Here is a 112,568-nt window from a genome sequence, read left to right as displayed (position 1 = left end):
GCCGACGGCGAGGCCGTCGACCACGTCCTCCTCGGAGACCCCGAGCGCGCGGGCCAGCTCCGGGACGGTCGGCGAGCGGTCGAGCTTCTGCGCGAGCTCGTCGCTGGTCTTGGTCAGGGCGAGCCGCAGCTCCTGGAGGCGGCGGGGGACCCGCACGGACCAGGAGGTGTCGCGGAAGAAGCGTTTGATCTCGCCGACGACGGTGGGCATGGCGAACGTCGGGAACTCGACGCCGCGTTCGCAGTCGAACCGGTCGATCGCCTTGATCAGGCCGATCGTGCCGACCTGGACGATGTCCTCCATCGGCTCGTTGCGGCTGCGGAACCGCGCCGCGGCGTACCGCACCAGCGGGAGGTTCAGTTCGATCAGTGTGTCCCGCACATAGGTCCGCTCCGGACTGTCCGTTCCCTCGGGGCCCGAGGCGGGGCCGAGCGCGGCGAGCCGCAGGAACAGGGAGCGGGACAGCGTGCGGGTGTCGATGGCTTCCGGCGAGCTGGTGAGCACGGCGGGTGCCGGCACGCTCTTCGTGAGCGTGAGCACCTTCGAGCTGCCCTGTTCTTCGGACATGCCACCCCCTTGAGGTCGCGGACGGTCGCGGTGGCCGCGACCATCGGAGGAACGCAGCCTCCACCTGAATACCGGAGGTGGGGCTGCGGCAAACGCGCTTCGAGCAGAATGTCACATGTCGGCAACACGCTGTAGTGACATGTCGACAAGTCAGCGCCGAATCCGCCCTGGAAACAGGGGGTGTAGCCCTTTTATGCCGTCAGAACTGCTCTGTGGACGGTCTACCCGTTCCGGTTACGCCTCGATCCTGTTTGCGGATCTCAGTCGGGCGAAACTTCGGGCGAGGAGCCTTGACACATGCATCTGCGAGACGCCCAGCTCGGCGCTGATCTGAGACTGGGTCAAGTTGCTGTAGTAGCGCAGAAGAAGGATGCGCTGTTCGCGCTCGGGAAGCTGGACGAGGAGATGCCGGACGAGGTCGCGGTGCTCGACACCGGCGAGCGCCGGGTCTTCATAGCCGAGCCGGTCCAGCAGCCCGGGCAGCCCATCGCCCTCTTGGGCGGCCTCCAGTGAGGTCGCGTGGTACGAGCGCCCGGCTTCGATGCAGGCCAGGACCTCGTCCTCGGAGATCTTCAGCCGCTCGGCGATCTCGCCGGTGGTCGGGGAGCGCCCGTGAGCGGTTGTCAGGTCCTCGGTGGCGCCGGTGACCTGGACCCAGAGTTCGTGCAGTCGGCGGGGGACGTGGACGGTGCGCACGTTGTCGCGAAAGTAACGTTTGATCTCGCCGACGACGGTGGGCATCGCGAACGTGGGGAACTGGACGCCGCGCTCCGGGTCGAACCGGTCGATGGCGTTGATCAGTCCGATCGTGCCGACCTGGACGACGTCCTCCATCGGCTCGTTACGGCTGCGGAAGCGCGCGGCGGCGTACCGGACGAGGGGGAGGTTCGCCTCGATGAGGGCGGCCCGGACCCGGCGGTGCTCCGGAGTGCCCGGCTCCAGATTCTTGAGCTGACCGAAGAGGACCTGTGTGAGCGCCCTGGTGTCGGCGCCGCGAGCCCGGGCGGGCCGGGCCGAGGGGTCCGGGGTCTCGGTCTGGATGTCCTCGGCCGGGACGGCCGGGACGGTCGGGGGGGCTTGGACGGACTGGGGAGGCACTTGAGGCGCTGTACTGGCCGGCACGGTGACGCCACCCCTTTGCGGTCAACTAGTCAACTACGGTCAACTCATCCGTCAAAAGCGGTCATAGCATCACAAGACATGTCCACTGTGTGCAAGCACCTCATAGTGCCGTGTTGACGGCATAAGGGTTTAAAAAGGAATAAAGAAACCCCCCGCCTGGACGGCGAGGGGTCGACGGAACCGGATGTACCGGTCCCCATGGGCACGATCAGAAGGGATAGTCCGCGATCACCCAAGTGGCGAATTCGCGCCACTGTCCGGCGGCGGCCTGGTGGGCCGGGTGCTCGACGTACCGCTTGAGCGCGTCTTCATCCGCGACGGCGGAGTTGATGGCGTAGTCGTACGCGATCGGCCGGTCGGTGATGTTCCAGGCGCACTCCCAGAACTCCAGCTCCGGAACCTGCCCGGCCAGCTCCCGGAAGGCCCGGTCCCCGGCGACGACCCGCGGGTCGTCGCGCTCGACGCCGTCGTTCAGCTTGAAGAGGACCAGGTGGCGGATCATCGGGCGGCTCCTACTTCACCAGTTCTGACATGAAGTCACCGACGCTCTGGGCGGCGGTGGAAATGCCCTCGAACCCTACCTGGACCAGTTCGGCGGCCCGCTGGGGAGACATGATGATCGTGTACAGCACGAAGACCACCAGCATGTAGATGATGATCGTCTTTGCCTTGGCCACAATCGTGCCCTCCCCGTCGACCTCACGTGCGATCGGGCGATTCTATCCGCACGAATGGCCGTATCCGATGGCCGTTTTTGATCACTGATGCGCCTTTTAAGGACCTACGACCCAGCCATCAAGGCCTTTCGCCGGACCCCAGGAGCCTCGCCGCGCGGCACGATGGAAAGCGAGCCGGACGGGACCAGGCAGGACCCGGAAGGCCGGAACAGGGCCTCTCTGTGGGGCCGGCCGCCGCGCGATTTCCCCCCTGACCGCGACGGACGACCAGCAGGCCCTGTTCTCACCGGGGGAAGCGGCTTGTCCCCCCGATGCCGCTTCCCCCGACCTGACTGCTGGACCGGAGCGCCCGGTCGCCGTGCTTCCTCTGCACCGGCGACCGGGCGCTCTGCTGTCCGCATGTCCGCGTGCTCGCGCCCCGACGGGCTGCCGATCAGGAGGCGGCGGGATCCGCCGGCCCGACGATCGCGCGCAGCGCGGCGAGGTGCCCCTGGTAGGCGTCGCGCCCCGCCCGGGTCAGGCGAAGCCATACGCGCTGGCGGGTGTCGCGGACGGCCTTGCGCTGCTCGACGTAACCGGCGTCCATGAGCACGGTCGCGTGCTTGCTGAGCACGGACGCGGAGAGCCCGAGCTGCTTCTGGACGAGCCCGAACTCCGCCTCGCCCGCGGTGTCCAGCAGGGCGCAGATGCGCAGCCGGTTCGGGGCGTGGACGGTGGCGTCGAACCCCGCGGGCATGTCGTGGGCTTCGGGACTCACGCGGCCGCCCGGTGCAGCCGTACGAAGGCGAGGTGGAAGCCGACGGACGCGGCGGCCCCGATCAGGGAGGCGGCGAACAGCCACACCGGCGACCCCGTGAAACGGAACACGAACGCCGAGCCCACGAGAATCGAGGGCAGCCCGACCGCCAGCGGCACGGTGGCCCGCTTGGGCAGCACGTCCAGCCGCAGAGCCACTCCGGTCTTCTCCCGCCAGCTCGGCAAGGCCCCCCGCCTGAGTGAAGAGGAGATCGAGCCGTACACCGTCGATGAGGTGAAGCGCCTCCTTGTGGCCGCTGACAAGCGGCGAAACGCCGCACGGTGGGCCGTGGCGCTCGCCTTGGGGCTCAGGCAGGGGGGGAGGCGCTGGGGCTGAAGTGGGCAGACGTGGACATGGAGCGGGGCGTCCTGATGGTCCGCCGAAGCCGCCGACGCCCGCGCTACGCCCACGGATGCGGCGACCCGTGCGGGCGCAGGGCCGGGTACTGCCCGCAGCGCCAGCGAACCAACCCGGAGACCGCCGACACCAAGTCGCGCGCCGGACGCCGGGTCGTCGGTCTGCCCGCACAGCTCGCGGACCTGCTGACGGCCCACCAGGTGAAGCAGGAGGCCGAACGCCTGGAGGCTGGCGGCAAGTGGGCGGATGAGGGGCGGCTGTTTGCTACGCCGGACGGACGCGGCACATCGACCCGCACCGACTACGACGACTGGAAGGAGCTACTGGCCGCCGCCGGAGTCAGGGACGGTCGCCTGCACGACGCCCGCCACACCGCCGCAACCGTCCTTCTGATCCTCGGTGTCTCCGAGCGGGCCGTCATGGGGCTCATGGGGTGGTCCACCACCGCCATGGCGGCGCGGTATCAGCACATGGTCGACACCGTGCGAGCGGATGTGGCGCGACAAGTCGACGGCCTCATCTGGGAACCGGCAAAAGAGTCGCTGGATGACGATGACGATGACGACGGAGCTAACGGGGCGTTCGTACCGATGGGGTGAGCAGGTCGGGTGGGGCGCCTGCCTCACCCGCTAGCTCTGGGTCTGTTCCCTTGCGGCGATCTCCGGCGCCGTCGCCGTAGCCCGCTGGCCTGCCTGGACCTGCTGGAGTCTTTTGATAGTGGCAGCCAGCACGTCATGGGCATCTGTGGAATCCGCTCCCGCGTCCTCCACTCTGACTCGGGCGATGACGGTGCCGGACCGGCTGTAGCCGTAGACCGTGCCGCTCGATCCGGTGTGCGCCAGGAAGACCGATTCCTCTCCGACTCGACCGGTGTCGAGGGGGGCCGTTTCATCCGTGTCCGGCCACTGGGCGTACGCAGCCTTCGCGTGCGCGACACTGCCGAACTGACAAACGTCTAGATCAATGCCCCGCGAGACGGTCGATCCCTGATAGTCGTAGTCGCCGCTACCCGCTCGCTGCCAACCGGCCGGCGCTGGGGCGTCCAGCGGAGCACAATCGTCGGGCTCGCCCGGCATGCGCTTGTGCAGACTGCCGGGAAGGTAGCCGGGGACCATATCCTCAGCGTCGGGAATTGCCTGTGTGAGGTCCCCCCGGCTGAGCTGCTTGGTCAGCGGCAGGTCGGTGCCGTCCTCGGACGGCCTCGCTTTGCCGGATCCGCTCACTGACGGCGCCCCCGCGGGGGCTGGCGGCGCCTCCTCCGCGGAGCAAGCGGAAAGCGTGAGGCAAGTCAGGAGCGCTGCAACCAGGGGAAGGTGACCTCTTGTCATGTTGGCAACATAGATCAGATCCGGGCCGCGGGATCCGAATCTAGCCAGGTAACACGAGGGCTCGACAAGATCCGAAAGAGACGCTCTAGGTCACGACCTGGCACTGATCGATGAGGCGGGCGATCAGGCTGAAGAACGCCAGTTGCTCCAAGGCCTCCTGCTCGTCTAGTTCACCAATCTCGTGGGCCGCCGGGTTCCGAAGCGCGGAGTATGCCCCTTGGCCGAGCTGAAGGGCACCGCGCGTTGGCGAGTCTGGACTCCGGGGTCTCCTGGATCGCCCGGCAGGCGGAGACGCGGCTTACCGGATTCTGGCGCTTTATCGCTGAAGGCTTCTTGAATGAGCTTGGTGTCCGACAGATCACGGCGGCCGAGCTTGTTCTGCAGGTGAGCGTTGATGGACGTTGCAGCAGCATGGACAGAGGCTCGGTAGTGGGCTGATTCCCAAAAGGTCTGAGCCGCGCCCCATACCCAAGCGTGGAAACGATCTGCTGGCAGAGAGGGCGATTCCGGCGCGAGTCGTGTGGCCCACTCATCCATGTCCGCGAGGATCCCAATGCCGCGACTGACCTGACTCAGGTCGATCGTCAGCCCTCCCCAGTCGTTCTCCCCGAGTACTTCCAGGTCCGGCTTGTCAGGGCTCAAGTGCCGCAAGATCCTGTTGATCGTGGGTTCAGCTTCGAACAGACACCGTTGCTCCTGCGTCGTGTCTCCGTTGACCCCCCGGACACTCCAGTACTGGGCTGCTGTTTCCTCGAAGCCTTCGAGCCGCGCACGCATCCACTTGCGATCCACACATGGAGGGTAGAGGCGAGGTGCCTGGGAGGGGGAGCTTCCCTCATGCTCACTGTGAACTGAGACGGAAACTGAGACGGGACGCAGTGAAGGGACAGACTCTGATTGAGTCTGTCCCTTCATCTACCAGCGGTAGCGGTGGGATTTGAACCCACGGTGACGGGTTACGCCACACTCGCTTTCGAGGCGAGCTCCTTCGGCCGCTCGGACACGCTACCGAGAGAGAGCTTAGACCATCCCGGGCCGTGGACAGAAATCGGTTCTCGGGGCAGGAGCCCGACGTCGCCAGGCAGCCAGATCTCACCTGGTCAGAGGGTGCGGAAGAACGCCGTCAGCTGCTCCGCGCACTCCTGCTCCAGGACGCCCGCGATGACCTCCGGGCGGTGGTTCAGGCGGCGGTCGCGGATGACGTCCCAGAGGGAGCCCGCCGCGCCGGCCTTCTCGTCGCGGGCGCCGTAGACGACGCGGGCTACGCGGGACTGGACCAGGGCGCCCGCGCACATCGTGCAGGGCTCCAGGGTGACCACCAGGGTGCAGTCGGTCAGGCGCCACTCGCCCAGCGCCTCGGCCGCCCGGCGCAGGGCCAGGATCTCGGCGTGCGCCGTCGGGTCGCCGGTGGCCTCGCGTTCGTTGTGTCCGGTCGCCAGTTCGGTGCCGTCGGGGCCGAGCACGACGGCGCCGACCGGCACATCACCGGCCGACGCCGCCCGCGCGGCCTCGGCCAGCGCGCGGCGCATCGGGGCCTGCCAGGGATCGCGTACGGGATCGGGCTCGGGTACGCGTACGGGATCCGGGGCGGGCTCGGGTGAGGGGTCCGGCGGTCGTGCGGTCACTCGCGGACCCTAGCGGACGGGGTGGGAGGGGTGGGCGGGGTGGGCGGGGGTGCGGGGCCCGGCGGCGGCCCGCGCACCCCCCTCAGCGGACCGACTCCAGGACCTCCGCCGCTCCCACGGCCTCCGCGATCTCCGCGAGCGCGTCGGTCTGCAGGGTCAACAGCTCCTTCTCGGACATCCCGAGGTCCGCCAGGACCCCGAGCTCGCCGATCGGGCCCGCCGGAACGGCGTCCGGGTCGGGGGTGTCGTCGTCCGTGTCGGCCGCGGGGGCGGTCCGTTGCGGTTCGCCGTCCTCGGTGCCGTCGAGGTCGACGAGCTCCTCCAGGGCGGCGATCTCGTCCTCGGCCCCTGGTTCGCGGCCGAGCATTTCGTCGGTGAGCAGGATCTCCCCGTAGGAGGAGCGGGCGGCGGCGGACGCGTCCGAGACGTAGATTCGGGGGTCCTCCTCACCGTCCACCCGGACGACGCCGAACCAGGCGTCCTCCTGCTCGATGTAGACCAGGACCGTGTCCTCGTCCACCGAGGCCTCCCGGGCCAGGTCCGTCAGATCGGACAGGGTCTCCACATCGTCGAGCTCTGTATCGCTCGCTTCCCACCCGTCTTCGGTGCGCGCGAGCAGTGCGGCGAAGTACACCGTGACTCTCCCACTGGTCATAGGCGAATCGGTCCGACGGGAGGGCGAACGGTGATCCGTCCGTCCTGAGCCCCGCCCAATCGGCATCGTGGCAGAAACAAGCGCTGTGCGAGACCTCTTCGGCCGTTGCGTCGGCCATCAGTTCCAGGAGTGCCTGGTCGGCCCTCACCCTGACGCGCCGATCGGCGGGGGAGTGCGCCGGTGGTACGGGGAGGGCTCGCCGGGGGGTTCACCAGGGGATTCGTCAGGTGATCGGCCCGCAGCCATTCGCCGGTTCACCAGCGGAACGTACGCATCCGCATCTGTTGCCGCATTCGGGCGGCCCTCGCCCGGCGCGGCTGCACCCGGTCCCGCAACTGCTTGGCCTCGTGGAGCTCACGGAGGAACTGGGCGCGTCGGCGGCGGCGGGCCGCATCACTCTCCTGCGCGTCCTCGACATCGCCCACAGCGCCCGCCATACCCTCGGCGTCGCGCCCCGCGTGCGGTCCGCGCGCGGCCGGGTTGTCCCGCAGATCCCCGTCAGCCATCGATACACCACCCCAGTGCTGGGTCCGTATGCCCCCACCTTCCCCCCGAACAGGTGGTTGATGCCAGCGCAGAGTGCCGGGCGGCGCGGTTACTGTTGACGCATGCGGATCCACGTCGTCGACCACCCGCTGGTGGCGCACAAACTCACCACGCTGCGCGACAAGCGCACCGACTCCCCGACCTTCCGGCGGCTCGCCGACGAGCTGGTCACCCTCCTCGCCTACGAGGCCACCAGGGATGTGCGTACCGAGCAGGTCGACATCGAGACCCCGGTGACGACCACGACGGGCGTCAAGCTCTCGCACCCGCGGCCGCTCGTCGTGCCGATCCTGCGCGCCGGTCTCGGCATGCTGGACGGCATGGTCCGGCTGCTGCCGACCGCCGAAGTGGGCTTCCTCGGCATGATCCGCAACGAGGAGACGCTCCAGGCGGAGACGTACGCGACCCGGATGCCCGAGGACCTCTCCGGCCGCCAGGTCTACGTCCTCGACCCGATGCTGGCCACCGGCGGCACCCTCGTCGCGGCCATCCAGGAGCTGATCAAGCGCGGCGCCGACGATGTCACCGCCGTCGTCCTCCTCGCGGCGCCCGAGGGCGTCGAGGTGATGGAGCGCGAGCTGGCCGGGACCCCGGTCACCGTCGTCACCGCCTCCGTCGACGAGCGGCTCAACGAGCACGGCTACATCGTGCCGGGCCTCGGCGACGCGGGCGACCGGATGTACGGGACGGCCGAGTAGGGCCCGGTCCCGGACCCTTCCCTCACGACTTCGCGCCCCGTTCCGGTGCGTACGTCACGCACGGTCTCGTGCTCGTGCGTACGCGCCGGAGCGGGGTGCTTCCTTAACGGGGCGTTTCCGTCACGGGGCGTTTCCGTGTGCGCCGGGGTGCGCCCCCGGCAGCAGGCTTCAGCAGGAGGGGGACGGGGACGGGGCCGGCTTCGTCAGGGCCGTCATCGCCGCCGTGGCCTCCTTCGGCGTGCTGAACGCCTTGAACTTCGCCCCGAGGATCAGGTCGACCTCGCCCGTCTTCCGGGTGTCCGTCTTCTGCACCGTGCCCGCCAGCTGGGTGCCGAGCACCGTGAAGCTGCCGTTCGTCGCGGCCGGGGCCCCGAGCAGCACGCCCGTACCCGGCACCTTCTTGTCGTACTCCTTCGGCGCGTTGCCCACGTCGCCGATGGCGAAGCCGCGCTTCTTGAGCTCCTCGGCGGCCGCCTTGGCCAGCCCGGTGCGCGTCGTCGCGTTGTAGACGTTCACCTTGATCGCGGCCGGCTTCGGCAGCGCCTTGGCGGGGGCCACGGACGGCTTCGCGGTGGGGCAGTCCCGCTTGCGGTCGGCCGCGTTCGCGGTCTTGTCGCCGCCGGTGAACACGTCGATGAGCTGCAGACTGCCCCAGCCGACGAGACCGAGGACGACGACGGCTCCGATGCCCGCGAGGACCAGCCTGCGGCGGTGCCGGGGGCGGCGCATACGGGGGTAGGTGTCGCCCGTGATGCGGTACTTTCCGCCCATGCCGGGGGGAGTGAGCATGCTCATGGAGGCAGCGTAATGCGACCCGGTGATGATGCGTACTAAATGATCAACGTATGGCACCCGGATGAGCGGGAAAGCACCCGAAAGCCCGAATCAGGGTCTCGGGGGGACGCCTCGAGATGCGTAAACCCCAGTGGGGTGTGTGGGTGCACGTGGGGCGGTGTCAGCCCAGGTCGAGGACGCGCGCGTGCAGGACCTGGCGCTGCTGCAGCGCGGCGCGGACCGCCCGGTGCAGTCCGTCCTCCAGGTAGAGGTCGCCCTGCCACTTCACGACGTGCGCGAACAGGTCCCCGTAGAACGTGGAGTCCTCGGCGAGGAGGGTCTCCAGGTCCAGCTGGCCCTTGGTGGTCACGAGCTGGTCCAGGCGAACCGGACGCGGCGCGACATCCGCCCACTGGCGGGTGGATTCCCGGCCGTGGTCGGGGTACGGCTTCCCATTTCCGATGCGCTTGAAGATCACACGGAAAGCCTACCGGTCAAGAGCCACCGGGCGCAGCCACGGAAGCTCACCGCTATGCCGGTGCAAAGGGCGTATAGCGCTGGATAGGGCGGGATACCGGGGCAGGTGACCTTCCTGCGGTGCTTACGGGCTCCGGTCCGGGTGGCGGGTGCCGGGTGCCGGAGCCCGTAAGGCCGTCGTTACTCCGTCACGCGGCCGTGGCCCTCGCGCAGGCCGCCTCCGCTGCCTCCGCTGCCGGGCGTCCCGGTGCCGGTGTCGGGATCGACCGGGCGGGTCAGCGAGCGCAGGTCGTGCGCGTACGTCCCGACGGCGTTGGCGATCACGTCGATGTTGGTGTCGAAGTGACCCATGTCGATGTTGTCCAGGTCGTCGCAGGCCGCGTGGTAGCAGGGGTCGTACGCGATGCCCGCCTCGCCGCCGAACACCTCGGCCTGGGCCGCCGTCTTGATGCCCTCCGCCCCGGTGTCCGTACCGCCGGACGGGATGCCGACCTCGATGAACGGGCCGTAGTCCGAGCGCCCGGTGAAGTCCGTGCCCTCGTGCGGCTGGCCCTTGCCGTCGAGGAACTCGTTGATGTCCCGCTCCAGTTGGGCCGAGCCCTCCGGGCCGGGGCCCTCGCCGACCTGGTCGGAGTTGTCGCCGTCGAAGACGAACTGGACGCCGTTCGGCGAGGCGATCATGTCGAAGTTCAGGTAGAGCTTGATCTGCTCGCGCTGCTTCTCGGTGAGCGCCGCGACGTACTTCTCCGAGCCGATCAGGCCGTTCTCCTCGGCCGACCACCAGGCGAACCGGACCTTGTTGGCCGGCTTGCTCTTCGACTTCGCCAGCTTCAGGGCGACGTCGAGCAGACCGGCGGAGCCGGAGCCGTTGTCGTTGATGCCGGGGCCCTCGGTCACCGAGTCGAGGTGGGCGCCGAGCATCACGGTCTTCGCCGCGCTGCCGCCGGGCGTCTCGGCGATGACGTTGCGGGTGGGGCGGTCCTGCTGGAGCTCGCGGATCTCGAAGGAGACCGTGACCTCGCCGGCCGCGAGGTCGGCGACGAGCTTCTCGCCCTCCTCCTGGGTGAGCCCGCCGGTGGGGATCTTCCCGGCGGCGACCTCGCCGAGCGTGCCGGACAGCGCGCCCTCGACGTTGTTGTAGATGGCCGCTCCGGCCGCACCTGCCGTGGCCGCGGCCGCCTGCTTCTCGGCGAAGGAGCAGCCACCGCGCTTGATCAGCGCGATCTTGCCGGTGAAGTCCGCGGCGGCGTAGTCGGTCGCCTCGCAGCCGGTCGTGTCGTCGACGGGTACGGCGACGAGCTGGGCCGTCAGGCCGCCTTCCTTCGTCGACGGCGTGTACGTCATGGCCTTGATCGTCACGTCGCGGGGCGTCGGCGACACCACGGCGAGCTTTTCGGCCAGCGTCTCGGTGTAGGTGAAGCGGAAGCTCTCGTACGAGACCTTGTACCCGGCGCGCTGGAGCTGCCGGTAGACGTACGCGGCCGAGGCGTCGTGACCCAGCGAGCCGGCGGCGCGGTGACCCTCGGTGGAGTCGGCTATCGCCTGGAACTGCTGGAGGTGCTTGTAGGCGTCGCGTGCGGACGCGCTCCTCACCAACTCCCGCGACAGCTTGGCCGCTTCCTTCCCCGGGTCGTGCGAGGCGGGGCGTCCGGGGTGCGGGGACGCGGCCAGGAGGAGCGGTGTGGCCAGGGCGGTGGCGGCCACGACAGCCATGGCTCTGCGACGTGTTGCGTGCACAGGAGTCCTTCCGGTCTGAACGGCTGGTGCCCCGAGCCGCTGGTACCTCGAACGGCTCGGTGACGGAAACGGCTGAACGGCTGAACGAATGTGCTGCGAAAGCTAGCGAGTGAGGTGACGCCTGGGAACCGGTGTGGCTGATTCTGATCGGTGGGGTGGGGGTGTCGGCCGGTTCCGGTGCATGGTCATGTCACTTTCGCGCCCCCCGGGGGTCTGCTCCCGTGTTCCTTCGCCGCGACGTCCTACTTCTTCCGTGGCGTCCCGGGCTTCTTCGCCGCCTTCGCCTTCTTGGCCGCCGCCTTGGCCTCCTGTTTGTACGCACGCACCTCGACCAGCGACTCCGGGCCCGTGATGTCGGCGACCGACCGGTGCGAACCGGCCTCCCCGTACGGGCCCGCCGCCCCCCGCCACCCCGGTGGACGTACGCCCAACTGCTTGCCGAGGAGCGCCAGGAAGATCTGGGCCTTCTGCGTGCCGAAGCCGGGCAGGGCCTTGAGGCGGTCCAGCAGGTCGGCGCCGGTCGCGGCGTCCCGCCACACCGCGCTCGCGTCGCCGCCGTACTCCGCGACCAGGTACTGACACAGCTGCTGCACCCGCTTCGCCATCGAGCCGGGGTAGCGGTGCAGGGCCGGTTTGGCGGTGAACAGCTCGGTGAAGGCGTCCGGGTCGTAGGCGGCGATCCGTCCCGCGTCCAGGTCGTCGGAGCCCATGCGTTCCGCCAGGGTGTACGGGCCCGTGAACGCCCACTCCATCGGCACCTGTTGGTCCAGCAGCATGCCGACCAGGGCGGCCAGCGGGCTACGGCCCAGGAGCTCGTCCGCCTCCGGGTTCTGGGCGATGTGCAGGGTGACGTCCTTGCCGCTGTCGCTCGTGGTCATGTGGCCGATCATCGCGAGCGCGGCGGGCGGCGGCGAGCGGGGCTGCGCCGATGGTCTCTTCCCTGTCGGCCGAAGGGAGTAACCCCCTATCCGTCCGGCCGGTCCAGCCGGTCCGCGCGCCGGCGCAGGTAGCTGGCTTCGGGCTCGCTGAGGGTGGCGTCGGCGGCAGCGCGGTATGCGGTACGGGCGGCGGTCATGTCCCCGGCCCGTTCGAGGAGATGGGCGCGTACGGCGTCGAGGCGGTGGTTCCGCTGCCCGGCCGTGCCCGACGTACCGGCCGTCTCCGCCAGCGCGTCGACCTCAGCCAGCCCCGCCCGGGGCCCCTCCACCATGGCCACGGCGACCGCCCGGCCCAGCGCGGCCGCGGGGTCTGGGGAGCGCCGCACGAGGAGGTCGTACAGGGCGAGGATCTGCGGCCAGTCGGTGTCCTCGGCGCGCTCCGCCTCGTCGTGCAGGGCGGCGATCGCGGCCTGGAGCTGGTAGTCCCCGGCCGGTCCCTGGGCGAGCGCCTCCTCGGCCAGGGCGATGCCTTCGGCGACGGCCGTACGGTCCCAGAGGGCCCGGTCCTGTTCGTCGAGGGGGACCAGCTCGCCGTCCGGGCCGGTACGCGCCGGGGTGCGCGCCTCGGTGAGGACCATCAGCGCCAGCAGCCCTGTGACCCGCCCCTCGTGGGGGAGGAGCCGGCGGACGGCGCGGGTCAGGCGGATCGCCTCGCGGGCCAGGTCCGTGCGGTGGAGGTCGGGGCCCGCGGTGGCGGTGTAGCCCTCGTTGAAGATCAGGTAGAGGACCTGGAGCACGGCGGCGAGCCGCTGGTCGCGGTCCCGGGCGTCCGGCTGCCGGAACTGCGTACCGCGCACCGCCCGCTTGGCCCGGCTGATCCGCTGCGCCATCGTCGCCTCCGGCACCAGATGGGCGCGGGCGATCTCCGCCGTGGTGAGGCCGCCGACCGCGCGGAGGGTCAGCGCGATCTGGGCGGCGGGGGAGAGCACGGGGTGGCAGCAGAGGAAGAGCAGGGTGAGCGTGTCGTCCTCGGAGGGGGCACGGCCCAGGCCGGAGGGCCCTGCCCCAGCGGGGCCTTCCCCGGGCGGCGGTGCGACGAACGCGTCCGCCGGGGTGAGGGCCGCCGCCGTCTCCTCGCGCCGGCGGCGGGCCTCGTCGCTGCGCAGCCGGTCGGTGAGACGGCGGGACGCGACCCGGATGAGCCAGCCGCGCGGGTTGTCGGGGATCCCGTCCCGGGGCCACTGCTCGGCGGCCGTGATCAGGGCCTCCTGGACGGAGTCCTCGGCCGGGTCGAAGTGCCCGTACCGGCGTACGAGTGCGCCGAGGACCTGCGGCGCGTGGCGGCGCAGCAGGTCCTCGATGTCGTCGGTCGCTCGGCCCACCTGGACCTTTCGGCTCGGTCAGTCGTCGAGCCCGCCGTCGACGGGCCGGATGAGGACCGGGTACTCGGGCGCCCCGGCCGGCTGCGGACAGCGTGCCACGCGGGCGGCGATCTCGGTCACCCTTTCCAGGCTCTCGCAGTCCAGGACCCAGAACCCGGCGAGCAGTTCCTTGGTCTCGCTGTACGGCCCGTCCGAGACGACCGGGCGGCCCTCGGCGTCGACGCTGACGGCCCGGCCCGACGCGGGCTCGCGCAGCCCGTAGCCGGTGACCAGCTCGCCGGACTCGGAAAGATCGTCGTTGATGCTGCCCATGTGGGCGTACATGGCCTGCACGGCCTTCTCGTCCCAGGCCGGGCTGTCGGCGCTTCCCTTGCCGCTCTGCGCGTCGTAGTCGGCCTGGCTGCCCTGGACCATCACCAGATACTTCATGACTGTCGCCTCCGTGGTGGCTTCGCTCGTGGTGCGGTTTCTTCCTCTTGCACAGGGGACGTCGGGGCCGATGGGGGCTTCTCGACACCACGCGCGAAGTTTTTTCGGATTCACCCGGCGGGGTGGCGTTCCCCGGTGGGGTGGCGTTCCCCCGGCGGGGCGGGCGGAACGGGGCGTTCAGTAAAGTTCGGCTGCGCTTCGTTGCCGCTTGTCGCGCCCGCTTTCCACCCTCCTGAAACCCGAACGACGAGGTCCCGGCCCGTGCCCCCATTCCCCGCCCCGCGTCCGTACCCCGTCGCCGTCGTGGGCATCGGCGCGGACGGCTGGTCCGGGCTGTCCGGCACGGCACGGGAGGCGCTGCGCGGGGCCGAGGTGCTGATCGGAGGGGCGCGTCAGCTGGATCTGCTGCCGCCGGAGTGCGCCGGGGTGCGGGTGGCCTGGCCGTCCCCGCTGCGGCCGGCCGTCCCCCGGCTGCTCGCCGAGCACGGGGAGAGGCGGATCGCGGTGCTGGCGAGCGGGGACCCGATGTTCTACGGGATCGGGCGGGCGCTCGCGGAGGAGCTGGGGCCGGAAGGGCTGCGCGTGTTCCCCCACCCGTCCTCCGTCTCGTACGCCTGCGCGCGCCTCGGCTGGCCGCTGGAGGACACGGAGGTCGTGACGCTGGTGGGCCGCCCGGCGGCGCGGCTGGCCGCCTCCCTGTACGAGGGGCGGCGGCTGCTCGTCCTGAGCGCGGACGCGAGCACTCCGGCGACGGTCGCGGCGCTGCTGACGGACCGGGGGTTCGGTCCGAGCAGGGTGCGGGTGCTGGAGCAGCTGGGCGGCGAGGACGAGGAGCACGTCGAGGGCGTCGCGGAGGCCTGGGCGCACGAGCCCGGGGACCGGCTGAACGTCGTCGCGATCGAGTGCCGGGCGTCGGCGGAGGCGCTGCGGCTCGGCACGGTGCCGGGTCTGCCGGACGAGGCGTACGAGCACGACGGCCAGCTCACCAAGCGGCACATCCGGGCCGCCACGCTGGGCACGCTGGCGCCCGCGCCGGGGGAGTTGCTCTGGGACGTGGGCGGCGGATCGGGCTCGATCGCGATCGAGTGGCTGCGGGCCCACCGCTCCTGCCGGGCGGTGAGCGTGGAGCGGGACCCGCTGCGGGCCGAGCGGATCACCCGTAACGCGGAGCGCCTGGGCGTCCCCGGCCTGCGGGTCGTCACGGGCCCGGCGCCCTCGGCCCTGGCCGAACTCGACGTTCCGGACGCGGTGTTCATCGGCGGCGGGCTGACCGCGCCGGGCCTGCTGGACGCGTGCTGGGAGGCGCTGCGGCCGGGGGGCCGGCTGGTCGCGAACACGGTGACGCTGGAGTCGGAGGCGCTGCTGGCCGAACGGTACAAGGCGTACGGCGGCGAGCTGGTGCGGCTGTCGGTCGCGCACGCCGTCCCGGTCGGCGGGTTCACGGGGTGGCGGCAGGCGATGCCGGTGACGCAGTGGTCGGTGACCAAACCCTCATCTTCAGAGGTAAGTTCGCACATGGGAGACAGATGATGACCGTGTACTTCATCGGCGCGGGCCCCGGCGCCGCCGACCTGATCACGGTGCGCGGCGCCCGGATCCTCGCCGCCAGCCCGGTCTGCCTGTACGCGGGCAGCCTGGTCCCCGTGGAACTGCTGGCCGAGTGCCCGGAGGGCGCCCGCCTGATCGACACGGCGAACCTGGACATCGACCAGATCACCGCCGAGCTGGTCCGGGCCCACGCGGACGGCCACGACGTGGCGCGGCTGCATTCGGGGGACCCGTCGGTGTTCAGCGCGGTGAACGAGCAGATGAAGCGCCTGGACGAGGCGGGCGTGCCGTACGAGGTCGTCCCCGGCGTCCCTGCGTTCGCTGCTGCGGCCGCCGCCCTGAAGCGTGAGCTGACGGTCCCGACGGTCGGCCAGACGGTGATCCTCACCCGTATCGCCCAGCGCGCCACGGCGATGCCGGAGGGCGAGGACCTGGCGACGCTGGGCCGCAGCGGCGCGCTGATCGTGCTGCACCTGGCGGCGAGGTACGTGGACCGCGTGGTCGACGAACTGCTCCCGCACTACGGGGCGGACTGCCCGACGGCGGTGGTGGCGATGGCGTCCCGCCCGGACGAGATCATCCTGCGCGGCACCCTGGACTCCATCGCCGAACAGGTGAAGGCGGCGGGGGTGATCCGGACGGCGGTCATCATGGTGGGCCGCACGCTGGGCGCGGAGCAGTTCCGGGACAGCCACCTGTACTCCCCGGAGCGGGACCGGCACGTGTGCTGAGGGGGTCGGGCGGGGACGGCGTGCGAGGCGACGCGAGCGCGGGCACGAACGGCGAAATGAGCCGGGACGAGGCGCTGTTGCTGGTGCGGCGCCTGCTGAACGACTCCGGCGAGACCGGCGAGGCGGAGGCGGACGAGATCCTCGACGCCTTGGAACGCGGCCTCGCCTGCCCGCACATCAGCGACTACGTCTACTGGCCGCTCCCGGACTCCGACCCCACTCCGGAAGAGATCGTCGACCGGGCACTGGCCTATCGGCCGATAGCGCTCTGACCTGGATGAGGGCCTTGCTTTATCGCGGCATGCACGGCGGGTGCCGGTGGGCTCGGCCGCTTCTGGCCCTGCCCGCTTCGCTAGGGTCCGTTCCGTGGACGACGACAGGGTGATCATGGCGCGGGCCCGGATTCATCTGGTGCCTGCGGTGCTGGCGTTGGCGAATCCGCCCTGGCAGCGGGACGTGTGGCTGGATCCGGAGGTGTTCGAGGACCTGGAGTACGTCATCCACACGCTTTTCGACGACTTCTGCGATGCCGAGCATCCGGAGCGCTATCTCGGGATCGGTCTGCGCAGCGAGGAAGAGGTCGCGCTTCTGCGGGAGTTGGACCGCGCGCTGACCGTCGCCGAGGATCAGGCTCCGGGTGGTTTCGACGCGGAGATGCTGCGCGTCGAGGGGTGGGCGGAGGTGGTGGCCGTGGCGGGGCGGTTGGCGCAGGTCATGGTCGCCAATGACCTGGGGGAGCTTCTTGCGCTGCAGGAGGCTCGGGGTGCCGCTGAGGCGTAGGGCGGGCGGTTCGGCGTGCCCGGCGGACATGGGTATGCCCGGGAGCCACCCTGTGGCTCCCGGGCACCGGTGCGCTCGTCGTGCTGCGCGTCAGCCCTTGATCTCGATCTCGCCGTTCGCCGCGGAAGCGGAAGCGGACGCGTCCGGCGTCGCGGTCGGGGCCGGGACCGTCGTCGTGCGGTTCTTCAGGTTCTCCAGGAGGGACGCGAGGTCCACGCCCGTCGTCGAGCTGAGCAGTTCCATGCCCTGCGAGACGTTGTCGGTGACCGTGCGGGCCAGCTGGCTCGCGCCGTCCGTGGAGATGACCGTCATCTTGTCGATGGCGCTCAGCGGCTCCGAGGCCTTCGCGACGACGCTCGGGAGGACCTCGACGAGCATCTGGAGGACGGCCGCGTCGCCGTACTGGGCGAACGCGTCGGCCTTCTTCTGCATGGCCTCGGCCTCGGCCGCACCCTTGGCGGCGATGGACGCGGCCTCCGCCTCGCCCTCGATGCGGACCGCGTCGGCCAGCGCCGAACGGTGCAGCTTCTCGCCCTGACCGGTCAGGCGCGAGCGCTCCGCGTCGGCCTCGGCCTCCTTGACCTGGGCGATGCGGCGGGCCTCCGCCTCCTGCTCGGCCTGGTAGCGGGCGGCGTCGGCGGGCTTGCGGACCTTCGTGTCCAGCTCGCGGTCGGTCAGGGCCGCCTGGCGCTCGGCGACCTTCTCCTGCTCGGCGAGGACCTCCTGCTGGCGGGCCGCCTCGGCGAGCGGGCCGGCGGCGTTGGCCTTGGCGGCCGCGGCCTCCGTCTCGGCCTTGATCTCGGCCTGCTTCAGGTAGTACGTCCGCTCGGCGATGGCGATCTCCTCGGCCGCCTTCAGCCGGGCCTGCTCCGAGGCCCGCTTCGCGATGGCCTCGGCGATGTCCGCCTCCTGCTTGGCGCGGGCGGCCTCCGGGCGGCCGAGGTCCTCCAGGTAGGAGCCCTCGGTGGTGATGTCCTGGATCTGGAAGGCGTCCAGGATCAGGCCCTGGCCGGAGAGGCTGGCCTCGGCCTCCTCCGCGACCTGGCCGGCGAACGCGGCCCGGTCCCGGATGATGTCCTCGACCGACATCCGGCCGACGATCGCGCGCAGCGCGCCGGAGAGCACTTCCTGGGTGAAGCCGACGATGCCGTCCTGCTGCTGGAGGAAACGCTGGGCCGCGGCGCGGATCGCGTCCTCGCTGCCGCCGACCTTGACGATCGCGACGCCTTCGAGGTTCGACTTGACGCCGCGCAGCGTCACCGCGCCGCGCACGGCGATCGGGATGTGCCGGCTGGAGAGGTCCAGGGTGAACTTCTGCTGGACGAACGGGACGACGAACACGCCGCCGCCGACGACGACCTTCTGGCCGCTGTTGTCGATGCTGGTGCGCCCGGTGACCGGGTCCGTCGACTTCTTGCCGCGGCGGCCGGTGATGATGAACGCCTCGCTGGGCCCGGCCACCTTGTAGCGCGTGATGACGACGAGGCCGAGCAGGACGAGGAGTACGACGATGCCGATGACGGCGATGACTACTGGACTCATGAGGTTTGTCCCCCCTGCCTCCCTGGGGGGACGGCAGATCGTTGTGGAGCGGGCCTTGCTGTGGAGATGGAGATGGAGGTGGAGTTGGCGGGGGTGGGGCGGTCAGGTGGTGGAGCCGGTGGTGCGTGGTCAGCGCTCCACCGGGCGTACCGCGACCGACGTGGTCGACAGGGCCTCTTCCACCCAGATCTCGGTCCCGCGCGCGACGGGCGTGGCCGATTTGGCCGCGTACTTCACCGGCTGGCCGCCCAGGCGCAGCAGCACCTCGCCGTAGCCCTGGGCCGGGATCGCCGTCACCACGGAACCCGAGGTGCCGACCAGGTCGGAGTCGCGCGGCGTGGCGTGCGTCTGGTCGCGCATCAGGGCCCTGCTGAGTTTCCAGGTCAGCCAGCCCGCGACCAGGCCGGCGGCGACGCCGACGACCGTGGCCACGAGCGTCCCCGCGCCGGTCGCGCCGAGCACGATCGCGCCGCCGAAGCCCAGCATCGAGAGGAAGCCGGCGATCACCGGAAGCGAGAGCAGCCCGTCGAAGAGACCGTCCACCACGCCGTCGAAGAGCCCTTCGAGGACCCCGTCGAAGATCAGGGAGAGGGCCAGCAGGACGATTCCCGCAATGCCGAGACCGAGAAAGAAGGTCACGCGATCACTCCCCTGTCTGTCGACTTCCCCCGAGTGTTTTTCGTCGATCTGGCTGGATGATCCCATACACGACCCACGTCGGTCACTGCCGGGATCCGGCAATCTTTACGCTTCTTTAATGCCGGACAGATGGTTCGTGAGGGTGTCGAGTGACTGGAAGGTCGCGCCGAGCAACGCCACGTGCTTCCAGCGCAGGACCCCGTCCGGGCCGATGAGGAAGACCGCCCGCCGCACGCCGATGCCCGGCGCGGAGACCCCGTACGCCCTGGCGATCTCCCGGCCCTCGTCGGCCAGCAGCGGCATGCGCAAGCCGAAGGCGCGGGCGAACGACTCATGGCTGTCCACACCCTGTGGACTGATTCCCCAGACGTCGGCGTCGAGGCCCTCGAAGGCCTCCATGCCCGAGGAGTACGAGCAGAGTTGCTTCGTGCAGACCGAGGTGTTGTCCCCCGGGTAGAACGCCAGGACCACGGATCGGCCACGGGCTGCGGAGAGGTGGTAGTCGGAGCGCTCGAAGGTCTCGCCCGTCAGGACTCCGCCCGGGAGGGTGAAGTCGGGTGCCTCGGCGTTGAGTTGGGGGCCTGATGCCATGGGAAGGCTCCTTCTGTGTCTGGTACACGGATGCTCCGTGGTCGTGACCGTACCGGGGGCGGCACTTTCCGGGTCCGGCGAGTCGTTGATCCGGGGGATCCCGTCGGATCCCGTCGGATCCCGTCGGGCCCATGGGGATCCGTCGGAATCCGTCTGGCCGTTTCGCCCATCCGGGGCGGCCTCGGCGCCGAATACGGGGAGAAGGGCGCCCGCGCCCCGCACCCGGACCTGGAGGTACGCGTGGCCCAACGACCGCCGTCGGCAGCGGTTCTCGTCCTGCACGGAGGGCGCGAGACCGGCACGGAGCCCCCGCCGCCGGGTCTCCTCAATCTGCCCGGCACCCGCATGCGCCCCTTCGTCCGGGCCGTCGACCGGGCCGCCCGCGCCACCGGTGGCAACGTGCTCGTGACGCAGGTGCGGTACGGCCACCGGGGCTGGAACGGCGACCGCGCGAACCCCTTCCACGACGCCGTGGCCGCCCTCGACGCGCTGCGGGAGGAAGCCGGCGATGAGCTGCCGGTGGTGCTCCTGGGTCACTCCATGGGGGCGCGCGCCGCCCTCCGCGCCGCCGGGCACCCCCTCGTGCGGGGCGTCGTCGGGCTCGCCCCCTGGTGTCCGCCGGGGGACCCGGTCACCCAGCTCGCCGGCCGTGACATCGTCCTCGTCCACAGCAACCGGGACCGGATGACCAGCCCCCAGGCCACCCAGTCCCTCACCGCCCGGGCCCGTCGCGCCGGAGCCCGTACGTGCATGGTCACCGTCCGGGGCGGCGACCACGCCATGATCCGGCGGGCCTCCGCCTGGCACCGGCTCACCACCGGGCTGGTCACCGGACTGCTGGGTTCCGGCAGTCTGCCGGGGCCGGTCGGCGAGGCCCTCGCCCTGCCGCCCACCGCCGAGGCCACCGAAGGCACCCTCGATCTGGACCTCGACCTCGGCCTCGACCCGGGTCCGGATCCCGGGCGGTTCCGGGCCCGGACGCGCGCCTAGGGCGTCGGACTGCCGCCTGCCGTGCGGACGCCCGGCCCTGGGGCCCCTCGTCCGGCCTGGAACCGCCCGGAACCGCCCGGGACCCGCCTGCCGTCCTGCGGATGCGGTACCGGAAGCCGCGGCCGACGATGGAGGCTCGGGAGCCGACGAGCGGTGGGAGGCATGCTCTTGCAGGCCGACACGTGCGACGACGGCATGCCGTCGTTCTTCGACCCGAAGACCGTCGCGGCCCTGTTCGACGGCAATCCCGCCGCCGTCGCGGTGCTCGACCACGAACTTCGCTACACCTACGTCAACCCCGCCCTCGAACGGCTCAACGGCCTCCCCGCCCGCTCCCACATCGGGCGGACCTTCTCCCAGGTGCTGCCCGGGCTGCACGGCCAGGCCGCCGCCCTGCGCGACGTGCTGGCCGACGGCAAGCCCCGGGAAGTGACGATCAGCGGGCGGACCTGGGCGCCGACCGAGGAGGAGCAGCAGCTCTGGCGGGCCACGTACCACCGGCTCGACGCGGAGGGGGAGGGCTGCGGGCTGATGGCGATCGTCGTCGAGATCACCGACATCGCCCGGCAGCGCGAGGAGCTGGAGCAGGCCCGCGGCCATGTCGCCCTGCTCTCCACCGCCGCCGTCCGGATCGGCACCACGCTCGACATGGACACCACCTGCCGGGAGCTGGCCGACTTCGTGGTGCCCGACTTCGCCGACGTCGCGGCGGTCGACGTGTTCCCGGCCGAGGTGGGGCACTCCGTACGCCGCCCGGAGCCCGGTGTCGTACGGCTGCGGCGGGCCGCGCTGCGGGGCGACGGCGACCTCGACGAGCAGGTGCAGCGGTTCGGCCATCCCGGGGAGTACGTCGACTTCGCCGCGGACTCCGCGGTGACCCGCTGTCTGCTGGAGAACGAGCCGGTCGTCGACGACTGGGAGAACCACCAGCGCGGGCGCAGCACCGTCACCTCCGACCGGATCACCGCCTCTTTGGCGCTCGGGCTGCGCCAGGCGCTCGTCGTTCCGCTGACCGCCCGCAGCCGGCCGCTCGGCACGCTCACCCTCATCCGGGCCGAGGGCTCACCCCTCTTCGACGACCAGGACGTGGCTGTCGCCCGCGAGCTCGCCGTGCGCGCGGGCGTGGCCCTCGACCACGCCCGCCGTTACGACCACGAGCACAGCATCGCCCGCGAGCTCCAGCGCTCCCTGCTCTCCGAGCCGTGGGGCCCCCACTCCCACGTCGAGGTCGCCACCCGCTATCTCCCCGCCGACGAGGGCGTCCTGGTCGGCGGGGACTGGTTCGACGTCGTCCCGCTCCAGGACGGCCGGCACCTCAAGGCGATGGGCGACGTGATGGGGCACGGGGTGGAGGCGGCCGTCGCGATGAGCCAGTACCGCTCGCTGCTGCGGTTGCTGGCGCAGGAGGACCTGCCGCCGCACCGGATCCTGGAGCAGCTCGACACCATGGTGGAGCGGTCGGGTCTGGACCGGGCGGCGACCTGTCTGCTCGCCGTCGTCGACCGGTTCGCCGGGGTCTGCGAGGTGGCCAGCGCGGGCCATCTGCCGCCGGTCTTCATCGACCCGGGCGCCGCCGGGGCCCGGGTCGTGCCGGTGCCGGTGGGGCCGCCGCTCGGCACCGGGTTCGGCGGGTACCGGACCGCGTCCGTGCCCTGCGGCCCGGGGACCGTGCTGTTCATGTACACCGACGGTCTGGTGGAGCGCCGGGGCGAGGACATCGACGTGTCCGTGCAGCGGCTGGCCTCGCTGACCATGCCGCCGGGCGGGCGCCTGGAGGACCTGCTGGACCGGGTGCTGGACCGGTTCGGCGAGGACGCCGAGGACGACATCGCCGTTCTCGCGTCCCGGATCCGCGAGGGTCCGCCGGTGGTGCGGCCTGCCCCGGCGGAGTGACGGCCGCTGTTTCCATGACCCCCGGTCAGCCCAGTTCCAGGCTCGTGATGCCGTACAGGCCCGGCCGGTCGATCACCGGTTCCGGGCCGCTGTACATCCGCGCCGTGTCGAACGACGGGGTCAGGCCCAGCTCCCCGGCCAGCCGCACCGCCGCCGGATTGATGTCGGGTACGTCGACGGCGACCGGGGTGTCCGGTGCGGTGGCCGCGACCGCGCTGACCAGGGCCGCCGCCACGGCGGGAGAGTCGGCGTACAGCGGGCCGATCCGGGAAGCCGCGCGGCAGGCCCGCAGCACCGCGAGGCCCTGGAGCCCGCCGTCCCCGACCGCCGCGAGGGCCGCGCGGCCGGGGGCGGTGATCCAGGCGGCCAGGAAGGTGTCCCGGGCGGCCGGGAAGTACCGCCGGTCGTAGGCGGCGAGCAGGTCGAACGGCACGCTGCGGGCGTCGATCAGGGTGGTTCCCGGCGGCGGTGCGATGTCCGGCGGGGGCGTTCCCTCGTACCGCGCGTTGCTCCAGCAGGTGCGGAAGCCGGAGCGGCGGTAGTTGTCCTGTTGCGCGGGCACCGCGTCGAGGCCGACGGTGCGCCCGGCGAGGCGGGCCGTGCCGGCCTGCCAGGTCCGCAGGCCGTAACCCTGTCCGCGCAGGTGGGGGCGGGTCAGATAGAAGCCCAGGAAGCCGTACGCGTCGCCGTAGCGGACGACGGAGACGGAGGTGACCGGTTCGCCGTCGAGCCGGCCGAACAGGAAGCCTCCGGGGTCGGTCGCGAAGAACACCGCGCCGTCGTGCAGGCCCGGGTTCCAGCTCTCCTCGTGGGCCCACGCGCCCAGCGTCACGATGTCCTCGGCGCGGGCCGCGGTGATCTCGAAAGGGTTCGGCACGGCACAGTCGTACCCCGGCCGGGCGCCGTTCAGTGGCCGGAAGCGGGGCGATTTCCGGCCTTTCGGGCGGGTCGGGGAGCGGCTCGTTCAGGCCGCTTCCGGGGTCTCCCGCTTCCGGCCGCGCAGCTGCCGCAGGACGAGGGCGGCCGAGGTGATCAGCGGCAGCATCCCCGCCACCGCGTCGGCGGTGTTCAGCTTGTCGTGCGTGCCCTTGGCCCGGCGGACCTGCTTGGACGCCCTGATGACCGCGAGCGCGCTGCTGCCCAGGCTCAGGACGAGCCCGGCCTTGCTGCCGCGCAGGCCCTTGCCGGGCGTCGCGGACCGTTTCTTCGCCATCGGGGACACCTCCAGCCGGTGGGGCCCGTCCGTTCGCGGGCGCGCCCTCCCCGTCCACGTAACCGGGTGTCCGCCACCCCCGCAAACGCGGGACCGCTCGCGGCACGCCGCCCCCGCGGACGCGGGACCGTCCCGACGCGGCGCGTTCTCAGGCGAACACGTACGCCACCGTCGTCGCCGCCCCCAGGCCCGCGCCCGCCAGGGTCTGGGCGACGGTGTGGTAGCCGAGGGCGACCCGGGACCAGCAGACCGCCGCGGTCAGCGCGTACGCGGCGATCCACCAGGGGGAGTGCACGACGGCGAGGAGCGAGACGGCCGCCGAGGCCACCGCCGAGTCGACCGAGATCTTCCACACCGTGTTGACGGCCAGCAGACCGATCGTCATCACCCACAGCGCGAGCATCGCGACGAGGATCCCGGTCGGCGCGTTCCCCAGCACCATCACCACCGAGCCGGCGCCGATCGAGCCCAGGATCACGAAGAAGATCGGCGCCCGTTTCGTCCGGTCCACGACATGGCGGTCGCCCCAGGTGCCGCGTCCGCGCTCCCACTCGATGTACCCGGCCGGGATCAGCCCGGCGCAGAGGGCCCCGAGGAAGCCCCAGAGCAGCCCGGTCCAGTCGCCGCCCGCCGCCGCGAGGCCGATGCCGAGCATGCCCGCCAGCAGCACGTTGCGCGGCTGGAGGGCGTCGGTGACGGTGCGCGCCACGGAGGCCGTGCGGGCGGAGGTGGTGGGGATCCCCTCGCCGGGCGTTCCCCGGCGCGGGGCGCCGTCGGTGGTGGGGGCCGTGCTGCCGGTCATGCGCTCGTCTCCGTCGTGCGGGCCGTGTCGGCCGTGGCTGTGGCGAGGACGGTGCGGGCGCGCTCCTCGTCGACCGTCCGGTACGCGGCGGCGACCCGGACCAGCCGGGCCACCTCGCCGTCCTGGTCCGCGGCGTGCTGGGAGGCGACCGTCGCGGCGCCCCCGGCGGGCGCGCCGGACTCCTTCGCGAGCAGGGCGGCCCGGATCCAGTAGGCGTCGGTGAGGGACGCGGCGCGGCGCGGGTCGTCCGTGTCGCGGGCGGCGGCCCGTCCGGCGGCGTCGAGCAGCCCGTCGGGCACGTAGTGGCGCAGCTTCTCGGCGGCGTCCGCGATGTCGGCGGCCCAGCGGTCCACCCGCAGGTCGGCCGGGACGTTGAACCGGGTCAGCTCGCGGGGCAGGGACGCGGGCGGGTCGAACGGCTGCTCCGGGAACGCGGTCATCAACTCGTACCAGAGGGCGTGCAGTCCGACCTGGGCCCGCCACAGCCTGGCCCGGCGCGCCCCGGCCGCGAACGCGGGGATGGACGCGCCGAGGGCGAAGAACGCGAACAGCACCAGCTGCGCGGCCTCGGTGATCTGGTCGAAGCGCAGGGCGAACGCCTCGGTCGGCTCGTCGACCACGCTGATCCACAGGAAGAGCGTGCGGCTGACGGTGTAGCCGACGCCGATGAACATCGCGAACGTCATCATCCCGAGCCCGATGCGCAGATGGCGGCGGCGGGCGTCGAGGGTGGCCAGCGCCCACTGGGAGGCGCAGACGGCGGACGCGGCCCCGAGGTAGAGGTAGAAGACGCTCATGTAGAGCGTGGCGCCCCACTCCCCGGCGTGGTCGGAGACGAAGCGGTCCGAGGGCTCGGAGCGGTCGACGACGGTGAAGAACAGGACGGTCAGCAGGATCAGCGTGGCGACGGAGGCCTTGGCCGCCAGCTTCTGCACGAGCCGTGCGAACCGTACGTGCCGGGGGACCGCGCCCTCTTCGGGGTAGCTGCCGTAGATGGCCACGATGTAGCTGAGGATGGCCAGAATTGCCACCGTGGCGGTGTAGTGCTTGATGAGGACGGCGAGGTCGGTGACGGCGCTGTTGTTGAGGCCGATGCGGACCGCCTCGGTCTTCGTCCACAGGGCGATGGCGAATCCGGCGTAGCAGCCCCACAGCGCCCGGCGTCTGCGGTCCTCCTCGTCGCCCCAGAGGGCAGCGGGCATACGCCACAGGGCAACGGCCGTCATCAGGCCCGCTATGAGGTAGCCGGCGAGATCGAGGGGGGTCACGGCGGTGTTCGTCCTCGGGGTCGGGGATGCGGGGGTGGGGCCCGCGGGCGGAGACCGGTGGCACGTGTCAGGTGCCGCCTGACCGTCTTCCGGGGAAGAGGCCGCGCCTCCGGTGGGCCACCGGGCGGGACAGGGAGTTGTCCAGCCGCCCCACCATGTCATCGGTGGTGAGGTCCCGGGCCATCCGGGGGATCAGGGAGGCACCGAATTCGGCCATGCGTTCGTCGTGGGTGTCGTACTGGGCGCGGGCCTGGACGATGCCGCCGCCGGAGGCGAAGGACTCGGCGGCCGCCGGGGAGATCATCCGGGCGATCAGCGAGGTGTCGAAGACCGGCAGGAGCGTGCGCAGCCGCTCCGCGTCGAGCGTCGTGCCGTGGTCGAACCACTCGTGGCACAGCTCGTGCAGGATCACGTGCTGGGTCTGGTACGCGGTCGGCCTGCGGCGGTAGAGGACCAGGCTGGTACCGCCCGCCTTCAGGCGCAGCCCGCAGGCGGCGTTGACGCGGGCGAGGCGGTCCGGCATCTCGTGCAGCCGGATCGTGCGCCCGCTCGCCTCCTCCATGTTCGCGACGAGCCCGTCCAGGGTGAAGGGAACCGGGAGGGGCAGGTCGGCGAGCCCCGCCTCGCACTCTTTCCGCAGTTTCCGCAGGGACATGACGAAGACGCTACGCTGCCGGGCCCGCGGGAGAATGCTTCACCGCGGAATCTCTGCCACCGCTCCGCCCGCTTCCCCGTTCCCGGGGTCGTCCTTCTCGCGGGCGGCGTCCTCCAGCAGGGACAGGGCGAACCGCAGCAGTTCCGGCGGGAGCCCGTCGTCGTCCAGGCCCCGGCCGGCCACGCCGCTGATCTCCCCGGTGCGCCGTTTGGCCAGGAACTGGAGCCCGGCGACGACGTCGTCGACGACCTCGGACTCCTCCTTGAAGAAGCGCCAGTCCACTCCGAACCCCAGCCCGAGGGCCTTGAGGATGTCCTCGGAGGGCTGGGTGACCTTGCCGGCCAGGATGTTGGAGAAGTAGCTGTGCGACAGCGAGCCGCCGCGGTCGCGGACCAGTTCGGCGAAGACCCGGCCCGAGATCTTCTGGCCGGGGAAGGTCTTCTCGACCATGTACTCGACCTTTTCCCGCAGCGAGTCGAGGCGGGGCAGCTCACCCGGGCCGGGGGCGTCGACGGGTTCCGGACCGCGTTCGTCGCCGTCGTCCATGGCCATCCGGGCCTCCACGATCACCTCGGAGTCGGAACTGAGCTTGCGCAAACACTCTACGTCACTGTTAACTCGAAAAAACACGGGCAGGGGACCACGAGGGGAGTCCCTTGCCCGTGAATGATCCTGTGCCCCGCCGCGCCCGGAACAGGCTTCGTACGAGCCTTGAGCAGGCTCCCGGCCCGCTCGCCGGCCCGGCTGCGAACCGGCTCCGGGCGCGGGCCGCGAACCGGCTCCGGACAGGGGTGTAGCCCTTCACGACGGGGGATGCGTGAAGGGCTACGCGTGCATTATGGCCCCGCGGTACTCCCGACGACAACTGACCGGTCGGTCAGTGATCCGCGGAAGGGCCACGAGGGCCGATCCGCGCTGCCCTCCGCGGCCGTCCGAATCTGTTCCGGCCGCGATAGACATGCCCTTGCCGGGCGATTAGGGTTTCTTGTGCAGTCACGGAAACAGTGGTAAGCAGCAGAGGTGCACCCCGCAGGCGTACGGCGCCCGGCTCCTCCGGTCCGCGCGTGACAGAAGAGGTGCAGATGCCCCCGGAGACCCCCTCGCACGCCGCCGGCCGGCTCGACGACGACGACTACCCCGCTTACACGATGGGGCGAGCCGCGGAGATGATCGGTGCGACGCCGGGGTTCCTCCGGGCGATCGGCGAAGCCCGCCTGATCACCCCGCTGCGGTCCGAGGGCGGTCACCGCCGCTACTCCCGCTACCAGTTGCGCATCGCCGCCCGCGCCCGCGAGCTGGTCGACGCCGGCACGCCCATCGAGGCCGCCTGCCGCATCGTCATCCTCGAGGACCAGTTGGAGGAGGCGCTGCGCCTCAACGAGGAGCTGCGTGGCCGTTCCCGTTGAATATCTGTTTTCGGCAGCACAGAATTTCGCGCAATGTGCGATGAGGCTTTTCGTGTTCCGGCCCGGACGGTGATTTCGGGCACTGCCTCTTCCGGGTCGTCGTGCTAGTCTTGATCTCAGTTGCAGTTGTGGTTCCCAAAAACTTCAAGTGCTCCTGCCGACCGGATGTCGGCGGGCGCACTTTTGTCTTTCCGGTGTTCTTGTTTCTTCCGGACGGGGTAATCATCGCGGCGACGTGGGGTCCGCACAGTGCGGGCCCACGGGCTCTGCGCCCTTAAAGGAGATATGACATGGCTACTGGCACCGTGAAGTGGTTCAACTCGGAAAAGGGCTTCGGCTTCATCGAGCAGGACGGCGGCGGCGCCGACGTCTTCGCCCACTACAGCAACATCGCCTCCAGCGGCTTCCGTGAGCTGCAGGAAGGCCAGAAGGTGACCTTCGACGTCACGCAGGGCCAGAAGGGCCCGCAGGCCGAGAACATCGTCCCCGCCTGATCATTCAGGCAGCACGGCGCAGCTGGGGCCCGCACCTTGGGGTGCGGGCCCCAGCTCGTTGTCGTTTCCGGGGCCCGCTGCGCGCGGCCCCCGACGGAGCCGCGTCCGGTGACCTGATTCCCGGCGGCCGGGTTTCGTTTTCTTTTGTCATTTCATCGGCTCGTTCTTGCGATTCCGGGTGCCGTTCACGGTCTGTTCCCCGAAAAGAATCCCTCGATACGCGCCCATCGAGGAGAGGTTCTGTATGAATCGCGAACGCACACCCCGCTCGAACGACCGGTTCTCCCGGACCCGTTCCGGCGGCGCCCCCCGCTACTCCGGCGGTGGCGGCGGCGAGCGCCGGGCCGCGGGCTTCGGCGGCGGCCCCAAGCGCTCCGGCGGCTCGGGCCGGTCCGGCGGGTACAGCCGCCGTTCCCCCTCCGGCGTCAAGGGCGAGTTCGCCCTGCCGGTGACGATCACCCCGGCCCTCCCGGCCGCCGAGACCTTCGGCGAACTGGAGATGCCCGCACCGCTGAAGGCGGCGCTGACCGCCGAGGGCATGACCGTACCCTTCCCGATCCAGGCGGCCACCCTGCCGAACTCGCTGGCCGGCCGGGACGTCCTGGGCCGCGGCCGCACCGGCTCCGGCAAGACCCTGGCCTTCGGCCTCGCGCTGCTGGCCCGCACGGCCGGCCGCCGCGCCGACGCCAAGCGCCCGCTCGCCCTGGTCCTCGTCCCCACCCGGGAGCTGGCCCAGCAGGTCACCGACGCGCTCACCCCGTACGCCCGGCCGCTGAAGCTGCGCCTCGCCACCGTGGTCGGCGGCATGTCCATCGGCCGCCAGGCGAGCGCGCTGCGCGGTGGTTCCGAGGTCGTCGTCGCGACCCCGGGCCGCCTCAAGGACCTGATCGAGCGCGGCGACTGCCGGCTGGACCGGGTCACCATCACCGTCCTCGACGAGGCCGACCAGATGGCCGACATGGGCTTCATGCCGCAGGTCACCGAGCTGCTCGACCAGGTGAACCCGGACGGGCAGCGGATGCTCTTCTCGGCCACCCTGGACCGCAACGTCGACCTGCTGGTGCGTACGTACCTGAAGGACCCGGTCGTGCACTCCGTCGACCCGGCCGCCGGCGCGGTCACGACGATGGAGCACCACGTGCTGTACGTCCAGGGCGCCGACAAGTACGCCACCACGACGGAGATCGCCGCCCGCGACGGCCGCGTGATCATGTTCCTGGACACCAAGCACGCCGTGGACAAGCTCACCGACCACCTGCTGCAGAGCGGAGTCCGGGCGGCGGCGCTGCACGGCGGCAAGTCCCAGCCGCAGCGCACCCGCACCCTGGAGCGGTTCAAGACCGGGCACGTCACGGTGCTGGTCGCCACCAACGTCGCGGCGCGCGGCATCCACGTCGACAACCTCGACCTGGTCGTCAACGTGGACCCGCCGACCGACCACAAGGACTACCTGCACCGCGGTGGCCGTACCGCCCGCGCCGGGGAGTCCGGCAGCGTCGTCACGCTGGTGCTGCCGAACCAGCGCCGCGAGATGACGCGGCTGATGGCGGACGCCGGGATCACCCCGCAGATCGCCCAGGTCCGTTCCGGCGAGGCCGAGCTGAGCCGGATCACCGGTGCGCAGGCGCCCTCCGGTGTCCCGGTCGTCGTCACCGCCCCGCCCAAGGAGCGCTCCGGCCGCGGTGGCGGCGGCGCGTTCATGGGCCGCGGCACCAAGCGCGGTGGCGGGGCCCCGGCCCGGCGCGGCCGTCCCGGAGTGCCGACGCCCGAGGAGCGGGCGGCTGCCGCGCAGCGCCGGAAGAACCGCGCGGCGTGACCCGTACGGCCCCGGCGCCCGCGGTCAGGTGACTGTCTGTAACAAGGCGCCGGGGCCGGGCGTCGCTCCCCGCCCCGGGGCCCGGCCGGCCCCAGGATCGGCGCCATGAAGAGGAAGCTGACCGCGTTAGGCGTGACGGTGGTGGCGTCCGTGCTGCCCGCCACCGCCCACGCCGACGAGACGCACACCGACTCCCACAACGGCCCGCAGGTGGCCCTGATCGCGACGGGCCAGATCGACGATCCGCTGGAGGACGTCCTGGAGCACGTCGCGGTGCTCGGCCGGACCGTCGTCGCGGATCACTGAGTCCCCGCCCCGGCCCGGCCGTTCGGTGGCGTCTCAGGACGCCCGGGCGGCCGGTGGCTTCTGCCGGGCCCACGCCATGCGCGGCTCCAGCAACGGGCGCAGCAGCCGCCGGACCGGGGGCGTGCAGAGCAGGGTGATGACGGCGATCGCGCCCAGGGTCACGGCGACCGTGCCCAGCGTGGTGTCGAAGAACGGGTCGTCGTAGAAGCCGCCGTACTTCAGGCCCCGGACGACGAAGCCGTGGAGCAGATACCCGTACAGCGTGCAGGTGCCGAGCGCGGTCATCCAGCTCCTGCCCTTCGGCACCCAGGCGAGGAAGCAGGCGCCCAGCACGATCGCGGCCAGGAACAGCAGCACGGTGACGGTCGGTCCGGTCCACTCGGCCATGTCCAGCCGGTCGGTGCTGCTCTTGCGGTAGAACCACGAGGTGGACGTCCTGGGCACCAGCCAGTACGCCACGAGCAGCCCGAGGGCGAACACCGGCACCGAGACGATCCGCACCCAGGTGGAGCGCAGCAGCTGGAAGTGCTCCGGGCGCAGCCGCAGGCCGAGGACGTAGAACGGCAGGAACTGCAGGATGCGCTGGATCTGGAGGGACCCGTCGGCGTCCGGGGACACCGTCGCGAGGGCGGCGATCGCGAGGGAGACCAGCACGGGGAAGCGCACGGCCTGCCAGAGGGGGGTGGACAGCCGCCAGAGGAACAGGGCCGGCAGGAACCACAGCAGCCAGTAGGGCGACAGCGGCGAGAGGGGGAAGTCCGGCTTGTCCGCCACCCGCTCGAAGAGCGTGTAGAGCACCTCGAACAGGACATAGGGCACCAGGAGGCTGGTGACCAGCTTCCACACCCGGTCCGGCCGCAGCTCGAAGTTCCGTGAGAAGTAGCCCGCTATCAGGATGAACACGGGCATGTGGAACGTGTAGACGAAGGTGTACGCGGCTTCCACCAGGCGGCCGGAGGGCAGCGGCTCCCACGCGTGTCCGATCGCCACCAGCACGATCGCCAGGTACTTCGCGTTGTCGAAGAAGTGGTCCCGGCCGTCGGAAGGCGGCTTTCCGGTCTCCGGGACGGCGGCAGCGGCGGTGGGGCGCGGCTGCTCGGAGGTGAGAGGGGCAGGCATCCTGACACCCTAGAACGCGGAGGCGCTCCCTCCGCCCGCTGTGTCATGCATCACTTCTGAACGGTCCGTGCGGGCGGCTCCGCGCTTCCCTCGGCGTCCAGGTGCGGCAGGATCCGGTCCAGCGGTCCGGGGATCCACCAGGCGGCCCGGCCCAGCAGGGTCATCACCGCCGGGACCAGCAGCAGCCGTACGACGGTGGCGTCGATGAGCACACTGGCGGCGAGCCCCAGGCCCAGCATCTTCACCACGATGTTGTCGCTGATGACGAACGCGGCGAAGACGCTCACCATGATCAGCGCCGCGCAGGTGATGACCCGGGCGGTGATCTCCAGCGCGTGTGCCACGCTCGCGCGCGGGTCCCCGGTGCGCACCCACGCCTCGTGGATACGGGAGAGCAGGAAGATCTCGTAGTCCATGCTCAGCCCGAAGACGATCGCGAACATCATCATCGGGACATAGCTCTCGATCGGGACGTCTCCCGAGACCCCGAGTGCCGGGCCGCCCCAGCCCCACTGGAAGACCGCCACCACGACCCCGTACGAGGCGGCGATCGACAGCACGTTGAGCACGGCGGCCTTCACCGCGACGAGCAGGCCCCGGAAGACGGCCAGGATCACCAGGAACGCCAGGCCCACGACGACCGCGATGATCAGCGGGAGCCGGCTGGAGACGATGTCCAGGAAGTCGACCTGGGCGGCGGTCGTACCGGTGACGTACGTGCTCGCGTCGTAGCCGGAGACGGCCTGGGGCAGGACGTCGTCGGTGAGCCGGTTCGTCAGGGAGGTCGTCCGCTCGTCCTGCGGGGCGGCCACCGAGTAGGCGGTGGCGGTCAGCACGTCGCCGTCCGACGTGGCGGTCAGCGGGGTGATCACCTCGGCGTCGGACACCCCGGTCAGCGCCTTCTGCGCCTGGTCGGCGAGGGCGGACCGGTCGCCGGACGACACCTTGCTCTGGTCGATGACCACGGTCAGCGGGCCGTTCGAGCCGGGGCCGAAGGCGCTCGACATCAGGTCGTAGGCGCGCCGGTCCGTGAACGACTTCGGGTCGGCGCCGTCGCCGATGTGACCGAGCTGGATGAAGAAGACCGGGAAGGACAGGACGGCCAGCAGCACCACCCCGCCGGCCAGGAACCACCAGGGCCGCCGCTCCACCCGCTGCGCGTACCGGTGCCAGCCGCCGGGCTCCGCGCCCTCGGGGGCCGGTACGGTCTCGGCCACCGGTTTCCGTACCCGTACGCGGTCGATGCGGCGGCCGATCAGACCGAGGACCGCCGGTACGAGGGTGAGGGCGCCCGCCACCGCGGTGACGACGGTGACCGCGGCGGCCAGGCCGAGCTTGCCGATGAACCCGATCCCGGAGACCCACAGCCCCGACAGCGCGATGATCACCGTGCAGCCGGAGAGCAGCACGGCGTGCCCGCTGGTGGCGGCGGCGTTCCCGGCGGCGGTCACCGGGTCCTGGCCGTCGACGAGGTTCTGCCGGTGCCGGGTGACCAGGAAGAGGGCGTAGTCGATGCCGACGCCGATGCCGATCATCGTGGCGAGCGTCGGGGAGACGGTCGCGAAGGTCGCGGCGGCGGCGAAGAGGCCGAGCAGCGCCAGCCCGCACAGGGCGCAGACCAGCGCGGTGACCAGCGGCAGCACGGCGGCCAGCAGACTGCCGAAGCCGATCAGCAGGACCACGATCGCCACCCCGAAGCCGATCGCCTCGCTGGTGCGGTCGCTCGGCTCGGGCCGGGCCAGTTCGCCGAGCGATCCGCCGTACTCCACCGTCACCCCGGCCGACCGCAGCGGCTGCACCGCGTCGTCGACCCCGTCCAGATAGGACGCGTCGAGCGTGGAGGGCTGCACGCTGAACCGGACGGTGATGTAGGCGGTCTTCTGGTCCGTGGAGAGCGGCCCGGTGTTCGGGTCGGGTGGTGGGGGCGGGGCGGAGCCGTCCGACGGCAGCGGGCTCTGCGCGGAGAGCACGTCCGGGAGCTTCTCGAGGTCGGTGACGGCGGTCGCGACCTGGTCCGAGACGGAGGTGAGCGGCTTGTCCGGGTCGTGCAGGACGACTTGGGCGCTGTAGCCGCCCGCCTGCGGGGCGTGCGCCTTCAGAACGTCGAGGCCCTCCTGGGACTGGGTGCCGGGGAGCGAGAAGTCGTCGGAGTAGTCGCCGCCGTACGCATGCTGGAGGACCTGGAGCCCGGCGAGCGCGGCCACCCACAGGACGAGGACGGTCACGAAGTGCCGGGCGCACCATTCGCCGGTGCGGCGCAGCGCACCCCGGCGCGGGGCGGCTTCCGGGCCCGTGCGGGTCGGTGACGACGGCATGCGGTCTCTCCTGCCTCCAGCCCCGTTCGCGACGGTGCTCCCGGCGGTCCCGGCAGGGGACGGCCTTCGGCGGTTCGCTGACTTCGCATTCAACGGCCCCCGTCACCGCCCGGCACGCCGGTGCGGGAGAACGGGTGACGGGTGCCGGTTCGGGGGCTCGGACGGGGACTGCCCCAGGAGGCGTCGAGGCAGGGCGCCCGGGCAGTGGCAGAGGAGGGCGTCCGGGGGGTAGCCGAGGGGGGCATCCGGGGGGTGACCGAGGGGGGCGTCCGGGGGGTTTCCCCACCCCGTTCCACCGGGCTCCCGGATGGGCGGCGGATCCCCGCCCGACCAGGCTGTGTCCATGACGAACTGGACCCGCAAAGTCTTACTTCTCGCCGTCTCCGCCGCCGCCGCCGCCGCGGCCGGGACCCTGACCGCCGTCGGCGCACCCGTCGCGCACAGCCGCCCGGCGGGACCCGCCGCGTCTCCGCTCGCCTGGGGGCCCTGCGCCCCGGTCCCGGGGACGCCCGTCCCGGCCGGGCAGCAGTGCGCGACCCTCCGCGTTCCCCTGGACTACCGCGCCCCCGGCGGGCGCACCGTCGAGGTGGCGGTGACCCGGCTGCGCACCGACCGGCCCGAGGCCCGGCGGGGCACCCTGCTGGCGCTCGCCGGCGGCCCCGGCGGCTCGGGGGTGCAGCGCCTCGCGCAGAAGGGCGAGGCGCTGCGGGCGGCGACCGAGGGGGCGTACGACCTGGTCAGCCTCGACCCGCGCGGGGTCGGCGGCTCCACCCGGGCCGGCTGCGGGATCCCCGAGGCGGACCGGCACCTGGTGACGCTGCGGTCCTGGCCCGCCGCGGACGGCTCGATCACGGAGAACGCCGAACGTTCCCGCCGCATCGCCATGGCGTGCGCGCGCGACGGCGGCCCGGTGGTGCGGTCCTTCAGCTCCCGGAACCAGGTCCGTGACATCGACCGGCTGCGCGCCGCGCTGGGCGAGCGGAAGCTGTCGGTCTGGGGCCACTCGTACGGCAGTTACGTCGCGGCCGGGTACGCGCAGGAGCACCCCGACCGCGTCGACCGGCTGGTCCTGGACAGCACCGGAGACCCGGACCCGGCGCGCGTGGGGTACGGCTGGATGACGAACGTGGGCCCGGCCGTCGCCCTTCGCTTCCCCGACTTCGCGGCCTGGGCGGCCGACCCCGCCCGGGAGGCCGAGGGGCTGCGGCTGGCCCGGCGCGCCGAGGACGTACAGCCGCTGTTCCTCGCGTTGGCCCGGGAGCTGGACCGTGAGCCGAAGGAGTCAGACGTCCCCGGCGTGCCGCTGACCGGCAACCGGCTGCGGCAGGCGCTCCACGGCAGCCTCAACAGCGATACGGGGTTCGCTCCGCTGGCCCGGCTGATCCGGTCGGCGGGGGATCCGCAGGGCCGCCCGGTGCTGCCGCCGGAGCTCGCGGGCGCGCTGCCGGACGAGGACGCGTCGCTGACCATGGCGGTGATCTGCAACGACGTGCGCTGGCCCGGGCCGGACTCCGGGTACGCCCGCCGGGTCGCGGCCGACCGGGCGCGGTATCCGCTGACGGCCGGGCTTCCCGCGAACATCACCCCGTGCTCCTTCTGGAAGCACGCCGAGGAGCCGAGGCCCACCCGGATCACCGACGAGGGCCCCTCGAACGTCCTGATGATCCAGAGCCTGCGCGACCCCGCCACCCCGCTGGCCGGGGCCCTGAAGATGCGGGCGGCGCTCGGCGAGCGGGCCAGGATGGTGACCGTCGGGCAGGGCGGGCACGGGATGTATCTGGGCAGCGGCAACGCCTGCGGCGACCGGGCCGTCAGCGACTTCCTCGTCACCGGCAAGCGCCCCGGACGGGACACCCACTGCCCGAACTGAGCGGTCCCTCCAGGGGTGTCATAACGGGTGATTCCGGGACGCTCCTTGCTATACACGAGCGATGGAGTACCCGGGCACCCTCGTCCTGATCATGGCCCTGGCGGTTCTCGCCCCGCTGCTCGGTTACGCGACCGGGCGGTGGCTGCCGGTCCCCGTCGTCATCTTCGAGATCGTGCTCGGGATCCTGGTCGGGCCCGATGTGCTCGGCTGGGCCCATCACGACCAGGTCATCGACACCCTGTCCGACCTCGGGCTCTCGATGCTGATCTTCCTGGCGGGGTACGAGATCCGGTTCGCCGAGGTCCGTGGCGACACCCTGCGCCGGGCCGGCGGGGCCTGGGTGCTGTCGTTCGCCGCCGGGCTCGGCGTCGCCCTGCTGCTGAGCGGGGCGGACCTGGCGAAGAGCCTGGTCATCGGCACCGCGCTGACCAGCACCGCGCTGGGCGCCGTGCTGCCGATCCTGCGGGACTCGGGGCGTCTTGAGGGGCGGTTCGGGTCGGTGGTGATGGCGTTCGGCTCGGTGGGCGAATTCGGGCCGATCATCGCGATGGCCCTGCTGTTCAGCGGGCGCAGCCCGGGGGCGGCGAGCGCGGTGCTGGCCGTGTTCGCCGTCGTCACGGCGGGTGCGGTGTTCTGGGCGATGCGGCCGAGGCCGCCGTGGTTCGCCCACATCGTCGCCGCGACCCTGCACTCCAGCGGCCAGTTCGCCGTCCGCTTCGTGATGCTGCTGCTGGCCGGGATGCTGGGGCTCGCCCATGTCTTCGGTCTGGACACGCTGCTCGGCGCGTTCGCGGCGGGGATGCTGACCCGGCTCGTCCTCCAGGGGTCCGTGCCCGAGAGCGGCGACGCGATCCTGGAACGGGTCGAGGCGATCGGCTTCGGCTTCCTCGTGCCGTTCTTCTACATCGTCACGGGCATCGACTTCGACCTCGCGGCACTCCTGGACGACGGCCGCCCGCTGGTGCTCCTGCCGGTCTTCCTGCTGCTGTTCCTGCTGGTGCGCGGGGTTCCGGCATATCTGCTGGCCCCGCGCGACCTGACCGGGCGGGCCCCGCGGGCCGCGCTCGGGCTCTTCTCGTCCACGTGTCTGCCGCTGGTGGTCGCGATCACCGCGATCGGCCTGGACGACAAGGTGATCGGGGCGGGGGAGGCCGCCGCGCTGGTCGCCGCCGCGATGGTGTCGGTGCTGGTCTTCCCGCTGCTGGCGTTCCGGCTGCTGCGCCGGGAGGAGGACGGCGGGGGCAGGGCCGTTCCGGGGCGGGCGGCGGAGAGCGGGGAGGCGTGGTGACCTGCTCGCCTGCGCCCGCGGCTGCTCCGGCCCGTACGGCTCGGTGAAGCGCGGCGGAACGGGCCCGTACGGCCGCCTACGGCTGCGGCTGCTCCGGGCCCTCCTCCGTCGGGACGCACAGCACCGGGACCGTCGACATGTGCAGCAGCTTGTGCGGGGTCGAGCCCAGCAGGGCCCCGCGCATCGGGCTCTCGCCCCAGGTGCCGACTACGATGACCCGGGCCCCGTGCCGTTCGGCGGCGTCCAGGAGGGCCTGTGCGGGCTTCTCGTCCAGCACCTCGACCGAGGCGGGTACGCCCGCCTCCTCGGCGGAGGTGAGCGCGTGCTCCAGGCCGGTGCGCCCGGCCTGCCGGATCGCGTCGTAGTGGCTGCGGTACTCCGCGCCGTCGCGCAGCCCGGGGGCGGCGGCCCCGTAGACCATCACCAGCTCCTCCCCGTACGCGGCCGCCACCTCGATGGCGATGCGCAGGGCGCGGGCGGCGCCGGGGGACTCGTCGTAACCGAGGACGACCGACATCTCACGGCCCCTTCCGGGTCGGGGCGTGCACCAGGTCCGGGTCCGCGACCCCCGGCCGCTCCTGCCAGAACACCGCGTCGCGCAGCCGCCAGACCACCATGAGGACCACGCCGACCAGGGCGATCACGATGCCGATGACGAGCGGCGGGCCGAGCCCGAACCAGGAGGTGCCGCTGTAGGAGTTGGCCGGGTCGGACATGTCGATGACCGAGCGCACCAGCAGCCAGGTCAGCAGTCCGGCGCCGACCACCGGGCCGAGCCCGATGAGCAGGAAGTTCCGCACGCTCTCGGTGAGATGGCGCCGGTAGTAGACGGCGCAGGCCACCCCGGTGAGCGCGTAGTAGAAGGCGATCAGCAGGGACAGCGCGGTCAGCGAGTCGAAGAGGGCGTTGGTGGAGATCTGGTTGACGATCAGATACCAGGCGATGGCGATCCCGGCGACCCACCACGTACTCACGTCCGGGGTGCGGAACCGGGGGCTGATGTGCCCGAAGTGCTGCGGCAGCGCCTGCCGGCGAGCCATGGACAGGGCGGTCCGGGACGCCGGGATGATCGTCGTCTGGGTGGAGGCGATCGCGGAGGTGGCCACCGCCAGCAGCAGGATCCAGTCCCAGCCGCCCAGGACGTCCCCGGCGAGCTGGGCGAAGATGAACTCCTCCTCGCCCGCGTTCTCCGCCAGGAACGCCGTCCCCGCGAAGGCGACGACCGCGATGGCGACCGACAGGTAGGTCACCAGGAGTACGACGGTGGACCACAGGCCCGCCCTGCCGGGCGCGCTGGCCGAATCCTCGGTCTCCTCGGTGAGGTTGACCGCGGACTCCCAGCCCCAGTAGATGAACACCCCGAGCAGCAGCCCGCCGGTCAGCGCTGCACCGCCCGCGCCGAAGGGGTTGAGCCAGCTGCCGGAGGGCTCGATCGAGTCGAAGCCGGTCGTGCCCGCGTACACCCGGTAGAGCGCCACCGCGACGAAGACCAGCAGGAACGCGATCTGGAGGAGGATCAGCACGTTCTGCACCTTGGCCGACAGCTCGGTGCCGATGACGCAGAGCCCGGTCATCACGATGATCAGCAGCACAGTGAGCAGCTGGCGCACGAAGTCGTTCTCGACCCAGCCGTCCAGACCCACCGCCAGCAGCGTGAAGCTCACCGCCACATCGGCCAGCGAACCCACCACCAGCACACCGGTCATGGTGATCGCCCAGCCGCCCAGCCAGCCCGCCCACGGGCCCATCGCCCGGGTCACCCAGGAGAACGTCGTACCGCAGTCCTGGTCGACCTTGTTCAGGTAGTAGAACGCGGAGGCGATCAGCAGCATCGGCACGAACGAGGCGAACATGACGCCCGGGGCGTAGATCCCCACCAGGGCGACGATCGGGCCGATGACGGCGGCCAGCGAGTACGCCGGAGAGGTCGCGTTCAGACCGATGACAAGGGCGTCGACGAACCCGATCGCGTTCGGCTTCAGGCCGACATCCGGTTCGTCCCGCACACGGTCGTGGGCCATGGTTCCTCGCTCCGCCGGGCACCCCCGCCGGGAGCGGGCGATGATCCGGATCTCATCGTAAGAAGACCCGGCGAAACGCGCATTCCGGACGGCGCGCCCGGGCTGCGGGGAGGGCTCGCGGAGGCCCGGCGCCCTGTCACCCGAACGGCCCGCTCCTCTGCGAACCCGGAGGTCAGGGCGCAGGGTGGAGTCCATGTGGTCCCGCCGACTCGTCCTGGGCGTTCTGGTCCTGCCCCTGGCCCTCCTGGTGTTCGGGGACGGTCCGGCGTTGCGCGCGCCGGGGGCGGAGCTGGCCACCGGACCCCGCCCGCCGCGCGGTCTCCCGCAGCCGGCCCTGGTCAGCCGCCGGGACTGGCACGCGGACGAGAAGCTGGTCCGGGAGGGCCCGCACTACACGGGCGCGGCGCGGGCGGTCTTCGTCCACCACACCGGCAACCCCAACGACTACGACTGCGCGGACGCCCCCGAGCTGATCCGGGCCGTCCAGCGCGACCACATCCGGCAGGACGGCTGGGACGACATCGGCTACAACTTCCTCGTCGACCGCTGCGGCACCATCTACGAGGGCCGGGCCGGCGGCGTGGGCCGCTCGGTGCTCGGCGCGCACACCAAGGGGTTCAACGCCGACACGGTCGGCATCGCGGCGATCGGGAACTTCGGCCCGGGGGCGGAGGTGCCGAAGCCGATGATGGACGCGCTGGTGCGGCTCGCCGCCTGGAAGCTGCGGCCCGGGGCGGATCCGCTGGGCAGCGTCGAGCTGGTCTCGACGAACGACGAGAGCCGCTTCGACGAGGGGCAGGTGGCCCGGCTGCACGTCATCTCCGGCCACCGCGACAGCTTCGAGACCCGCTGCCCCGGCGACGCGCTCTACGCGCTGCTGCCCGCACTGCGGGAGCGCGCCGCGAAGCTGCGCGCCGCCGTCCCGGGCCACTCGGCGGCGGCCCGGCTGCGTCCGTCCCTCTGAGCCGCGTCCCCCGGAGGTGGCTAGCGGGCGACGAACTGCGTGAGTATCGCCTGCACCTCGTAGATGTCGACGCCCTTGGTGAACGTCTTCTGGAGCGGGGTCGGGTTGCCCGAGATCCAGATCTTCAGCTCGGCGTCGAGGTCGAACGTCCCGGCCGTCTCGACGGCGAAGTGCGTGATGCTGCGGTACGGAACGGAGTGGTACTCGGTCTTCTTGCCGGTGATGCCCTGCTTGTCGACGAGGACGAGCCGCCGGTCCGTGAACAGGATGGTGTCGCGGATCAGCAGGAACGCGGCGTGCATCTGCTCACCCTGGCCGAGCAGCCTCGCGTAGTCCTGCTGGGCGGTGGCCGGGTTGATCGTGTGGGCGTTGCCGAACAGTGCCATGGGTCCCCGTTTCTCCGATGTGCGTCGAGAGTCGTAAGAAGTACGTCCGCGGTGGTGTCTCTGGTTCCCGCGGCCGGCCCGCCGACACCTCCCGCAGCCCTCTCCGCTACAGCGGTACGACCGTCGCCTCCGTCGCCTTCACGCTGGTCCAGACGGCGCTCCCGTCGGCGATGCCCAGCTCGGCCGCGGCCCCCGGGGTGATCTCCGCGACCAGGTCCGGGGCCTCGTCCGAGGTGATCAGCAGCCGCAGCCGGCTGCCCCCGGAGGTGATCTCGCGGACCGTGCCCGGCCAGACGTTGCGCGGGGACCCGGTGGGCCGCTCCCGGTGTACGGAGACGGCTTCCGGCGCGATGACCGCGAGGGCGTCCGTGCCCGCCGGGAGGGGCTCGGCGACCACGAGATGACCGCCGCCCTCCAGGGCCAGGCCGTCGGCGGTGGCGGTGCCGGGCCAGGCGTTGCGGCCCAGCATCCGGGCCACCCAGGGCGAGCGCGGGTGCCGGGTGACCTCGGCGGGCGGCTCGTCCTGGAGGGCCCGGCCGTCCTCCAGCACCAGGACCCGGTCGGCCAGGGAGACCGCCTCGACCGGGTCGTGGGTGACGATCAGACAGACCCCGCCGAACTCCGCGAGGTGCCCGCGCAGGGTGTGCCGGACCCGGGCCCGGGTGGTCTGGTCGAGGGCGGCGAGCGGTTCGTCCAGCAGCAGGAGGCGCGGGCGGGCCGCCAGGGCGCGGGCCAGGGCGACCCGCTGGGCCTGGCCGCCGGAGAGCTGGGCGGGCCTGCGGTGGGCGAGGTGGCCCACCCCGAGCCGGTCCAGCCAGTCCTGGGCCTCGCGGCGGGCCTCGGCGCGCGGCACGCCGTGGGCGCGGAGCCCGTACGCCGTGTTGGTCAGGGCGCTCAGGTGCGGGAAGAGGGCGCCGTCCTGGGGGACCCAGGCCACGCCCCGGCGGTGCGGGGGGAGGCCGGTGACGTCGTCGTCGCCGAGGCGGAGAGCGGCGTGGGCGCGGGGGGTGAGGCCGAGGAGGGCCCGCAGGAGCGTCGTCTTGCCCGCGCCGTTGGGGCCGACCACCGCGATGGTGGTGCCGGGTCCGGCGTCCAGGGTGAGGCGGGTGAAGCCGGTGACGTCGGCGTGCAGCGGCCAGGGCCCGGGGTCGGACTTGTGCGGGAGGCCCGGGGGCGGTTCGGGGAGCGGGGCCGGGGCGGCCGGGTCCTCCGGGCGGGCCGCCGCACGGCTCGCGGGGTCCCGGTGGTCGCCCGGGGTGCCGGTCCAGCGGCCCCGCAGCGCGATGAGCACGATCATCGCGATGGCCAGGAGCAGCAGCGACACGGAGGTGGCGGCCTCCGGCGAGTCCTGGAGCAGCAGATAGACCTGGAGCGGCAGGGTCTGCGTGGTGCCGGGGAGGTTCCCGGCGAAGGTGATCGTCGCGCCGAACTCGCCGAGCGCCCGCGCCCAGGTCAGGGCGGCCCCGGCGATCAGCCCGGGGGCGACCATCGGCAGCGTCACGGTGAGGAACACCCGGATCGGGGAGGCCCCGAGCGAGGCGGCGGTCTCCTCGTACCGGGGACGCAGTCCGCCGAGCGCGCCCTCCAGCGAGATGACCAGGAACGGCATCGCGACGAACGTCGCCGCGAGCACGGCCCCCGAGGTATGGAAGGGGAGCGTGACGCCGAAGGTGTCCTCCAGCCAGGGGCCGAGCAGCCCGCGCCGCCCGAACGCCAGCAGCAGCGCGACACCGCCGACCGTGGGCGGCAGCACCATCGGCAGCAGCACCAGCGAGCGGACGAACGCCTTGCCGGGGAACGGCACCCGGGCCAGCAGCCAGGCCAGCGGCACCCCGAACAGCAGCGAGAGCCCCAGCGACCAGAGCGAGACCACCAGCGAGAGCCGCAGCGCCTCGGTGGTGGCCTCGGCGGTGAGGTGGTCGCCCAGCTCGCCCCAGGAGGTGCGGGCCAGGATCCCGACGAGCGGCAGCATCAGGAACGCCACGGCCAGCAGGGCGGGCACCGTCAGCAGCAGGGGCGCGCGGGCCCCGGGCGTACGGCGGAGTGCCGGTCGTTTCATGGTGACCTCGTCGGGCGGCTGGAGGTGCGGGGCCCGTAGGACGGTACGGGCTCCTCGGCGTGCGCGGTGGGGCGGTTACGGCTGCTGGAAGCCCGCGCCCTGGAGGATCTTCTGCGCCTCGGGCGTGGAGAGCCAGGCGACGAACGCGGCGGCCGCCTCGCTGTGCTTCGACGCCTTCAGCGTGGCGGCCGGGTAGGAGGCGATGGCGTTCTCCGCGTCCGGGATCTCGATCGCGTCGACCTTGTCGGTGGCGGTCGCGGCGTCGGTCTTGTAGACGAGCCCGGCGTCCGCCTCGCCCAGCTCGACCTTGCTGAGGACCGCGCGGACGTTGGGCTCCTGGGAGACCGGCTTCACCTCGATCTTCTGCGCGTCGAGGATCTGCTCGCTGTAGCGGCCCACCGGCACCTCGGGGGCGGCCAGGACGACCTTCAGCTGCGGGTCGGCGAGGTCCTTCAGGTTCTCGACCTTCTCCGGGTTGCCCTCGCCGGTGGCGATGACCAGGCGGTTCTTGGCGATGACAGTGGGCTTGCCGGTGTCGCCGGAGAGGCCGTCCATCGTCTTGGTGTCGGCGGTGACCAGGGCGTCGGCGGGGGCGCCCTGCTTGACCTGGGCGGCCAGTTCCTGGGAGCCCGCGAAGGAGAACGTCACCTTGGTGCCGGGGTTCGCCTTCTCGTACGCGGCCCCCGCCTCCTTGAAGACGTCCGTCAGGGAGGACGCGGCCAGCACGGTCAGATCGGCCTTCGGGGCGCCGGAGGCGGACGAGGTGGCCTCGGCGCCGCTGTCCGCGTCCTTCTTGTCGTCGTTGCCGCAGGCGGCGAGCGGGACGAGGAGCGCGGCGGTCAGGACGGCGGCGGCCGCGCGGCGGCGGGTGAGGAGGAGAGACATGAGGGTGAGGCTCCTTGGACGCGTGGGCGTGAGGCGCGGGACGTGGGCGTACGCGCAGGTGCGGTACGGGAGTACGGGGCAGGCTCAGGTGCGGTCGATGTGCACGCTGGTCGACTTCACACGGGCGGTCGCCTGCATGCCGACCTCCAGACCCAGCTCCTCCACCGCCTCCCGGGTCAGGAGCGAGACGAGCCGGTGCGGCCCGGCCTGGATCTCGACCTGGGCCGCGACGTCGCCGAGTTTCACCGCGGTGACGATGCCCGGGAACGCGTTGCGGGCCGAGGTGTAGGGGTCCTCGTCCTCGCCGCCCGCACTCTGGCCGACCTCGATCGAGAAGGCGGCCAGCGCGCGGCCGTCGATGAGACGGCGGCCGGCCTCGTCGCGATGGGTCGCGACCCGGCCGGCGTCCGCCCAGCGGCGGGCGGTGTCGGGGCTGACCCCGAGAAGTCGTGCTGCCTGGCCGATTGTGTAGGACTGCATGTGCGACACGCTAGGCCAATTGGGGTGGCATCTGCCATTCTCTGGACGATGTTCCATCGCAGATGCGAGGGGTGTCGGAGGAATCTACGGACGCCGTGGAGCCCTCGGAGGGGTGCGCGGTGGGCAGGGAGACGGGCCGCGCTGGTCTCCCGGTCGCGGCCCGTCGGCGGCTGACGGCCCGGGTCAGGCCATCGGGCTCATGTCCGGCATCTCGCCCTGGGTGGTGGTCACGTCGATCACGGCGAACGCCGCGCCCTGCGGGTCGCCGAGCACCGCGAACCGGCCGAACGGGCTGTCCATCGGTCCGAAGTGCAGCGCCCCGCCGCGCTCGGTCGTCCTCGCCACCGCCGCGTCACAGTCGGGGACGGCGAAGTACACGTTGACGTAGGACGGCACCTCGGGCGGGAAGTCGCTGTCCATCACCATCCGGCCGAGCACCGGCTGCTCCTGTACGTGGAAGACGGCGAAGTCCATCGGCGCATCGTCCATCTTCCGTTCCGTGTACGGGAAGACCGCCGGGTAGAACGCGTCCACCGCCTTCGCGTCCCGGGTGAAGACCTCGGCCCAGCAGTACCCGCCGGGCGCGCCCATCTCCGTGTCGAACCCCTCGTGGGCGTTCGCCTGCCAGATGCCGAACACGGCCCCGCCGGGGTCGCGGGCCAGCGCCATCGTGCCGAACGCGCCGACCTCCATCGGCTCCACCAGCACCTCGCCGCCGTTCTCGCGGACCTTCGCGACGGTGGCGGCGGTGTCCCGCGAGGCGAGGTAGAGACACCAGGACGAGGGGTTCCCCTCCTCGCCCGGCATGGGCGGGGACACGGCGGCGGCCGCCTTCCCGTTCGCGTACGCCTGTGTGTAGTAGCCGAACTCCGCCTGGCTCTCGCCGAACGTCCAGCCGAGCACGTCCGTGTAGAAGCTCTTCGCGCCCTCGACGTCGGCGAACATGGCGTCCGCCCAGCACGGGGTGCCCTCGGGTTGTACAGCCATGGCGTGCCGGTCCTTCCCCTGAGTCCCCGAGCTGTGCCTTCGGCCTCCCCGTAGGGCCCACGCTAGTCAGCCGGGGGCCGGTCCGCGCGTCGGGCGGACCGGCCCCCGGCCGGGGAGCCTCAGTGGCGTGAGCGGTGCCGGGAGTTCTGCTCCTGGGCGGCGGCGTACTCCGCGCAGTCGGGGTTCTCGCAGGGGCCCGCGCGCCATACCGGGACGAAGATCCCGAGGGACTTGTGGCGGTGGATCTCGGAGGGGACGGACTGTTTGCAGGCGGGGCACATGAAAGCGGCCCGCTGGTGGAGGTCACGCTTTTCGCTGTCCATTTACTCACGATAGGCCCGGCGGAGGATTTGGGGAAGTCTTTCCCTTTGCTTTGCCTTCGCCTTACTTGTCCGTATCGGTGTCGGAGGCGTTCTCACCGCTCTGGTTCTGCGGCGGACGGCGCAGGCTCAGGGTCACCGACACCGCCAGAATCACGACGATCACCGCGAGGCTCACCGGCGACGGGATCTCCGGGATCGAGGTGCTGATCATCTTGTGGGACGCCTGGAGGATGAGCTTGACCGCGATGAAGGCGAGGATGACCGCCAGGCCGTGGCTCAGGTAGTGGAACCGGTCCAGCAGCCCCGCCAGCAGGAAGTACAGGGCCCGCAGCCCCAGGATCGCGAAGGCGTTGCTGGTGTAGACGATGAACAGGTCGTCGCTGACCGCGAGCACCGCGGGCACGCTGTCGACCGCGAAGATGAGGTCGGCCGCCTCGATCGCGGCGACCACCGCGAGCAGCGGTGTGGCGATGCGCCGCCCCTCCTTGTGGACGACGAAATGCGTGCCGGAGTACTCGTCCTGGACCGGCATGACCTTCCGCAGCGCCCGCACGGCGAAGCTCTTGCCCGGGTCGAAATTCTCCTCCTGGCCGCTGAGGATTTTGTAGCTGCTGTAGAAAAGGATCGCGGCGAAGAGGAACAGGACGAACGTGAAGCGGTTCACCACCGCGACACCGGCGGTCAGGAAGAGCGCCCGGAACACCAGGGCGCCGATGACACCGTAGAAAAGCACCCGGTGCTGGTACTCCCGGGGCACCTTGAAATACGCGAAGATCAGCGCGAAGACGAAGAGGTTGTCGACCGAGAGGCTCTTCTCCAGCAGCCACGCGGTCGTGTACTCCGTTCCGGCGGTCGTCCCGAGCGTCAGGAAGACGACCCCGCCGAAGGCCAGCGCGAGACCCACCCACAGGGCGCTCCACAGTCCGGCCTCCTTGAAGCCGATGACATGCGCCTTGCGGTGCGCCAGGAGGTCGACCGTCAGGGATACGACGACGGTCACGGCGAACACGATCCACAGCCACACCGGTACGTCCACGCCGGAGACCTCCCACTCGGGTTCTTACGAGTGTGACCCGCCCGTACCGTTGCCGCCCGCCGGGGAGCGCCGGGTGGCGGAGAGCGCCTCGCGGACCCGGCGTGCCTTCGCCCCCGCGCGACCCGGATGACTCACCCGAAGGCCAGCCGAACCGCGAGGGCGCGGTGCAGAGCTGAACCTGGCCCTCCGCACGTCTGCGTGGGGCGGTGCGTCATACGCGGAACACGTCCAGGAACGAGCTCCACCAGCCCTTCTGCTTCCTGGCCGACTCCGGTGTGTGACGGGGTGTCGCCGGTGCCGCGGAGGGGGAGTTCCGGTACGGGTCCGGAAGCTGGGCCGAGGTCTGCGCCGGCGGCTGCACCCCGGCCGACGCCCGCCGCGCGGCCGTCGGCGTGAACCGTACGGGCAGGGCGACCAGGGCCCGGTGGAACGGGCCCGGACGCCAGGCCACCCCGGAGGCGGGCACGGCCAGCGCGAGGTCCGGGACGGTGTTGAGGATCTTCTCGATCGCGGTCAGCGCGATCAGCGTCGCGGGCGACTTGGCGGGGCACACGTGCGGGCCCGCGCCCCAGGCCAGATGGGCGCCCTTGCTGAGGGTCTGGCGGGTGTCGGTGAGCCCCGGGTCACTGTTCGCGGCGGCGAAGCTGATCAGCACGGGCGTCTCCGCCTTCAGCACCACCCCGTCCAGCTCGATGTCCCGCACCGGGTAGTGCGTGGCGTAGTTGGCGATCGGCGGGTTGTTCCACAGGACGTCGTCCAGCGCGTCCTCGACGAGCATCCCCGAACCACGCCGCTCCGGCGCGCCCGGCTGCTCGCCCGCGAGCATCAGCAGCAGCGCGTTGGCGATCAGATTGCGCTCCGGCTCCACGCCCGCGCCCATCAGCACCACCAGCTGGTCCTTCAGCTCCTCGTCCCGCAGCCCCGCCGGGTGCTGGATGAGCCAGGAGGTGATGTCCTCGCCGGGTTGGCGGCGCTTGAGCGAGACCAGTTCCATCAGGCACTCGGTCAGCTCCGCGTTGGCGCGGAGCACGTCCTCGCCGTCGAAGATCGCCGACATCGAGCGGGTCAGCCGGTCGCCGATGTCGCCGGGGCAGCCGAAGAGCTGGTTGAACAGCAGCAGCGGCAGCAGCTTGGCGTACTCGTTGAGCAGGTCGGCGGTGCCGCGCTCGATGAACTGGTCGATCAGGTAGTCGGCGATCCGCTCGACGTCCCGGCTCACCCGGCTGCTGTTCAGCCGGGCCAGCGACTCGGTGACCGCCTTGCGCAGCCGCAGGTGCTCCGCGCCGTCGGTGAACAGGCAGTTGGGCCGGTAGACCATCATCGGCAGCACCGGGCTGTCCATCGGTACGGCGCCCTCGCGCAGCGCGGCCCAGCGCCGCGAGTCCCGGGCGAACAGCGCCGGGTTCTGCAGCACCCGCAGCGCCGCCTCGTGCTGCACGATCAGCGTGGCGTCCACCCCGGGGGCCAGCTCGACGGGTGCGGCGGGGCCGTGCGTGCGTGCCGCGTCGTAGAAGCGGTGCGGATCGGCGGCGAACTCCGGTCCGTACAGCGGCGTCTGCTGCTGGTGCATGGGGCACCCGGCGGGGGCGCTGTACGGGGTGGCTCCCGGCTGCGGATCCATGTCGGCTTCCTCGGTGTGATCGCGGGGCCGTCGGGGGCCCCGGCTTCGTATACGTCTACGTGGTGTGCGCGTCGGGCCGTGTGCGCGTCAGGTCGCGTGCGTCAGGAGGTGGCGGACCAAGGTGATCAGGGCGTGCGCGGACGACTTCTGGTCCCGGGCGTCGCAGAAGACGACCGGGGTGTCCGGCAGCAGGTCGAGGGCCTCGCGCAGTTCGTCCTCGGCGTGCTGCGAGTACGGGTCGAAGCTGTTGACGGCGACCGCGTACTCCAGCCCGTACGTCTCGACGAGGTCGATGACCGGGAACGTGTCGGCGAGCCGCGCCGGGTCGACCAGGAGCAGCGCGCCCAGCGAACCGCGCGCCATGTCCTCCCACAGCTCCACGAACCGCTGCTGCCCCGGCGTACCGAACAGGTAGAGCACCAGCTCGTCGCTGAGGGTGAGCCGGCCGAAGTCCAGGGCGACCGTCGTCGTCGTCTTGTCGGGCGCCCCCCGCAGATCGTCGACCTGGGCGGCGGCCTGGGTCATCCGCTCCTCGGTGCGCAGCGGCGTGATCTCGGACAGGGTGCCGATCAGCGTCGTCTTGCCCACCGCGAAGTGCCCGACGACGAGGATCTTCGCCGCGCGCTGGACCGCGTCCGGCACATAGATGCTCTCAGCCGAACCGGACTTGGAGTCCATGCAACACCTCTTCGAGGATCTTCCTGTCAACGAGCTGGGCCGGCGGCGGCGCCTTCCGGCGCAGCAGGTGTCCCTGCTGGTGTAAATCCTGGAGCAGGAGACGGGCCACCCCGACCGGCAGGCCGAGGTGGCCGGCGACCTCGGCCACCGAGAGATAGCCGCCGGAGCACAGCTCCCAGATCGCCTTGACCTCGGGGCTCGGGTTCGGCGGCGGCTGGCTCTCGGGGGCGAGGGTGACCAGCGTGACGAGGGAGAGATCCTCCGCGTCGGGCAGCCCCCGCCCGCCGGTGATGACATAGGACCGGACGAACCCGCTGCTGACCTGCTGCTCCTCGCCCGGCGCCGTCATATCTCGCTGTCCGCGGTGCGGCGGGGCGGCGTGGTCATCGCCTTGCCCAGTGCGGTGACCTGCTGCTGCATCCGGAAGGACATCGCCTCCATGTCCACATCGGCGGCGGCGGTGGCGGCGAGGTAGGCGCCGGTGCCGGCGGCGATCAGGAAGATCCAGCCGTCCTCGTACTCCAGGAGCGTCTGCCGCCATCTGCCCGGGTCACGGGTCCCGATGAAGGGGGCGACGGCCCGGCTGAGGGACTGCATGGAGCTCATGGCCGCGGCGACGGTCTCCGCGTCGTCCCGGCCGATCTCGCTGGAGTTGGCGAGCAGCAGGCCGTCCGCGGACACCAGGATCGCGTGCCGGGCGCCGGGTACCTGGAGCAGGTCGTTGAGTACCCAGGACAGATCGGGGTTCACTGGAACTCGGGTCCTTCCGTCGTCGTCGTGTCGCGTCCGGACCGGGTGCCGCGCTGGAAGGCGCCGAGCCGCGACGCGGTCTCCTCGTTGCTGCGCGCGGGTCCCGCTTCGGCCGATGGCACCGCGGAGACCGGGCTCTTGCGACGACGCTTCGGCAGACCGCCGGCGGTGGTGGTGATCTGGGCGAGCGGCTGGGTGGCGGTGTCCGGCTGGGGAACGGGCGGGAAGAGCGGGGTCGGCGCGGGGGCCGGGCTCGGGGCCTGCGCCTGGTGCTGGGGGTGGGGCTGGGCCTGGGAGTGGGCCCGGGCCTGCCACTGGTCCGGCTGCCGGACCTGCGGCGCCGGGGAGAGCGCCGCTTCGGGCGCCTCGGCCGGCGCTGCGGCGGGCGGCGCCTCGGTGGTGAGCAGTTCGTCGGGGATGAGGACCACCGCGCGTACGCCTCCATAGGGGGAAACGGAGTCCACCGAGACCCGGAAGCCGTAGCGGGCGGCGAGCATCCCGGAGACGGCGAACCCGAACTGCGGCGGAATACCGAGGCTGGAGACGCTGATCGCGGCCTGGGGGGAGAGGAGGGCCGCCGCGCGGTCCTTCTCCTCCTGGCCCATGCCGAGACCGGCGTCGTCGACGATGAGGCAGACGCCCGTCGGCACGGCCTGGATGTTGATCTCGACCGGGGTGCCGGGGGCGGAGTAGTTCGTGGCGTTGGCGAGCAGCTCGGCGAGGACCACGGCGACCGGTTCGACCGCGCGGCTGACGACGGAGAAGTTCACCTGGCCGTTGACCCGGACCCGGTCGAAGTGCCGGATACGGCCCTGGGCGCTGCGGGCCACGTCGAAGACGGAGGCCACGGTCTCGCGCCGGCCGAGCCAGCCGCCGCAGAGCACGGCGATGCCCTGGGCCCGCCGGCCGAACTGGCTGTTGGCGTGGTCCATGGCCATCAGGTCGGCGAGGATCCCGGGGTCGTCCCCGTACTTGCGCTGGGCCTTCTCGATCACGACCTGCTGCTCGTCGGCGAGGCCCTGAAGGGTGCGGACGGCCGCCTTGAGGACGGCCTTGGTCTCCTCCTCGGCGTCCTTGCGGACCTCCGCGAGTTCGGCGGACTGACGCTGGAGCAGAGTGTTGTGGACGACGTGGAGTTCGTCCCGCTGGTGGAGGAGGGCGTCGCGCTCCTGGCGCAGCTCGGCGTGGTTCCTGCGGAGCTTGACGTTGATCGCGCGAGCGCGCAGAACGGCACCCACGGCGACCAGGGCTACGACAACCAGCGCCCAGACGAGAGGGCCCTGTGCAAATGTCATGAGACTCACTTCAAGTGCCATGGCGGAAACGGCTTGACACCCCGTCAGGCGGCACGCAGTCAGGGCTCGTTCGCCACGACCGTGCGCCGCTTCGGGAGGTGCCCCTCCGAAGGTGGGGCCGAGGAATCCATTCCTCCCGGAATGCCCCCATACGCCATCAGCCCACTGGAAGTAAGATGATCTTATCACCGGCCGCGCGACGAAAAGTCAAGGCCGCCACGCCCGTTGCCACTTGACGCAGAATGTTCACGTTGCGGAGATGTGGAGGAGGGGGTTCCGGCCCGACTCCCGTCATGCGGTACGGAGTTGGGCTCGGGGGCGCTTGTAGGTCCCGGCCCGGTGTGCGGGGTGGGTCAGCCCGGCGAACCGGTGGACGCGCGGGTCTCCAGGGACCAGGCGTGGCGGCGGACGGTGTCGGGGGCGGCGCGGTCCGCGAGGATGTCGCAGAGCAGCTCGGCGCAGGCGCGGCCGTACGCGGCGGGGCGCAGGTCCACGGCGGTGACGGGCGGTTCGGCGCCCCGGGTGGCGGGGCCGTCGACGCAGGCCGCGACGAGCAGGCCGGGGCCGGGCCGCGCGATGGTGCCGGGCTCTGGGGGTGTGCCGCCGCCCCTCCCGTTGCTTCCGCCCGTCCCGCCGCCTCCGCCCATGGTGCCGACCTCCCGGCCGAGGGCGGTCGCCGCGCGCAGGACGCCCGGGGCCGAGCCGTCGGGGGCGCAGATCACGGCGTCGACCGCGGGGTCGGCGGTGAGCAGGGCCCGGGTGGTCTCCTCGGCCTCGGCCGGGGTCGCCGCGAACGGCATGGTGCGCAGCGCCACCTCCACCCCGTGGGCCAGCCCCCAGGACCGGGCCGTCGCGCGCAGGGCGGTCGCCCAGGCGGAGGAGCCGGACGGGGCGAGGACGGCGGGGCGGCGGGCGCCGCGCTCGGTGACATGGTCGAGGAGGGCGGTCAGCGAGGCGGCGTTGTCGCAGACCACCGCGGCGCTGGGACCGGCGGACGGGCCGAGGTAGCGCTCGCCGGTCACCACCGGGACGCCCGCGTCGAGCAGCCCCGGCACCGCGCTGTCGCCCGCCTCGGGGTCGATCACCAGCAGCCCGTCGACGCGCGAGGCGATCCGCCCGCCCGCCGCCCCCGACGGCGCCAGCAGCACCATGTCGAGCCCGTCCTCCTGGGCCCGCTCGACCGCCCCGAAGGCGAGGTTCATGTAGTAGTCCAGCCGGGTCGCGGTGGCCGGCAGATGCAGGCCGACGGCCCCGGTGCTGGCGCGGCGCAGCCGCCGGGCGGCGCTGTTGGGTCGGTAGCCGAGCTCCTCCGCCACCGCGCGGACCCGGTCCCGGGTGGCCTCGGCGACCCGGCCCGAGCCCTGGAGTGCGTCCGACACGGTGCTCTTGGAGACCCCGGCGGCACGGGCTACGTCGAGCAGGGTCACGGTCCGGGAGGTCACGGGGGTGAAGTCTAGACGGCGGGGGAGGAGCGGGCCGAAGGGTTGCCGGAACGTTCCGGCAGAGTTAGATTCGATCCGTTGCCGGAACGTTCCGGCAGGCTTCCGCGCCCTCGTCCCCTCGCCCCTCCCCACGCCCCCTGGAACTGGTCATGCGTCTGATCACCGCGTACAACCCGCCCGCCTCCCCGACCCGGACCCGGCCCGCCGAGCGCGCCCCCCTGCGCGTCGCGGCCGTCCAGCAGCGCTGGCACCGCGACCCGGCCGAGCACCGCGCCGCCCTGCTGGAGGGCATCCGGCTCGCGGCGGCGGAGGGCGCCCGGGTGGTCTGCCTCCAGGAGCTGACGCTCTCGCCGTACTTCGCGGTCGCCCGCCGCGCCGACCACCCCGAGCCGGCCGCCCCGGAGGAACTGCTGACGGGCCCCACCTTCACGTTCGCGGCCGAGGCCGCCCGTGAGCACGGGGTGTACGTCCACGCCTCCCTGTACGAGAGGGCCCCGGCGCCCGGCGGCGAGGACGACGGCCTCGGCTACAACACCGCGATCCTGGTCGCCCCCGACGGCACCCTCGCCCAGCGCACCCGCAAGACCCACATCCCGGTGACCGAGGGCTATTACGAGGACGACTGGTTCCGGGCCGGCCCCGCGGGCGACGACGCCTTCCCGCTGGTCGAGGTCGACGAGGCCCGGTTCGGCCTGCCGACCTGCTGGGACCAGTGGTTCCCCGAGCTGGCCCGCGCCTACTCGCTGGCCGGGGCCGATGTCCTCGTCTACCCGACCGCCATCGGCTCCGAGCCCGGCTTCCCCGGCTTCGACTCCCAGCCGCTCTGGCAGAAGGTGATCACCGGCAACGCCATCGCCAACGCCACCTTCATGGTCGTCCCGAACCGCATCGGCGCCGAGAACGGCCTCACCTTCTACGGCAGCTCGTTCATCGTGGACCCGTACGGCCGCGTCCTGGCCCAGGCCCCCCGCGACGAGCCCGCCGTCCTCGTCGCCGACCTCGACCTGGACGCCCGCCGCGACTGGCTGGAGCTGTTCCCGTTCCTGACCACCCGCCGCCCCGACGCGTACGGCCCCCTCACGGTGACGGACTGACCGATGTGATCCCCGCGTCCCCGGGCCCCGGCCACCGGGGGGCCTGATCACGGGCCGGCCCCGTCGTCGAGGGCGTCTGACCCCGCCCCGGCCTCCGCCACCGGCCGGCGGGCGGGAAAACCGGCCCTCCGGGCGTGGAGCACGACCGCGAGCACCGGCAGCAGGAGCAGCAGGACCGCCCACGGGAAGGACGCGCTGCCGAGCGTGTCGAGCAGGATGCCCCCGGCGATGCCGCCACCCGCCATCGCGACGTTCCAGAGCGTGACGAGCATCGCCTGCGCCGCGTCGGCGGACTCGCCGCCCGCGTCACCCACGGCGGTCTGCAGCAGGGTGGGCACACCGCCCCAGCCCAGACCCCACAGCACGGCGGCCCCGTAGACGAGGGCGGTGGTGTCGGAGACGACGGCCAGGAGCAGCGAGGCGACGGCGACCAGCAGGACGCCGCCCACGGTGAGGCCGCGCAGCCGGCGGTTGATCTGCGCGCCGACGATCCAGATGCTCGCCAGCGAGGCGGCGCCGAAGACCAGCAGGATCAGGCCGGTGGAGCCGCCCAGGCCCAGGTCCTTCAGGAACGTGGCGATGTACGCGTACAGGATGGTGTGCGCCAGCACGAGGACCAGCGTGACGAAGAGGACCGGGGAGACCCCCGGGACGGTCAGGGTGCGCAGCAGCTTCGGCCGCTCGCCGCGCTTCTGGCCGGGGAAGTCGGGCACGGCCGCGAGAATCCACCCCAGGAGCACGACCGTGAGCACGGTCATCGACAGGAACGCCGCGCGCCAGCCGAGCCAGTCGCCGAGGAAGGTACCGGCGGGCACACCGAGGGAGAGCGCGACGGGGATACCGGCCATGGCGACGGCCATCGCCTTGCCCTGGAGGTGCACGGGGGCCATCCGCCGCGCGTACCCGGCGAGCAGCGCCCAGGCAAGACCGGCCGCGACCCCGGCGACGAACCGCGCCGCCATCGTCAGTTCGTACACGGACGACAGGGCGGTGACGGTGTTGGCGAGGGCGAAGCCGCCCATGGCGGCGAGCAGCAGCCGCTTGCGCCGCCAGGCGGCGGTGGCCGCCGTCAGCGGGATGGCGGTGAGGGCTGTGCCGATCGCGTAGACCGTGACCGTCTGCCCGGTCGCGGACTCGCTCACCCCGAGATCCGCGCTCATCGCGGGGAGCAGACCCGCCGGGAGGGTCTCGGTGAGGCTGGTGATGAAGACGGCGGTGGCGAGGGCCAGCAGGGCGAGCAGCGGGAGTTTCCGCCGCGCCTGCCCGCCGCGGGGATCGGGTTTCGCGGAGGAGGTGTCGGTGGTGGTGTCGGGTGCGGTGCTCATGGAGTCGGCTCCTGGTCCCCCGGTACGTGGTCGGCTTCTCCGGGCGGGCACGACAGTGCGCCGGAGGGCTTCGGGAAACCTTCGGGAGTTCTTCGGGAACGCCCGCGACCAGCGTTTTCCTCGCATGTACGGTGGCGCGTATGCGGTTTGGGGTGCTCGGGTCACTGGTGGTCGAGGACGGCGAGGGGAACGGCGTCACCGTCCCCGAGCGCAAGGTCCGGGCGCTGCTGGCCGACCTCATCGCCCACGACGGCGGCCCGGTCTCCGCCGACCGGCTCATCCACGACCTGTGGGGCGACGCGCCGCCCGCGAACCCGGCGGGCGCGCTCCAGGCCAAGGTCTCCCAACTGCGCCGGGTGCTCGGCCGCGACCGGGTGGTGCGGCAGCCCCCGGGCTACCGGCTGCGGCTGGAACGCGGTACGGACGAGGTGGACGCCGACCGCTTCCGGGTCCTGGTGACGGAAGCCCGCCCCGTACGGGATCCCGGCACCCGGGCCGAACTGCTCACCCAGGCGGTCGCGTTGTGGCGGGGGCCCGCTTACGCCGACTTCGCCGACGCCCCGTTCGCCCGGGAGGCCGCCCAACGCCTCGACGAGCAGCGGCTGTCCGTGCTGGAGGAGCAGGCGGAGGCCCGCTGGGAGGCGGGTGACCATGTGCTGCTCGCCGGCGAGCTGGCCGATCTCGTGGCCCGGCATCCGCTGCGGGAGCGGCTGCGCGCGGTCCGGATACGGGCGCTCTACTCGGCGGGGCGCCAGAGCGAGGCCCTCGCGTCGTACGAGGACCTCCGGGGCCGCCTGGTCGAGGAGCTGGGTGTCGACCCCGGCCCCGAACTCGCTGCTCTGCACCGGGCGTTGCTCCGGCAGGATCCGGTGTTGATGCCCTCCGTTCCTTCTGTAGCTCCGGTCCCTCGGATTACTTCGGTTCCTCGGGTGGCTCCGGTCCCCGGGGTGGCTTCGGTTCCTCCGGTTCCTCCGGTTCCTCCGGTTCCTCCGGTCCCTCCGGTCCCTCGGACTCCTCGGGGGAACCTTCCGCTGCCTCTCACGCCCCTCGTCGGGCGTCGCGATGCCCTCGCCCGGATCGCCGAACTCCTGTCCCGCGAGCGGCTGGTGACCCTCACCGGGCCCGGCGGGGTCGGCAAGACCCGGCTGGCGGTCGCCGCCGCCACCGCGGAGAGGGACGAACAAGGACGAGACGGTTCGGGGGACGGCGGCGGGCCGGGCGAAGGCGTCTGGATCGTGGAGTTCGCGGGTGCCCGTACGGGGACGCCCGCCGACCTCGCCCAGCTCGTCGCCGCCACCCTCGGGATCAGGGACGACGCCCCGAGCGCCGTGCCGGGCGCGGGAGCCGGGGCCGGGGCCGGAGGCGGTGCAGGTACCGGCAGCGGTTCCGGGGGCCTTTCGCTGCCGCATCGGCTGGCCGCCGTCCTGCGCGACCGCCGGACCCTGCTGGTCCTGGACAACTGCGAGCACGTCGTGGACGCCGCCGCCCGACTCGCCGAACTGCTGCTGCGCACGGCCCCCGGCCTGCGCATCCTCGCCACCGGCCAGGAGCCCCTCGGCCTGGCGGGCGAGGCGGTGTTCCTCGTCGACCCGCTGCCGCCCGCCGAGGCCGCCCGGCTCTTCGTGGAACGGGCCGGGGCCTCGGCCCCCGGTTTCCCCCGCGACCCGGACGGGCCCGAGCGCGAGGCCGTCGCCGAGATCTGCCGCCGCCTCGACGGCATCCCGCTGGCGCTGGAGCTCGCCGCCACCCGCGTAAGGGCTCTGGGTGTACGGGAGTTGGCGGAGCGGCTGGGTGACCGCTTCCGGGTCCTGACCACCGGACAGCGGGGCGCCCCGGCCCGTCAGCAGACCCTGCGGGCGATGATCGACTGGAGCTGGGAGCTGCTCGGCGCACCCGAGCGCGTCGTTCTGCGCCGCCTCGCCGTCCACCGTGACGGCTGCGATCTCGCGGCGGCCGAGGCGGTGTGCGCGGGTGACGGCGTCGCGCGGGAGGACGTCCTCGATCTCGTCGGGCGGCTCGTCGACCGGTCCCTCGTGGTCGTGGTGAACGGTGCCGACGGGCCCCGCTACCGGCTCCTGGAGTCCGTCGCCGCGTACGCGACGGAGCGCCTGCGGGCGACGGAGGGCCTCGCGGCCGTACGCGGACGCCACCTGCGCCACTACCTCGCCCTCGCCGAACGCGCCGAACCCCGTCTGCGCGGCGCGGAACAACCCCGCTGGCTGGACCGGCTCGACGCCGAGGCGGGGAATCTGCGGGCCGCCCTCGACGAGGCGGTGCGCCGCGCGCCGGACTCCCCGGGGGCGGTGGACGAGGCCGTGCGGTCGGCGACGGCGCTCGCCTGGTGGTGGCTGCTGCGGGGCCGCCTCACGGAGGCCCGCCGGAGCCTGCACGCGGTCCTGGCGGCCGTACCCGGAGGATGTGCCGATGCGGCCGAACTCACGCTCGTGCACCGGGCGTTCGCCCTGCTGACAGGCGAATCCGCCTGGGCCGAGGGCGAGGCAGGGGCAGGGATCGCGGCCGTCGCCGAAGCCGTCCCCGACCCCGTGCGGCGCGCCCGTGCGCTGTGGCTCTGCGCGTACGGCCTGTTCAGCGCGGGCGACGCGGCCGGGGCCGAGGCGCTGAACGCCCGCGCGCTCGCCCTCTTCGCCGCCGAGGACGACCCGTGGGGCACTGCGGCCGCCCTCGGCCTGCGGTCGACGCTCGCCCTGACCGGCGGGGACCTCGAAGGACTCGGCCGCGACGGGCGGCGCAGCGCCGCGCTCTTCCGTGAACTGGGTGATCGCTGGGGCGAGTTGCAGACGGTCTCCCCGCTCGCCGCGCTCGCCGAGATCAAGGGCGCGTACGAGGAGGCCGAGCAGCGCCAGCTCGAAGGGCTGCGGATGGCCCGGGAACTGGGTCTGGAGGCGGAGGTGTCGGCCCGGCTCTCCGGACTCGGCCGGCTGGCGCTGCTCGCCCGGGACTGGGACCGGGCCCGCGATCTGCACGAGCGGGCCCGGCGTATCGCCGCCGAGCAGTGCTACACGTACGGCGAGATCCACTCCGGGATGGGCCTCGCCCTGGGCGCCCGCCGCTCCGGTGACCTCGACGCCGCCGAGGCGCACCTCCTGCGCCTCCGCGACGGGTTCGCCGCCGTGTCGTCCCGGGCGGGGGATCACCTGCTGTGCGCGGAGCTCGGTTTCGTCGCCGAGCTCCGGGGCGAGGCGGGCCCCGCCGCCGCGCACCATCTGCGCGGCCTGGACATCGCCCGCGTCCTCGCCGAGCCGCGCGCCCTGGCCCTGTCTCTGGAGGGCCTGGCCGGGGCGGCGGCCCGGACGGCGGACCGGCCCGCCGCCGTCTGCGCGGCCCGCCTCCTCGGCGCCGCCGCTGCCGCCCGCCGCCGGGTCGGCGCCCCGCTGCCGCCCGCCGAACGCGGTGACGTCGACCGCGTCACGGCGGCGGCACGGGCGGTCCTGGGCGCACCGGCGTTCACGGAGGCGTTCGACCTCGGGGACCGGGGCGGCCGGGAGGGCGCCGAGGACGCGGTGCGCGAGGTGCGGGCGCTGCTGGGCCTGCCGGCGCCGCCGCCCACGAGGCGAGCCGCGCCCTGATCGCCGCGATCCGCGCGGAGCTTCCGGCGGCGGCGAACAGGGGGTGGGAACACGCCGGTCAGGGGTCGTCAGTGCAGCGTCTTCAGCATCTCCGCGGCGAACGGGGTGATCTCGGCGGTGCGCCCGCGCAGGGTCTTCGCCGCCCACTCGGGGTCGGCGATGAGCGCCCGCCCGACGGCGACCATGTCGAACTCGTCGCGCTCCATCCGGTCCAGCAACTGCTCGATGCCGGTGACGCTGGAGTCGTTGCCCTGGAAGGCGCTGAAGAAGTCGCCGTCCAGGCCGACCGAGCCGACGGTGAGGGTCGGCCGGCCGCTGATCTTCTTCACCCACCCGGCCAGGTTCAGGTCGGAGTCCTCGAACTCCGGCAGCCAGTAGCGGCGGGTGGACGCGTGGAAGACGTCGACACCGGCCTCGGCCAGCGGCGTCAGGAGGGCGTCCAGCTCCTGCGGGGTCTCGGCGAGCTTCGCCTCGTAGTTGTCCGACTTCCACTGGGACATCCGGAAGAAGAGGGGGAAGGCGTCGGACACGGCCGCGCGGCAGGCGGCCACGATCTCGGCTGCGAACCGGGTGCGGGCGACCAGGTCACCGCCGTAGGCGTCGGTACGCCGGTTGCTGCCGGACCACAGGAACTGGTCGATCAAGTAGCCGTGGGCGCCGTGCAGTTCGGCGCCGTCGAAGCCGAGGCGCTCGGCGGCGGCCGCCGCGTCGGCGAAGGCGGCGATGACGTCGTCGAGGTCCTTCTGCGTCATGGCGCGGCCCTTGGGCTCGCCGCTCAGGGAGACCCCCGAGGGTCCGACCGGCTCGGCGTCCGGGACGGGCCCGGCGCCCTCGGTGCGGGTGACGCCGACGTGCCACAGCTGCGGGATGATCGCGCCGCCCGCCCGGTGCACGGAGTCCGCCACGTCGGCCCAACCCGCGAGCGCGGCCTCGCCGTGGAAGCGCGGGACCCGGTCGCTGGTGCCGGCGGACTCGTGGTCGACGTAGGTGCCCTCGGTGATGATCAGCCCGACGTCGGCGGCGGCGCGGCGGGTGTAGTAGTCGGCCACGTCCTGCCCCGGAACGCCGTCCGGGGAGAACTGCCGGGTCATGGGCGCCATCGCGATCCGGTTCCGGGCGGTGAGCCCGCGTACCGAGAACGGCCGGGAGAGGGCGTTCGCGGCGCGGTCGGCGGCGCTCACGACGTCCGCCGCGCCCGTCGTGTTCGCCGTTGTCGCGTCTGCTGTCGTCGTGTCTGTCACGTCGGTGTCCTGTCCGTAGCGGGGGGTGTCCACCCGGGGCCAACACGTCCGGGCCGCGTGGACATCCCGGCTTCGGCCGCGATGAGGGTAAAGAGTGGGCAAAGAACGGAGTCACCCTCCGGTGGCCCCGCCGGGTCGGGTCACCCGGGTTCGCCGACGAAGGTCGGGGCCAGCGCCGCCCGCAGCCGCCCGGCGAACTCCTCCCCCCGGCCCTCGAAGGCCGGGTACTCCCCGGCGAAGTGATGCCACTCGACGTGGCCCAGCGCCTCGTCCAGGTCCTTCCGTCCCACCCGCGTCCGTCCGGTCTCCGGCCACTCCCCGCCCAGCCGGAACACCTCCTGGAGCAGGTCGAAGGGGAGCGGGTGCCGCTCCGCGAGCAGGGTCGCGTCGTAGAGGTCCTTGCCCTGGGCGTACCTGTCGTTGATCAGCCACATCACCTTCCAGGCCAGGGACAGCGCGGGCGTCGCCCCGTACAGGACCGCGCCGGACGGCAGGACGACCCGCTCGGGCGGCTCGGGCAGCTGCTCGCCGAAGACGAAGTCCAGCTGCACCCAGCCGCCCGGGGTACCGGGGGCCTCCCAGGGCAGCATCATGCGGCGGCCCGGCACCCGCTCGTACGTCCAGATGTCCTCGCACACGGCCCCGGAGGCGCGGAGCAGCACCCCGTGGGCGCCCCGCGCGGCCTGCGCCTCGGCGGCGGCCGCGACCCCGGCCAGCAGCTCCGAGGTCCGCCCCTCCTCCATCCGCCACGACGCGGGGGCGACCACGAAGTCCAGGTCACCCGGCTCGCGCGCCTCCTCGCCGAACCACAGAGCCATGAGCACGCTCCCGCGCACCACCAGCGCCTCGGCCCACGGGGAGCCGGCCACGCCGTCCCGCACGGCGGCGAGCACCGCGGCCCGGGCCCGCTGCCAGGCCCGGGTGGCCGCGGGGGAGGGGAAGACGGGGTCGGCGGTGCGGAAGGCGTTCGGGAACTGCTTGAGCGCGGGGTCGAAGACGGTGCGCTGCACGGCGTCGTCGTCCATCACCCGCACCATCGTCCCCGGCACGGCGTCCAGGAAGCGGCGCCGTGCGGCCGGCCCGGCGGAGGGGTGCACGGGGCCGGCCGCCGACACCACCGTGGGAGAGGGCGGGCGCTGTTCGCTGCTCATGTCGCTTCCAACCATCCTTCGTCCAGCTCCGGACCGCTGTCCAGGAGCACGTACTCCCGCTCCACGTCGACCACGTCGTATCCGTGCGCGGCCAGCTCCGTGAGCAGCGCGTCCAGCGCCAGTGCGGCCCGCCGGTCACCCGTCCGGTGGCAGCGCTGGGTGACGAAGCGCTCCTCCCGGCCGTCCGCGCGTACGCGGCGCGCGTTCCACGAGACGTGCGCCCCGTGCCGTACGGCCACCGCGACGAGGTCGGCCCGCCTCCCGTCCGCCGCGTCTCCGTCCGCCTCGTCGAGCAGGAGCTTCACGTGGTGCTCGAAGTGCCGTCGGCCGTGCGGATGTTCACTTCCCACGACATCGGCGTCCTCGCGCGGCACCTCCGCCGCCCACGGCGCGCACTCGACCTTCACGCGCGCCACGGCGAACCCGTCCCCGGCCAGCGCCGCCCTCGTTTCGCGGACGGCGGCGAGCTCGTCCTCGTAGGACGGCCGGCTCCCGCGCAGCGTCAGCATCGGCTGGGAGGCGGTGCGGCCCCGCGCCAGCGAGATGTGCGTGAACTTCACCTCGGGCCGGAGGGCGGCCCAGCGCTCCAGCCTGCGCAGTTCGTCGCCCTCGCACAGCACGGTCATATGGCTCTCGTACACCGGGACAGCATGCCGCAGCCGATGCGAACAGGCACACGAATACCCGGGCGCCGGGCATCGCCTACAGGGCGCCGGGCGTCGGCCTGGCGGTGCCCATGACATCCGTCATATGGATCCATGACAGTCGGCATCCCGCCGGACGCCCGGACCCGGGCAGGTTGGAGTTACGGAGTTACGCACACGATCACGGAGACCGCCGGAGCGATGGGGACCACCGCATCGCCGGGCGACGACAGGGGAGTTGATCTCGCACCATGACGGCATCCGTACACCCCTCCCGCACCGGGCCCGACGCGCAGGAACCGGGCAGCACGCAGGGAAGGCACGGAAAGCGGCAGACCACGCTGGAGCAGCTGGGCGGACCGGCCGGCCTGGTGTACACCATGGTGCCGGTCACCGCCTTCGTCATCGCCAACGCGGCGTTCGGCCTGACGGGCGCCATCGTCACCGCCCTCGCCGCCGGCCTCGCGATCACCGTGCTGCGCCTGGTCCGCAGGGAGCCCCTGCAGCCCGCCCTGTCCGGCCTGTTCGGCGTCGCGGTCGCCGCGTTCGTCGCCTGGAAGACGGGCTCGGCCAAGGGCTACTTCCTGCTGGGCATCTGGTCCAACCTCGCGCTGGCCGCGGTCTTCCTGCTCTCGGTCGCGGTACGCAGGCCGCTGGCCGGAATCGTCTGGGGCGCGCTCAACGGGACCGGTACGGCCTGGCTGCGGGACAAGCCCTCGCGGCGCGCCTACGACATCGCCACGCTCACCCTGACCGCCGTCTTCGCCGCCCGGTTCGTCGTCCAGCAGTGGCTGTACGACGAGGACCGGACCGGCTGGCTGGCCTTCGCGAAGCTCGCCATGGGCTATCCGCTGCTGGCCGTCGGCCTGCTCGTCGTCCTCTGGGCGGGCCGCAGTTCGGCGAAGCGGCTCAAGAGGGCGGAAGGGCCGGCGGCCCGCTGAAGCGGGACCCTGCCACGGCTCCGGCCCGCTCACCCCACCCCCCTCCGATACCTACCCCACCCCACCCCCATCCGGGAGGAACACGTGAAGCCCCGCCGAACGACGTCCCGACCCACGAACCGGGCGGCCCAGCTGGCCGCCGCCGGACTCGTCACCGCCCTCGCGCTGACGGTCACCCTCGTCGCCCCGGCGACCCCCGCCGCCGCCGCGGCCCCGCAGGAGGCCGGGAACAGGGCGGCCATCGCGACCGCGACGGACGGCGTCACGCACGGGGAGAACGACCGGGTCCCCGAGGGAGCGGTCTGGACCCAGCACTACTTCCCCTCGTCCGACGGCTCGGACACCGAGCTGCACGCCGACGTCCTGCTGCCGGAGGGCCTGGCCGAGGGCGAGAAGGTGCCGGTGATCCTCTCGGCGGGCGCGTACTTCGGGCACGCCGGGGAGATCGTCCCCGAGGGCCACGAACGCTCCGGCCCCTCGGCACGCTTCCAGGACTTCATGAAGGGCACCGACCTGTTCGAGAAGGGCTACGCGTTCGTCATGGTGGACACGCGCGGCTTCGGCGGCTCCACCGGCTGCCTGGACTTCGGTGGCCCCGGCGACCGGGCCGACGTCGAGGCCGCGATCGACTGGAGCGCGGACCGCCCGTGGTCCACGGGGGCGGTGGGGATGTACGGCAAATCCTTCGACGCGCTCACGGGCCTCATCGGCAACAACGCGGACCGGGACGCCCTCAAGGCAGTCGTGGCCCAGGAGCCCGTGTGGGACGCGTACCGCCTCATCCACTCCAACGGCGTGCCGCGCCCGAACGCCGTCGCCACCGCCACCACGTACAACGCCATCGCCGCGATGCCCGGGATGAAGGACGACGACGCTCGCTACCGGGCCAACGCCGACTACGAGAAGAAGCACCCGGAGTGCTTCGTGGAGAACTCGGACGGCTACCGCGTCGCCGACCCGGCCGACCCGTACTGGACCGAACGCGACCAGTCGGAGAAGGCCGAGGGTACCGACACCCCGCTGTTCTTCACCCAGGGCTTCACCGAGTCGAACACGAAGCCGGAGGGGATGAGGGAGTTCCTGGCCAACCACCAAGGCCCGAAGCGCGGTTGGCTCGGCCCGTGGGACCACGTGCGGGGCAACGAGAAGGACGAGAAGGGGCGCCTGGAGATGGGCCGGGCGGGCTGGTTCGAGGAGACGATGTCGTTCTACGACCAGTACCTCAAGGGCGAGAAGCCGACGGCCGCCCACCCGCCGTACGCGATCCAGGACTCCACCGGCGCCTGGCGTGCCCAGAAGACCTGGCCGGAGACGGACCGTTCGGTGACCGTGCCGCTGGGCGACGGCGTCTACGTGGACAGCGGCAAGGCCCCTTCGGCGAGCGGGAAGTCCGGCGAGGCGTCCGGCGATGCGTCCGTGAAGAAGCCCGGCAAGACGCCCGGAGCGAGCTACGTCGTACGCTCCCGGCCGCTGGACCGGCCCACCCGGATCACCGGCACCCCGCGGATCTCGATGACGGCCGAGGGCGAGGGGAACGTGATGGTCAAGCTGTACGACGTCGCCGAGGACGGCAAGGCCGTGATGTTCGACGAGCAGGTCTCCCGCCTGGACGCGGACCGGCCGGCCCTCGACCTCAAGTCGGCCGACTGGACCCTGGACGCGGGCCACACGCTGGCCGTGGAGATCGGCACGATCGGGACCGGCGACTGGCTCGACACTCCGTCGCGGCAGACCGTACGGATCACGAACGCACGGCTCGACCTGGCGCTGGACGACCCGTCCGACGACACGCCCACGGCCGGTGAGCGCGCACCGTACCTGGACACGTACATCAGCGCGTACACGACCCGACTCCCGACGGGGAAGCCGACGTTCACGCTCCCGGCCCCGGAGGACCGGACGAAAAACGCCCTCTGATCGACCGATGATTTCGCCGCCCCCCGCCGGTCATAACCGCGACACCGACCGGACGGGGGGAAGGCGCCCGCCGGGCCCCGCCCCCACCCAACAGACGGGATGCACCATGACCGACAACGCCGTGAAGGGCCCTGCCAGTTACTTCCCTTCGATCGAGAAGAAGTACGGCCGCCCGGTCGCCGAGTGGAAGGACCTCATCCGGACCTCCCCTCTGACGAAGCACATGGACCTGGTGGGCTGGCTCAAGTCCGAACACGGCCTGGGCCACGGGCACGCCAACGCGCTGGTGGCGCACACGCTCGCGGAGGACAGCGCCCGCTGACACCTGATCCCCGCCCCCTGATCACCGCCCCCTGCCCCCCGTCGCGGAACACCGCCGTTTGTCGCCGCTTGCCCGCAGATATGTCCGCGCTCGGTAACCGAGGGATCCCGCCCCGGCGTTCGCATGTCTGGATGGGTGCACGGCATCGGGTGGACACGGCAAAAGGGGCGGGCGGACATGGCGAAGCACAAGGGACGGGCCTGGCACGGCAGGCTCCTCGCGGCGGCGCTCGGCGTGACGGCGCTGGCCGCCGCCGCCTCGGTGTGGACCGCCCAGGCCGACCCCACCAGGCCGTCGAAGGGCGGCGACTCCGCGGCGGCCGCCGCGGAACGGCCGGTCAAGAAGGTGGCGGCGGAGATCGCGCACGCCTCGGAGGCCGGCCCGCGGGGCGTCAACATCACCATCGACGACGGACCGGACCCGGTCTGGACGCCGCAGGTGCTGCGCCTGCTGAAGGACGAAGGCGTGAAGGCCACCTTCTGCATGGTGGGCACCCAGGCCGAGGCCTACCCGGACCTGGTCAAGAAGGTCGTGGCGGACGGCCACCGGCTGTGCAACCACACCGTTTCGCACGACACCACCATGGACACCAAGTCCGAGGCCTACCAGTCCCAGCAGATCCTGGACGCCGAGCGCATGATCACCAAGGCGTCCGGGGGCGTCCGCTCGCAGTACTACCGGGCGCCGGGCGGTGCCTTCACCCCGTACAGCCGGCAGCTCGCCGCGTCCCACGGGATGCGGCCGCTCGGCTGGAACGTCGACACCAAGGACTTCGAACACCCCGGCGCGGACACGATGGTCGCCACCGTCAAGCGCGAGATCGCGGGCGGCCCGACCGTCCTCTTCCACGACGCGGGCGGCGAACGCTCCGAGACCGTGGCGGCCCTGCGCGAGGTCCTGCCCTGGCTGCGGGAACAGGGCTACACCTTCGGCTTCCCCGTGCGCTGAGCGAGTCTCCGCGATTCGGCTGCCCCCGCGCGAACACAGAATCTGCACACGCCAGTAGAGTGCGATGCTTGTTCGATTCGCCGGGAGGCGGAGGGGGAGGAATCGTGGGGGCACAACTGCGCGACACCGCTACGGAATTGGCGGGCGTGCTGTGGCGTGAGCACACCGTGTACCGGGAGCGGTCCGGGGGGATGGTCATCCGGGGCGAGCACGTACGGCGCTGGATCAGCCTCGCTCCGGCGGGCGGCCGGGACGAGATCCTCGTACGCGCCGGCCGCATCCTGGACGGCGGCACCACCGCCCCGGCACGCTCGGAGGCCGTGGTGCCCCTCTCCGCCGGTACGGCCGTACTCGCCGCAGCCTGCCGCCGCCTGCTGGCCGAGGCGGCGTCCGACGCGGAGCGGGTCCCGCGGGGCGGGGCGGCCCCCGGGTCCGGCCGGTCCCGCCGACCGGGAAGGACCGCGCGCCGCAAGGGCAGGGGGCGGCACACCGGGCTCGGCTCGTGGGTGATCGTCATCTGCGTCGTCGGGGTGATCGGCCTGTACGTCTACAGCAACGCGACGCTGCACGGCTGAGGGGGACGGCGGGTCCGGGCCGGGCCAAGGGCGATCCGGACCAGTGGTGAACGGGGTCAGCGGCGGTCCGGCGGGGCGAGCAGGCCCGCTTCATGGGCGGCGATGGCCGCCTCCACCCGGTTGCGTACGCCCAACTTGGCGAGCACCGAGCTGACATGGGCCTTCACCGTGCCCTCGACAAGATGCAGCCTTCCTGCGATCTCCGCGTTGGACAGCCCCGCCCCGATTCCGGCCAGGACCTCGTGCTCCCGTTCCGTGAGCCGCTCCAGCGGGCGGTGGGGATGGGCCGCCCGGTGGGCGCGCATCCCGGCGATCACCCGCCCGGCGACCCGCGGTGACAGATAGGCACCGCCCGCCCCCACGGCCCGGACCCCGTTGAGCAGTTCCCTAGGGTCGTCCGCCTTCAGCAGGAAACCGTCGGCGCCTTCCTCCAGGGCGCGGGTGACGTACGCGTCCTGGCCGAAGGTCGTCAGCATGATCACGCCGACCGGCGCCGGTTCCCGGTGGAGCCGGGTCACCGCCGTCAGACCGTCCAGGCCGGGCATCTGGATGTCCAACAGGACGACATCCGGACGGTGTCGTCGTACGAGAGCGATGGCCTCGTGGCCGTCCGCGGCCTCGGCGACCACCTCGACCTGCGGGTCCCTGGCCAGGATGGCCCGTACGCCCGCCCGGACCAGGGCCTCGTCGTCGGCCACCAGGACCCGGACCGGTCGGCTGCCCGACGTCATCTCTCCGCCCTCCACTCGCCTGCCCCCGACCTTCCACGCCGCCCGCTTTCCCCCGGGGAGCGTACGGCCGGCGCATCACCGTGCGAACCGGAATCCCCGCAGATCCGCCCCGTGGTGGAGCACACCCCCGACGAAAGGCAGGACACCGCTGCCGTCCGGCCGATGGGCGCGGGTGTCGTGGGCTCCTAGCGTCGCTTCCGTAGACGACCGAAAGAGACCGGACGCGACCCGGCAGACCAACGAAGGACCTCTGTGATCACCCTCCGAGGACTCACGAAGCGTTACGGCGAAACCGTCGCCGTGGACGGGCTGACCTGCGACATCAAGGCCGGTCGCGTGACCGGCTTCCTCGGTCCCAACGGGGCCGGGAAGTCCACCACGATGCGCATGATCCTGGGCCTGGACCACCCCACCCGGGGGCGAGCCCTGATCGCCGGCCTGCCGTACGCGAGCCTGCGCCGCCCCTTGCGCGCGGTCGGCGCGATGCTCGACGCCCGGGCCGTGCACCCGGCCCGCTCAGGCCGCACGCACCTCGTCGCCCAGGCCCGGGCCAACGGCATCCCGGTGCGCCGCGTGGACGAGGTGCTGGAGGCGGTGGGCCTGGCAAAGGCGGCCCGCCGCCCGGCGGGCACGTACTCGCTCGGCATGAGCGGGCGGCTCGGGGTGGCGGGCGCGCTGCTCGGCGACCCGCCGGTGCTCGTCCTGGACGAGCCGGTCAACGGCCTCGACCCGGACGGGGTGCGCTGGATCCGCCGGCTCGTCCGAAACCAGGCGGCGGAAGGGCGCACGGTGTTCCTCTCCAGCCACCTCATGAGCGAGATGCAGCTGACGGCCGATCACCTCGTCGTGATCGGGCGGGGCCGGCTGCTGAGCGACACCTCCATGGCGGAGTTCCTCGCCGCCGCGTCTCCTGCGTCGGCGCGGGCCGTGGTGCCCGACCCCGGGGAACGGGCGACGCTGGTCCGTCGCCTGATGGCGGCCGAAGGGGTGAGCGTCGGGACGACCGAGTCCGGCGAACTCACCGTCGAGGGCCGCACCGCCGCCGAGATCGGCGACCTGGCCCACCACTGCCGGGTCCGCCTGCACCGGCTGAGCGACGTACGGGTCTCGCTGGAGGAGGCGTACATGGATCTGACGGCGCGCAGTGTCGAGTACGCCACCGGCGGCAGCGGCAGCACCGCGGGAACGCCGGGCGCGACCGTGGCGCAGCACCAGGGAGAAGCCCCATGACCGAGCCGACGACGACCTCCGGCCGACGGACGGATGCACTCCGAGCTGTACGCGGCACACCCGACCCAGGCACACCGGGCGGTGGCACACCTGGTGGCTTCGCCGGGGCCGTCGCCTGTGAGTGGACCAAGCTGTGGTCGGTCCGGTCCCCCTACCTCTGCCTCCTCGCGGGCCTGGTGATCACCGGGGTCTTCACCTTCTACTACGCCTCGATCGCCCGCATCAACGATCATCCGGTGGAACCCGCCGGCAACGCGGTGGCCTCCTCCGCCGTCCTCGCCCAGTTCGCTGTCGTGATCCTGGCGACGGTCGCGGTGACCTCCGAGTACGCGACGGGGAGTGTGCGGGCATCGCTGCTGTGGGTGCCCCGGCGCCATCGGGTCCAGGCGGCGAAGGCGCTGGTGGTGGCCGTCGTCTCGTTCGCCGCGGGTGTCGTGTACGCGGTCGTCGGCACGGCGGTCGCGTGGGGAGCGTTCGACGGACGGGCCTCGTTCGACGCCGGTACGACGCTCCGGCAGGCTTTGTCCGTCGGCCTCTACCTGGCGCTCGTCGCCGCTCTGGCCGTCGGGACCGCCTTCGCCACGCGCCATCCGGCCGGAGCGCTGTCGATCCTCGTCACGCTGTTGTGGGGGCTGCCGTCCGTGCTCCTGGGGGTGGGCGGCCCGGATCTCGCCGCTGTCAACGACTACCTGCCGCACGGTGCGGGGGATCACTTCATGCGCTCCGGCGTCGAGGCCCCGTACGCGCCGGTGTCGGCGACGCTGATCGTGGTGGCGTGGGCGGGGGTGGCGCACTTGGCCGGCCTGTATGTGCTGCGCGGCCGGGACGCTTGAGCGCTCGACCCCGCAGAATCGACCGCACCGCTCAGACGACTCAGACGACTCAGACGAGTCAGGTGATCCAGGCGATTCATCGGAAGGACGGTCGACGCACCATGCCGCCGCACGAGCACATGACGGGCCCATGGCCGCGCCGGCGCATACCCCGGCCCCCGGCCGGGTCCGTGCCGGTCGACGTGGCGCTGTGGGGGGTGTTGGCCGCCGCGACCGGTTACGGGTTCCGGGACGCGGGCGCGCCGTCGCCGTTCCTGGACCTGCTGCTCCCGCTGGCGGTCCTGGCGGTGGCGGTGCCGTTGTCCCGCCACCGGCCGGGGGCCGCGGTCGTCCTGGTCAACGGGCTGTGCGCGCTGGGCCTGGCCGACGCGGCGACGCCCGCCAACGCCCAGGTCCTGTCGGTGGCCGTCCTGAGCTGCCTGCTGGGAGCCAGGGTCGCCGGGGCCCGGGGCCCGCTCCTGGTGTTCGTCGGGTGCCTGGTGCTTGATGTGGCGACGTGCGCCGTGCTGTGGGTCCAGCCCGTGTGGTGGTTCTACACGCTGGCCGTATTGCCCGCCGCCCTGCTGCTGCCGTGGCTCGCCGGGCGGTACGTGCGCGGCCGCCGCGAACTCGTGCGAGAGGGATGGCAGTTGGCTCATCGTCTCGAAGAGCGGCAGCACCTGGTCGCGGAGCGGGCGAGGCTGGCCGAACGCGCGGACATCGCGGCCGACATGCACGACTCGCTCGGCCACGTCCTGAGCCTGGTCGCCCTGCGCGCCGGGGCCCTGGAACTCTCCCCCGACCTCACCGACAGGGACCGTTCCGACCTGGCCGAGCTGCGCGGGACGATCGCGGACGCCGTGGAACACCTGCGGGAAACCGTGGCGGTCCTGCACGACGTACCGGATCCGGAACCCGCACCGAACGGGGAGGCGGGAACGGCCGCGGGCGGACCCGCCCACGACACGCTGGAGGACCTCGTGGCCCGGGCGGTCGCCTTCGGTGTGCCGGTCCGATGGGAGCGGCACGGTACGGTTCCCACGCTGTCGCCCCTGGTCGAACGCGGTCTGTACCGGATCGTGCAGGAAGCCCTGACCAACGCCCTGAAGCACGCGCCGGGCGGGGTGATCCGGCTGCGGATCACCCACCGCACCGACCGTACCCACGTGAGTGTCGTGAACGACGCCCCGACGGGTGCCGCGACGGCGGCGGAGGGACCGGCGGAAGGACCGGCGGAGGGCATCGGCGGACGAGGGCTGACGGGCCTCCGGGAGCGGGTGACGGTCCTCGGCGGGACCTTGCGGACCGGCCCGCACGAAGGCGGTTTCCGCGTCACGGCCGACCTCCCTCACCAGGTCACGGCGCACACTGGACAACGAGGAGCGCGACCTGCGTCGAGCCCCGCTGCACGGTCTCCGGAGTCGGCGGGCCGGCTCGCCGTCGTCCGGGGAGCGGCCCGCCGCCGGTACGCCGCGGCCATCGCGGCACCCGTCGTCGCGGCAGCGTTCTTCGTGCCCGCGGCGGTCCTCCTGGCCTGGCAACTGACGACGAGTGCACTCCCGCCGTCCCGTTTCGACGAGCTGACCCCGGGCCGCCCCCGCACGGAACTGGCCCCGCTGCTGCCGGACCGCGCCTACCCCTACCCGCCCGACCACGCCCGCTCGGCACCCCGCCCCCCTGGCACCACCTGCGAGTTCTACCGCTCCGGCCGGGACCTGCTGGACGAGGTCGACCTCTACCGACTCTGCTGGTCGGGAGAGAGGCTGGTGGCGAAGGACACCGTGCCCATGAAGAGCCGGTGACGCCCCGGGCGGCAGTCACCACCACGCCCGGCAGTCCTCCGCGGAGATCTCGGCGACAGCCGCATCCCTCACCTGCTCCAGGCCCGGGATGTAGGGGCGAACGTCGGCAAGCGGGGTGCAGAAGGTGACGTTCGAGGTGAGGAGGCGCTCGTCGGTATCGGCGCATGACAACGAGACGTACGCCCTCACCCGGGAGTCGCCGAACTCCTCCCGCGCTGTCCGGAGGCAGGCGCACACGTACGCCAGGCACCGGCGGACGAGGAGCGGCGTGCGTTCGTGCGGCGCGGCGGGGAGGTCGTAGTCGGTCATGCCTCTCCCGTTGACCGTGGTCTCCTCCGCGAGCCGGTCGGCGTACCGGCCGGGCGTCTCCGGCCGGAGGGCGGTCAGCACGCGTCCGCCGGCGGCGGTGACGGACCACCCGCGCGCCGCGACGTCACGGAACCACGGCGGGATGTCCTGATGGCCCAGACCGGAGAGGTCCGTCGCCCGCAGGAGTTCCCGCATGCGGGCGTTGCTTCGCACTTACGTCGTCTCCTGCCGGAAGGGGGCGGCCGTCCCACCCCAGGAGAAGACGAACCCGCCCCGTGAAGCGTCGTACGTGACGGCGGCACCCGAGCTCTCCAGAGAGAACCGCTCATGGAGCCACCCGTCCATGGCCAAGGCCGCAGCCTCGGGCCGGTAGTCGCTCAGCGGACAGTCGAGCGAGGACACGAGAATGAGAACGCCGTCGGGTACGAGCTCACTCAGGGCGCGGGCGTTGAGGGACACCCCGAACGCCAGCCAGGCGGCGTCCTCCCAGTGCAGACCGGCTGCCGGGAGACCGAGCCAGACCTTCCCGTGGATCTGCATGCTGTGCGGCGGGATCCCGCTTTCGGGCGGAGCGACTTCGGCCCGCAGATTCACTGCGAGCCCGCCCGCCGGGCCCCGAAAGCGGAACGCGAATGCGTGGGTCACGGGCCCTTCAGCCCTCGGCCGAGCCCGTCTGCCCGGAGCCCTCGGCCGCGCCCGCCTGCCCGGCATCCCCGCTCGCGCCCGCCTTCTCCCGCATCTTGCGCACCAGCTCCGCCTTCTGGTCGGCCGCGTTCTTGCGGTCGAGGTTGCGGTGCGGCCCGTTGTTCTGCCGTTCGGCGCGGGACTGCCGCTTGCGCTGGCCTCCGCCCATGCCCACGGGATTGTTGATGTTCTTGCTGTCGGTCATGGGTTCTCCCGGAATGAGACGAAAATAAGATGCAGCGGTCTACGGATTCGGCTGGGAATTCCGCTCCGCGGACCACACGGCGGCTTTCTGGACCGTGGGCCCCGCGACGCGGACCGCGCCCGCCGTGAAAGCGGCCCAGAGCAGATCCTGGCATCCGAAGAAGGACTCCCCCCAACTGTCCACCCAGACATGGACGCGGGACGGTCCGGCCACCGTGGCGTCCCACCACTCCCAGCCCCGGGAGTCCTCGTCCGGGTCGAAGCGGTACAGCCAGTCCTGGAGATCCCACGCCCGGCCGCCCCCGGTGTGCTCCGCGTACGCCTCGCGGCCCGCCCGGGCGAACTGCGGTGCCCGCTCCTCGCCCCCGGACCCGGAACCCACTGCGGCGAACCACCCCGGGACCTCGTCGACCGGCAGGCTCTCCTGCTCGAAGTCCGCCGTGCAGCCCAGCCGTACGGCGGGCGCGAGCACCGAGCGCAGGCGTTCCACGTACGCCGCGGCGTCCCCGGCGACATCGATGGCGAAGAGGGAGAGAACAGGGGGCGCGGCATCCGCGTCCGGGCGCTCCCGGACACGCCGGAGCTCGGCGGCCAGGCTGTCGCTGGTGTGCATCATCTGAGGTGGGTCACCCTTCCTGGACCACGCGTCCCGAACCGGGGACGATAGCATCCCGCAAACCGTCGAGCAGTTTATCGGGAATGCCGTACAGGTGCGGCCCCTTGGTCGGGTCGGATATCTCCGGGTATTCCTTCAGGAGTGCTTTCCATTCCTGCCGGGTGAATGCGTCACCGTCAGGATGGTCGGCCTTGTTCTGCGGAAGTGCGTTCTCGTGAATGGAATCGCGATACGACTTCGGGACTTCGTACGACACGATCTGCCCGCCGTCGGAACGGAATTCGACGGTGTGCTTGATGTCTCCGCTCATATTGAGATAGAGCTTCCCGTGCCCGGTGATCGTCACCTCGCCGTTCTCGCCGATGTGGACGCGCTGGCTCAGCGGATGATCCGTCTGCTTGCGGTAGACCGTCACCGTCTCGTCCGGGCAGTCGACGGGCGCCAGCCCGAGCGGGTCGGCCGAAGTGTGGGGGTTGGTGACGTACGTCGAAGGGTTCGGGGCGGGCAGCAGCCCGAGCGGGTCCGGCGTCAGATAGCGGGCCGTCTCCGGGTCGTAGTGGCGGAAGTAGTTGTAGTGCAGCCCCGTTTCCGGATCGAAGTACTGACCGGGGAAACGCAGCGGGGTGTAGGCGGTGGAGGCACGCGACCAGGTGGTCGTGCCCCACAGCGTGGCGCGCGTGCGCCAGGCGATGTCACCGGACTCGTCGACGAGTTCGGTGGGCGTTCCGACGAGGTCGGTGACGATGGCGAAGAAGCGCCGGTCCACTTCTTCCTGGGAGGAGTCGGCCGTCACGATGCGCTCGGTCTGGGCCAGCGGGCGCAGGCCGGCGTGGTCCCAGGTGAGGACGACCGGGTGCGGCAGACCGGTGGAGGTGGTGGTCTGTTCGCAGAGGGTGTTGCCGTCCCAGGTGAAGGCCGTCCGCTCGACGACGGTGCCGCCGTCGGGGGCGAGCCGCTGCTTCTCCGTACGGCGTCCGAGCGGGTCGTAGAGGTAGCGCCACCGGGTGCCGTCCGGGGTGACGACGGCTGTGAGGCGGTCCTCGGCGTCCCAGGTGTAGCGCCAGGTGTCGGGCTTGCGTGACAGCCGGGTCCGCTGCCGCAGAACGATGCGGCCCGCTGCGTCGTGCTCGTAACGGACGTCGCCGGCACGGGTGATGCGCGTCCCGGAGTACGCGCGCGGGCCGGTCGCCTCCTGCCCGGGCATGGACGCGGGCCAGGAGGCCGCGGTCTGGTTGCCCGCCTGGTCGTAGGCGTACGTCTCGCTCCAGCCGTCCGCGTGCACCGAGGTGACCCGGCCGGCCGGGTCGAGGCCGAAGCGCCGGGGTCCGGACAGCGCGTCGTCGATCCCGGTCAGCATTCCGTCGGCGCGGTAGGCGTACGTGCGGCGGTTGAGGCTGCGTCCGCCGGACGCGGTCTCCTGCCCGGCGACGCGTCCCGCCGCGTCCCATTCGGTCGTGAACGTGAGCATCTCGCCGAAGCTGCGCACCAGTTCGCGACCGGCCGCGTCCCGGTCGAACGTCACCTCGTGCCCACCGCTGGTCTGCCGGACGAGCCGCCCTGCCACGTCGTACGCGTACGTGGCGACCTGGCCGGAGGGTGTGACGCGGCGGGTGCGGCGGCCCAGGGTGTCGTAGGCGTACGTGGTGACCCTGCCGTCGGCCAGCTCCGTCTTGACCCGGCCGCTGCGGTCGTACTGGTAGCGGAGTTCCCCGTCCGGGCCTGCGGCGTGCAGCAGTTGGCCGCCGGGGCCGTACGTGAAGGTGGTGGTCCGGCCGTCCGCGGTCTTGCGGATCACCCGGCCGGCGTGGTCGCGCTCGTAGTCGACGGTCTCGCCCAGGGGCGTGGTGCGGCGGACCACCTGGCCGAGGGGGTCGAGCTCGTAGCGCAGCTCGCGCCCGTCGAAGTCCGTCTCGCCGACCACCCGGCCCCCGGCGTCGTGCGCGTAACTCCACTCCAGGCCCTGCGGGTTGGTCACCCGGGTGAGGCGCAGCTCCGCGTCGTGGTCGAACGTGTGGCGGCATCCGTCCGGGCCGGTGCGGGCGACGAGGAGGTCGAAGTGGCTGTACTCGTAGCGGGTGGTGCGGCCCAGGGGGTCGGTGTGGGTGAGGCAGTTGCCCTCCCCGTCCCAGGTCCACGACTCGGCCGCGCCGTCGGGCGCGGTGCGGCGGGCGAGCTGTCCGTCGGCGTTCCACTCGAAGCGGGTGACACCGCCCGAGGCGTCGGCGGACTCCAGCAGACGGCCGAAGGCGTCGCGCCGGTAGCGGACCGTGGACCCGAGCGGGTCGGTCACCTCCAGCGGCAGGCCCGCACGGTCGCAGCGTACGGTCGTGACCTCCCCCGCGGCGTCCACGACGGTGTGGGGCCGCCCGTGGGCGTCGTAGGTGTAGCGCGTGGTCCGCCCGGCGGGGTCGGTGATCGAGAGCCGGTTGCCCCGGTCGTCGAACTCCTGCTGCCAGCGGGCACCGCCGGGTGCGGTGATCCCGGTCGCGTGCCCCGAGGCGTCGCGCTCGGTGCGGATCGTGCTGCCGTCGGCGCGGATGAGGGCGGAGAGCCGCCCCTCCTCGTCGTAGGCGTAGCGGGTCGTCCGCCCGAGCGGGTCCGTGGTGCCGGTCCGGTTGCCGCGGTCGTCGTAGGTGAACCGGGTGGTGTGGCCGAGCGGGTCGGTGGTCGCGAGGATGCGGGATCCCGGACCGATGAGGTGGCGTGTGGTGTGGCCCTCGGCGGTGGTGAGGGTGGTGGTGCGGTGCCCCGTCGCGGGATCGGCCGGACCGTGGTCGAGGGAGATGCGGAAGTGGCCCGCCTCGCCGCCCTCGGAGGTCACCCGGTGCTGGTCGTCGTACGTGTAGGCGTAGCGGCGGCCGTTGGAGTCGGTCCAGCCCGTGACGCGGTGGTGGTCGTCGTAGGTGAAGGCGAGAGTGGCGCCGGAGGGCTTGGTGACGGTCGTGAGATCGCCGTCGGTGTACCCGTACGCCATGACGGGCCGTTCCGTCCGGCCGCCGGACCCGTCGTCCGTACCGGTCAGCGTCAGGGCGGTGACGTGTCCGTCGGCGGTGGTCAGGGACAAGTGGTACCCGCCCGAGTGGACCAGGGCCAGCGGCGTTCCGCCGTCCGCGCGGTCCACGGTGATGGTGTTGCCGTTGCTGTCGCTGACCTGGACCAGCCAGGCTTCCCCGTCGTCCCCGGGCTCCGTACCGTCGGGGCCGGCGAAGTGCTTGGTCAGCCCGGTCTCGGGGTCGGTGAGCGTGTAGTCGCCGGCCTCGTCGCGGCTCAGGGCGGTGTGCGAGGTTCCGCTCTCGGGGCGGGTGGGCAGCCCCGGCACGGGGTGCGGGTAGGTGATGAGCAGTCCGTCGTCGGTGACGTGGATGACGCCGTTGGCGTCGACTTCCAGGCGCTCGTCGACCGTCGAGGACCAGGAGGGCCCGAAGAACCGGCCCGCGGTGTAGCCCGACTCCACCCGTCGGGTGAAGGCCAGGGGCAGCACCCCGGGCAGCACCACGTCGGTCTGGGGCAGATACATGCGGCCGGAGGCGAGGTCGACCGGGTCGGTGCCCTTGCTCGTCCGCTCGCCGTCGGGCCGGTTGTGGGTGCCGTCGGGTGCGGCGCGCTCCAGGGTGCGCGCGTCGGAGGCGAGGTCGGCGGCCTCCTTCACCACCCGGGCGCCCTTGACACCCGCCCCCGCGCCGCCGGTCGCAACGGTGAGGGCCAGGTCGGGCAGGAGCCGCCCGAACCCCTCGGCGGGGTCCTTCATGAACCCGTCGATCATCTGCTTGCCGGTGCCCCAGGGGTCGTTGGCGACCCGGACGAGCCCGGCGGCGGTGTTGTTGAGCGCGAGCGCGTACTCCGCGGGGTGCGTGATGTTGTACGGATCGGTCGGGTTCACGCTCCGCGCGAAGTTCACGATGCCCGCCGCGCCCTTGACGACGCCGCCCGCGATATGGGTCTTGATGACCTGGTACTCGGCGAGGCCGTCCATGGCCTGCTCGGCGTACCGCGGCTTCGGCGGCGCGGAGTCCCGGGCCGCGGTGACGGCCTTGCGCGCGGTCTCGGCCGCCGTGTTGCGCTGCTTGCGCGCCTCCGCGAGCAGCGACTGCGCCTCCTCCATCCGCCCGCTGCCCGGGTCTGTGAAGGCCCCCGGCTTGGACGGCAGCGAGGAAGGATCACGCTCATCGGCGGGCTTCGCGTTGTAGACGTCGACGGCCTTGTTGTAGGTCTCCGCCTTCGCGTTGTACGCGTCCCTGGCCTCCTCCGACGCCTTGGTCCCGGCCTTCCACTTGTCGATCGCGGTCTGTGCCTGCCCCTGGGCCCACTCCACGGTCCCGGCGAAGGAGTCGAGCGCGCCGGCGGCCTTCTCGAAGGCGTCGGCCGCCTTGAACCACTTGGGCGGCTCGATCGACACGGAGTCCCGGAACGCGTCCGCTGCCTGCCCCTTGATCGCGGAGGAGTCGACGCCCTTGAGCCCGCCACCGACCTGGTCGAACGACCCCTGCAACTTACGGAGATGGGTGGCGGAGGCCCGGATCTTGGACGGGCTGCCGTAGATGAGCTTGGTCTTGTCCTCGGTCTGCCCGAGGTCCATCTCGTCGACCTCGGCGCCCATCCGGTTCGCGACGGACCGGGACTTCTCCCGGACCCAGTCCGCCCCGGACTCCCAGCCGACGTCGTCGAGCCGGTCGCCGGCCCAGTTCCCGGCGTCCTCGACCCGGTCACCGGCCCACTCGACACCGTCCTCGACCGCGTCCTCGACGACATCGGGCGTGATGTCGCTGACGAAATCCCCGAACCCCATGGCCTAGTTCCCCCCGCCGCCCTGCTGCTCCTGCTGCCGGGCGCGCTCCTCGGGCGATGGCCCGAACATGTCGTCCACGGACCGGTCGAACGCCTGCTGATCCACACCGAACAGCTCGTTCAGCTGCTCCGCCTGACGCCCCCCGTTCCCTTCGGTCACGAGGGCCCGCCCGGTGTCCTTCCAGGTCTGCCCGGCCTCGTCCGCGGTCCGCTCGAACGACTCGCGGCTGTAGTCGGGGCTCAGATAGTCCGGGGTGAGCACATCGCCCCACCCCTGCTTGACGATCTCGTCCTCGGAGGCATGCGGATTCCCGACGCCCGCGTTCACGGCGATCTTCAGCGTGCCCTGGACGTACTGGTCCTCCTCCCACACGATCCCCGCCGCCAGCCCGAGCTTGGCCGCGATCGCGTTGGCGTCCTGGACGAGCGCCCGGACGCCCCACTCCCACCGCTCGCAGAAGTCCTCGAAGTCCACGGACAGTCCGTGGTGCCCGGCCTCCATCCCGGTCATCGACAGCTCGGACAGCCCCTTGCCCAGCACGGCGCCCGTGCCGTCGCCGATCTCCTTCAGCTCGGCCACGGCCCCGCGCAGCCCGCTGGTGATCTTCTGAACGCTGACCGGATCGACGTTGAGGTCTTCGGCCCCCGTACCGCTCACAGCCCCCGCCCCCCGCCGGGTACGTCGACATCGGCATCGACGGCGACGGCATTCGGCACGATCCCCACGACCGGCGGGAACAGCATCGACCCGTCCGGATCGGCGACGTTCACCGCGACCCCGGCCGGCGCCCCCATGGCAGGGATGACCTCATCCAGCAGCCGTGCCCCTCGGAAGGTGGCGTACTCCCAGCTCCGCGAGGCCGCCTCGGCTCCCTCGATCACAGCCCGCTCCTCGGCGAACCGGGCCAGAGCGGCCTCATCGGTGAACCCGCACACCCACCGGATCCCCCCGAACTCGGCGGTCCACAACCCGCCCCGGTCGTACGGAACGAGCACCAAGGCCCGCCGCAGCTCACCCACGAGCGCCCCCGGGTCCCCGACCCCGGCCCGCCGCTCGGCTATCCGATCCGCCAGCGCTGCCCCGTCACCCACTGGAAGCCCTCCCCGTACGTGAGCTGTCGCCCTTCACCACTGCACACGCTAGGACACCACGCATGACGGGAACCAGCGGTTCCGTCCGCCCCACGTCGGTGGCGGCGAGAGGCGGGAGCCGTCCGGCGTCACAGGTCGTCGGCCGTCCCCTCGACCGCAGGCCCGCAGTCTTCGGGCAGGGCCTCCCTGCCCAGCCCGGCGCACGACGGGAGATCGTCAGGGGTTCCGTCGATGGCCGGCCCGCAGCCTTCGGGAAGGCTGGCAGCGATCAACGCGTATGCCTCTTCGAGGGTGTCGACCACGCCGAGGAGGGCCTTGTCGGACTCGCGGCGTATCCGGTAACCGCCGCCACTCTGAGGGAAGGCTGTACCGATGTCACGTGACCAGGGATATCGGGTGCACCGGCTCAGATACAGGACGCCGTGGCTGACCATGGGCCAGAGCTCGCGCAGCGAGGGGTGCTGGTAAGCAGCTCGGGGAACGGCCGGATTGATGAGGTCCGTGCCGTAGGACAGGACATCAGACCACTCCGCCGCCACGATCTCGACCGCGCTTCGGGACTCTTCGCTATGCGCCGGGGTGGTCACAGGTCTTCAACCGACCCGTCGATGGCCGGCCCGCTATCTCGTCGGGAGCATCGGGCACGGAGGCCGCTGTGTCACGGATCTGCTGGAGGAGGGGCACCAGCGGGGACAGCACCCCCCGCAACGCGGTTCCGGCGACGGCTCCCAGCCGTGATCCCCTCGCCACAGGTATGGACGTGCCGAAGCCGGGTGCCGAGGTCTCGGCGGGAGCGGCTGCCGGGAAGACCTGGAGCGCCAGCGACGACCCGTCTTCGAACGCGAACTCCATGAAGTCTGACACGGGGCGATCTTCTCCCAACTGGCCGATTGTTAGGCGCGATCAGGCAAAAAAGATCCGCTGGGAGGACGGTCGCGAAGCGCTCGGTGCCGCGCCGGTGGAGATCACCCTGAGGATGGCCGACCGGGCGGAGGTGATCCCCGTGCCGGGTGGGGCGAACGGCTGGACCGGCCGCAGGACTTCGACCGCGGTCCGGCTCCCGGCCCTCTGCAGCGGCTGAAAGTCCGTGGCGGCGTATCAACGGGTCCGGCATCATCCGCAGATGATGGTGATGCAACCCGTTCTGGAGATTTTCGCTGCCGATGCCTTCGCGCTCTGGCCGGTCGGCGAGCACGAGTCATTCGGCTACCTCGTGCTGAACGGGAAACTGACTCCGGCGGAGGTCGGCACAGCCGTCATGCGGATCGCCGACTGCAACGACTTCGAGCCGGAGGAGGAGCACGGCCCGTGCCCGACCGACCCACTCGGCATCTTCCTGCACGGGTTGCTCACCATGCCCGACCTGTTCGCCGCCGGTGGGTTCCGGGTGACCGACACCGCCACCGGCACCGTCTTCGTCGAGCCGGGCTGCTGCAACGGCCTGGAGACCTGGCGGGACTGGCTGGACGTGCTCGACGGCACCGGCCGCGCCCACTTCGGCCACGATCCCTCCTCGACGGCCGAACGCGTCGGTGACACCGTCCGGCTGACGCACGACGTCCACGGGACGGACGGCAGCCCGGTGACCGAGCTGCCGGCAGACCAGGTACGCAGGCTCGTCGCCGACGCCCGGCACGACTTGGAGGACTTCCTCGGCCTCGCCGGAGCCTGGGCCGAACAGCACCTGCCGGCACACGCCGCCCTCGTCACCGCCGCCCTGGCACGGGCCCTGGACCTGGCGTCCTCACCATGACCAGTTTCCTGACCCACAGAGCACGCGTGCACGATGTCCGCCTCCCCCTCCATCGCCGGCACAGTGCGCTGCGGACCTGCCTCACCTGCTTCGCTCCGTACGGCTTGCGGGCGACGTACCACCACCTCACGCTCAGCGCCGCGATCCCCCGGCGGCTGGAGGCGGACCCGGACGCGCTGGTGCGGGCGGTGGGGGAACTGCACGAGGCACGGATGCTGTGGCTCGCGCGGGCGGAGGAGTACGCGGCGCAGCGCCGGGCGGAGAAGCGGGCCGGCCGGCGGGCCGCGGCGAACCCGCGACCGTGGTGGCTGCGGAGCTGGTGGGACGGCCCGAACCGCGCCTGGTACGACGCCCCGTTCCGCCATCCGCCGTTGAGGCTGCCGGAGTACGTCCGGCGGCAGAATGCGATGCTGGGCGGCGCCGATCTCCCCGGCTGCCCCGCCTGCGGGGACGAGAGACCCCCGGTGTCGCACTCGACCGGGCACGGCTGGGTGGAGCTGTGCCGTGGCTGCGCGTGGGTGCTGGCGCCATGCCCCTGCGGACAGCGGCACCCGGTCGTTCCGGAGACCCCGTTCAACTGGAACGGGATCTGGCGGCGGGCGCACATGAGCGATGACGGAACGCCGAACCCGCATTGGCCTGCGGTCCAGGGGGCCTGGCGGATCTGGCCGGAGCCTTGAGCGGAAGTCGTGCCGCGCCTGCTTTGTGAAAGGCAGGAAAACTCTTACCGCGCCGTGTGAGTCGGCGTGCGTCCCGTCGAGAAAAGTAGTGAACGGGGGACACGTAGGCTGCGGACAGTGACCTACAACATCATGTTCTTGCGGGTACTCCCGGAGCGCACTTTCGACGAGACCCTGGAGGAGATCAACTCCGCTTACGACCCGGATGCCGAACTCAAGCCCGTAAACCTCACTGATGAGGATCGTGCCGGGTGGGACAGGCTCATGCAGCGGATATCACGGGAAGTCGGCCCGGTCACCACCGAGGAGTTCCCTTACAGCCTGACTCTGTGCCGGGACGGGCCCAGTGGTCATCTTCAGCTGGACTACGACGGGAACTCGGCCACGATCGATATCCCCTATCGCTACCCAGGAAGCGAAGCGTTGCCGATCATGGCGGAGGCGTACCGAATCGGACGGATGGTTGAGGAGGAGTGCGGCCTCGAAGGCTACGACTACGAAGTGGAGCAGCCTGTCCGAACCGGCGATATCGAGGTGGCGGCCTCCAGACTCGGTGGCCTTGCCCGCTGGGCGCAGGAAACTCTGACCTGACTCGCGCGACGCGCGACGTCACTGTGTCCGGGGCAGCCGACGGCGGTCCGGGTGCCGCAGCGGACGCTCAGAGGTGACCGTCCAGGAACTGCCGTACCTCATCGCTGGTCATAGGCCCCGTGCCATGCGCCACCGCCGTTCCCTCCTTCAGCAGCAGGCAGGACGGGGCTCCGGTGATCCCGTATCGCTCGGTTGCCGCCGGGCAACGCGTGATGTCGGTGCGGACGACCGTCAGGCGGCCCGCGCAGGCGGCGGCGATGTCGCCCACGACGACATCCATCACCCGGCAGGGCTCGATTGCCTTGGGCCATGCCCCGGTGAAGTAGGCGAGAACCGGAACTTGGCTTCTCGCGAGGATGAAATCGAACTCCGCGTCCTCACGAGGCCGGTGAACCAGTTTTGGCATGGGAGCTCCTGACCTCACGCTTCGTACTCCACCCCATCATCCCTCGCGCGGTGTGCCAGGTGGACTCTGGCCGGTCGTCCGGTCGTCCGACTGGCTGCCGGGAGGGAGGTACGGGCCGCCGCAGGACGGCGGTGGCCCCTGGGACGAGCGGCCCGGCCCCTCGCCACGACGGACGGGTGACGCGTCAGCTGACCCGGAGGCCGACCGCCAGCGTCAGTTCAAGAACCCGGTGGGGTGATGCGAGATCGGGAAACAGCTCCCGGAGCTGCGACATCCGGTAGCGGACTGTCTGGGGATGGACGAACAACGCCGCCGCGGCCTCGTCCCGCCTGCCCTGGTGCAGCAGCCACGCCCGCAACGTCTCCTCCAGCCGTCGTGCGGTTGCGGCAGGCAGGGTCTGCAACGGTGCGAGGGCTCGGGCACGCAGGTCTGCGAACGCGTCCGCGTCGGCGCTGAGCACCAGGTCGGGCAGGTGGTCCTCGGTGTCGCGAATGTCAGCGGAAAGGGAGCGCGCGCGTAGGGCTCGTGCGTACGAGGCGGACGCGTGGGTCCACGGCCGGGGCGGGCCGACCACGGCGGCGCGGTCGGTCAGCTGCCGCAGGAGACGTGACCGGTCGGCATCGGGGACGAGAAGCACACCGGTGGCATCCGGTAGATCGTCGAGGACGAGGGTGTTCGGGTCGAGTGTCCGGTAGACAGGCCGGGCCTGGGCGGCGGGCAGCAGCACCGCGGTCAGCGAAACCGGAGGCTGCCACCCGGCCCGTTGGCCGGAGGCCAGCAGCACGTCCGAGCCGGCGCCGGCGAGGAGCTCGCGGGCCAGGTGCTCCAGGTGGCGCTCATGGGCCCTGCCCCGGGCGGCCAGCTCGTCGGCGTGGCCCGCAGCGCTCGCGGCGGAGAGCTCGTCGATGTAGGCGAAGGTCAGCTCGGCGAACTTGGCGACCTCGGCGGCGGGCAGCCCAGCGGGTACGGCACCCGCTGCCAGGCATCGCCAGGCCACGCGGGCGCCGACGCGGTACGCGCTGAGCAGGGCGTCCATCGAACGCCCGTCGCGCACCTCGCCGCGGCCCAGCTCGTAGGCTGCGTCATCGCCGTCGCCGCCCGTGGCGTTCCCGCTCGCGAGGTCCAGATAGTGCCCCAGGGCGGTGCGGACGGCTCGCCGGATGGTGGCGCCCATCCGGCCCGAAAGGGCATTGGCGTAGGAGGGGACCTCGTCGATGATCGCTTGGACGATCTCGTCGGCGGTGGTCTTCAGCGCGGCCCGAAGCGCGGTGACCGTCGTCTCATCCAGAGCCAGCTCGCTGGCCCTCCGGGCTGCATGACTCACGTTTTTGTTCCTTGCGAACAATTCAGTCGACCAGATTCACGTCTTGAGGTCAGGACTTTACACCTCCACGCGCAGCAAGCTGGAGCCATGACGAGTACAGCCCTCCGCAGCAGGGCGTGGAAACTGCTGGAGATGGTCACGACGCCGCTGCTGCCGTCGGACTACCTCGACCTGGTCAGCCCGCTGCGTGCGGGCGCCGACCTGCGAGGGCGCATCGAGGCCGTACACCCCGAGACGGATGACGCCGCGACGGTCGTGATCAGGCCGGGGCGGGGCTGGCGCGGCCACACAGCCGGCCAGTACGTGCGGATCGGGGTCGACGTCGACGGAGTGCGCCTGTGGCGTGCCTACTCCGTCACCTCGCCGACAAGCCGCCGGGACGGCCGCGTCACGATCACCGTCAAGGCGATCCCGGACGGCAAGGTCAGCAACCACCTGGTCCGCAGGGCGAAACCGGGCACGCTGATCCAGCTCGACCAGCCGACCGGAGACTTCGTCCTGCCGCAGGCCAAGCCCGCCAAGGTGCTCTACCTGACGGCCGGCAGCGGCATCACGCCCGTGATGGGCATGCTGCGCGACACCGAGTTCGACGACGTCGTCATGGTCCACTCCGCGCCACAGCCGCAGGACGTGATCTTCCGCAAGGAACTGCACAGCCTGGTCGCGGACAAGAAGCTGCGGCTCACCGAGGTGCACACCGACACGGACGGCATGCTCGACATCGCCCGTCTCGACGAACTCGTACCCGACTGGGCCCAGCGCGAGACCTGGGCGTGCGGGCCCGCAGGCCTGCTTGACGCCGCCGAAGACCACTGGACCGCGCACGGCGTCCGGGCACGCCTGCACACCGAACGCTTCCGCCCCGGCATCGTCGTCGCCGGCGAGGGCGGCGAGGTCACGTTCAGCACCACCGGCAAGACCGTGGCCGCGGACGGCGCCACGCCGCTGCTGGACATCGGCGAGGAAGCCGGGGTGCTCATGCCCTCCGGGTGCCGCATGGGCATCTGCTTCGGCTGCGTCACGCCGCTCAAGGCGGGCGCCGTACGCGACCTGCGTACCGGCGAGATCACCGAGGCCGAGCCGGGCGTCCTCATCCAGACCTGTGTGTCCGCCGCGGCGGGCCCCTGCGACATCGAACGGTAGGAGCACCGTGACCGCCATCGACCCCACCGCCCACCTGACCGCGGAGCAGATCGAGGAACTGGGCCGCGAGCTGGACGCCATCCGCGACGAGGTGATCGCCGACCGCGGCGAGAAGGACGCCGCCTACATCCGGCGGGTCATCTCGGCGCAGCGCAAGCTGGAGCTGGTCAGCAGGGGTGTGCTGCTGTTCTCGATCTTCCCGCCCGCCTGGCTGATCGGCACCGCCGGGCTGTCCGTGGCGAAGATCATGGACAACATGGAGATCGGCCACAACATCCTGCACGGCCAGTGGGACTGGATGCGCGACCCGAAGATCCACTCCACCACCTGGGAGTGGGATCACGTCTCGCCGTCCGACCAGTGGAAGCACTCGCACAACGAGCTGCACCACACGTACACCAACGTGATCGGCAAGGACAACGACCTCGGCTACGGCATCATGCGCGTCGACGAGGACCAGAAGTGGCACCCCTTCCACCTCGGCCAGCCGCTGTGGAACTTCCTCAACGCCTGCTTCTTCGAGTACGGCATCGCCGCGTACGACCTGGAACTCGGCAAGAACCTCCACAAGCGCCGCCGCAAGAACCCGGAGTTCCGCGCGCGGGCCAGGGCCGTGGGCCGCAAGATCCGCAAGCAGGTGCTCAAGGACTACGTGATCCACCCGCTGCTCTCGGGCCCCTCGTTCCTCACCACACTCGCCGCCACGTTCACCGCGAACCTGGTCCGCAACCTCTGGACCCACTCGGTGATCATGTGCGGGCACTTCCCCGAGGGCGTACAGGTCTTCGAACGCCGGTCGATCAGGGGCGAGACACGCGGCCAGTGGTACCTGCGCCAGATGATGGGCTCGGCGAACATCAGCGGCAGCAAGGCCATGCACTTCATGACGGGCAACCTGTCGCACCAGATCGAGCACCACCTGTTCCCGGACCTGCCGAGCAACCGGTACGCCGAGGTCGCGGTGAAGGTGCGCGCGCTGTTCGAGAAGTACGAGCTGGAGTACGTCACCGGCCCGCTGCCCAAGCAGGTGTTCTCCGCGTGGCACAAGGTCTTCCGGCTCTCACTGCCGAACAAGCGGCCCAAGACCGGAACGCCGGACCGCGAGCAGAACCTCATCGCGGCCTGACGTCCCGCCGCACCTCAGCCCTTGGTGACGTCACTGCTGCGACACGACGGCCTGGTCGGCCGGTGGAGTTTCCCTGCTGCCCGGGTCCTGCGGCCTGGTGGGACACCGCCGGTCCTGCTGGCGGGCCTGGCGAACAACCACCGTGGATGGGACGGGGTACGCGACGACTTCCACGCGGTCCGCGGCCCGCAGCGCCCTCACCCTCGATTCCCGCGGCACGGGGGAGAAGGGGAAGCCCAACAAGCCTTACGACACCGAGCTTTTCGCCCGGGGCGTGGTCGCGGTGCTCGACCACCTCGGTGTGCACCGGGCCGACGTCCACGGCACGTCCATGGGCGGACGCCTGGCCCGGGGCTCTTTCGTGGAGTGGGTGCAGAGAATCGAACTCGCGCTCTGAGCTTGGGAATTAGCTGTGCTTGGGCCGTTGAAGCGGCTCCGACCTGAGCTTTCGCATGGGCCGGGATGCATAGCTATGGGCTCTGGGTAGATGGGGTTGCCATGGCCTTTGGGGGCTGTACCTGACCGCTGCTGTCCGCTCGGCTGGGCACGGATGGGGCACGAGGGCGGCGGTGCAGCGGACCCTGGCAAGGGGTGTGCTCGGGGTGGGTCGGCGCGTCAGAGAGGGATGATGCGGACTTGGTTTCCGCAGAGCTTGGTCATGTCATCGCTGTCGGACGTCAGCAGGGCTACGGGTTTCGGCTGCCGGAGCGCGACCTCGGCGACCGTGGCGTCGATGGCGCTCTTGTGCCCGTGCAGCCCGGCGCCTTTGAGGAGCTCAGCCGCCGCTTTCGCCGCCTGCTCGGTGACGGGCTCTACCTTGACGCGGGACAGGGCCCAGTTCAGGCGAGGCATGTTGGTGCGGGAGTGGCTGACTTCCACGATGGTGTTGGCCCCGATCACGAGGTCGGTTCCCATGTCGTGGAAGACCTGCAGCATCGCGAGGAACTTGCGGTCCTGCGCGATCCAGGCGGAGAGCCCCTCTGAGTCCAGGACGACGGTTTCGATGCGCTCGCTCACGCGGCATCGGCGCCCGTGGAGGTGCCGGCGGAGCCGAAGATCTTCACGCGGGCTTCGGCGAGCTCCTCATCGCTAAACGGCCCGTGCTCCTCCTCGTGACGGCGAAGGTCCTCGCCCAGGAGCTGGTGCCGGATCTGACGGGCTACGGCCTCCGCCACGTAGCCGGAGACGTTGTCCGTGAGCTTGCGGAGCTCCGCCACCTGGTCGCTGGGGAGCGTGACGGTGATGCGAGTCGTTGAGGACATAAGTCCAAGCATACTTGAGTATGCATACGCTGGCTCGGGTTTCTGGCCCCCAGCCTTGACGCCAGCGGTCGCAGGTTCCGGGTGACATGGGCGCGATCACTCACAGGCTGTCCCTGGCGAGTGACGCCACGAGCCGGTGCCGGTGGACGGCAAGCAAAAGGCCCGAGTCATTGACCAGGGCGCCTTCGTCGTGGAGCGGGTGACGAGAATCGAAATGGCGCTCTCAGCTTGGGAATCACCCGGCCTTCGACCATTCGCATGGGCTCCGACCTGCTGAAATGTGCTCCGATGGTGAGGTCCTGACTGGTGTCCGTTCCTTTGGTGACCGCTGTTTGCCGCTCCTCCCGGCACGTTCTGGCACGGCTTCCTGCGCGGTGGCATGGGGAGATTTGGCAGGGGGTGTGCGTTGCCCAGGGGTACGGTAGTTGCTCAGGTGGAGGCCGAGAGCACCTTGATCGCAAAGGGTCGATAGTCGTCATCGCTTGGCTCCGCGACGTATCCAAGTGCCCCCAGCATGCAGAGGATCGTCGATGCCATCCGCTCGTGAATGCGGCCCGCGGATGTGATCACCGGGTCATCGAACCGTTGTCCCCGGAGAGCCTCGCTCGTCGCTTTCCGGAGGGAAGGGTGTACCTCCCAGTGGAGCCAGATGCCGCCTGCGGCGTCGTCGAATTCATCCACTTCGACTCTCAGGCCGCCGGCCGAATTCTCCCGGCACTGATTCTGCTGGCCGGATATGACGAGCCCGGATCGGGCCAGGTCCGCCGCAACTGCTGCGGCGAGCCCTCGGAGGCGGTTGACCTCGCTTGGCCCGAGTGGCCGCAGCCCCCATTCGTTCTCCTCCGCCACGGCGGACACGGTACAGCCGAGGTTGGTGGGGGCCGCGGAGCCGGACCCCTCAGCCGCGTGCCGGCCTTTTTGCCCCGCTTGATGCACACCGAGCGCGTCCGACGGCCGGGCGAAGCGGGACGGAGGCAGGGCCCTCTGGTGCCGGACCCCTGAACTGGTCCGGACAACAGAAAACCCCGGACCGCTGGCCTGGGGCTCTCATGTGGAGCGGGTGACGAGAATCGAACTCGCGCTCTGAGCTTGGGAATCGGCGGTGCTTGAACCTTTGGAAGGGCTCTGGACTGCACTTTCCTGCGAGGAAGCTTGGATTGCCATGGTCTCTGGAGGCCGTACCTGGCCGCTGTTGTCCGCTCTGCTGGGCACGGATGGGGCACGGGGGTAGCGGTGCGGCGGACTCTGTCAGGGGCGAGCTCGGGGCGGGTCTGCGCGTCAGAGAGGGATGGCGCGTACCTGGTTTCCGCAGAGCTTGGTGATGTCGTCTTTATCGGTGGTCAGGAGGGCGACGGGGTTGGGCCGGCGCAGGGCGACCTCGGCCACCGTGGCGTCGATGGCGTCCTTATGGTCCTCCATGGACAACTTGAGGCCACGGCAGCCACGCGAAGGGCCTGGCTGCATGCCCCTGATGTGCTCGGCCTCGTCGCGGAGAGTTGTCCGGGCCCCACAGGTCGTCGGGGCCAAATGGGTGCCCGCCCCCTGTAGGGGCCGGTGCTACAGATCGTCGGCCGTCCCCTCGATCGCAGGTCCCCAGTCTTCGGGCAGGCTTGCGGAAAGGAGCGCGACTGCCTCTGACGCGGTGTCCGCCACGCCTACCTCACGGAGGCCGGACTCACCTGTCTCCCACAGGCGAATGACGGAGAAGCGCCCGTCGCGTCGCCTGAAGAGGGAGGGGACGTCTCGGGACCATGGATACCGTGTGCAGCGACTGAACTGAAGAGATCCGTGACTGATGAGCGGAAAAAGTGAACGCAGTTTCGGATTCGCATGGGCGGCCCGTGAAAGGTTCGGATCGATCACGCCGGATGATTCGGACAGGACGCTTTGCCACTCCTTTGTGACCGAACCGGGGATGCCGGCATCAATCTCAGCTGCCATTCGCCTGTTCTCTCTTGAGTCTGAGGTACTCGGGATTCAGTTCCATGATATCTGGTTTATCGTTGATGTCGATTTTCTCGTTGCCCGAATACCAGGAAATCTCTTCCCACGGGCGTCCGTCCGGGTTGGCGTAGCCATCGGCCACGTCTGTCTCGTAGGCCCGAACCGCGCGGGCAACCACGCTCATCTCCCATGCGGTTCCATTACCTGCGTCGGGCCAGCGATCCCTGTTCCCCAGGCCGAAATTGTCACCGCGCTCCACGGCTACTCTGAAAGCTTCGATGATAGTTTCCGGTGTATTCCAGTTCCCAGTTTCTCCGGCTCGATTCGGCATTCCGTCCAAGGTTATGGACAGTGTTGTCCCTCGGTCGTTCACGGCGGCGGCGACGTTGGTCATCCATACGGGACCACCGGGCTCCTCATCACCGTATGTGCTGTCATTGTATGTGTGCGCGCCAGGGTCATTATTATTGCGCAGGTGCTCGGCGAGGCTGTTGGAATGTCCACCAGGACGGTTGACGCCCAGCACCACGCTGTGCTTGTGCTCCCCGCTCCGGTGCGGGCACGCCGCAAGACCCAGCGGGTCGATCAACCGCGTGGGGTCGTCGACGTAGGTGACCGCGTTCGGGGCCGGGATCAGACCGAGCGGGTCGGGCGAGAGATAGCGGCCCGACTCGGGGTCGTAGTGGCGGTGGCGGTTGTAGTGGAGCCCCGATTCCGGGTCGAAGTACTGGCCGGGGAAGCGCAGAGGGGTGTACGCGTCGGCGTCGCGATTCCACGAAGTGGCTCCCCACAGGGCGGAACGGGTGCGCCACGCCACCTCGCCCTGCTCATTGACCAGTTCACGAGGCGTGCCGATGAGGTCGGTGATGATCGAGAAGAAGCGGCTGTCGACTTCCGCCTGGTCCACGAGCCGGCGTTCCACCTGAGTCACCGGCTTCACGCCGTCGTGGTCCCAGGTGAGGGCGACGGAATCCGGGGAGCCCGTCGTGGAAGTGGTCTGTTCGCAGAGGGTGTCGCCGTCCCAGGTGAAGGTCACCTCCTCGACCACCGTCGCCCTGTCCTCGGCCAGGCGCTGCTTGGCCGAGCGCCGCCCCAGGGCGTCGTAGAGGTAGCGCCAGCGCGTACCGTCCGGGGTGGTGACCAAGACCAGACGGTCCTCCGCGTCCCAGCCGTAGTGCCAGGTCTCGGGCTTGCGGGAGAGGCGGGTCCTCTGGCGCAGGATCACCCGGCCCTGGGCGTCGTGCTCGTACCGGACACGGCCCGCGCGGGTGATGCGCGTTCCGGCGTACTCGCGCGGCCCGGAGGCGTCGCCCGCGCCAGGCCAGGAGGCACTGGTCTGGTTCCCGGCCTCGTCGTACGCGTACCGCTCCGACCAGTTCTCCGCCGTGACGCCGGTGACCCGGCCGTCACCGGACACCTCCAGCCGCTTGCGGCCTCCGGTCAACTCTTCGGCCGAAGCGAGATGGCCGTCGGGACGGTACGTGTACGTGCGGCGCTGGAGAACCCGGTCACCGGTCGTCCGGACGAGCTGGTCGATCAGGCGCCCCGCCGGGTCGTACGCGAGGTCGACGGTCAGCGCGTCACCGATCCGGCGGGCGGTCTCGCGACCCGTCTCGTCGAAGTGGAAGCCCAGCCGGTGGCCGGAGGCGGTCAGCTCGGCGGTGCGACCGGCCGGGAAGGACCAGGAGCTGACGGCACCGGACGGGGTGACACGACGGGTGCGCCGCCCGGTCTCGTCGTAGGCGTTGACCAGTTCGCGGCCGTCGCACACCTCCCGCAGGACCCTGCCCGAGCTGTCCCGTACGTACGACAGCTCGCTGTCCGGGCCCGTCGCCGAGGCCAGACGGCCGCGGATGTCGTAGGCGAAGCGCGTGACGCTCCCGTCGGCGTCCTTGGCGGTGACCCGGCCCGCGAGGTCGCGTTCGTAGCGGACCGTCTGGCCGAGTCCGTTCGTACGGGAGATGAGTCGGCCGCAGGAGTCGTGGGAGTAGCGGAGGGCGCGTCCGTCGTAGTCGGTCTCCGCGCTGGTACGGCCTGCCGCGTCGTAGGTGTAGTCCCAGGTCAGACCCTGGGGGTTGGTGACCCGGGTCAGGCGCAGCTCGGTGTCGTGGGTGAACTCCTGGCGTGCGCCGGCCGGTGTGGTGCGGGCGGAGACCAGGTCGAAGTGGGTGTACTCGAAGCGGGTCTCGCCGCCCGCCGCGTCGGTGTGCACGAGGCAGTTGCCCTCGCCGTCGTACGTCCACGACTGGCGCGAGCCGTCGGGGTCTGTCCGGCGGGCGAGCTTGCCCTCGACCGTCCACTCCAGCTCGGTGGTGCGGCCTTGGGGGTCGGTGATGCGCACCGGGCGTCCGAGCGCGTCCCGGACGTAACGGGTGACCGTACCGAGCGGCCCGCGGACCGCCAGCGGCAGACCGGCCGCGTCACAGCGCAGCCGGTCCAGCGCGCCCAGGGAGTCGTCGACACCGATGAGCTCTCCCTTGCGGCCATGGGTGAGCCGGGTTATGGACTCGTCCGGTCGGGTGAAGAGCGTCGGGTTGCCCCGGTCGTCGTACTCCTGCCGCGATGTCGCGCCGTCGGGGCCGGTGACGGCGGCGAGCTGGTTCAGCTCGTTGTACTCGATCCGGGCGACGGTGCCGTCGGGGTGCTCGACCCGGACCGGGTTTCCGTGATCATCGTAGGTGTACGTCGTGGTACGACCGAGCGGGTCGGTCCGGGACAGCAGCCTGTCGTACCGGTCGAAGCTACGGTGGGTTACGCCGCCCAGCGCGTCGATCTCCGCGACGGCCTGGAGCCGGTCGTTGAACTGGTGGACCTTGGTCGCGCCGAGGGAGTCCGTGTACCGAGTGACGCGGTCGCCCGTCTCCGAATGGACGTCGTAGGCGAACGTGGACGACAGATAGCCGTCCGGGCCGACCGTGCGGACCACGCGGCCGGCATCGTCGTACACGTAGCGGAACGTGGAGTCGTTACGGTCGGTCCACGAGGTGATCCGGTCGTCCGGGTCGTACGTAAAACGCAGCGGCAGACCGGACGAGTTGATGACGGCGTCGAGGTTGCCAAGAGGGTCGTAGCCGTAGCGCATGACGGTGACGGGACCGTCCGGCGTACGCAAGGACAGCTCACGTATGCGGGAGTCCTCGACGGCCAGGGCGACCCGGTAGCCCCCGGAGTGGACGACGGCGGTCGGACTCCCGTCCCCGAGGCGGGCGAAGTCGATCCGATTGAGGTTGCGGTCCTCGATCTCCCTGAGCCAGTAGGCGGGGGACGCGTTGTACGGGCCGCCGCGGAATGAGCGCGTCAGACCCGAACGAGGGTCGGTGACGAGATAGGTGGTTTCGCCGTTGCTCTGGCCTCCGTGCCGCAGGCGCAGCCGTGGGCCTTCCACGGGGAGTACCCCGCCGTCGTCCTCGGCCAGGGGCAGCTGCGGATAGACGAGGAGCGAACCGTCCTCCCGGGACCACACCGCGCCCCCGCCGAGCGGGTCCAGCTCGATCCGCTCGTCCAGCGTGGAAGCCCAGCTGCGGCCGAACCACTGGCCGTAGCGATAGCCGGAGAGATGAGTCCGGCGAAGGACCAGGGGAAGGACTCCGGGAAGGGCGAGATCGGTCTGGGGCAGGGTCATCTCGCCGGTGGCGACGTCCACCGGGTCGTTCTCGCAGGTCTTCTTCTCCAGGGAGATCGCGTTACGGCGCGGCTCGTCCTTGGCGTTCTTCAGTGCGTCGGCCTTGGTGCGGGCGGAGTTCCGGGGCGCATCGGGGCGCGGCCCGTCTTCTCTGTCGCCCTTACGCACCTTCACGCCCTTGGACATCATCTCCTTGATGTCCAGTTCGATCTTCTTCTGGTTCTCGGAGATCTCCTTGACCGCTTTGGGGAGTGTCTTGCCGAAGTGGTCGCCCATGGCCTTGTTGGCCGTGCCGAGCGCCTTCATGGCCTTGTCGATCACGGGGTCCAGGGCACCGGCGATGTCGTCTTTGCCCCTGCTTCGTCCATGATGCGTCCTGGCCTTGGAAAGCTTCCCCGCTGTCTTGCCATGAACGTCGACGCTGACCAGGTTGAGCTTGGTGCCCGCGCGGGTGTGTTCCGCGTGCTCGATGTGCACGCCCTTGCCGGGCGCGGGGCCGGGGCCATCGGCCGAAGCGAGCTGGAGGGAATCTTTGGCCCCCGCCACCCCTTCCTTGAAGCCCTCCTTGCCCGACTGGCCGACCTGATTCATGTCGACGCCGTCCTGGAGGCCGAGCATGTTGGCGCCTACCTGCACAGCGAGATCCGCGGCCATGTTCTCCAACGCGGCGACGGCCGGCTCGGTCAGAGCGGAGACGATGTATCCGACGACCTCCTCCATGCACTCCTTGATGATCCGGCGAATGGCCTGCTGGGCGACCGCGATGGCTGCCCCGCCGATGAGCATGGAGAGCCCGCCGGTCACCGGTATCAACGCCATGGAGATGCCCGCCTTGCCGGCGAGTACGCCCAGGTGGACGATTGCCGCGTACTTCATGGCCTCGATCGCCGTGGCCGCGTTGTCCAGCGCGCCGGCGATCGTACGAGCGCCACTGGCCAGGTCCTTCACATGCTTGTTCTTGACCTTGCCCCAGTGACCGTTGAGCGCGTCGAGTGCTTCACCGCTGCCGGAGGACAGCAGACGTTGCACGTGCTGGTTGGCAAGGTGACCGTCGTCCTCGACATCGTCGGCGAACTCCCTGAGAGCGTCGGCCATGTCCCGGTACGCGTCTTCGTCGACGTTCGGCCAGTTGATCCCGATGAGGTCAAGCATGGTGTCGGCCCAATCGGGCACGGTTACAGCCACAGTGTGAAGTCCCCCCGCACAGATCGGCGTTCACTGAATGCAGATGCGAACAGGATCTCATTTCCGGGCCGTGCCACCAAGATCGTTTACATCTTGGTGCGTGGGCGGGAGGCAGCTGCGAGGTGAAACCGATGACGTCTGGCGCCCAGTTCTTGCTACGAGACGACGAGGCGCGCGGTGGCATGGCGGCGCAAGGGGGTCCGTACTCTCCGCAGGGCGGCTGCGGGGGAGGCCCGGCGGAAGGCGGCTGCCAGAGCATCGCGGTCGTGGCCTGTCCGGGTCGCGTGCCACACGGTGCGGATCTTGTGCGCGACAATTATTCAGGTCCAGACAACAAACAAGGCCCGGGTCGATGACCTGGGCCTTAGTCGTGGAGCGGGTGACGAGAACCGAACTCGCGCTCTGAGCTTGGGAATCAGCGGTGCTTAGGTTGTTGCAGCGGCTCTGACCTGCGATTTCGGATGGGGCAGGTGGACGGCTCCCGGTCTCTGAGAGCCGTATCTGTTCGCTCTGCTGGGCACGGATGGGGCACGAGAGCTGGCAGTGCGACGCGTGCTCCGGGCGGGCCGGCTGGTCAGAGCGGGATGATGCGGACCTGGCTGCCGCAGAGCTTGGTCATGTCATCGCTGTCGGACGTCAGCAGGGCGACGGGATTCGGCTGGCGGAGCGCGACCTCGGCGACCGTGGCGTCGATGGCGTACTTGTGGCCGTGCAATCCGGCGCCTTTAAGTAGTTCCGCCGCCGCCTTGGCCGCCTGCTCGGTGACCGGCTCCACTTTGACGCGAGACAGAGCCCAGTTCAGGCGAGGCATGTTGGTGCGGGAGTGGCTGACTTCCACGATGGTGTTCGCCCCGATCACGAGGTCGGCTCCCATGTCGTGGAAGACCTGCAGCATGGCGAGGAGCTTGCGCTCCTGCGCGATCCAGGCGGACAGCCCGTCCGAGTCCAGGACGACGGTCTCGATGCGCTCGCTCACGCGGCGTCCGCGCCCTTGGAGGAGCCGGTGGCGCCAAAGATCTTCGAGTGGGCCTCGGCGAGCTCCTCGTCGCTGAAGCCTCCGTGCTCTTCTTCATGCCGGCGAAGATCGTCGCCCAGAAGCTGGTGCCGGATCTGGCGGGCCACGGCTTCCGCTACATAGCCGGAGACGTTGTCCGTGAGCTTGCGGAGCTCCGCCACCTGATCGCTGGGAAGCGTGACGGTGATGCGAGTCGTTGAGGACATAAGCCAAGCATACTGGAGTATGCACGCAGGCTTGGGTTTGTGGCACCGATGCTTCCGGTCAAGGTTTCGCCACCGGAGGGTGCGGTCTCCGGTGCTGGAGTACGAGCCCGCCGACCATGCGCGTATCGGTCAGAAGGGCGGTTCGAGATAGCTGGGGCCATCACTGTGTGGCCCCCAGGCCCAGGACTCCTCCAGCAAAGGCTCAAAATCGGGGGCGCCGTGGCCCCAAGTTTCGAGCGCCTTCCAGGCAACACGCCGGTTGGGATCGTCGCCGCTGGTGTCCAGGATGGCGCGCGCGTGCACGGCGAGGTGATCGCGGTGCCCGGCGAGCGCCGAGTGCTCGGCAAGGATGAGTGCGGTGATAACGGCGGCTTCACGCACGTCCTCGTGGCTGTCTCGGAGGAAGGGCGAGACCGCCCGATAGAGCATCGGGCGCAGGTCTCGGAAGGACGCCACGACAGTGCCGGGGGCCAGGAATCCAGGGGAGTACTGCTCCGTGCGGCCCACAATTTCGTCGGAGGCGTCGTAGGCCGTGGAAGCCAGCCAGTTCAACAGCGCCGCGCGAATGGGGACGTTGCGATAGGGCCGGGGGGTCGTAGCCGCCGGGTGGGTGAGGATGCCGGCGACATACATGGCGGCGGGGGCAGTGGCTTCGTAGATCGTGTTCTGGTGGCCGACCATCTCACCCAGCTCTGACAGGGCGTTGACCTGAACCTTGGGGTCGGGTGTCAGCAGTCGTGTGAGGACCTCGGGAAGGTCCTCACCGTTCCCGAAGGGCGTCTCGAGCGAACCCCAATCGGTCTCCGACAGGACTACCTGGTACGGCGGCAAGAAGGGCTCGCGGGGTGCGCCGAGGTTGGAACGGCTGTGGTTCACAGGCAAAACCTAGACCAGAAGCCGGATGCAATTGTCATGGTCTACGGCGGTGCGGATGGACCTCTTGGCCCCCAGGAAGAGGCTGAACCATGTCGAGAGGGCGTCGATCTGAACGATCTCACCGTCGGCCGCGGAGCTGACCACAGGCAGGCGTGCTGAAGGGGCCACCACGTCGGAAGCGGGCATGCGGGTCGTCGTTCTGTTGGCCTTTCTCGCCTGGAGCGGCAGGGCGAGGTCGCGGCTGGCCTCGACCAACTCGCGCTGGCCCGGCGTGAAGCCGCGGACGACCAGGAATCTGGCACGAGATACCCGAACTGGTCCAAAGCAAAGAAGCCCCCGGCCGCTGGCCTGGGGCTTTTTCGTGGAGCGGGTGACGAGAATCGAACTCGCGCTCTGAGCTTGGGAATCAGCGGTGCTCGAGTCTCCGGAAGGGCTCTGAACTGCGGTTTTCTGCGGGGAAGCTGGGGGCGCCATGGTCTCTGGAGGCTGTACCTGACCCCCGTTGTCCGCTCTGCTGGGCACGGATGGGGCACGGCTGGCGTGGTCCGAGTGGCTTGGCGTGCATCGTGCTGAGCGCGTCCAGCTTCCATGCGGCCATCAGTTTTCGTGCGGAGTCTCCAGCTCTTGGAGCCGTTCGCTGATGTCGGTGGCCCATGCCTGTGCCCACTGACGTAGCCGGTGATGGTTTATTCGTCGAGTCCGTAGGCGGCGAATTCTGTGTCGTCGATCCAGCGGTTCCCATCGGTCGCGCTTGGAGCTCGCTCAGGTCTAAGGAGTCGCATACTTGGTGCCGACCGAGCTTTCGAGTGCGATATATAGTCTCCAATGTTTCGCAGCAGCCTGTACGCCGATCAGGTTCCTGGCGAGTTCGCAGTCGAAGAGTGCGCGGAATTAAGAGCACCACAGAGAACCGCTGAGTCACTCGCACCGAAGCTAATCGTGGGTGTAGATCGCATCGTCGGCCAAGGTGAATCCGATTTCACTCAAGCGATGGGCCACCTCCGGCAGGGGGCGGCCAGTTAAAACGGCACTCTCAAATACCTGGCCTAGTTGGATCGGCGTCCTTGTGCTCCGCTCGTCCACGAATGCGTGCTCACCGAACATCCGGAGATCCTCAAGCTCAATCTTCCCTAGCTGTAGTGCTCCGTCCGTCGCCACCTGCAATCCGAGTGTTACCAGTCTGGCTGCCACCTCTGCGGGACGGCGCCCCAGCCGGTCCGCCGCACTCAGCACATGGCTCATTGGTATCGGCGCTGACTTGTCCAGCCACGGCGCAACTCGATCGTGGTTAACGCTGAGGATGGCCGGATCATCCACCTCCGCATTTTCGGGAAGTACCGTCCCCTCTGCGAGACATAGACCGAACTCCATCAACCTGGACGCTACCTCCGCTGGACGAAGCTTCGTCCGCTCGGCCACGGCCAGCACATGGCCCATGGGGACCGGGTTCGCCTCATCCAGCCACCGCTTCCTCCGGCTCTGCCCGTCGCGGAGGATCACGAGGTCGTTGAAGTGGATGACCTCAGGCAGCACGACACCCGTGAAAAGGCGCAGGCCGAGTTCCACGAGTCTGGCTGCTGCCTCCGCTGGACAAATCTTCATTTGTTCGGCCACCGCCAGTACGTGGCCCAGCGGGACTGGCTTCTCGAAATTCAGCCATTCCTTCCTCCGCTGCTCGGTGCCCGCGGTGAGCAGGGTGAGATCTGCAGGTGTCACTGTTGGGGGCAGCACAGCCTCCTCATGCAGGCGCAGGCCAAGTTGTACGAGTCGGGACGACACCTCCTGAGGCGACCGGTCCACGACATGGGCGGCTACCACTACGTGTGCCGACGGCACTGGACGACTGATTTTCCACCACGGAGAGCTCTTGTGCAGTCCATGACTCAGGATGATTAGGTCGTCGGGTTCCACGACAGCGGGTACCGCGGCCCCATCCTCCAGCCGTAGTCCGAGTTCCGTGAGCCTGGCTTCCACCTCCGCCGGGCGACGATCTGTCTGCTCGGCTACCGCCAGCACATGCCCCAGCGGAATAGGAACGGCTGAATCCAACCATCGTCGCTCCCCAGTTTGAGTTGGCCGGGCGAGCAGGGCCTCGTCATAGCGTTCGACGGTTTCCGGCAATATCGTTCCCTCGACGAGTTTCAGCCCGAGTTCGGCGAGCCGAGCTGCCACCTCGGACGGGTTGCGTTTCGTTCGTTCGGCAGCTGCCATCACGTGCCCCATCGGAACAGGGGCGGCCGCATCCAGCCATGGTGAGATCCGGTCAAGGTCCCGGCTGAGCATGACCAGGTCATCAACCGCGGCCGTCTCGGGCAGCACTGCATTGTCCTCAAGCCTGAAGCCGAGTGCCATGAGCCTGTCTGCTGTCTCTCTCGGAGTGCACCCAACCGAGCGCGCGAACTCCAATACATGACCCAGACGTACCGGGCTTTCGCGCTGCAGCCACTCCTCCGCATAGAGCCTCTGCGAACTGAACCTTTCCGTGAGATCACCCTCGACTACCGACTCCCTGAGCAGACCGATGTCGGTGGGCCTTGCGGGTACTACCGAATCGGGGTCGGCGAGTTTCACTCCGGGGAATGCTCCGGCGGCCGCTGCGGCCTTGGCCCGCCACGTGACCACGGATGCAACTCTCCTGGTGTACTGGCTAATCAGGTATTCCCCGCTCATGATCTCCGAGTCGATCGAGAAGCACCCCGATGTGGTGATGTCTAGCTCCAGCCCGCCTGCCGCCCAGGGGCTGTACCGGCGGTCCATCGCCGCCTTGGATATTTCGTCCGCTAGTGCGGGATGGTGGGTGACTAATTCTGACAACCAGCTGAGGCCAAAGACGGTGCTGTCCTCCCGCAGCAGCGTCGGAATCTCCTCCCGCATTCGCTGAGTGACATGGCTCTCGTCCAAGGCCAACGTGCGCCTGCGGTCGACGGTCAGCTGTGGTACGTGCCTTCCAGTGAGGTTGACGACAGCTCCGAACAGTGGGACGCCGATCCACACACCGTCCGCAAGGACACCGCCGCTGTCGCTCGTCCACCAGACATCTGACCGGGTTGTGCCATCGACCGCGATGTCGTCGGCGCGTAACGTGTTGCGGACATGCGGGTCTCCCGCACCCATCGGGGCCATGGGCGACAGAACATTCGGTTCCCACTCGAATCGGGTCTCCGTGTCCTGCGCTACCACCGAGTACTCGGAGACCCACAGCAGACGTCGCAACAGGTCTGTACACGAGGGAAGGCTGCCGGAAGAGCGTGGATACAGGCGCACGGTCGTGCCCGCCTCATACCCCCGCCCCAGATCTTGAATGTGGAACAGGGACCCGGGTCCGGCAATATCGACTTGCAAGCGCTGTCCCGGGTGACCTTGGCGGTCCAGGCGGCAGGTGGTGACCGAGACGTCGTCAGCGATCATGAAGTAGCTGAGCACGCCAATGCCGAATCGACTGTTGGGATGTAGTTCGATGTTCGCCGAGCGCCATTCGGCCTGTTCATCGAGGTACTCGGGTAGATCAGCGAAGCGCATACCGGCGTGGGCGAAGACTTCGCGGAGTTCACGTTCCCCCATGCCGATGCCGTTATCGATACATTCGATATAAGCGCGGCCGTGCTCATCCACATCTTGCTTGAATTTGATGCTCCCTGACCAGTGGGCGACACCGGAGTGCCGCGACCGTAGATACTGGGTGCGGGCCCCTCGGTAGCGACAGGCATCCAGGGCGTTCTGATAGAGCTCTCGAATAGCCAGCCCCGGATCTCCGTATAATTGCTCGCCCATGAGGAGCTTTTGGATGCGGTCGTCGGCGAGACGGAACCGTAGGTCCGTTGTCTCATACGCCAGTTTTCCATCGGCAGTGAGAGCCGGCCTCACCTGGTCGGCCGTGGCGTGCGCTGGCAGGTCCTGCAACGGCTCCATCTGTGGTTCACCGCCGGCCTGGATATCGACCGTTCCGAGCAGCGCATCCAGGGCCGATGCTTGCTGCTGGAGAGCTAGGCCTATCGCCGGATGGTGGCAGGTGACGTTGAGGACACGGGTGCGACCGTGCTGGTCCCACCGGGCCGTCTGAATCGTTCGGTGTAGCTGGTCCATTCGCACGGAGTAGTTGATGCCCAGGTGCTCCACGACGACGTCGGACAGCAGGATTGGGTCCATTGCGAGGTGATGCGCCACCGTCACCAGGACGACCATCAGTTGCTCGCGTACGTGCTGCTCGACCTCGGCACCCCCCGCCAGTTGGCGTTTGGGCCGAATAGTTGTGGTGTCGAATGAAGTGCGCAGCGAGCGCAGCAGCATCGGCAGAGTATTCAGCTCGAACAACTCGGCAACAAGCTTGCGGTCTGCTTCGGCGGGCACTTCTTCCAGCAAGCTTTCCACGGAGCCGATCAGATCGGTGAGGATCTTGTCCTGGAATCCGCCGGGCTTGGTCGTCAGCCAGCGGCGGAACAGCCACCAAGCGATGCTGGCCGAATAGCTGTCCTTGGCAGCCGACCTTTCGACGAGTTCCGCGCGGCGTACGAGCCGATCCCGATTGTTGAAGTATTGCTCATAGCTTCTTCGGGAGGGACTTGGATTGGGTAACTGACCGAGGTTGGTTGGCTGGACCTCCAGTGCCTGGACTGCGGCGCGGTTCGCGCATGAAACGTAGAGGTATGGCACGGCGACTAAGAGGGCGGCCTCGGCAGGGGAGAGATCCAGCTTCTCCGGGTTGAGTGCCTTCGACAGCAACCAGCCGACGGCGCCGGTCATCCGCTCGGCAAAGTCGACGGGTCGCCAGGGGTCGTCGACCAGTGCCGTCTCGTCCCGCGTAGCGCGCGGAGCGATCTGGGCGACGAGTGCCTCGGCCGCCACGCGCATGGCCTCGGCACCGGGGGCGTCGCCGATCTGCTTCCACGCCGGGTGGTCGCGGGCCGCGGTTACCCACGGGTGCTCCCCACCGGCCTTGAGTGCGGAGCGGTCAGGCCGGACGAATACGGCGAAGTCGTCGGTCTCCGTCTCAGTACGTACCCTGATCTGCTGACGAGGCAGTTTGTGTTCGGCGGTAAGTGCGTCTGTCGCGCTCTGCAACTGTTCCTTGAGTTCGCGGAGCGTGCTTGCGCCTGCCTCATCCGCCACGACAGTGCTGAGAGCGCGGGAGAAAATGCTGAAGGTGCTGTTTCCCGCACGGGTGTAGCGCGCGCGCTCCCCGGGCGAGCATGCGTATACGTGGCTGTAGTGGCGCGTGCCAGCGCGTACGACTCTCATGTCGGACCAGCCGATGGCGTTGCCGACAGACATCTCTCTGAGGGTGATGCCCTCACGGCAGGCATCCACGAACACGACCACGTCGCCAGCCTCGCTGCGCTCAACGTAGCCGCTGAAGTCGAGCGAAAGGCATTTGCCGCGGAAATCGTGGGAGGTCGTCCGAGCGCCCTTAGGGACGAGGTAGTCCTTGCCGTCGTGGTGGATCCCGTGGCCACTGAGGTAGAGGAGCAGCGTCTCGCCCTGAGTAGCGCCTTGGAAGAAGGTTTCGATGGTGTAGTCGATGCTCTCCCGATCAGTCTCTGAGAAGTCATGGGTGTGCACGTCGTACCCGATGGCGGACAGTGCATCCGACAGCTCAGTGATGTCATCCGTGACGAAGGGCAGAGGGTCAATATGGGAGTCGAGGTAGGTCGGCACACCGATTAATAGGGCGCGGTAGGAGCCATTCATGGTGGTCTCCGATGGGTCAGAGACCGAAGGTCAGCGTGATGGCTCCCTTGGCGCCCACTTGGGCCGACGTTCCCACTATGGCGATTCCTCCAGTCGCGGTGACTTCGAAGGAAACCTGTGCCTGCTGCAACCGCATGCCGTTCTCGGGCGAACTGATACCTGCAAGTACCTGTTGCAAGGTGTCTACGGTCTGCTGGAGATTTTCACGCAGAACGCCAGCGGGGATCCGTCGGACCGAGGGTTCCTCGGTCCGACGCCCGAAGATGCCCATTTCCCCGGATCTGGCAGGGGTTTCGTTGTCGTCGATGGACACCAGCACGTCGAGCCCCTCCACGAAGACGTCCTCACCTGTAGCCGTGACCTTGGTCGTCCCGAACATTGCTCCCCCTCGTCCCGAACGTGGGAATCGCCACATCATAGAGTTATTGGCGCACTCTCCGGGCCCTGTTGGGGAAAGAAGCGTGCTGCAGCTTGTGTCGGGCGAGGCCGTCGACTTCGCTCACCTGGAGCGGTCGACGGCCACGTCCGAAGGCCGTCAGGCCGCCGCAGCGGCCTCGTGCCCCCTGCGCGTTCGGCGGTGGAGGATCTCGTCGAAGGTGGCGCGGGCGCCCGTGGGGTCGATGTAGTGCATCGCCAGCAGGGCGGCGATGACGGCTCCGACCAGGTCGTTCTGGACCTCGGACCAGGTGTGGTCGTCGCCGCAGGTGGTGAGCCCCTTCAGGCCGTGGAGGGCGTGCATCGCCTCGCCGGCTTCCTCGGCGACCTTGCCGACCTGGAGGGCCTTGAGCTCCTCGTCGGGGAGGTGGGCGCCAGCTGCTCGGCAGACGGCGGAGAGCTTCTCGATGTTGTCCCACAGGGTGTCCACGTCGGACCTCCGATCGATGGGTTCGGCTATTCCTGTGCGGGTCGTCCGAGCTGGCGTACGGTCCATCCGGCCATGCGCCAGGCATCGGCGTCGATGAGGTTGCGGAGGTCGACGAGGACCTGGTCCGCGACCAGTGTGGCGAGGGCCTTGGGGTCGGCCTCGCGGAAGTGAGGCCATTCGGTGGCCAGGACGATCAGCTCGGCTGCCGCGAGGGAGTCTTCGAGGCTTTCGCAGTAGTCGAGTTCGGGGTGGCGGCGCAGTGCTGTGGGCACGGCGTGCGGGTCGTGGACGGTGACGGTCGCGCCGCGCTGGTGCATGAGCGCGGCGATCGCCAGGGCCGGGGATTCGCGGACGTCGTCGGTACCGGCCTTGAAAGAAGCGCCCCAGACGGTGATGCGTACGCCCTCGATGGGTCGGCCGAGCGTCTGCTCGATGAGCCTCAGCGCGGCGGCGGGTCGGGACTCGTTGACCTCCTCCGCCGCCCGCAGCATGGTCGCTGCCTCGTTGGCGCCCAGGGTGTGGGCGGAGGCGGTGAAGGCGTGGACGTCCTTGGGGAGGCAGCCGCCGCCGTAGCCGGGTCCGGCGTTCAGGCCGCCGCGGCCGATGCGGGGGTCCAGGCCGATGGCCTCGGTGAGCTGCTGGACGTCGGCTCCGGCGGCGGCGCACATGTCGGCGACGCCGTTGATGAAGGAGATCTTCATGCCGAGGTAGGCGTTGGCAGCGCCCTTGATGAGTTCGGCGGTTGCGGGGTCGGTCACGAACAGCGGGATGCCGTTCGCCAGGAGGGGTGCGTAGACCTCGCGCACCGCGTCCTCGGCGCGAGCCGACGGCACGCCCACGACGATCCGGTCGGGGCGAAGGGTGTCGTCGATGGCGTGGCCCTCGCGCAGGAACTCGGGGTTCCAGACGACCTCCACGTCCTCACCGGCCGGGGAGAGGCGGGCGAGCAGAGCACCGAGGTCGCGGGAGGTGCCGACGGTGACCGTGGACTTGCCGACGATGACGGTCGGGCGGGTCAGGTGCGGAGCGAGGGCGCGGGCGGCGCCGAAGACCTGTCCGGTGTCGTAGCTCCGCCCGTCCGCGTCGATCGGCGTGCCCACGGCCAGGAAGTGGATGTCCGCGAACTCGGCCGCCTCTGCCAGGCTGGTGGTGAACCGCAGGCGTCCGGTTGCGGTGTGGGTGCTGAGGAGTTCGGGCAGGCCGTCCTCGTAGATGGGGCACTCACCGGTGTTGAGGCGGTCGATCTTCGCCCGGTCCAGGTCCACTCCGATGACCTCGTGGCCGATCTCGGCCATGGCAGCGGCGTGGGGAATGCCCAGGTGACCGCAGCCGATGACGGATACGCGCATGGGCGACGCTCCTTTCCTTGTCCCTCGCCCGCCCAGGGGAGTCCGGGCCGGCCGGGTGCGTCACGCTAGCGCCAACACCCGGCGCGGACCTCTTCGTGCAGGTGGATCAACCAGCTTGCTGCTTGAGCAGGTTGACAAGGGCGGGCAGCGCCTCGGCGGCGGTCGCCCGGCACACCAAGTCGCCGTCCTGGGGGCCTTCCAGCGGGTACGGCATGAACTGGCCGTCGCACCAGAAGCCCTCCGGGTCCAGGTAGACGACCTGCATGCCGCGAGCGCGGGCGCGGGCCTGGACCTTGCGACGGTCGGCGTGCAGGCCGACGACGAGGAGGGCCTTGGCGCCGTCCACCCACTCGACGTCGGGTACGGCCTGGTCGTAGCGGCGCATGAAGCACTCGTCGAGCCCGGCGCGCGCCGCGAGCACGTCGAAGTTGTTGGTGATGACCGGGCCGACGAGGTGACCGGCGTCCTTCAGTTCCTTGAGCGCCCACATGGCCGGAGTCGGTTCGGCCAGGAAGCAGGCGCGGAACATCTCCACGAATTCCGCCGCCTTCTCCTCCGGCTCCGTCAGCACCTCGTGGAGGAGCGTGTCCGCTGTCGGGGAGAGGGTGAAGCGGTGTTCCCGAGGCTCGTGGCCCTGGCGGTCGGTCACCCGGTAGATCTCGTGGAGCCGGTGCAGGGGTGGGATACCCGCTTCGACCGACGTACCGCAGCCGATCTCCACCTGGAACGGCAAAAGGTCCGCGAGGACGGACAGGTCCGGGACGCGGGTCGGCGTACCGGGGCGCTCCTTGCACCTGATCCCGGTGGAGAGGACGTTCCACGGCAGCTGCCGGACAGCGGGCGGTGGTGCGTAGGACACCGAGGCGATCTGCACGTCCAGGCTCCGGTAGCCAGAGGGGAGGGTACGGCCCGCCGCCGCGTCCTGGGGGTGGGCGTCGTGCTCGGTGATCCGGCATTTCAGATCCCGGCGTGTCCATAAGAATCCGCCAGGAGCCTCCTTCCAGCCGCCGTCGGCGAGCGAGTCCCACAGGGCGTCGTGGTGCGCGTCGATCTCATCCGCTGGAGCGGTGGCGGAGTGGTAGAGGTACAGGTCGGTCAGGCCGATGGCCGGCGCGGCGGTGGTGGGGACCAGGCCGTACCGGTAGCGGTAGTGGATGATCCGCCGCCGGGCGTCGTCGGCGGCCGTCCAGCCGCTCTGTTCGGCCGTGGCCTTCTCCTGCGTACGGCGCCAGATGCCTTCCTCGATGTAGCGGGGTCGGTCGGCGTCGCCGAAGTAGGTCTTCCAGACCTGCTGTTGGTCGGGGGTGAGCTGGTCGATGACGATGTACGGGATGTCCACGATCTCTCCCTGGAGAATCACGCCTGGATGTTCCGGGTGCATGGCAGGCTCAGTTGGCCGGGAAGGTGGGATGAACGACCCGGGCAGCGGAGCGGAGTCAGCGGTCGGAGGGCGGGCTCGCGTCCGTTGAGACGGCGGCGGGCTGGTGACCGAGGCCGTTGAGGAGCGGGACGGCCTGCTCACGCAGTGCCCAGGCCGGTCCCACCAGGCCGACGACCGCCAGAAGCGTGAGCGCGATGCCTCCGCCTTCGGGGCGTACGGAGCGCGGCGCGGCTTTTCGGGCGTGGCGTCGCCGAGGCCCGGTCACGGGGTGCCGCCGAGGGTCCGTCCGTGTGCGTCGACGAGGCGGCTGGTCTGCTGGTGCAGCCACTCCAGCTCGACAGAGGTGAGGATGAGCGCGCCATCGAGGGTCGATCCGTCATCCAAGTGGAACTCGATGGGAACCGATCCCTGCCTGGCCCGCGCGTCGTAGACCGCGTCCCGTCCGGCCGAGAGCGTGGCGTGGGTGGCCCTCACCGGCACGGGACGGAGCGTCGTTCCGTCGGCGGGCGCGGACCAGGGGGCCCCGCCCCCAGGCGGACGCAGGTGGTACGTCGTCGCAGAGCCCTCACCAGGGAGAGCGACTACGACACCCACACGGCCATCGCGAGCGCTGTCCGTGGCGAGGTCGCCGAGCAATGGGCGGAAAGGTGCCGCCGTACCTAACTCGGTTCCCTGCGAGGGAAGATGAGAAGAACGTCGTCGCGTCATGCCCCGAAGTTAGGGACAGGACGAGCCTCGAATATGAGCCGGAGGAATACGACCCCTATCCGTCCAGGTGAAAGCGGTCGGACATGTGCCGCAGCTTCTCCCTCGTGGCTGCTCGTTCCGCGTAGACGATGCTGCGAAGCGTTGAACGGGCGATGGGATGGTTCCGCACGAGCTGCGGCGCGATCCGCTCAGCCGTCTCCAGCTCGGTGAGGGCCTTTGCCCGGTTTCCGTCCCACAGCCAGGCCCGCGCCACGTCCATGTGGTGGTGGCCCTGACGTGAGTTGGGCAGTGCCCCGACCAGGCTCGGGCTGGTGCGGCGGTTTATCTCCAGAGCTTTGCCCTGCTTGCCCATTTCCAGAGCCACGCTGATCGCGTGGATCTGCACGTTCCCGGCGGAGAACGTCAGCGAATGCCGGTCGTACACCGGTGCGCCGACGTACGCGTCCATGCGTTCCGCCGCGTCCTTCGCGTGTCCGATCCGGTCCTCCGCTTCCGCTGGGCGGTTGGCCCGAGCGGCGGAGATGGCTGCTCGAAGCTGCAGCGTGCCCCAAGCCCGTACGGCCAGCGGATCACCGTGCTCGTACGGCTGTTGCACCGAGGCGATCGCCTTGTCCGAGAGGGTCAGAGCGTCGGCCCAGTCAGCCGTCGCCCACATGTCCCAGACGCGCATCCAGTCGGCGACGGCAGGCAGCACCGGATCTCCCGACAACCTGGCTGACCACGCGGCCCGTTCGCACGCCATGGCCACCAGCTCGGGGTGTCCGAGGGCGTGCGCGGCGGTGTGCGCGAACTTGCAGCACACGGCGTAAATGGCATACGCCTCTTCCCGCTCGTGCCCGTCCGAGTCCTCCGCCAGGGCGCGCGCTTCCCGGAACAGGTCCGGGAGAACTCGGAGAATCGCGACGTTGGAGGCGGTGTCCCGCAGGCGGTGCAGCCGGGTCACCTCACGCCATAGCTGTGACGCCGGTCGGGGATCCCCGTCGAAGACGGGAACGAGGTCGTAGCGGCGCAGCTCGCGCAAAATCGACGAGGCGGCGATCTGCCACTGGCTGTCGTCGGGGGAGCTGCTGTACGGGCGTCCGATCAGGTCGTTCGGATGGACGTGCAGCTCTGCGGCCACTTGGTTGAGCAGGCCGACCCGGTCCAGCTCGATCAGGCCACGCTCCATCTTCGACACCCAGCCCTGCGACTTCCCCAGGGCTGTTGCCAGGTCGGCCTGCGGCATGCCCAGTCGCAGCCTCGCCCTGCGAGCGCGCTTGCCGATCTCCTCGGCTTCCTCCAGCATCAGGACACCTCCCGGCCGCCGGACGATCCGGCGCGACCGCCGTTCTGTCCGTACAGAGTTCGTCTCCTGCACGGTACCCATGACGCGGCTTCAGCGTGAGACGAGCTGCAAGGACCGTCGGGGCCGCGGCCCATGTACCGCTGTCCCGTCCTGAACGGCGAGTCCGAGACCGGAGGCACTTCTGTCCGCCATCAGTACCCAGACGGCCATCAGGCATTGATTCCGAAGCCGCCGGTGCCGAACGACAGCGGATCATGGGGATGAGGAACATTCCACGTCGCGCAACGCCGGAGGCAGCCAGTGATCACCGTGACCGTCCTCCACCCTGGAACCATGGGCGCGGCGATCACCGCCGAGCTCGTGGCCGGCGGCCATGAGGCGCTGTCGGTGACCAAGGGCCGCAGTGAGAACACCTGGCTACGCGGGAGGGAAGCCGGTGCCACGGCGTACGACTCGCTCGCGGAGGCGCTGTCCAGAAGCGCGGTCGTTCTCTCGGTCTGCCCACCACAGGCGGCGGAGGACGTTGCGGCGGCGGTGGCAGCGCACGGCTTCGCGGGGGTGTACGCCGATGTCAACGCCATCAGCCCTCAACGCGTACGGCACATCGCTGACGAGATCCGCCCCGGCTCCGCAGTAGTCGACGGTGCTGTTTTCGGTCAGCCGCCAGGCGAGGGGCGTGCCACACGGCTCTACCTCGCAGGGGCCGACTCTGCCGTCGAGCTGGTGGCGTCGCTGTTCACAGACTCTGCGCTGCACGTGTGCCGCGTCGGGGACACAGTCGGTTCGGCTTCCGCGCTGAAGATGGCCTTCTCCAGCTACCAGAAGGCCGCCCGCACCCTCGCCGGCGTCGCTCACGCGCTCGCCGACGCCCATGGAGTCGGTGATCAGCTCACAGCCGAAGCCGAGGTCATGATCTCCGCGATCCTCTCCGACCCGGAGTATCTACCGAGAGTGGCAGCCCGAGCCTGGCGCTGGGCGCCCGAGATGGAAGAGGTCGCCGACACTCTTCGCGCGGCTGACCTGCCCCCGGACATGGCCGAGGCCACGGCTCGGGTACTCGCTTACTGGGAGCAGGACAAGGACCAGTTCGACCTGCCGGTCGTGCACACCCTCTCCCAGCTCCGGTCAGAGAAGAGCCGTTGATTCGGTCACGCTGAGGGGTAGCCGCTGGACGATCACCTCCGCCGAGGGCGAGACGCGGGAATGGTGGGTGGGGCCGTCGCCGCAGGTTCGGGCGAGGGCACGTGGCGTAGTCCGGTGCTGCGAGCTTGTGCCGCCAGAGCTCGTCGACTGGGAGCCGGCCTCTGCGAGAGCCGATGCACGCGCCAGGTGAGGGTGCGTGCCGGGGAGCGTGCGTCGTCGAGGGCTCGTTCGTCTGCTGTCTGCTGCAGCAGACGTTTGGGGTCGTGGCCCGCTGCCTCTGCTTCGGCCAATGCGGTGGTGAGCGCCTGCGAGGCAGAGTCGGCGAGGATCTGGTCGGCGTGCGCCGGGGCGGCCAGGCGGATGAGCCGGACGTATTGGTCCGCAAGATTCTGGGACGGTCGGCGTTGGCCGAGGACCAGGAGGGGCGTGGCTGCCGTGTGGTCGTAGGCGGCCTGGAGGTGGAGCAGGCTCTTGTGGGCTGCGGCCACCTGTTGCTCGTGCTCTCGTCGGTCGTGCCAGCGTGCGGCGGCGATGACGGCGAGGAGCGCAGCGTCGAGGAACATCGCCAAGGCGGCTCCGTCTTTCGGCGCCGGCTCGCGAAGCATCGCCTTGACCGCGCCGCGTAGAGCACGAGCGTGGTGGTGCTCGGCGCGGACGCGCGAACGGGTCGCCCGCTCGAAAGCTGAGGCTGCTGAGCGGAGTTCGGTACGAATGTCCGGCGGTGCGGTGAGAGCTACGGCGTCGAGCGCTTCGCCGAAGGCGGCCAGGTGGGCCTGGGCGGCTCCGGCGTCCGGCTGGTCGAGGTGGTGGGGGATGCGCTCGGTGGCTGCGGTGGCTTGATGCCATGGGTGCGGCCTGAGCCGCTCCTCGTCGGCGGACACTGGAACCTCTGCTGCGGCGAGACGGCTCTGGATCTTCGGGAGGGAGAGATCCGGCGCCAGCGTGGAGCCGGAGAACCACACCGGTTCTGCTTTGGCGTTCCGGTCGTTCTCCAGAGCGACCTTGTAGCCGCGTGGTTCTCCCGAGGGGAAGTACAGGACCTCGATGAGAACCCCCTTGGAGTGGGTGAGCAGACCGAGGAACTCCTCGGTATCTGTGGCGGCAGCCGCCGCTGTGCGGACCACGGTGCGCAGGCGTTCGCGGGCAGCCTTGGCCTGGCCGTTCCGCAGAGCCTTCTCCTGTTCGGCGCGGTGGGGCCGTTTGGCGGCGGTGCGGTCACCGCGGATGACCCGTTGCAGCCCGTATTCCTTCTCAATGGCTGCGAGTTCGCGGTCAGCGGTGAGGTAGTCGTTCCAGTGACGTGCTGAGCGGAGGTCACCTCGGACCTTTGTGGCGGCGATGTGGATGTGATCGGGGGCGTGGCGTACGGCGATCCAGCGGCAGCCGTCCGGGTCGTCCGCCGGCGCGATGCCGGTGGCCGCGACGACGCGACGGGCGATGTCCGCCCACTCGCCGTCTTCGAGGATGCGGTCACCGGGTGCCGCGCGGAGAGAGCAGTGCCACACGTGCTGCTTCGGGGCGCGGTCCAGTCGATCAGCTTGCTTGACGCGCAGGTCGAGGTCGTCGACGAGCTCCTTCCTGGCCGCCGTGCTTTCGTCGGCGCGGCCTGGGTCGGGGGCGTAGCCGTCCCAGGAGGCGACGAGGTGGGGATCGGTGTGTTCGTTGGCGCGGCCTGGTCCGTAGAGGTAGCGAATGAGACCGGCCGTGCTCTTGCCGCTGCTGATCTTGGCGATCATCGGTGGCTCCTTGTGGCGACGGCTTGGTTGGTGGCCTCCGCAATGTGGCGGACGGCAGTGCCGACCGCGGCGAGGGTGCGTTCGGCCTGGGCCAGGGTGGCGGTGTCGCCGGAGTGAGGGAGGTCGCCGGAGTTGAGCTTCCTGGCGATCTGGTTGATGTTGCGGCCGATCTTGGCGACCTCGCCACGGAGCGTGGTGAGTTCATCGACGTAGTCGTCGAGCGGGGTGCGCTGACCGGGCAAGGCGAGGTCCCCGTCGAGGTGGGCCATGACGACGGCACCGACGTAGTGGGCGGCGGCGATGTTCAGCGAGCGGGCCTTGGCGACGATGTCCGCCTTCTCTTCGGTGCTGTAGCGGACATCGACGCGCGCGGTGCGCTGGGTCTCGTTGTGGTCGCGGCGGCGGGCGACGCGGTGGAGCGCGGCAGCTTCGGAGGCACGCGGTTGCGGCACGGCAGCGCTGGAGATGTCGATGGGCTGATCCTGCTCGGGCGCCCCCTGGTGCCCGAGACCCTCCGCCACCCCCGGGGCGGAGGAACCTGCGTTGAACCGGCCCTTGGACGGTCCAACGCCATACCTTGCTCCGCCTGGGGCTGGGGTGGAGGTCAGGTGACGAGAGGAGTGGGGGAGGGGGTGTGCGGACTGTTCGTGCATGAGGGGCTCTCTGACCGTACGAAGGGGAAGCCGTGCTCGCCCCGGCGATTCCGAGGCGAGCAGTTGGCGGGAGGGCGCGGGCCTACGCCGTGGTTCGGGCTTGGTCGAGCTCGGCCTGGAGGAGGTTCTTGACCTCGTCCAGGCGGGACCGCCCGATGCCGAGTCCCTTGGCGTGGACGGCCGCCTCGATGTGGCGGCGAGAGATTTGGCCGCCACGTCCCGTGGGGGCCGTACGTCCGATCTCCACTGCCTGCTCGAAGGTGGCGCTCGGTCGGCCGCGACGTTTGCCACGTGGCTTGGTGTGCTGAGACACGGACACCGCAGGGGCCTTGGCCACATCGGCGTCGGGCACCGGGGCCGGTGTGGGGGTCACCCCGTCTTCGGGAGAGGTGGCTCCGTCGTTGTGCGGTTCGGGGTGGGGCTCCGTTCGCGTGGGTCGGCGTTGGACGAGGAGGTAGAGGTGGACGGCTCCGGCCAGGGCGAGCGGGGCGATGGCTGAGATGGCCCCGACGGTGAGGTCGTCGAGAGCGAGTGCGCTGCGCCGGTTCTGCTGGTTGAGGCGGATGGCGTGCAGGACGTTGGCCCAGATGCTGGTGGCGGTGGCGATGCCGACCAGTGCCGAGACGTAGAGGCGGGCGGACAAGGGCGCGGTCCGTAGGACGAGCAGGGAGCCGATCCCGATGGCGATGAACCCGTCGATGACGAGTGGGAAGGCGTAGGTGAGCGCGGGATGGATGTGGCTGGCGGCGGCCATCTGACGCAGGGCGTCGTAGGAAAGCGCGAAGGCGGCCACGGCCAGCAGCGCGACACCGGTGCGGATGGCAGGTGCCAAGGGCGGCAGCCCGGTCGACGGTCCTGCGGCGCGAGTGGGTGAAGGCAAGGGGGGAGTGCTCCAAGAGGTGCGAGGTTCGGCCCAGGGGCGCGAGGACCCGTCACGACATGTCGCATGCCTGGTCAGGGCAGATGCGGGTGTGGCGGTGACGTCGAGACGACTCGTCACCGGATCTCGACCTGTCACCGCTTTGACCTGCGCGGAGACGAGTCGTGACGGGTCGTGCAGGGTCAGGCCCCGGTCGCGGATTCGGGTGCGGGCTCGGGGCAGTAGCGGGCCCAGGCGTCGGCGAAGTGCCGACGGGTGTAGCCCCGAGCCTGGACGTTGCCGTGGAAGCGCTTGGGGGCAGAGCTGATGCCGTACTCGTTGAGCAGGATCTGCAGGCCCCGTGGAGTGAGGCCGTTGGCGGTGTACTCCGGCCAGGGGGTCTCGGCGTCCTGGTTGAGGATGTCCAGGAGCCGACTGGTGCGCAGCGCTGGTGGGTTGCCCTCGGAGGCGAAGGCGCGGCGGACATCGGCCAGGAGGCGGATGCCCAGGCTGCTCCGGTCCTGGTCCTGTTGGGCCTCGTGCTTTGCCATGACCCGGCAAGCATTGCGGGCGAGGGAAGGCCACATCCCGCCGGCGAGGTCGGCGACCGAGACCAGTGGCTGCCAGGTGTCGGCCGCCCGGTCTTCGACCGGCATGGCGGGTGTCAGTTCCATCGCGGTGGTGTGGAGCGGGCTCAGCCATGTGGCGAGTCGCTCGCGCAGGGCGTGGAGGGGCGGGGTGTCGCGGAAGGTACGGAATTCGGCGACCTTCTCGCCCGGCATGCGGCGCCGCATACGGATCACGACCGAGCGGTCCATGATCGTGTCAGGCAGATCTCCGATTCCGGCGAGGGCTGCCATGGCGAAAGTGGGGAACTTCGATACCTCGTGGTTGGGTCCTGAGACCCGCAGGGTCGGGCGGTTGCGCTGGTGACCGGCGTTGAGCAGGCCGCGCATCTCCTCGTTCTTCTCCGCGACCTTCGCGGACCCGAAGAGGGTGTCGGCCTCGTCGACCAGCAGGGTGGGCGGGGTGTCGGTGATCGACCGGAACACCGCGGCGGCCGAGGCGTTGATCGTGATGAGCGGATCGTGGACGCTCTCGGTGATCACGTCCAGGAGCCGTGACTTACCGCACCGCTTTGCAGGCCCCACCACCGCCAAACGCGGCGCGTGCTGCCATGCCGTCTGCAGGTGCGTCGCCGCAACCCACAAAGTCACCGCCACTGATGCCTCCTCGCTCGGCATCACCACGTACCGCAGGATCTGCTCCCGCAGCGACGTGAGGACTTCTTCGCCTTCGGAGGCGGAGGCGAGGTGGTGCTGTTCGGAGGGGGGCCCGTCCTCGTCGGGACGGGGGCGGCCGGGTACGGCCACGGGCGGCCAGGCGGCCGCGCCGACCGGAAGAGATGGCGTGCTCGGGGCGGGATCGTCCATACTGGACATGTAGCTCCTCTACTTGCAGGCCAATGGGACGGCAATCCCGGCTTGCAGGTCAGTCGTTCAGGGATGGGCGGCATGAGG

General features: G+C 70.7%; 110 protein-coding genes, 1 tRNA gene and 3 pseudogenes (1 of these 114 cut by a window edge). 33 read left to right on the top strand and 81 right to left on the bottom strand.

Annotation, left to right across the window (positions count from 1 at the left end; genetic code table 11):
* The 6 genes from IE134_RS05720 to IE134_RS05695 form a co-directional block, all read right to left on the bottom strand.
* On the bottom strand, nucleotides 1–567 hold the 5' portion of the coding sequence (locus tag IE134_RS05720) for an RNA polymerase sigma factor SigF (RefSeq protein WP_030579030.1). Its footprint begins 300 nt before the window's first position; the window shows 567 of its 867 coding nt (coding positions 1–567); its start codon is at nucleotides 565–567; the stop codon falls past the left edge of the window.
* Nucleotides 568–801: 234 nt separating this feature from the next.
* Nucleotides 802–1,689: an RNA polymerase sigma factor SigF gene (locus IE134_RS05715; RefSeq protein WP_030707226.1), complete on the bottom strand. Its 888-nt coding sequence runs from the start codon at nucleotides 1,687–1,689 to the stop codon at nucleotides 802–804.
* A 208-nt stretch (nucleotides 1,690–1,897) separates the two neighbouring features.
* Nucleotides 1,898–2,191, bottom strand: coding sequence for a Dabb family protein (locus tag IE134_RS05710; RefSeq protein WP_030707224.1), 294 nt, complete (start codon nucleotides 2,189–2,191; stop codon nucleotides 1,898–1,900).
* Nucleotides 2,192–2,201: 10 nt separating this feature from the next.
* Nucleotides 2,202–2,366, bottom strand: a complete 165-nt coding sequence (locus tag IE134_RS05705) for a hypothetical protein (protein WP_010056643.1) — start codon at nucleotides 2,364–2,366, stop codon at nucleotides 2,202–2,204.
* Between the two features lie 433 nt (nucleotides 2,367–2,799).
* Complete coding sequence (locus IE134_RS05700; protein ID WP_032767625.1) at nucleotides 2,800–3,123, bottom strand: transcriptional regulator; 324 nt, start codon at nucleotides 3,121–3,123, stop codon at nucleotides 2,800–2,802.
* A complete protein-coding gene (locus tag IE134_RS05695) occupies nucleotides 3,120–3,347 on the bottom strand; it encodes a hypothetical protein (protein ID WP_229823405.1) in 228 nt (75 codons plus the stop codon). Before IE134_RS05695 ends, IE134_RS05700 begins: the two co-directional genes overlap by 4 nt.
* On the opposite strand from IE134_RS05695, the pseudogene IE134_RS05690 reads away from it, so the two are divergent.
* Nucleotides 3,337–4,118: pseudogene (locus IE134_RS05690) on the top strand (tyrosine-type recombinase/integrase); the annotation flags it as partial. The gene IE134_RS05695 and the pseudogene IE134_RS05690 sit on opposite strands and share 11 nt — an antisense overlap.
* A 30-nt stretch (nucleotides 4,119–4,148) precedes the next feature.
* On the opposite strand, the gene IE134_RS05685 reads toward IE134_RS05690, so the two are convergent.
* The 7 genes and pseudogenes from IE134_RS05685 to IE134_RS05660 form a co-directional block, all read right to left on the bottom strand.
* On the bottom strand, nucleotides 4,149–4,742 hold the full coding sequence (locus IE134_RS05685; RefSeq protein ID WP_189429745.1) for a hypothetical protein: 594 nt from the start codon (nucleotides 4,740–4,742) through the stop codon (nucleotides 4,149–4,151).
* Nucleotides 4,743–4,932: 190 nt separating this feature from the next.
* A pseudogene (locus IE134_RS34595) lies at nucleotides 4,933–5,049 on the bottom strand (TIGR02391 family protein); the annotation flags it as partial.
* Complete coding sequence (locus IE134_RS34590; protein WP_373301885.1) at nucleotides 5,013–5,384, bottom strand: TIGR02391 family protein; 372 nt, start codon at nucleotides 5,382–5,384, stop codon at nucleotides 5,013–5,015. The pseudogene IE134_RS34595 and the gene IE134_RS34590, both read right to left, overlap by 37 nt.
* 385 nt (nucleotides 5,385–5,769) lie before the next feature.
* Nucleotides 5,770–5,857 (bottom strand) — tRNA-Ser (locus IE134_RS05675).
* 90 nt (nucleotides 5,858–5,947) lie between these two features.
* Nucleotides 5,948–6,376, bottom strand: a complete 429-nt coding sequence (gene tadA, locus IE134_RS05670; RefSeq protein ID WP_030707152.1) for a tRNA adenosine(34) deaminase TadA — start codon at nucleotides 6,374–6,376, stop codon at nucleotides 5,948–5,950.
* Between the two features lie 178 nt (nucleotides 6,377–6,554).
* A complete protein-coding gene (locus IE134_RS05665) occupies nucleotides 6,555–7,106 on the bottom strand; it encodes a tRNA adenosine deaminase-associated protein (protein ID WP_030707150.1) in 552 nt (183 codons plus the stop codon).
* 275 nt (nucleotides 7,107–7,381) lie between these two features.
* A complete protein-coding gene (locus IE134_RS05660) occupies nucleotides 7,382–7,633 on the bottom strand; it encodes a hypothetical protein (RefSeq protein ID WP_030707148.1) in 252 nt (83 codons plus the stop codon).
* Nucleotides 7,634–7,735: 102 nt separating this feature from the next.
* On the opposite strand from IE134_RS05660, the gene upp reads away from it, so the two are divergent.
* Nucleotides 7,736–8,371: a uracil phosphoribosyltransferase gene (gene upp / locus IE134_RS05655; protein ID WP_189429741.1), complete on the top strand. Its 636-nt coding sequence runs from the start codon at nucleotides 7,736–7,738 to the stop codon at nucleotides 8,369–8,371.
* Nucleotides 8,372–8,539: 168 nt separating this feature from the next.
* Here upp and IE134_RS05650 read toward each other — a convergent pair whose 3' ends face one another.
* The 6 genes from IE134_RS05650 to IE134_RS05625 all read right to left on the bottom strand — a co-directional run bounded on the left by IE134_RS05650 (nucleotide 8,540) and on the right by IE134_RS05625 (nucleotide 14,048).
* A complete protein-coding gene (locus tag IE134_RS05650; RefSeq protein ID WP_189429943.1) occupies nucleotides 8,540–9,142 on the bottom strand; it encodes a LytR C-terminal domain-containing protein in 603 nt (200 codons plus the stop codon).
* Nucleotides 9,143–9,326: 184 nt separating this feature from the next.
* Nucleotides 9,327–9,623, bottom strand: coding sequence for a type II toxin-antitoxin system VapB family antitoxin (locus IE134_RS05645; protein WP_003967677.1), 297 nt, complete (start codon nucleotides 9,621–9,623; stop codon nucleotides 9,327–9,329).
* A 179-nt stretch (nucleotides 9,624–9,802) separates the two neighbouring features.
* Nucleotides 9,803–11,335 carry a M28 family metallopeptidase gene (locus IE134_RS05640; RefSeq protein WP_189429739.1) on the bottom strand — a complete coding sequence of 511 codons (1,533 nt, stop codon included), beginning with the start codon at nucleotides 11,333–11,335 and terminating at the stop codon, nucleotides 9,803–9,805.
* Nucleotides 11,336–11,601: 266 nt separating this feature from the next.
* A complete protein-coding gene (locus tag IE134_RS05635; RefSeq protein WP_126931145.1) occupies nucleotides 11,602–12,237 on the bottom strand; it encodes an HhH-GPD-type base excision DNA repair protein in 636 nt (211 codons plus the stop codon).
* Between the two features lie 86 nt (nucleotides 12,238–12,323).
* Nucleotides 12,324–13,619, bottom strand: coding sequence for an RNA polymerase sigma factor (locus tag IE134_RS05630; protein ID WP_189429737.1), 1,296 nt, complete (start codon nucleotides 13,617–13,619; stop codon nucleotides 12,324–12,326).
* A gap of 18 nt (nucleotides 13,620–13,637) precedes the next feature.
* Entirely contained in the window at nucleotides 13,638–14,048 is a 411-nt protein-coding gene (locus IE134_RS05625) for a YciI family protein (RefSeq protein ID WP_030707138.1), read from the bottom strand.
* Between the two features lie 261 nt (nucleotides 14,049–14,309).
* On the opposite strand from IE134_RS05625, the gene cbiE reads away from it, so the two are divergent.
* The 4 genes from cbiE (at nucleotide 14,310) to IE134_RS05605 (ending at nucleotide 17,107) form a co-directional block, all read left to right on the top strand.
* Nucleotides 14,310–15,578, top strand: coding sequence for a precorrin-6y C5,15-methyltransferase (decarboxylating) subunit CbiE (cbiE, locus tag IE134_RS05620; RefSeq protein WP_189429735.1), 1,269 nt, complete (start codon nucleotides 14,310–14,312; stop codon nucleotides 15,576–15,578).
* The gene (gene cobM / locus IE134_RS05615) at nucleotides 15,578–16,327 is read left to right on the top strand and encodes a precorrin-4 C(11)-methyltransferase (RefSeq protein WP_098894396.1); all 750 of its coding nucleotides are present in this window, start codon (nucleotides 15,578–15,580) and stop codon (nucleotides 16,325–16,327) included. The genes cbiE and cobM overlap by 1 nt, the downstream gene beginning before the upstream one ends.
* Before the next feature lie 56 nt (nucleotides 16,328–16,383).
* Nucleotides 16,384–16,599, top strand: coding sequence for a bacteriocin immunity protein (locus IE134_RS05610; RefSeq protein ID WP_030707132.1), 216 nt, complete (start codon nucleotides 16,384–16,386; stop codon nucleotides 16,597–16,599).
* 94 nt (nucleotides 16,600–16,693) lie between these two features.
* Complete coding sequence (locus IE134_RS05605; RefSeq protein ID WP_030707130.1) at nucleotides 16,694–17,107, top strand: SCO4402 family protein; 414 nt, start codon at nucleotides 16,694–16,696, stop codon at nucleotides 17,105–17,107.
* Between the two features lie 90 nt (nucleotides 17,108–17,197).
* Here IE134_RS05605 and IE134_RS05600 read toward each other — a convergent pair whose 3' ends face one another.
* The 3 genes from IE134_RS05600 to IE134_RS05590 all read right to left on the bottom strand — a co-directional run bounded on the left by IE134_RS05600 (nucleotide 17,198) and on the right by IE134_RS05590 (nucleotide 19,879).
* Nucleotides 17,198–18,649, bottom strand: coding sequence for a flotillin family protein (locus IE134_RS05600; protein ID WP_030707128.1), 1,452 nt, complete (start codon nucleotides 18,647–18,649; stop codon nucleotides 17,198–17,200).
* 129 nt (nucleotides 18,650–18,778) lie between these two features.
* Nucleotides 18,779–19,288, bottom strand: coding sequence for an NfeD C-terminal domain-containing protein (locus IE134_RS05595; protein ID WP_030707126.1), 510 nt, complete (start codon nucleotides 19,286–19,288; stop codon nucleotides 18,779–18,781).
* A gap of 105 nt (nucleotides 19,289–19,393) precedes the next feature.
* A complete protein-coding gene (locus tag IE134_RS05590; RefSeq protein ID WP_030707124.1) occupies nucleotides 19,394–19,879 on the bottom strand; it encodes a peroxiredoxin in 486 nt (161 codons plus the stop codon).
* Nucleotides 19,880–20,119: 240 nt separating this feature from the next.
* Between IE134_RS05590 and IE134_RS05585 the strand changes: the two genes are divergently transcribed.
* Both IE134_RS05585 and IE134_RS05580 read left to right on the top strand, forming a co-directional pair.
* A complete protein-coding gene (locus tag IE134_RS05585) occupies nucleotides 20,120–20,869 on the top strand; it encodes an alpha/beta fold hydrolase (RefSeq protein ID WP_030707122.1) in 750 nt (249 codons plus the stop codon).
* A 162-nt stretch (nucleotides 20,870–21,031) separates the two neighbouring features.
* Nucleotides 21,032–22,762, top strand: a complete 1,731-nt coding sequence (locus IE134_RS05580) for a SpoIIE family protein phosphatase (RefSeq protein ID WP_030707120.1) — start codon at nucleotides 21,032–21,034, stop codon at nucleotides 22,760–22,762.
* A 25-nt stretch (nucleotides 22,763–22,787) separates the two neighbouring features.
* On the opposite strand, the gene IE134_RS05575 is transcribed toward IE134_RS05580, so the two are convergent.
* The 6 genes from IE134_RS05575 to IE134_RS05550 form a co-directional block, all read right to left on the bottom strand.
* Nucleotides 22,788–23,639, bottom strand: coding sequence for a GNAT family N-acetyltransferase (locus IE134_RS05575; protein ID WP_030707118.1), 852 nt, complete (start codon nucleotides 23,637–23,639; stop codon nucleotides 22,788–22,790).
* Between the two features lie 87 nt (nucleotides 23,640–23,726).
* Entirely contained in the window at nucleotides 23,727–23,975 is a 249-nt protein-coding gene (locus tag IE134_RS05570) for a hypothetical protein (protein ID WP_089115922.1), read from the bottom strand.
* Between the two features lie 148 nt (nucleotides 23,976–24,123).
* The gene (locus IE134_RS05565; protein ID WP_030707114.1) at nucleotides 24,124–24,777 is read right to left on the bottom strand and encodes a phosphatase PAP2 family protein; all 654 of its coding nucleotides are present in this window, start codon (nucleotides 24,775–24,777) and stop codon (nucleotides 24,124–24,126) included.
* The gene (locus IE134_RS05560) at nucleotides 24,774–26,045 is read right to left on the bottom strand and encodes an MAB_1171c family putative transporter (RefSeq protein WP_098894395.1); all 1,272 of its coding nucleotides are present in this window, start codon (nucleotides 26,043–26,045) and stop codon (nucleotides 24,774–24,776) included. Before IE134_RS05560 ends, IE134_RS05565 begins: the two co-directional genes overlap by 4 nt.
* A 67-nt stretch (nucleotides 26,046–26,112) precedes the next feature.
* The gene (locus IE134_RS05555) at nucleotides 26,113–26,700 is read right to left on the bottom strand and encodes a hypothetical protein (RefSeq protein ID WP_030707110.1); all 588 of its coding nucleotides are present in this window, start codon (nucleotides 26,698–26,700) and stop codon (nucleotides 26,113–26,115) included.
* Nucleotides 26,701–26,739: 39 nt separating this feature from the next.
* Nucleotides 26,740–27,297: a hypothetical protein gene (locus IE134_RS05550; protein ID WP_050513534.1), complete on the bottom strand. Its 558-nt coding sequence runs from the start codon at nucleotides 27,295–27,297 to the stop codon at nucleotides 26,740–26,742.
* 485 nt (nucleotides 27,298–27,782) lie between these two features.
* Here IE134_RS05550 and IE134_RS05545 point away from each other — a divergent pair, with 485 nt between their 5' ends.
* The 4 genes from IE134_RS05545 to IE134_RS05530 all read left to right on the top strand — a co-directional run bounded on the left by IE134_RS05545 (nucleotide 27,783) and on the right by IE134_RS05530 (nucleotide 30,722).
* Entirely contained in the window at nucleotides 27,783–28,106 is a 324-nt protein-coding gene (locus tag IE134_RS05545; protein ID WP_030707106.1) for a MerR family transcriptional regulator, read from the top strand.
* A gap of 290 nt (nucleotides 28,107–28,396) precedes the next feature.
* Nucleotides 28,397–28,600, top strand: a complete 204-nt coding sequence (locus IE134_RS05540) for a cold-shock protein (RefSeq protein ID WP_030707104.1) — start codon at nucleotides 28,397–28,399, stop codon at nucleotides 28,598–28,600.
* A 244-nt stretch (nucleotides 28,601–28,844) separates the two neighbouring features.
* Nucleotides 28,845–30,416 carry a DEAD/DEAH box helicase gene (locus IE134_RS05535; RefSeq protein ID WP_030707102.1) on the top strand — a complete coding sequence of 524 codons (1,572 nt, stop codon included), beginning with the start codon at nucleotides 28,845–28,847 and terminating at the stop codon, nucleotides 30,414–30,416.
* Between the two features lie 105 nt (nucleotides 30,417–30,521).
* Nucleotides 30,522–30,722, top strand: a complete 201-nt coding sequence (locus IE134_RS05530) for a hypothetical protein (protein WP_126931142.1) — start codon at nucleotides 30,522–30,524, stop codon at nucleotides 30,720–30,722.
* 33 nt (nucleotides 30,723–30,755) lie between these two features.
* Here IE134_RS05530 and IE134_RS05525 read toward each other — a convergent pair whose 3' ends face one another.
* Nucleotides 30,756–31,841, bottom strand: a complete 1,086-nt coding sequence (locus tag IE134_RS05525; RefSeq protein ID WP_030707099.1) for an acyltransferase family protein — start codon at nucleotides 31,839–31,841, stop codon at nucleotides 30,756–30,758.
* A gap of 50 nt (nucleotides 31,842–31,891) precedes the next feature.
* Nucleotides 31,892–34,156, bottom strand: a complete 2,265-nt coding sequence (locus tag IE134_RS05520; RefSeq protein ID WP_030707097.1) for an MMPL family transporter — start codon at nucleotides 34,154–34,156, stop codon at nucleotides 31,892–31,894.
* A gap of 343 nt (nucleotides 34,157–34,499) precedes the next feature.
* Between IE134_RS05520 and IE134_RS05515 the strand changes: the two genes are divergently transcribed.
* On the top strand, nucleotides 34,500–36,026 hold the full coding sequence (locus IE134_RS05515) for an alpha/beta hydrolase (protein WP_189429733.1): 1,527 nt from the start codon (nucleotides 34,500–34,502) through the stop codon (nucleotides 36,024–36,026).
* Between the two features lie 61 nt (nucleotides 36,027–36,087).
* Complete coding sequence (locus IE134_RS05510) at nucleotides 36,088–37,314, top strand: cation:proton antiporter (RefSeq protein ID WP_097947716.1); 1,227 nt, start codon at nucleotides 36,088–36,090, stop codon at nucleotides 37,312–37,314.
* Between the two features lie 76 nt (nucleotides 37,315–37,390).
* Here the strand turns inward: IE134_RS05510 and IE134_RS05505 are convergent, their stop codons facing one another.
* Nucleotides 37,391–37,831 carry a universal stress protein gene (locus tag IE134_RS05505; protein WP_010071478.1) on the bottom strand — a complete coding sequence of 147 codons (441 nt, stop codon included), beginning with the start codon at nucleotides 37,829–37,831 and terminating at the stop codon, nucleotides 37,391–37,393.
* Nucleotide 37,832: 1 nt separating this feature from the next.
* A complete protein-coding gene (locus IE134_RS05500; protein WP_098894392.1) occupies nucleotides 37,833–39,335 on the bottom strand; it encodes an APC family permease in 1,503 nt (500 codons plus the stop codon).
* A 193-nt stretch (nucleotides 39,336–39,528) separates the two neighbouring features.
* Here IE134_RS05500 and IE134_RS05495 point away from each other — a divergent pair, with 193 nt between their 5' ends.
* Nucleotides 39,529–40,299, top strand: coding sequence for a peptidoglycan recognition protein family protein (locus tag IE134_RS05495; protein WP_030707087.1), 771 nt, complete (start codon nucleotides 39,529–39,531; stop codon nucleotides 40,297–40,299).
* Between the two features lie 20 nt (nucleotides 40,300–40,319).
* Here the strand turns inward: IE134_RS05495 and IE134_RS05490 are convergent, their stop codons facing one another.
* The 13 genes from IE134_RS05490 to IE134_RS05430 form a co-directional block, all read right to left on the bottom strand.
* Nucleotides 40,320–40,685, bottom strand: a complete 366-nt coding sequence (locus IE134_RS05490) for a PH domain-containing protein (protein ID WP_189429731.1) — start codon at nucleotides 40,683–40,685, stop codon at nucleotides 40,320–40,322.
* 106 nt (nucleotides 40,686–40,791) lie between these two features.
* On the bottom strand, nucleotides 40,792–42,744 hold the full coding sequence (locus IE134_RS05485) for an ABC transporter permease (protein WP_189429729.1): 1,953 nt from the start codon (nucleotides 42,742–42,744) through the stop codon (nucleotides 40,792–40,794).
* A 75-nt stretch (nucleotides 42,745–42,819) separates the two neighbouring features.
* Nucleotides 42,820–43,629 carry a molybdate ABC transporter substrate-binding protein gene (gene modA, locus IE134_RS05480; protein WP_030707081.1) on the bottom strand — a complete coding sequence of 270 codons (810 nt, stop codon included), beginning with the start codon at nucleotides 43,627–43,629 and terminating at the stop codon, nucleotides 42,820–42,822.
* Nucleotides 43,630–43,713: 84 nt separating this feature from the next.
* Nucleotides 43,714–44,109 (bottom strand): TOBE domain-containing protein, encoded by a 396-nt coding sequence (locus IE134_RS05475; protein WP_010063102.1) that lies wholly within the window; start codon nucleotides 44,107–44,109, stop codon nucleotides 43,714–43,716.
* 183 nt (nucleotides 44,110–44,292) lie between these two features.
* The gene (locus IE134_RS05470) at nucleotides 44,293–45,096 is read right to left on the bottom strand and encodes a VOC family protein (RefSeq protein ID WP_030707077.1); all 804 of its coding nucleotides are present in this window, start codon (nucleotides 45,094–45,096) and stop codon (nucleotides 44,293–44,295) included.
* 119 nt (nucleotides 45,097–45,215) lie between these two features.
* On the bottom strand, nucleotides 45,216–45,419 hold the full coding sequence (locus IE134_RS05465) for a hypothetical protein (protein WP_030707076.1): 204 nt from the start codon (nucleotides 45,417–45,419) through the stop codon (nucleotides 45,216–45,218).
* A 61-nt stretch (nucleotides 45,420–45,480) separates the two neighbouring features.
* Nucleotides 45,481–46,455, bottom strand: a complete 975-nt coding sequence (locus IE134_RS05460) for a TerC family protein (RefSeq protein ID WP_098894391.1) — start codon at nucleotides 46,453–46,455, stop codon at nucleotides 45,481–45,483.
* A gap of 211 nt (nucleotides 46,456–46,666) precedes the next feature.
* Nucleotides 46,667–48,076 carry a cytochrome P450 family protein gene (locus IE134_RS05455; protein WP_098894390.1) on the bottom strand — a complete coding sequence of 470 codons (1,410 nt, stop codon included), beginning with the start codon at nucleotides 48,074–48,076 and terminating at the stop codon, nucleotides 46,667–46,669.
* Between the two features lie 87 nt (nucleotides 48,077–48,163).
* On the bottom strand, nucleotides 48,164–48,754 hold the full coding sequence (locus IE134_RS05450) for a GTP-binding protein (RefSeq protein WP_030707071.1): 591 nt from the start codon (nucleotides 48,752–48,754) through the stop codon (nucleotides 48,164–48,166).
* Complete coding sequence (locus IE134_RS05445; RefSeq protein WP_030707069.1) at nucleotides 48,729–49,103, bottom strand: DUF742 domain-containing protein; 375 nt, start codon at nucleotides 49,101–49,103, stop codon at nucleotides 48,729–48,731. The genes IE134_RS05450 and IE134_RS05445 overlap by 26 nt, the downstream gene beginning before the upstream one ends.
* A complete protein-coding gene (locus tag IE134_RS05440; RefSeq protein WP_010063113.1) occupies nucleotides 49,100–49,504 on the bottom strand; it encodes a roadblock/LC7 domain-containing protein in 405 nt (134 codons plus the stop codon). Before IE134_RS05440 ends, IE134_RS05445 begins: the two co-directional genes overlap by 4 nt.
* A complete protein-coding gene (locus IE134_RS05435) occupies nucleotides 49,501–50,799 on the bottom strand; it encodes an ATP-binding protein (protein ID WP_030707067.1) in 1,299 nt (432 codons plus the stop codon). The genes IE134_RS05440 and IE134_RS05435 overlap by 4 nt, the downstream gene beginning before the upstream one ends.
* A 353-nt stretch (nucleotides 50,800–51,152) precedes the next feature.
* Nucleotides 51,153–52,241 carry a LacI family DNA-binding transcriptional regulator gene (locus tag IE134_RS05430; protein ID WP_189429727.1) on the bottom strand — a complete coding sequence of 363 codons (1,089 nt, stop codon included), beginning with the start codon at nucleotides 52,239–52,241 and terminating at the stop codon, nucleotides 51,153–51,155.
* A gap of 149 nt (nucleotides 52,242–52,390) precedes the next feature.
* On the opposite strand from IE134_RS05430, the gene IE134_RS05425 reads away from it, so the two are divergent.
* On the top strand, nucleotides 52,391–53,335 hold the full coding sequence (locus tag IE134_RS05425) for a carbon-nitrogen hydrolase (protein WP_189429725.1): 945 nt from the start codon (nucleotides 52,391–52,393) through the stop codon (nucleotides 53,333–53,335).
* Nucleotides 53,336–53,382: 47 nt separating this feature from the next.
* On the opposite strand, the gene IE134_RS05420 is transcribed toward IE134_RS05425, so the two are convergent.
* Nucleotides 53,383–54,660, bottom strand: coding sequence for an MFS transporter (locus tag IE134_RS05420; protein WP_126931136.1), 1,278 nt, complete (start codon nucleotides 54,658–54,660; stop codon nucleotides 53,383–53,385).
* Nucleotides 54,661–54,800: 140 nt separating this feature from the next.
* On the opposite strand from IE134_RS05420, the gene IE134_RS05415 reads away from it, so the two are divergent.
* Nucleotides 54,801–58,247 (top strand): AfsR/SARP family transcriptional regulator, encoded by a 3,447-nt coding sequence (locus IE134_RS05415; RefSeq protein ID WP_189429724.1) that lies wholly within the window; start codon nucleotides 54,801–54,803, stop codon nucleotides 58,245–58,247.
* Between the two features lie 68 nt (nucleotides 58,248–58,315).
* On the opposite strand, the gene IE134_RS05410 is transcribed toward IE134_RS05415, so the two are convergent.
* From IE134_RS05410 to IE134_RS05400, 3 genes are all read right to left on the bottom strand, one after another.
* Complete coding sequence (locus IE134_RS05410) at nucleotides 58,316–59,428, bottom strand: NADH:flavin oxidoreductase (RefSeq protein WP_098017366.1); 1,113 nt, start codon at nucleotides 59,426–59,428, stop codon at nucleotides 58,316–58,318.
* A gap of 200 nt (nucleotides 59,429–59,628) precedes the next feature.
* The gene (locus IE134_RS05405) at nucleotides 59,629–60,639 is read right to left on the bottom strand and encodes a nucleotidyl transferase AbiEii/AbiGii toxin family protein (RefSeq protein WP_189429723.1); all 1,011 of its coding nucleotides are present in this window, start codon (nucleotides 60,637–60,639) and stop codon (nucleotides 59,629–59,631) included.
* Nucleotides 60,636–61,265, bottom strand: a complete 630-nt coding sequence (locus tag IE134_RS05400) for a hypothetical protein (RefSeq protein WP_189429942.1) — start codon at nucleotides 61,263–61,265, stop codon at nucleotides 60,636–60,638. Before IE134_RS05400 ends, IE134_RS05405 begins: the two co-directional genes overlap by 4 nt.
* A 269-nt stretch (nucleotides 61,266–61,534) precedes the next feature.
* Here IE134_RS05400 and IE134_RS05395 point away from each other — a divergent pair, with 269 nt between their 5' ends.
* The 5 genes from IE134_RS05395 to IE134_RS05375 all read left to right on the top strand — a co-directional run bounded on the left by IE134_RS05395 (nucleotide 61,535) and on the right by IE134_RS05375 (nucleotide 65,986).
* Nucleotides 61,535–62,224, top strand: a complete 690-nt coding sequence (locus tag IE134_RS05395) for a DUF3159 domain-containing protein (RefSeq protein ID WP_189429722.1) — start codon at nucleotides 61,535–61,537, stop codon at nucleotides 62,222–62,224.
* Between the two features lie 84 nt (nucleotides 62,225–62,308).
* On the top strand, nucleotides 62,309–64,141 hold the full coding sequence (locus IE134_RS05390) for a CocE/NonD family hydrolase (RefSeq protein WP_189429721.1): 1,833 nt from the start codon (nucleotides 62,309–62,311) through the stop codon (nucleotides 64,139–64,141).
* 106 nt (nucleotides 64,142–64,247) lie between these two features.
* Nucleotides 64,248–64,463: a DUF4287 domain-containing protein gene (locus tag IE134_RS05385; protein WP_030707046.1), complete on the top strand. Its 216-nt coding sequence runs from the start codon at nucleotides 64,248–64,250 to the stop codon at nucleotides 64,461–64,463.
* Nucleotides 64,464–64,640: 177 nt separating this feature from the next.
* Entirely contained in the window at nucleotides 64,641–65,411 is a 771-nt protein-coding gene (locus IE134_RS05380; protein ID WP_189429720.1) for a polysaccharide deacetylase family protein, read from the top strand.
* Between the two features lie 146 nt (nucleotides 65,412–65,557).
* Nucleotides 65,558–65,986, top strand: coding sequence for a hypothetical protein (locus IE134_RS05375; RefSeq protein ID WP_030707042.1), 429 nt, complete (start codon nucleotides 65,558–65,560; stop codon nucleotides 65,984–65,986).
* Nucleotides 65,987–66,042: 56 nt separating this feature from the next.
* Here IE134_RS05375 and IE134_RS05370 read toward each other — a convergent pair whose 3' ends face one another.
* Nucleotides 66,043–66,717 (bottom strand): response regulator, encoded by a 675-nt coding sequence (locus tag IE134_RS05370; RefSeq protein ID WP_189429719.1) that lies wholly within the window; start codon nucleotides 66,715–66,717, stop codon nucleotides 66,043–66,045.
* A 252-nt stretch (nucleotides 66,718–66,969) separates the two neighbouring features.
* Here IE134_RS05370 and IE134_RS05365 point away from each other — a divergent pair, with 252 nt between their 5' ends.
* The 3 genes from IE134_RS05365 to IE134_RS05355 all read left to right on the top strand — a co-directional run bounded on the left by IE134_RS05365 (nucleotide 66,970) and on the right by IE134_RS05355 (nucleotide 70,561).
* Entirely contained in the window at nucleotides 66,970–67,947 is a 978-nt protein-coding gene (locus tag IE134_RS05365) for an ABC transporter ATP-binding protein (RefSeq protein WP_097883872.1), read from the top strand.
* A complete protein-coding gene (locus tag IE134_RS05360) occupies nucleotides 67,944–68,780 on the top strand; it encodes an ABC transporter permease (protein ID WP_189429717.1) in 837 nt (278 codons plus the stop codon). The genes IE134_RS05365 and IE134_RS05360 overlap by 4 nt, the downstream gene beginning before the upstream one ends.
* A gap of 119 nt (nucleotides 68,781–68,899) precedes the next feature.
* Nucleotides 68,900–70,561 carry a sensor histidine kinase gene (locus IE134_RS05355; RefSeq protein WP_229823397.1) on the top strand — a complete coding sequence of 554 codons (1,662 nt, stop codon included), beginning with the start codon at nucleotides 68,900–68,902 and terminating at the stop codon, nucleotides 70,559–70,561.
* Between the two features lie 15 nt (nucleotides 70,562–70,576).
* Here IE134_RS05355 and IE134_RS05350 read toward each other — a convergent pair whose 3' ends face one another.
* From IE134_RS05350 to IE134_RS05315, 8 genes are all read right to left on the bottom strand, one after another.
* Entirely contained in the window at nucleotides 70,577–71,083 is a 507-nt protein-coding gene (locus IE134_RS05350) for a hypothetical protein (RefSeq protein WP_229823341.1), read from the bottom strand.
* The gene (locus tag IE134_RS05345; protein WP_179887994.1) at nucleotides 71,084–71,410 is read right to left on the bottom strand and encodes a hypothetical protein; all 327 of its coding nucleotides are present in this window, start codon (nucleotides 71,408–71,410) and stop codon (nucleotides 71,084–71,086) included. It abuts the gene before it with no gap.
* A gap of 112 nt (nucleotides 71,411–71,522) precedes the next feature.
* Nucleotides 71,523–71,759: a DUF6243 family protein gene (locus IE134_RS05340; RefSeq protein WP_030707036.1), complete on the bottom strand. Its 237-nt coding sequence runs from the start codon at nucleotides 71,757–71,759 to the stop codon at nucleotides 71,523–71,525.
* Nucleotides 71,760–71,798: 39 nt separating this feature from the next.
* Nucleotides 71,799–72,374: a hypothetical protein gene (locus IE134_RS05335; RefSeq protein ID WP_030707033.1), complete on the bottom strand. Its 576-nt coding sequence runs from the start codon at nucleotides 72,372–72,374 to the stop codon at nucleotides 71,799–71,801.
* 10 nt (nucleotides 72,375–72,384) lie between these two features.
* Nucleotides 72,385–77,160 carry a putative T7SS-secreted protein gene (locus IE134_RS05330; protein ID WP_030707031.1) on the bottom strand — a complete coding sequence of 1,592 codons (4,776 nt, stop codon included), beginning with the start codon at nucleotides 77,158–77,160 and terminating at the stop codon, nucleotides 72,385–72,387.
* 3 nt (nucleotides 77,161–77,163) lie between these two features.
* The gene (locus IE134_RS05325) at nucleotides 77,164–77,817 is read right to left on the bottom strand and encodes a hypothetical protein (RefSeq protein WP_030707029.1); all 654 of its coding nucleotides are present in this window, start codon (nucleotides 77,815–77,817) and stop codon (nucleotides 77,164–77,166) included.
* A complete protein-coding gene (locus IE134_RS05320) occupies nucleotides 77,814–78,251 on the bottom strand; it encodes a hypothetical protein (RefSeq protein WP_030707026.1) in 438 nt (145 codons plus the stop codon). Before IE134_RS05320 ends, IE134_RS05325 begins: the two co-directional genes overlap by 4 nt.
* Before the next feature lie 128 nt (nucleotides 78,252–78,379).
* Nucleotides 78,380–78,838, bottom strand: a complete 459-nt coding sequence (locus tag IE134_RS05315; protein ID WP_229823339.1) for a DUF6193 family natural product biosynthesis protein — start codon at nucleotides 78,836–78,838, stop codon at nucleotides 78,380–78,382.
* A gap of 167 nt (nucleotides 78,839–79,005) precedes the next feature.
* Between IE134_RS05315 and IE134_RS05310 the strand changes: the two genes are divergently transcribed.
* The 4 genes from IE134_RS05310 (at nucleotide 79,006) to IE134_RS05295 (ending at nucleotide 81,275) form a co-directional block, all read left to right on the top strand.
* Complete coding sequence (locus IE134_RS05310) at nucleotides 79,006–79,332, top strand: hypothetical protein (RefSeq protein WP_143660289.1); 327 nt, start codon at nucleotides 79,006–79,008, stop codon at nucleotides 79,330–79,332.
* A gap of 42 nt (nucleotides 79,333–79,374) precedes the next feature.
* Entirely contained in the window at nucleotides 79,375–80,004 is a 630-nt protein-coding gene (locus tag IE134_RS05305) for a hypothetical protein (protein WP_098017370.1), read from the top strand.
* Nucleotides 80,005–80,030: 26 nt separating this feature from the next.
* Nucleotides 80,031–80,684 carry a hypothetical protein gene (locus tag IE134_RS05300; protein ID WP_229823335.1) on the top strand — a complete coding sequence of 218 codons (654 nt, stop codon included), beginning with the start codon at nucleotides 80,031–80,033 and terminating at the stop codon, nucleotides 80,682–80,684.
* A gap of 117 nt (nucleotides 80,685–80,801) precedes the next feature.
* Nucleotides 80,802–81,275: a hypothetical protein gene (locus IE134_RS05295; protein WP_189429714.1), complete on the top strand. Its 474-nt coding sequence runs from the start codon at nucleotides 80,802–80,804 to the stop codon at nucleotides 81,273–81,275.
* 67 nt (nucleotides 81,276–81,342) lie between these two features.
* Here IE134_RS05295 and IE134_RS05290 read toward each other — a convergent pair whose 3' ends face one another.
* Both IE134_RS05290 and IE134_RS05285 read right to left on the bottom strand, forming a co-directional pair.
* Nucleotides 81,343–81,681: a thioredoxin family protein gene (locus tag IE134_RS05290; protein ID WP_030723050.1), complete on the bottom strand. Its 339-nt coding sequence runs from the start codon at nucleotides 81,679–81,681 to the stop codon at nucleotides 81,343–81,345.
* Between the two features lie 184 nt (nucleotides 81,682–81,865).
* Nucleotides 81,866–83,005 carry a PucR family transcriptional regulator gene (locus IE134_RS05285; RefSeq protein ID WP_030723053.1) on the bottom strand — a complete coding sequence of 380 codons (1,140 nt, stop codon included), beginning with the start codon at nucleotides 83,003–83,005 and terminating at the stop codon, nucleotides 81,866–81,868.
* A gap of 87 nt (nucleotides 83,006–83,092) precedes the next feature.
* Between IE134_RS05285 and IE134_RS05280 the strand changes: the two genes are divergently transcribed.
* From IE134_RS05280 to IE134_RS05270, 3 genes are all read left to right on the top strand, one after another.
* Nucleotides 83,093–84,148 carry a ferredoxin reductase gene (locus tag IE134_RS05280; protein ID WP_032769747.1) on the top strand — a complete coding sequence of 352 codons (1,056 nt, stop codon included), beginning with the start codon at nucleotides 83,093–83,095 and terminating at the stop codon, nucleotides 84,146–84,148.
* A gap of 7 nt (nucleotides 84,149–84,155) precedes the next feature.
* Nucleotides 84,156–85,274, top strand: a complete 1,119-nt coding sequence (locus tag IE134_RS05275; protein ID WP_030723058.1) for a fatty acid desaturase family protein — start codon at nucleotides 84,156–84,158, stop codon at nucleotides 85,272–85,274.
* 142 nt (nucleotides 85,275–85,416) lie between these two features.
* Nucleotides 85,417–85,671 carry an alpha/beta fold hydrolase gene (locus tag IE134_RS05270; protein ID WP_189429712.1) on the top strand — a complete coding sequence of 85 codons (255 nt, stop codon included), beginning with the start codon at nucleotides 85,417–85,419 and terminating at the stop codon, nucleotides 85,669–85,671.
* Between the two features lie 218 nt (nucleotides 85,672–85,889).
* On the opposite strand, the gene IE134_RS05265 is transcribed toward IE134_RS05270, so the two are convergent.
* The 17 genes and pseudogenes from IE134_RS05265 to IE134_RS05190 form a co-directional block, all read right to left on the bottom strand.
* Nucleotides 85,890–86,291, bottom strand: coding sequence for a PIN domain-containing protein (locus IE134_RS05265; protein ID WP_189429710.1), 402 nt, complete (start codon nucleotides 86,289–86,291; stop codon nucleotides 85,890–85,892).
* Complete coding sequence (locus IE134_RS05260; RefSeq protein ID WP_189429708.1) at nucleotides 86,288–86,536, bottom strand: type II toxin-antitoxin system CcdA family antitoxin; 249 nt, start codon at nucleotides 86,534–86,536, stop codon at nucleotides 86,288–86,290. The genes IE134_RS05265 and IE134_RS05260 overlap by 4 nt, the downstream gene beginning before the upstream one ends.
* 429 nt (nucleotides 86,537–86,965) lie before the next feature.
* Complete coding sequence (locus IE134_RS05255) at nucleotides 86,966–87,385, bottom strand: hypothetical protein (RefSeq protein ID WP_189429707.1); 420 nt, start codon at nucleotides 87,383–87,385, stop codon at nucleotides 86,966–86,968.
* A gap of 429 nt (nucleotides 87,386–87,814) precedes the next feature.
* Nucleotides 87,815–87,955, bottom strand: a pseudogene (locus IE134_RS05250) (DNA-binding protein); the annotation flags it as partial.
* Nucleotides 87,956–88,093: 138 nt separating this feature from the next.
* Nucleotides 88,094–88,477 (bottom strand): DUF6193 family natural product biosynthesis protein, encoded by a 384-nt coding sequence (locus IE134_RS34030; RefSeq protein ID WP_086669816.1) that lies wholly within the window; start codon nucleotides 88,475–88,477, stop codon nucleotides 88,094–88,096.
* A complete protein-coding gene (locus tag IE134_RS05245) occupies nucleotides 88,467–93,287 on the bottom strand; it encodes a DUF6531 domain-containing protein (protein ID WP_444545688.1) in 4,821 nt (1,606 codons plus the stop codon). The genes IE134_RS34030 and IE134_RS05245 overlap by 11 nt, the downstream gene beginning before the upstream one ends.
* A gap of 574 nt (nucleotides 93,288–93,861) precedes the next feature.
* Nucleotides 93,862–94,263: a DNA-binding protein gene (locus IE134_RS05240; protein ID WP_189429705.1), complete on the bottom strand. Its 402-nt coding sequence runs from the start codon at nucleotides 94,261–94,263 to the stop codon at nucleotides 93,862–93,864.
* A complete protein-coding gene (locus tag IE134_RS05235; RefSeq protein WP_086669813.1) occupies nucleotides 94,260–94,508 on the bottom strand; it encodes a type II toxin-antitoxin system CcdA family antitoxin in 249 nt (82 codons plus the stop codon). The genes IE134_RS05240 and IE134_RS05235 overlap by 4 nt, the downstream gene beginning before the upstream one ends.
* A gap of 129 nt (nucleotides 94,509–94,637) precedes the next feature.
* On the bottom strand, nucleotides 94,638–95,384 hold the full coding sequence (locus tag IE134_RS05230) for a hypothetical protein (protein ID WP_189429703.1): 747 nt from the start codon (nucleotides 95,382–95,384) through the stop codon (nucleotides 94,638–94,640).
* A 933-nt stretch (nucleotides 95,385–96,317) separates the two neighbouring features.
* Nucleotides 96,318–101,069 carry a wHTH domain-containing protein gene (locus tag IE134_RS05225; protein WP_189429701.1) on the bottom strand — a complete coding sequence of 1,584 codons (4,752 nt, stop codon included), beginning with the start codon at nucleotides 101,067–101,069 and terminating at the stop codon, nucleotides 96,318–96,320.
* A 16-nt stretch (nucleotides 101,070–101,085) separates the two neighbouring features.
* A complete protein-coding gene (locus tag IE134_RS05220) occupies nucleotides 101,086–101,448 on the bottom strand; it encodes a Pepco domain-containing protein (protein WP_189429699.1) in 363 nt (120 codons plus the stop codon).
* A gap of 156 nt (nucleotides 101,449–101,604) precedes the next feature.
* A complete protein-coding gene (locus IE134_RS05215; protein WP_189429697.1) occupies nucleotides 101,605–101,934 on the bottom strand; it encodes a MazG-like family protein in 330 nt (109 codons plus the stop codon).
* Nucleotides 101,935–101,960: 26 nt separating this feature from the next.
* Nucleotides 101,961–103,283 carry a UDP-glucose dehydrogenase family protein gene (locus tag IE134_RS05210; RefSeq protein ID WP_189429695.1) on the bottom strand — a complete coding sequence of 441 codons (1,323 nt, stop codon included), beginning with the start codon at nucleotides 103,281–103,283 and terminating at the stop codon, nucleotides 101,961–101,963.
* Between the two features lie 106 nt (nucleotides 103,284–103,389).
* A complete protein-coding gene (locus tag IE134_RS05205; RefSeq protein WP_189429938.1) occupies nucleotides 103,390–104,622 on the bottom strand; it encodes an SIR2 family protein in 1,233 nt (410 codons plus the stop codon).
* Nucleotides 104,623–104,719: 97 nt separating this feature from the next.
* Nucleotides 104,720–104,929, bottom strand: a complete 210-nt coding sequence (locus IE134_RS05200) for a hypothetical protein (RefSeq protein WP_097931949.1) — start codon at nucleotides 104,927–104,929, stop codon at nucleotides 104,720–104,722.
* Entirely contained in the window at nucleotides 104,926–105,144 is a 219-nt protein-coding gene (locus IE134_RS05195; protein ID WP_097931947.1) for a hypothetical protein, read from the bottom strand. Before IE134_RS05195 ends, IE134_RS05200 begins: the two co-directional genes overlap by 4 nt.
* 283 nt (nucleotides 105,145–105,427) lie before the next feature.
* Complete coding sequence (locus IE134_RS05190) at nucleotides 105,428–106,657, bottom strand: helix-turn-helix domain-containing protein (protein ID WP_097931945.1); 1,230 nt, start codon at nucleotides 106,655–106,657, stop codon at nucleotides 105,428–105,430.
* A gap of 300 nt (nucleotides 106,658–106,957) precedes the next feature.
* On the opposite strand from IE134_RS05190, the gene IE134_RS05185 reads away from it, so the two are divergent.
* Nucleotides 106,958–107,800, top strand: a complete 843-nt coding sequence (locus IE134_RS05185) for an NAD(P)-dependent oxidoreductase (RefSeq protein ID WP_189429692.1) — start codon at nucleotides 106,958–106,960, stop codon at nucleotides 107,798–107,800.
* A 32-nt stretch (nucleotides 107,801–107,832) separates the two neighbouring features.
* Here IE134_RS05185 and IE134_RS05180 read toward each other — a convergent pair whose 3' ends face one another.
* The 4 genes from IE134_RS05180 to IE134_RS05165 form a co-directional block, all read right to left on the bottom strand.
* Nucleotides 107,833–109,536, bottom strand: coding sequence for a relaxase/mobilization nuclease domain-containing protein (locus IE134_RS05180; RefSeq protein WP_189429690.1), 1,704 nt, complete (start codon nucleotides 109,534–109,536; stop codon nucleotides 107,833–107,835).
* On the bottom strand, nucleotides 109,533–110,189 hold the full coding sequence (locus IE134_RS05175; RefSeq protein WP_229823331.1) for a MobC family plasmid mobilization relaxosome protein: 657 nt from the start codon (nucleotides 110,187–110,189) through the stop codon (nucleotides 109,533–109,535). The genes IE134_RS05180 and IE134_RS05175 overlap by 4 nt, the downstream gene beginning before the upstream one ends.
* Before the next feature lie 82 nt (nucleotides 110,190–110,271).
* Nucleotides 110,272–111,030: a DUF2637 domain-containing protein gene (locus IE134_RS05170; RefSeq protein ID WP_373296793.1), complete on the bottom strand. Its 759-nt coding sequence runs from the start codon at nucleotides 111,028–111,030 to the stop codon at nucleotides 110,272–110,274.
* Between the two features lie 221 nt (nucleotides 111,031–111,251).
* On the bottom strand, nucleotides 111,252–112,481 hold the full coding sequence (locus IE134_RS05165; protein ID WP_189429936.1) for a DUF3631 domain-containing protein: 1,230 nt from the start codon (nucleotides 112,479–112,481) through the stop codon (nucleotides 111,252–111,254).
* Between the last annotated feature and the right edge of the window lie 87 nt (nucleotides 112,482–112,568).

The organism is Streptomyces rubiginosohelvolus (genome assembly GCF_014649875.1).
GTDB classification, from domain to species: domain Bacteria; phylum Actinomycetota; class Actinomycetes; order Streptomycetales; family Streptomycetaceae; genus Streptomyces; species Streptomyces rubiginosohelvolus.
The sequence above is the reverse complement of the archived record's forward strand: the minus strand, read 5'-3'. Positions and strand labels throughout refer to the sequence as shown.

Coding starts and splice junctions, on each gene's coding strand:
- upp (WP_189429741.1), top strand. CDS start 7,736: ATGCGGATCCACGTCGTCGACCACCCGCTGGTGGCGCACAAACTCACC.
- IE134_RS05625 (WP_030707138.1), bottom strand. CDS start 14,048: ATGAAGTATCTGGTGATGGTCCAGGGCAGCCAGGCCGACTACGACGCG.
- IE134_RS05505 (WP_010071478.1), bottom strand. CDS start 37,831: ATGTCGGTCGTCCTCGGTTACGACGAGTCCCCCGGCGCCGCCCGCGCC.
- IE134_RS05660 (WP_030707148.1), bottom strand. CDS start 7,633: ATGGCTGACGGGGATCTGCGGGACAACCCGGCCGCGCGCGGACCGCAC.
- IE134_RS05640 (WP_189429739.1), bottom strand. CDS start 11,335: ATGGCTGTCGTGGCCGCCACCGCCCTGGCCACACCGCTCCTCCTGGCC.
- IE134_RS05405 (WP_189429723.1), bottom strand. CDS start 60,639: ATGAGCAGCGAACAGCGCCCGCCCTCTCCCACGGTGGTGTCGGCGGCC.
- IE134_RS05520 (WP_030707097.1), bottom strand. CDS start 34,156: ATGCCGTCGTCACCGACCCGCACGGGCCCGGAAGCCGCCCCGCGCCGG.
- IE134_RS05540 (WP_030707104.1), top strand. CDS start 28,397: ATGGCTACTGGCACCGTGAAGTGGTTCAACTCGGAAAAGGGCTTCGGC.
- IE134_RS05415 (WP_189429724.1), top strand. CDS start 54,801: ATGCGGTTTGGGGTGCTCGGGTCACTGGTGGTCGAGGACGGCGAGGGG.
- IE134_RS05345 (WP_179887994.1), bottom strand. CDS start 71,410: ATGCAGATCCACGGGAAGGTCTGGCTCGGTCTCCCGGCAGCCGGTCTG.
- IE134_RS05450 (WP_030707071.1), bottom strand. CDS start 48,754: ATGGACTCCAAGTCCGGTTCGGCTGAGAGCATCTATGTGCCGGACGCG.
- IE134_RS05305 (WP_098017370.1), top strand. CDS start 79,375: ATGATGGTGATGCAACCCGTTCTGGAGATTTTCGCTGCCGATGCCTTC.
- modA (WP_030707081.1), bottom strand. CDS start 43,629: ATGTCTCTCCTCCTCACCCGCCGCCGCGCGGCCGCCGCCGTCCTGACC.
- IE134_RS05180 (WP_189429690.1), bottom strand. CDS start 109,536: ATGATCGCCAAGATCAGCAGCGGCAAGAGCACGGCCGGTCTCATTCGC.
- IE134_RS05385 (WP_030707046.1), top strand. CDS start 64,248: ATGACCGACAACGCCGTGAAGGGCCCTGCCAGTTACTTCCCTTCGATC.
- IE134_RS05530 (WP_126931142.1), top strand. CDS start 30,522: ATGAAGAGGAAGCTGACCGCGTTAGGCGTGACGGTGGTGGCGTCCGTG.
- IE134_RS05495 (WP_030707087.1), top strand. CDS start 39,529: ATGTGGTCCCGCCGACTCGTCCTGGGCGTTCTGGTCCTGCCCCTGGCC.
- IE134_RS05235 (WP_086669813.1), bottom strand. CDS start 94,508: ATGTCCTCAACGACTCGCATCACCGTCACGCTTCCCAGCGATCAGGTG.
- IE134_RS05420 (WP_126931136.1), bottom strand. CDS start 54,660: ATGAGCACCGCACCCGACACCACCACCGACACCTCCTCCGCGAAACCC.
- IE134_RS34030 (WP_086669816.1), bottom strand. CDS start 88,477: ATGGCAGCTGAGATTGATGCCGGCATCCCCGGTTCGGTCACAAAGGAG.
- IE134_RS05175 (WP_229823331.1), bottom strand. CDS start 110,189: ATGCACGAACAGTCCGCACACCCCCTCCCCCACTCCTCTCGTCACCTG.
- IE134_RS05485 (WP_189429729.1), bottom strand. CDS start 42,744: ATGAAACGACCGGCACTCCGCCGTACGCCCGGGGCCCGCGCGCCCCTG.
- IE134_RS05535 (WP_030707102.1), top strand. CDS start 28,845: ATGAATCGCGAACGCACACCCCGCTCGAACGACCGGTTCTCCCGGACC.
- IE134_RS05165 (WP_189429936.1), bottom strand. CDS start 112,481: ATGGACGATCCCGCCCCGAGCACGCCATCTCTTCCGGTCGGCGCGGCC.
- IE134_RS05340 (WP_030707036.1), bottom strand. CDS start 71,759: ATGACCGACAGCAAGAACATCAACAATCCCGTGGGCATGGGCGGAGGC.
- IE134_RS05220 (WP_189429699.1), bottom strand. CDS start 101,448: ATGTTCGGGACGACCAAGGTCACGGCTACAGGTGAGGACGTCTTCGTG.
- IE134_RS05370 (WP_189429719.1), bottom strand. CDS start 66,717: ATGACGTCGGGCAGCCGACCGGTCCGGGTCCTGGTGGCCGACGACGAG.
- IE134_RS05290 (WP_030723050.1), bottom strand. CDS start 81,681: ATGCCAAAACTGGTTCACCGGCCTCGTGAGGACGCGGAGTTCGATTTC.
- IE134_RS05455 (WP_098894390.1), bottom strand. CDS start 48,076: ATGGATCCGCAGCCGGGAGCCACCCCGTACAGCGCCCCCGCCGGGTGC.
- IE134_RS05260 (WP_189429708.1), bottom strand. CDS start 86,536: ATGTCCTCAACGACTCGCATCACCGTCACGCTCCCCAGCGACCAGGTG.
- IE134_RS05710 (WP_030707224.1), bottom strand. CDS start 2,191: ATGATCCGCCACCTGGTCCTCTTCAAGCTGAACGACGGCGTCGAGCGC.
- IE134_RS05470 (WP_030707077.1), bottom strand. CDS start 45,096: ATGGCTGTACAACCCGAGGGCACCCCGTGCTGGGCGGACGCCATGTTC.
- cobM (WP_098894396.1), top strand. CDS start 15,578: ATGACCGTGTACTTCATCGGCGCGGGCCCCGGCGCCGCCGACCTGATC.
- IE134_RS05310 (WP_143660289.1), top strand. CDS start 79,006: ATGGACGTGCCGAAGCCGGGTGCCGAGGTCTCGGCGGGAGCGGCTGCC.
- tadA (WP_030707152.1), bottom strand. CDS start 6,376: ATGCGCCGCGCGCTGGCCGAGGCCGCGCGGGCGGCGTCGGCCGGTGAT.
- IE134_RS05445 (WP_030707069.1), bottom strand. CDS start 49,103: ATGACGGCGCCGGGCGAGGAGCAGCAGGTCAGCAGCGGGTTCGTCCGG.
- IE134_RS05280 (WP_032769747.1), top strand. CDS start 83,093: ATGACGAGTACAGCCCTCCGCAGCAGGGCGTGGAAACTGCTGGAGATG.
- IE134_RS05565 (WP_030707114.1), bottom strand. CDS start 24,777: ATGACCGGCAGCACGGCCCCCACCACCGACGGCGCCCCGCGCCGGGGA.
- IE134_RS05510 (WP_097947716.1), top strand. CDS start 36,088: ATGGAGTACCCGGGCACCCTCGTCCTGATCATGGCCCTGGCGGTTCTC.
- IE134_RS05610 (WP_030707132.1), top strand. CDS start 16,384: ATGAGCCGGGACGAGGCGCTGTTGCTGGTGCGGCGCCTGCTGAACGAC.
- IE134_RS05525 (WP_030707099.1), bottom strand. CDS start 31,841: ATGCCTGCCCCTCTCACCTCCGAGCAGCCGCGCCCCACCGCCGCTGCC.
- IE134_RS05355 (WP_229823397.1), top strand. CDS start 68,900: ATGACGGGCCCATGGCCGCGCCGGCGCATACCCCGGCCCCCGGCCGGG.
- IE134_RS05570 (WP_089115922.1), bottom strand. CDS start 23,975: ATGGCGAAGAAACGGTCCGCGACGCCCGGCAAGGGCCTGCGCGGCAGC.
- IE134_RS05395 (WP_189429722.1), top strand. CDS start 61,535: ATGACGGCATCCGTACACCCCTCCCGCACCGGGCCCGACGCGCAGGAA.
- IE134_RS05400 (WP_189429942.1), bottom strand. CDS start 61,265: ATGACCGTGCTGTGCGAGGGCGACGAACTGCGCAGGCTGGAGCGCTGG.
- IE134_RS05435 (WP_030707067.1), bottom strand. CDS start 50,799: ATGACATTTGCACAGGGCCCTCTCGTCTGGGCGCTGGTTGTCGTAGCC.
- IE134_RS05545 (WP_030707106.1), top strand. CDS start 27,783: ATGCCCCCGGAGACCCCCTCGCACGCCGCCGGCCGGCTCGACGACGAC.
- IE134_RS34590 (WP_373301885.1), bottom strand. CDS start 5,384: ATGGATGAGTGGGCCACACGACTCGCGCCGGAATCGCCCTCTCTGCCA.
- IE134_RS05190 (WP_097931945.1), bottom strand. CDS start 106,657: ATGCTGGAGGAAGCCGAGGAGATCGGCAAGCGCGCTCGCAGGGCGAGG.
- IE134_RS05590 (WP_030707124.1), bottom strand. CDS start 19,879: ATGGCATCAGGCCCCCAACTCAACGCCGAGGCACCCGACTTCACCCTC.
- IE134_RS05425 (WP_189429725.1), top strand. CDS start 52,391: ATGCGTCTGATCACCGCGTACAACCCGCCCGCCTCCCCGACCCGGACC.
- IE134_RS05225 (WP_189429701.1), bottom strand. CDS start 101,069: ATGAATGGCTCCTACCGCGCCCTATTAATCGGTGTGCCGACCTACCTC.
- IE134_RS05650 (WP_189429943.1), bottom strand. CDS start 9,142: ATGGGCGGAAAGTACCGCATCACGGGCGACACCTACCCCCGTATGCGC.
- IE134_RS05580 (WP_030707120.1), top strand. CDS start 21,032: ATGCTCTTGCAGGCCGACACGTGCGACGACGGCATGCCGTCGTTCTTC.
- IE134_RS05465 (WP_030707076.1), bottom strand. CDS start 45,419: ATGGACAGCGAAAAGCGTGACCTCCACCAGCGGGCCGCTTTCATGTGC.
- IE134_RS05635 (WP_126931145.1), bottom strand. CDS start 12,237: ATGACCACGAGCGACAGCGGCAAGGACGTCACCCTGCACATCGCCCAG.
- IE134_RS05515 (WP_189429733.1), top strand. CDS start 34,500: ATGACGAACTGGACCCGCAAAGTCTTACTTCTCGCCGTCTCCGCCGCC.
- IE134_RS05330 (WP_030707031.1), bottom strand. CDS start 77,160: ATGGGGTTCGGGGATTTCGTCAGCGACATCACGCCCGATGTCGTCGAG.
- IE134_RS05475 (WP_010063102.1), bottom strand. CDS start 44,109: ATGCAGTCCTACACAATCGGCCAGGCAGCACGACTTCTCGGGGTCAGC.
- IE134_RS05500 (WP_098894392.1), bottom strand. CDS start 39,335: ATGGCCCACGACCGTGTGCGGGACGAACCGGATGTCGGCCTGAAGCCG.
- IE134_RS05555 (WP_030707110.1), bottom strand. CDS start 26,700: ATGTCCCTGCGGAAACTGCGGAAAGAGTGCGAGGCGGGGCTCGCCGAC.
- IE134_RS05380 (WP_189429720.1), top strand. CDS start 64,641: ATGGCGAAGCACAAGGGACGGGCCTGGCACGGCAGGCTCCTCGCGGCG.
- IE134_RS05360 (WP_189429717.1), top strand. CDS start 67,944: ATGACCGAGCCGACGACGACCTCCGGCCGACGGACGGATGCACTCCGA.
- IE134_RS05210 (WP_189429695.1), bottom strand. CDS start 103,283: ATGCGCGTATCCGTCATCGGCTGCGGTCACCTGGGCATTCCCCACGCC.
- IE134_RS05600 (WP_030707128.1), bottom strand. CDS start 18,649: ATGAGTCCAGTAGTCATCGCCGTCATCGGCATCGTCGTACTCCTCGTC.
- IE134_RS05490 (WP_189429731.1), bottom strand. CDS start 40,685: ATGGCACTGTTCGGCAACGCCCACACGATCAACCCGGCCACCGCCCAG.
- IE134_RS05335 (WP_030707033.1), bottom strand. CDS start 72,374: ATGATGCACACCAGCGACAGCCTGGCCGCCGAGCTCCGGCGTGTCCGG.